A 115,343-nucleotide genomic window follows, 5' to 3' on the forward strand; every position below is an offset into this window, starting at 1 on the left:
TGCTGAAAAGACGAATCCAGAAATTATTAACGGTAGCCGTAAAAAGCGTATAGCGAAGGGTTCTGGGACATCAATTCAAGAAGTAAATCGTCTATTAAAGCAATTTGAAGAAATGAAAAAAATGATGAAGCAAATGACAGGCATGGCAAGTGGCAAAGGAAAGAAAAAGATGAAACTACCAGGCTTCGATTCATTGTTTAAATAATATTTTATAGGTGTTAAGAAAAAACACTTTACAAACAACCTAAACATTGATAATATACTATCTTGTGTGAAACTTATTCGGAGGTGCTATTAAAATGGCAGTTAAAATTCGCTTAAAACGTATGGGAGCTAAAAAATCTCCTTTCTATCGTATCGTAGTTGCAGACGCTCGTTCACCACGTGACGGTCGTTCAATCGAAACAGTTGGTACTTACAACCCACTAACTCAACCAGCTACTGTAAACATCGATGAAGAGAAAGCTCTTAAATGGTTAGCTGACGGTGCAAAACCATCAGATACAGTGCGTAACTTGTTCTCAGAACAAGGTATCATGGAAAAATTCCATAACCAAAAATTCAGTAAATAATCGGGGGCGACGTCTTTGAAGCAGCTGATTGAAGCAATCGTTTTACCGTTAGTCGATTATCCAGAAGAAGTTCGTATTGAGACGGATGAAAATGCAAATCGAATTGTTTATAAACTTTTTGTTCATCCAGAGGATCGAGGGAAAGTCATAGGCAAGCAAGGGCGAGTAGCGAAAGCGATTCGTACAATTGTTTATTCAGCGGCGGGTAGTCACCATCAAAAAAAGACCTACGTCGATATATTGGATTGATAGAAAAGATTTTCACGCTCTTTTACATGCAACAAGCACAGGAGAGTCCTGATAGGTATGTTTACATGCGCTTAGGGGTTCGAAGTGGCTTTGAGGTAAAGCGTAAAATCTGGACTTAAAAGGAAGGAGCTTGCCGGTTCCTTCCTTTTTTTATCTTCATCCAGTGGGGTAGGCGAAATTGATTCATTATCGTAATTACATTGAGAGATAATTGAACATAATGACATTGAGGATGACTGGTCAACGTCTAAGCTATAACACCGTCCACCAAAAGTTAAACTGCTTTGTAGGTGAAAGGTGAGAGAAAGGTTACTTTTTGATCTGGTTAGCAAGTAGCTTGACGGGGATGAGCATGTTTTAGCATTTTTATACGAGGTGAGATTTGAATGGAATGGTTTAATGTAGGTCGTATTGTCAATACACACGGTATTCGTGGTGAGGTGCGTGTGTTATCAACAACAGATTTTGAAGAAGAGCGCTTCGTGGTAGGATCAAAGCTTGCGGCGTTTAAAAAAGACGATAAAAAGCCAACATGGGTAATAATTGAATCAATGCGTCGTCATAAAAACTTTATTTTATTAACATTTGAAGGAATGAATAACATCAACCTTGTTGAGCCTTTTAAAGAAGGAATGCTCAAAATTACGAAAGATCAATTGACAGATGATTTATTAAAGGAAAATGAATTTTTCTTCCATGAAATAATTGGCTGTACAATTGTATCTGAAGAAGGCGAAACAATCGGAGCAGTGACCGACATTCTTCAAACAGGTGCTAATGATGTATGGGTAGTTAAGGGCACTAAAAAAGAGCATTACATCCCATATATCGAGGATATCGTCAAGGAAATTGATGTTGATGAGAAGAAAATAGTGATACATGTAATGGAAGGTCTACTATGATGAATATTCATGTGTTGAGTTTATTTCCGGATATGTTTACAGGCGTCTTTGGAGCATCCATATTAAAGAAGGCGCAGGAAAAAGGTGCTGTAAAGCTGGAAGTAACTGATCTCCGTGGATTTTCGGGTAATAAGCATAATCAAGTAGACGATTATCCATATGGTGGTGGTGCGGGGATGGTGTTAAAACCAGAGCCGATGTTTAGTGCTGTCGAGGCCATTACTGAAGGGAAAAATCCTCGTATCATTTTGATGTGTCCACAAGGTGAGCGCTTTACTCAAAAAAAAGCCGAAGAGCTAGCGCAGGAAAAAGACCTAGTATTTTTATGTGGCCATTACGAAGGCTATGATGAACGCATTCGTCAGCATCTTGTCACAGATGAGATTTCAATTGGAGATTTCGTATTAACTGGTGGAGAGCTGGGGGCTATGACGGTTATAGACAGCGTTGTACGACTTCTGCCGGGGGTTTTAGGCCAAGAGGATTCTCACATACAAGATTCGTTCTCAACAGGTCTTCTAGAGCACCCACATTATACACGACCTGCTGAATTTCGCGGAATGAAAGTACCTGATATTTTACTATCTGGCAATCACGCAAAGATTGAACAATGGCGTGAGGAAGAATCTCTGAAAAGAACATTCGAGCGTCGTCCGGATTTACTCGAGAATTATCCATTAACAGATAAGCAAAAATTGTATTTAGAAAAACTTAAAAACAACAATAAAGATGCTTGATTGCTATCTATATTTATGATAACATCTAATCTGTACTTCTATGTGAAGTACTGAATTACGGTGTTCCGCTGTGGCATAGATTGCGTGCAAGAGCATCTGTCTAAGGAGAGAAAACAATGTCAAACATTATTACAGAAATTACAAAAGCTCAGCTTCGCACTGATCTACCATCTTTCCGTCCTGGTGATACTGTTAAGGTACACGTGAAAGTAGTAGAGGGTACTCGTGAACGTATCCAAGTATACGAAGGTGTAGTAATTAAACGTCGTGGTGGCGGTATTAGCGAAACTTTCACAGTTCGTAAAATTTCTTATGGTGTAGGTGTTGAACGTACATTCCCTGTACACACACCAAAAATCGCTAACTTAGAAGTTGTACGTCGTGGTAAAGTACGTCGTGCTAAACTTTACTACCTACGTAACCTACGTGGTAAAGCTGCTCGTATTAAAGAAATTCGATAATTATGACTTAAAAGTGAGGGGCTTGTACAACAAGCCCCTTTTCTTTTTGCTTGTCATCTTAAATAGCTATCAACTAAAATGAGGATAGACAAGGGGGGCAAATCTCGATGGAAAAACAGGTAAAGGAAAAGAATGAACTATGGGAATGGACAAAGGCACTTCTAATTGCATTTGCGATTGCAGCGATTATTCGTTATTTTTTATTTACACCCATTGCAGTAGATGGCCAATCCATGATGCCAACCCTTGAAAATGGCGACCGTATGATTGTGAATAAAATTGGTTATAAAATAGGTGAACCAAAACGCTTTGATATTGTTGTATTCCATGCTCCTGAGAAGAAAAACTATATTAAACGTGTTATTGGGCTACCAGGAGAGACTTTGGAATATAAAAATGATCAATTATACATTAACGGTGAACCGATAGACGAGCCCTATTTAGATGACTACAAATCAAAAATTACAGAAGGTACTTTAACAGAGGATTTTACATTAAAAGATATTGATGTAAACATGGATGTAATTCCAGAAGGCTGTGTTTTCGTAATGGGAGATAATCGTCGTTACAGTAAGGACAGTCGTATTATTGGAGTCGTCGATCAGAAAGAGATTATTGGTAATACAAGTCTGATTTTCTGGCCGTTTAGTGATATTAAAATTGTAAAGTAATTCTTGAAAGGGAGGGCTAAACACTCCCTTTTTCTTTTAGTTTAGGAGGTATAGATATGACTATACAATGGTTTCCAGGGCATATGGCAAAGGCCCGCAGAGAAGTAACAGAAAAATTAAAGCTCGTTGATATTATATTTGAATTAATAGATGCACGTTTACCGCTATCTTCCCGAAATCCGATGATAGATGAAGTGATTAATCAAAAACCACGTCTCCTTATCTTAAATAAATCAGATATGGCAGATGAACAAGAAACACGTAAGTGGGTTGAGTACTTTGCACAACGGGGCCATAAGGCAGTAGCGATTAATTCTCTTGAAGGCAAAGGATTACAGCAGGTTACAAAGGCTGCTCAAGAAATATTAAAAGAAAAATTTGACCGTATGAAAGCACGAGGGATGAAACCAAGAGCCATTCGTGCAATGATTGTTGGAATTCCAAACGTAGGGAAATCGACGCTAATTAATCGACTAGCAAAGAAAAATATAGCAAAAACAGGAAATACTCCAGGGGTGACTAAGGCTCAGCAATGGATAAAGGTTGGTAAAGAGCTTGAATTACTCGATACGCCAGGTATTTTATGGCCGAAGTTTGAAGATCAAGAAGTAGGATACAAATTAGCCTTAACAGGTGCTATAAAGGATACTATAACTAATATGGAGGATTTAGCTGTATATGGTCTACGCTTTTTATCCATTCATTATCCAGCACGAATGGAAGAACGCTATGGCTTCCAGTTTATACATGAAGATTTAGTTGATACCTTCGATCATATCGGTAAACTTCGTCGTGTTTTCGGTCCTGGAGGAGAAATTGATTATGATCAAGTAGCTCAACTAATCGTTCGAGATATTCGTGGATCACAATTAGGCAAACTAACATTTGACTTTGTCGACGAACAACTTGAAAAAGAAACAGAACAGTAATAAAGAAAACTGTCATACTCACGCCATAAATCGTGAGCATGACAGTTTTTCTTTTAGGAATACTTCTTCTTGCCGATAAATGACATAGAACGAGAAAAAGAAGCAATAAATATTTTTGAATCAATTCGGAGCTTTTCAATATAACATAGGATTGATTTCCGTTCCGACTGGGCGCTTTCCATGATCGTTCAGCCTTCACTCCAACCAATATATGTGCAACGAATACCATTAAATGTAATTTTGGATTTTAGTGTGATTCAAAATCTGTTCTTTATAAAAAAGTATTGTTAGTATAAAAGCATATGGAGCAAAGTGTGAGCGACGAGGAGGTTCAGACCACACAAGCGCGAAAAACTTCCTCCTGAAATGAATGTACATTCAAGTACATATTTTGGTGATGAGCCATTTATATAAAAAGGGATATATATTGGGAGAGATGCCAAAACGTTAAGGCGAATCCTCAGCTCTCTAACAAAAAACTGATAAACTACTTGAAAGAAGCATCGTGGAAACGTATTAGAACGAAAGATTAGCTATTAACTGTTAAGAACCAAAAGGGAGAAAATATATGAAAACGATTAAAGAAATTACAACAGCATTGAAGGAAGCGGAGGAATGGCAGGACTGGATGACAGGTGTAGCAACTGATGAACGTGCAGGTGTGCAAAAGGCTTGGCAAAGTTGGAAAAAGCGTCAAGAAAAAAAACAACAGCTACTACAAGAGCATCAAGCGAAAGTCGATTTCGATCTAAGCTACGGAGGAGAAGATACCTTAATTGCAGGGGTAGATGAAGCAGGGCGTGGACCGTTAGCAGGACCAGTAGTAACAGCTGCTGTTATTTTACCTGCAAACTGTGAGGCTCTAATCGGATTAAATGATTCAAAACAATTATCAAAGGATAAACGTAATGCCTATGCCGCTTTAATAAAAGAGCATGCATTAAGTTATTTTATCCATTTCCAACCAGCACAACAAATTGATGAATTAAATATTTACGAAGCGACAAAGCAATCGATGAAGACAAGTGTAGAATCGTTATCTATTAAACCTAATTATGTACTAGTTGATGCTATGACACTGCCAATCTCTATTCCGCAGGATTCAATAATTAAAGGGGATGCTAAAAGCTTAGCTATTGCAGCTGCTTCAATATTGGCGAAAACTGCCCGAGACGATTATATGGATCAATTGGACAAAGAGTTCCCTATGTATGGTTTTGCTCAACATGCAGGGTATGGTACAAAGCAGCATTTAAAAGCACTTGAAGATTTCGGTCCAACTATTCATCATCGCAAGTCGTTTGAGCCAATAAAATCAATGCTTTAAGGCATTTTGAAAACATAATAGCATACAAAAAATAAAAGGCACATCACCTAGGAAGGATAATTGCTATAACGTATATTATGTGGATAAGTTGATTGGAGCGGAGACTGGGCGATTCCTTGGGATCACAGCGGCTCATCGGACGCCCCCAGGAAGCTCTGCTCTGTAGCGAAAGCAAAGCGACAGCTACAAATGTTTTATCTGTGCGAAAGCGAAGCGTCAGCAACAAATGTTTTCTGTAGCGAAAGCAAAGCGACAGCAAATGTTTTATCTGTGCGAAAGCGAAGCGACAGCAACAACAAAGCACGCAGTCGGAGCGGAAATCAACCCTACGCTATGGTGATGAGCCAAATAAAAATAGAAGCCAATTACGCCAAGGAGTAATTGATGAAAGGGGTACGAATATGACAGCCACATCTTTTAATCCGATTCAAATGCAACAAACTGCTTTAACCTCAAATAATCAGCCACTTACTTTAAAACAAGGACAAGTATTTCAAGGAACAATCAAACAATTATATCCAGATCAGATGGCAGAAATACAAGTTGGTCATCAGAAGTTTATTGCTAAACTTGAAGTTCCGCTAAAAGCAGGTGATGCCCATTTCTTTCAAGTAACTGGTACAAGCCCACAAACAGAAGTAAAAGTTGTTACGGGTCCTATGGCGCAAACGGCTTCCCAAAGCCAACAAATCAATCAGTTACTGGAATCAATGAATTTGCCAAAAACAGCTGAAATGCAGCAACTTCTAGCTCATTTTATGAAAGAGCAGCTACCGATTTCAAAAGAGCAGCTAATGCAAGCAGAAATGTGGTTAAAGGCATTACCAGAGGGTGTTACTAAAATGGATGCCCTGCAAGCCATTCAAAAAATGGTAGAGCTTAAAATGCCAATGACAAATGATGTTTTTCAAGCTCTTATTAGTGGACAAAAAACTACAGGCATGACTTCCGTAATGGAGAACTTTACACAACTTTTAGCTAAGGATATAGCTTTACCCGAAAACCTTAAGCAAAATCTAATGCAACAGGTACAGGTAATTGCAAAGCCCTTTGAAGTAGAAACTGGTGGTTTAGTACTCGCTAAGTCCATACAAATATTAACTAATAATGCGGCTTCTATGAGTGAAAAGATTCAAGCCATGAATATCTTAAAGGAGGCAGGCATACTACCTCAGCAGGCAACCTTGCAAAACTGGTCAAGTCTCAGCTCTTTAAAGTCTATTCAACCAAATCAGCTTCAACAGGCTGGACAAGTTATTCAAATGATTCTAACGGCACAACCTGACAATACAAAGCAGCTTGTCGACCAGCTTAAATTATGGACAGCGAATCAAAGTTTGTTAACGAATGAACAAAAGCAGCAAATAAATCAATTTATCGATAGATTTAATAAGCTACCAGCAACTAAACAAACTCTAGAGATTTTTGCAAAACAGATGCAAGAACAACTTATAAAAGCATTTGTAGCAAATTCCTCGGAGCGATTATTTACACAAGACGCCAATGCTCTTTCAGTAAAGGACCATTTATTATCTCTTTTAAAGCATGAAGCCACTACTCCACTACAAAACGAAGTATTCATGCGAAATCTCATGAAAAATAGTGTTGAATCCCCGCAATCAATGATTCAGCAGATTGTTACGCAAGCGGATGCTCATGTACAAAATTCTATGAACAGTAAAGCAATGGAACATGCACTTAAAACGGTATTAAAAAATCTGGGGGTTAGCTATGAAGCGGCATTAAGTAATAAGTCCGCAGATTTACAGCAGATTGCACATCAATTAAAACCTCAGTTGCATACATTATTGCAGGAAACACATGTTACTCCGCAGTTGAAAGAAGCTGCAGAAATGTTAATGGCACGTATGAACGGCATGCAGCTAGCATCAGGAGAGAATGGCCATCAGCATCAGCTTATTATGCAAGTACCATTGGAATTCTTCGGCAGGAAAATGGATGCAACATTACAGTGGAATGGACGCATGAAGGAAGATGGTAAAATTGATGCCAATTATGCGCGAATATTATTTTATTTACAAATGGAATCTATGAAAGAGACGGTTATTGATATGCAAGTTCAAAATCGTGTAGTTTCTGTGACAGTATTTAATGAAAATAATGATATTATTCCGCTTGCAGAACCACTAAAAGCAGTCTTAAAAAAAGGTTTAGCTGAAAAAGAGTATCAACTTTCAGGAGTTTTTATTAAACAATTTGAAAAAGCCCAACCTGAAAGAACCCCTGTAGTAGAACAGCAGGAGGAACATAGTGGGGTGGATTTACGCATATGAGTGAAGAAAAATTTACTCGAAAAGAGGCTATCGCTCTCACGTATAAGTTAGGACGATTTGATAGTCCAACGGTAGTAGCAAAAGGAAAAGGGAAAATAGCAGAAAATATATTAGCACGCGCGAATGAGCATGATGTCCCGATTTATGAGGATCCTAACCTTGTTCAATTACTTGGACAATTAGATTTAAATGAGTCCATTCCAGAAGAATTGTACGAAGCCGTCGCTGAGGTTTTTGCATTTATTTATCGATTAGATCAACAACATGCGCAAATATATAGAAAAGATAGATAATTCTGATTTTCGCAAAACCCTGTTTTAGTACACGAAGTAGAATAAAACGTCATATTAAAAGATAAAAAATGAATAAAAGACAAAGTGTGGACTTTATCAGAATCTTTAGTTAGAATAGATTATGTTAGTAAAACAATTTTATGCAAATGTTTGATGGGAGGATGTATTATGAATATCCATGAATATCAAGGGAAAGAGATTCTAAGAAAATATGGTGTAGCTGTACCGAACGGAAAAGTTGCTTTTTCCCCTGATGAAGCTGTGAAAGTAGCGAAGGAACTTGGCTCTAATGTGACAGTAGTCAAGGCGCAAATTCATGCAGGTGGACGCGGTAAAGCGGGTGGGGTAAAAATTGCCAAAAACCTTGACGAAGTGCGTACATACGCAAAAGAATTATTAGGTAAAATTTTAGTGACTCATCAAACAGGTCCTGAAGGAAAAGAAGTAAAACGCTTATATATTGAAGAGGGTTCTGATATTCAAAAAGAATACTATTTAAGTTTAGTATTAGACCGCGCAACATCCCGTGTAACAATGATGGGGTCTGAAGAGGGCGGTATGGATATTGAAGAAGTAGCTGAATCACATCCTGAAAAAATCTTCAAAGAAGTTGTGGATCCTGTTGTTGGGTTAACAGGTTTCCAGGCACGTCGCATGGCGTTCAATATGAATATTCCAGCTAACCTAGTAGGGAAAGCTGTTAAATTAATGTTAGGCTTGTATCAAGCATTTATCGACAAAGATGCTTCTATTGTAGAAATTAATCCACTTGTTGTAACTGGACAAGGAGAGGTTATGGCATTAGATGCTAAATTTAATTTCGATGCAAATGCGTTGTATCGTCATAAAGATATTGTCGAATTACGTGATTTTGATGAAGAAGATCCAAAGGAAATCGAAGCGTCAAAATATGACCTAAGCTATATTTCACTAGATGGTAACATTGGCTGTATGGTTAATGGAGCTGGTCTTGCTATGGCTACAATGGACACAATTAGTTATTATGGCGGAAGCCCTGCTAACTTCTTAGATGTAGGTGGCGGTGCAACGGCTGAAAAAGTAACAGAAGCTTTCAAAATTATCCTTTCTGATCCACATGTAAAAGGCATTTTTGTTAACATTTTTGGCGGAATTATGAAATGTAACATTATTGCTGAGGGTGTTGTAACAGCTGCCAAAGAAATTGGCTTAGCTGTGCCGTTAGTTGTACGTTTAGAAGGTACAAATGTAGAACTTGGAAAAGAGATTTTAAATGCATCTGGTTTAAACATCGTTGCAGCGGATTCAATGGCTGACGGTGCACAAAAAATTGTGGGACTAGTAGGCTAAGGAAGGCAGGGAGAACAATGGCTGTATTTATTAATAAAGATACGAAGGTAATTGTACAAGGGATTACAGGCGAAACAGCGCTTTTCCATACGAAGCAAATGCTTGAGTATGGTACTAAAATTGTAGCTGGAGTAACACCAGGTAAAGGCGGTCTTGAAATCGAAGGAGTGCCAGTGTTCAATACTGTTATGGAAGCTGTAGCTGCAACAGGTGCGACAACTTCAGTTATTTATGTACCAGCTCCATTCGCGGCAGACGCTATTTTAGAGGCTGTTGATGCTGAATTAGAATTAACAATCTGTATTACTGAGCATATTCCTGTTCTTGATATGGTTAAGGTTAAACGTTATATGGAAGGTAAAAACACACGTCTAGTAGGTCCAAACTGTCCAGGTGTTATTACTGCAGATGAATGTAAGATTGGTATTATGCCTGGTTATATCCATACGAAAGGGCATGTAGGAGTTGTTTCTCGCTCTGGTACGTTAACATATGAAGCCGTACACCAATTAACACAAGCTGGTATTGGTCAGACTACAGCTGTAGGTATCGGTGGAGACCCAGTCAATGGTACAAACTTTATCGATGTTTTGGAAGCGTTCAACAACGATCCAGAAACATATGCGGTTGTTATGATTGGAGAAATTGGGGGTACAGCTGAAGAAGAAGCGGCTGAGTGGATTAAAGCGAATATGACGAAACCTGTCGTTGGCTTTATCGGTGGACAAACAGCGCCTCCAGGTAAACGTATGGGTCACGCTGGTGCTATCATTTCTGGTGGTAAAGGAACGGCCGCAGAGAAAATTAAGGCAATGAATGCTGCTGGTATTGAAGTAGCGGAAACGCCATCTGTCATTGGCGATACGCTTATTAAAGTAATAAAAGAAAAAGGGCTATACGAAAAGTGTAAAACCCATTAAAATGGAAGATGTAGCACATTGTGGCTACATCTTTTCTTTTTCCTTATTTAGACACTGCTTAACATGGTTCTAATGAAATTTGTTCAAGAGATGCAATTTCTAACTTCCTACTGACCTATTTTAAAAGGACCCTTCCTAAAAAAGCTGTGTCATATTGTTTATTGTTGTGAAAATTAAAAATGCGGTCATTTAATTTCTTCTATTAAAAGGAGGTTTTTAAATGATTTTTTCAGTCGATACACAGAGATTACTAGCTTTACATTATATTTACCCTTTACCACTTCAAAAACTTCAGCAATTATTGTCCCCGGTGGATATATTAAGTTATTTTGAAGAAGCGCCCCCCTACGAGATTGCAAAAGCCCTGCAAATATCATCGCGCAGTGCATTGGAAATATCCCGGAAATTCCGACAAGTTATGACATTGTCGTTTGAAGAAGCCTACGAACGGGCCGATATTTCCCCTATACCTTTTCACCATCCTTTTTACCCGGCGCAATTATTTGAAATATCCAGTCCACCTACTGTATTGTATGTGAAAGGTCGGTATTCTCTATTAACGAACGAAAAACAAGTAGCCATTATAGGCTCTAGAAAGGCTACAGCTTATACAAAGATTGCGATGGACCTAATCGTTCCACCTCTTGTTGAACACGGATATACAATTGTTAGCGGGCTTGCAAGAGGGGCAGATACGATAGCTCATGAGACTACCATAAAAGTTGATGGTTCCACGATTGCAGTGCTTGGTCACGGGTTTAATTATATATACCCTAAAGAAAATCAGTCTCTCGCTGAGCATATGGCGGAGCATCAGTTACTTGTCACAGAGTATCCTCCATATATGAAGCCTGAGAAATGGCATTTTCCAATGCGTAACCGAATAATTAGTGGGTTGTCCAGAGCTTTAGTTGTAACCGAAGCAGCATTAAGAAGTGGAACGCTTATTACAACAGAGTATGCATTAGAGCAAGGAAAAGATGTATTTGTTGTACCTGGTCCAATTAATGCGGAGCAATCAAAAGGTACAAATAAACTACTATTAGAGGGAGCCATTCCAGTGTGCAATGGTCACGAAATCGTTGAAACACTTGCTCTCTTTTCTAACAAAAATTGAAAAAAAGTTGCATTATCTTAAAATCTGTTATACATTTTGCAACAGGTAACTTAAAAAATTAGCAATAGACCTCGCTAAGGGGGAGACATAGATGGCGGATTATTTAGTGATTGTAGAATCACCAGCGAAAGCAAAAACAATTGAACGATATTTAGGAAAAAAATATAAAGTAAAGGCGTCTATCGGGCATGTTCGTGATTTACCACGTAGCCAAATGGGCGTTAGTCCTGAAAATAATTATGAACCTAAATATATTACGATTCGTGGTAAGGGGCCTGTTTTACAGGACTTAAAGTCTGCGGCTAAAAAAGTGAAGAAAGTCTTTCTAGCGGCCGATCCAGACCGCGAGGGAGAAGCGATTGCTTGGCACCTTGCGACTGCGTTAAATATTGATATTCATTCAGATTGTCGTGTCGTTTTTAATGAAATTACAAAAGATGCGATTTTAGAATCATTTAAAAATCCACGTCCTATTAATATGGATTTAGTAGATGCACAGCAAACACGTCGTATATTGGATAGACTTGTTGGTTATAACATTAGTCCAATTCTTTGGAAAAAGGTTAAAAAGGGATTATCAGCAGGACGAGTACAATCTGTAGCACTACGCATGATTATTGATCGTGAAAATGAAATTAAAAACTTCCAACCGGAAGAATATTGGACAATTGAAGGTTCTTTTGAAAAAGGTAAGAAAACGTTCGATGCGCTTTATTATGGTGATGGCAAAGAAAAAATTAAATTAACAAATGAAGAACAAGTAAAATCTATATTAAAAAATGTTAAAGGTACAAGCTTTGAGGTTGTCAATGTATCCAAGAAAGAACGTAAACGAAATGCAGCACCTGCTTTTACAACATCTTCATTACAGCAAGAGGCCGCACGTAAGTTGAATTTCCGTGCAAAGAAAACGATGATGCTTGCGCAACAATTATATGAAGGTATTGATGTTGGTAAAAAAGAGGGGACAGTCGGTTTAATCACGTATATGCGTACCGATTCTACGCGTATTTCGGATACAGCAAAAACAGAGGCAATTGCCTACATTGAATCCAAATACGGCAAAGAATTCATCTCCACAGAGACGAAGCAGGCTAAAAAAGCATCAAATGCACAAGATGCCCATGAGGCCATTCGTCCAACTAGTACGATGCGAACTCCAGAGGAATTAAAAGCAGTGCTTAGTCGCGACCAATTGCGCTTATATCGTTTAATTTGGGAGCGCTTTATCGCGAGTCAGATGGCGCCGGCTGTACTTGATACAGTTGCTGTTGATCTACAAAATGGTGATGTTTTATTCCGTGCAAACGGCTCACAAGTTAAATTTGCGGGCTTTATGAAGTTATATATTGAGGGTACAGATGATCAAACAGAAGAAACAACCAAGCTTCTACCTGAAATGGAAGTTGGCGATCAAGTAAAATCTCTTGAAATTGAACCAAAGCAACATTTTACTCAGCCACCACCACGTTATTCAGAGGCGCGTCTTGTGAAAACAATGGAAGAGTTAGGTATAGGGCGCCCGTCCACATATGCACCGACCCTCGATACAATTCAGCGCCGTGGCTATGTCGTATTAGATGCAAAGCGATTTATGCCGACAGAGCTAGGAGAAATCGTGCATCAACTCGTACTTGAGTTTTTCCCTGATATCATAAATATCGAATTTACAGCACAAATGGAGCAGGATTTGGATCATATTGAAGAAGGCGATCGTCAGTGGAAAGAAGTTGTACATGAGTTTTATAAGGATTTTGAGGTCCATGTAAAATATGCAGATGAGGCTATGGAAAAGGTTGTTATAAAAGATGAACCGGCTGGCGAGGATTGTGAGCTTTGTGGATCACCTATGGTCTATAAGCTTGGACGATATGGGAAATTTATGGCTTGTTCAAACTTCCCAGATTGCCGTAATACAAAAGCTATTATGAAACCTATTGGCGTGAAATGTCCTTCCTGTGAAACAGGCGAAATTGTAGAAAGAAAGAGTAAAACAAAGCGTTTATTCTATGGTTGCAATCAGTACCCTGAGTGTGAATTTGTTTCTTGGGACAAGCCAATTAGTAGACCATGTCCGAAATGTAGTTCATTATTAGTAGAGAAAAAAATAAAAAAAGGTGTGCAAATTCAGTGTACGAAATGTGACTATGAAGAGACACCTACACAATGATAGAAAGATGGTAAGAACATGACTGAACAAGTAGTAAATGTAATAGGGGCAGGTCTTGCAGGTAGTGAGGCTGCTTGGCAAATTGCTAAACGTGGTGTGAAAGTTAAACTTTATGAAATGCGTCCAGTGAAGCAAACTCCGGCTCACCATACTGATAAATTTGCAGAGCTTGTTTGTTCGAACTCACTACGCGCAAATGGATTAACAAATGCCGTAGGTGTGATTAAAGAAGAAATGCGTATTTTTGATTCTGTTATTATGAAAGCAGCAGATGCATGTTCAGTTCCAGCAGGCGGTGCCTTAGCAGTAGATCGCCATGAATTTGCAGGCTATGTGACAGACGCAGTGAAAAATCACCCTCTTGTTGAAGTAATTCATGAAGAAGTCACTGAAATTCCAGAAGGCATTACTGTGATTGCCACAGGACCACTAACATCGAAAGCGTTAGCTGAAAAAATTCAGGGCTTAACAGGATTAGACTATCTATATTTCTATGATGCAGCAGCACCAATTATTGAAAAAGATAGCATTGATATGGAAAAGGTTTATTTAAAATCTCGTTACGATAAAGGGGAAGCGGCTTATTTAAACTGTCCTATGACAAAGGAAGAATTTGATCGTTTCCGTCAAGCTTTAATCGAAGCGGAGGTTGTGCCTTTAAAAGAATTTGAAAAGGAAATTTACTTTGAGGGCTGTATGCCTATCGAAGTAATGGCTGCTCGTGGGGAGAAAACAATGTTATTTGGACCGATGAAGCCGGTTGGTCTAGAAGATCCAAAAACAGGGAAACGACCATATGCTGTAGTTCAATTACGTCAAGATGATGCAGCAGGAACTCTTTACAATATCGTTGGCTTCCAAACACATTTAAAATGGGGACCACAAAAAGAAGTATTGCAATTAATTCCGGGATTAGAGAATGTTGAAATCGTTCGTTATGGAGTAATGCATAGAAATACGTTCATTAATTCGCCGAAGGTTCTAGAGAAAACTTATCAGCTTCGTGAGCAAAAAAATATTTTCTTTGCTGGCCAAATGACAGGTGTCGAAGGATATGTTGAATCTGCTGGTAGTGGATTAATTGCTGGTATTAATGCAGCTCGATTCGTATTAGGACAAGAACCAATTATCTTCCCATTTGAAACGGCGTTAGGAAGTATGGCGCGTTATATAACAGAAGCACAATCGAAAAACTTCCAGCCAATGAACGTCAACTTCGGAATTTTCCCAGAACTACCGCCAGGTCGTCGTTCAAAACCAGAGCGTGCAGAGATGCATGCTACCCGCGCAATAAGCGCAATTCATAATTTTGTGAATTCACAAACAATTTGATTGCAAAAAGCCTCTAAAAGTTGATATACTCTTAGAGGCTTTTTCTTTTTTGTATAAAAAATGCTAATTTACACGTATTTTATTATTTTGTATGAAGATTTTCTCAAAATATAAACATTTCCACTTGCTATATGATGAAGATAGGTATAGTGTCAGTATGTATGTTTATCTTCATTAACGATACCCAAAGTGACAAACTAAAGGGGATAAACAAAATAGTACATTCTTTTAATGGCAAGTGTAAGTAATTTGGGCTCATTACCCAACGTTGAGGATGACATTTGTTAGAACATATGCCATGTATATAAATTGATTGGAGTGCTGACTGAGGGACTCCTTGGGAATCAGCGTCATAGATTAGACCTTGGAGAGAGCAAGTAGAAGAACTGAGGCTAAATGCATCACGTTATGATCACGCCTTCGTGACCAACATCCTTTTGGCCCAAGCGGCTCATCGGACGCCCTACAGGAAAGAGCCCAGTCAGAACGGAAATCAACCCCACGTTATGGTGATAAGCCGTAATTTGAGAAGGTTATCAATAATTCGTTGGTGGTGAATCTTTAAATGTTAGTTTCGTCTCAAGACGCACTTGAACAGTTCATGCTTTACATCCAGGTTGAAAAAAACTTCTCTGTTCATACGGTGCGAGAATATGAATCGGATTTACTAGATTTTTTAGCATTTTTGCAATCGGAAGGCGTAAATGATTTAGCTAGTGTTGAGTATATACATGCACGTCTTTATGTAACGAAGTTGTACGATGAAAAGAGAGCAAGATCATCTGTATCAAGGAAAATCTCCTCAATACGCTCCTTCTTTCGCTTTCTAAATAGACAGTACGGATTAGATGATGGGGCGTTTCGATTACTTTATCATCCCAAAAAAGAATCACGCTTACCTAGTTTTTTCTACGAAGAGGAATTGAAGCAGCTATTTGATGCGAATGTTGGCGATGATTTGAAATCATTAAGAAATACGGCTATATTAGAGCTGTTATACGCGACAGGTATTCGTGTAAGTGAGCTCACCTCAATTCAAGTAGAAGATGTTGATTTCCATTATTCAATTATTAGGGTAATGGGGAAAGGGCGAAAAGAACGAATTATTCCATTCGGGCAATTTGCGAGCTCAGCTATGCAGGAATACATAGAACAAGCTCGTCCACGATTGATGAAAAAAACAAGTCATCAGCAATTGTTTGTCAACATGCGCGGTGGGGAACTTACTCCTCGAGGTGTACGTCATATTTTAACTGAAATGATTGACAAGGCCTCGCTCCATACGAAAATATATCCACATATGCTTCGCCATACTTTTGCCACACATTTATTGAATCATGGCGCAGATTTACGTACGGTGCAGGAGTTATTAGGCCACGCTCATTTAACTTCAACACAAGTTTATACACATGTGACAAAAGAGCATCTTCGTCAAACATATATGAATGCTCATCCAAGGGCATAATAGAGCTAAGGAGGAAGGCAAATGGGACAAATTCATGCGACAACGATATTTGCAGTTCATCATAATGGAGGTTGCGCTATGGCAGGTGATGGTCAAGTAACCCTAGGGAATGCGGTTGTAATGAAAGGCACAGCGAGGAAGGTCAGACGTCTGTTTAATGGGCAGGTACTTGCTGGATTTGCAGGATCGGTTGCCGATGCTTTTACACTTTTTGAAATGTTTGAAGGAAAGTTAAATGAATACAATGGCAACTTACAACGTGCAGCAGTAGAGGTTGCCAAGCAATGGCGCGGTGATAAAATGCTACGTCAATTAGAGGCCATGCTACTTGTAATGGATAAAAGTACGCTCCTTCTTGTTTCGGGTACGGGAGAAGTAATTGAACCGGATGATGGAGTTTTGGCAATTGGTTCGGGGGGTAATTATGCATTATCAGCAGGCCGTGCTCTGAAAAAATATGCGGGTGATACAATGTCTGCTCGCGAAATTGCAGAAGCAGCATTAGAAACCGCTGCTGAGATTTGTGTGTTTACGAATCATAATATTATCGTGGAGGCGCTTAACTAATGACACAAAATAATTTAACGCCAAGACAAATTACTGAGCATTTGGATCGTTATATCGTTGGACAAAATGAAGCGAAGCGAGCGGTAGCTATTGCATTACGTAATCGATATCGTCGCTCACTATTAAGTGATGAGATGAAGGCTGAAGTAATTCCGAAAAATATTTTGATGATTGGACCTACAGGTGTCGGAAAAACTGAAATTGCCAGAAGAATTGCAAAGCTAACGAATGCACCATTTGTGAAAGTAGAAGCAACGAAGTTTACAGAAGTAGGGTACGTTGGACGTGACGTAGAGTCAATGGTACGTGATGTAGTAGAAGCTTCTCATCGTCTTGTAAAAGAAGAGATGATGGAGTCTGTGAAGGACCAAGCGGAAGAATTAGCAAACGAAGCTATAGTTAAGCTATTGGTTCCTTCCTTACGAAAAAAACAGTCCATGCAAAATCCGTTTGAAATGTTATTTGGTGGGAAAGAACAGCAAGGCAATGACGATTCCTCAGAAGAAACTGAAGTACGCTCCAAACGTGCGCAAATCGCTATCGATTTACGTAACGGTAAATTAGAAAATGAATGGGTTACAGTTGAAGTAACGGAACAAAATCCTTCTATTTTTGATGCGTTGCAAGGAACGGGCATGGATATGTCTGCAAACAGTGGTATGCAAGATATGCTATCTAGTTTAATGCCTAAAAAGCAAAAGAAACGCCGTGTTCAAGTGAAAGATGCACGCCGTATTTTAACAATCGAGGAAGCAAGTAAGCTCATAGATGCAGATGAAGTTGCACAAGAAGCTATTTCAAGAGCCGAACAGTCAGGTATTATTTTTATTGATGAAATTGATAAAATCGCTAGTAAGGAAGGTAACTCTTCTGCAAATGTATCACGTGAGGGTGTACAACGTGATATTCTGCCAATCGTTGAAGGATCTACTGTAACGACGAAGTATGGCGCTGTAAAAACAGACTTTATGCTTTTTGTTGCTGCTGGAGCATTTCATATGTCAAAGCCGTCAGATTTAATTCCAGAATTGCAAGGTCGATTCCCGATTCGAGTAGAGCTTGAAAAATTAACGAAACAAGATTTTGTACGTATTTTACAAGAGCCAGACCAATCACTTATTCTGCAATACAAGGCATTATTAGAAACAGAGGGTGTGGAAATAAGCTTTACGGAAGACGCGATTGAAAGAATTGCAGAAATTGCAACCGAGGTCAATCAGGAGACTGATAATATTGGAGCTCGACGTTTACACACAATTTTAGAACGCTTGCTGGAAGAATTATCGTTTGAAGCTGCTGAAATTGCGCCTGCAAATATTCCAATTACAGCTGCGTATGTAGATCAAAAACTTGCAGGTATAGTAAAAAACAAAGATTTGTCACAGTTTATATTGTAAGATAAGGCTGAATAGTTTCATTCAGTTGTGAAAACCTTTAGAATATTAAGTAAATACTCTTCGGATTATTTATAGGAGGAACATATAATGAATTTATTAGAAAAAACACGTAAAATTAACTCGATGCTCCAAGCATCTGCTGGTAAGCCAGTAAACTTTAAAGAAATGGCAGATACATTAGGAGATATTATTGACAGTAATGTTTATATTGTAAGCCGTAAAGGGAAGCTTTTAGGCATTTCAATTCACCAACAAATTGAAAACGAACGTATGAAAAAGATGTTCGAAGAGCGTCAATTCCCAGAAGAATATACACATAGCTTGTTTACAATTTCTGAAACATCTTCAAACCTAGATATTCATGACGAACATACTGCTTTCCCAGTTGAAAACAAAGAGTTATTCCAAAATGCATTAACAACGATTGTGCCGATTGTTGGTGGTGGTGAGCGTCTTGGTACATTAATTCTTGCTCGTTTATCTTCACAATTCGAGGATGATGATTTAATTTTAGCTGAGTATGGTGCAACAGTAGTTGGTATGGAAATTTTACGTGAGAAATCTGAGGAAATTGAAGAGGAAGCACGTAGCAAAGCTGTTGTACAAATGGCAATTAACTCTCTTTCATACAGTGAGTTAGAGGCTATTGAACATATCTTTGAAGAGCTTGACGGACATGAAGGCTTACTTGTTGCTTCTAAAATTGCAGACAGAGTTGGTATTACACGTTCAGTAATCGTAAACGCATTACGTAAACTAGAATCTGCAGGTGTTATCGAATCTCGCTCTCTAGGTATGAAAGGTACTTACATTAAAGTGCTAAACGATAAATTCTTAAATGCATTAGCTGAGATTAAAATGAAATAATAATAAAACGTTCTTTTGGAACGGTGTAAGGCATCTGGAATAAATTTGTTCCAGATGCCTTTTTTGTGTTAAACAAAATGGAAAAAGGAAATCCTTATAAATATTGTGCCCTGCCAGGCTTCTTGCTTTCCTGTGGGTGAGCGTTGAGCCCCTTCCTCCTACATTAGTATTGTACTTTCGAACAGAGATAAATATTATTGCTGAAATTTCGATTTTATCACTATAAATATGAGTGATATTCTTGAAGGATACGTATTAAACAAGTGGGTTGATTGTTGTGTAGACTGAACTTCTGCTTGGGGATTACAGTGCCATAAGGGAGATCCTTGAGTGAGTCAGTCGGTGAAGGCACGAAGTCTAAAATCATCTCGTCCTGTGGTAACGCCTTCGTGACCAACATCATTTTGGTCCGAGCGGTTCATCTGACGCCCTTGGGAGTACGATTAGTCGGAATGGGAATTACTCTTCGTTTTGTCGAAGGGGATACTTTATTAAATATGATTTCTAAATTTCATTAGTAACATGAAGCATCTTGAATAATTTTTTTTCAAATGCCTTTTTGAACTTTTTCGTAATTCGACGAAGATTCGACGGAATTCACGGCTGATTTACATTGCTTCAATTAAGTCAAACTATGATATAGTACTAAATAGGGGGGAGGATTCATCTATGTTTTAATTCTTTTCCTTATTTTTGATAGGTAAGTTTTCAACCCTTGTGGAGGCTATCATTATTGCTTTCTCCCTAAATTGGATTTTTAGAATATGCGCTACTATTAGCATAAATGTAAAAATCGCATGCTCCAATTGGTACTTGTTAAGACTGTCTTGTAATATCCATCAGGAAAATCATGGGATATTTCTAACTCACATTGAAATAGTAAAAAGGGACTCTAATTTAGACAGTGTGTCTACCGATTATGTTGAAAAAAAGGGAAAAAACCAATATAAAATCGTAAACACTGTCGAAATAGTGTAAATTGACTAGAAAGAAGATGAATTGCCGCGAACCCAGTCGGCGCAAGGGATGCGGAAGTATTGTCCTGGTTAATTATGAATAAAAATAGGGCCTATATACTATTAAAAAGTGACAAAAGACAATAGACACTACGTATCATCTTAATTACAATTGTATTATTGGATAAAATAAGAAGTACATAAAATGAGGTGAAGGTTTTGGATTTGTTTGGAGGAACTATTAGTAGCCTGGAAAAAGGACTTTCCTATGCAACTTTGAATCATAAAACAATCGCTAATAACATTGCGAATGTCGATACGCCGAACTATAAGGCGAAAAGTGTAAGTTTTAAAGATATGTTGGAGAATGAAAAACAAATGTCAATTTCGGCATATCGTACTGATAATAGACATTATGATTTCGCGATTCGACAATCAACGCCTGGTGTGTATAATATTGATGGCTTACGTTATCGAAATAATGGTAATGCCGTAGATATGGATGCTGAACAGACGAAATTAGCAAAAAATCAAATTTATTATAGTGCACTAGTTGAACGTATGAACGGTAAGTTAAATACATTAAATACTGTTATTAAAGGAGGTAGATAATAGATGTCTATTTTTCATGGAATGAATACCACTGCCTCAGCTTTAACAGCACAGCGTTTACGATTGGATGTCATTTCTTCAAATATGGCAAACATGGATTCAACGCGTTCTAGACAAGTGAATGGGGAGTGGGAACCATACCGCCGGAAGTCTGTAACGTTATCAGCGCAAGAAGGACAGTTTTCAAAGTTCTTTAATGTCGCACTTGGTAAAAACGCAAAAAGTGGCGTTGGCAACGGCGTAAAAGTTACACAAATAAAAGAAGATAGAGAAACACCTTTCAAACTTGTGTATGATCCAACTCATCCAGATGCAAACGCAGATGGCTATGTAAATATGCCAAATGTAGATCCATTGAAAGAAATGGTAGATTTAATGTCAGCAACTCGTTCTTACGAGGCAAACATAACGGTATTGAATGCAAATAAATCCATGCTGACAAAGGCTTTAGAGCTTGGAAAATAATAAGTAGAAAGGAAGATACATAATGCCAATTTCGTCCGTTTCACAAATGACACCTATGCAGGTTGTAAATGAAACAAAAAAACTTAACACGACACCTTATGAAGCACAACAAAGCTTTGCGAACTCGTTAAAAGAGGCAATATCGAAAGTTAATGATCAACAAATTACTTCTGATAATCTTACTCAAAAGTTAATTAATGGTGGAGATGTAGAGTTGCACGAAGTGATGATTGCATCACAAAAAGCGAGCATTACATTAAATGCAACAATTGAAGTTCGCAATAAGGTGATTGAAGCTTACCAAGAAATAATGCGAATGAGTGTCTAACTTTATTTGAACAAGTGATACATTCACTATTGAAGTAAAGAATATATCCTATAATTTCAACTTTTTGAATGAATGATTAAAGGTTCATTACCGAAAATTGGGATAACATTTGTTAAAACGTATGCCATGTATATAAAGTTGATTGGAGTGAAGGCTGGGCGACTCCTTGGGAATCAGCGTCACAGATGAGATCCTGGCTCAAGCGGCTCATCGGAGGCCCGGGGAAAGCGCCCAGTCGGAACGAAAATCAACTTGTTATGGTGGTGTATGGTGATAATGATTGAATGTTATGGGATATCACTGTTTTCGCGAATTATTAGATGGATAGGTTATTCACTATAACCGGAGGATTCATAATGAATGAACGATTGACGAAAATAAAAAACGACACCAGCCAATTTTGGACAAGTCGTAGTAAAAAACAAAAAATTGTAATGATTGGTTCAGTATTAGGGGTTATAGCACTTGCTACTGTTATTACACTTTTTGCTACAAAAACTACATATGTACCACTTTATAAGGATTTATCGACGAGAGAAATCGGTCAAGTGAAGGAAGCGTTGGACTCCCAAGGTGTAAAGTACGAAATTGCACCAGGAGGGACATCAATTTTAGTACCTGATGATCAAGTAGATTCATTGTTAGTGCAATTGGCATCGGAAGGATATCCGCAAACAGGATCGATTGATTACTCTTTTGCAAATAGCTCTGGGTTTGGTATGACAGATAATGAATTTAATCTATTGAAAAAAGCAGCAACTGAAACAGAAGTTGCAAAGCTTATTAAAAATCTAGATGGTGTAAAAGATGCAAAGGTAATGATCAACGTTCCGGAAGAGGGAGTTTTCTTAAAGGATGTTAAAGAAGAAGCGACAGCATCTATTGTTTTGAATACTGACCCCGGCTATAAATTTACAGAACAACAAATTGCGACTATGTACAATTTAGTAGCAAAAAGTGTTCCAAATTTAAATACGGATAATATTGTTATTTCTAACCAGTTTTCTGAGTACTTTGATCTGCATGCTGCAACAACTGATGGAACTTCAACGACGACAGCAGAAGGTCAGTTACAAGCGAAGAAATTGATTGAGCGTGACCTACAACGACAAGTTCAAAGTATGCTAGGTACACTTATGGGACAAGACAAAGTAGTAGTTTCTGTGACAACAGACATCGATTTCAAAAAAGAAAATCGTGAAGAAAAACTAGTTACTCCGGTTGACGTAGAGAATATGGCAGGAATAGCTATAAGTGCTCAACGTATTTCAGAGCAATACTCTGGTACAGGAGCTGCAGCTACTGGTACACCTGAAGCTGAAACGACGACAGATAACTTCACAACGTATAACGAAGGCGCAAATGGTAATGGGAATTACGAAAAATCTGAAGAGACAATTAATAATGAAGTAAACCGTATAAACAAAGAAATTCAAGAGGCACCATATAAAATTCAAGATATGGGTATCCAAGTAATTGTTGAACCACCGACAGCCACTGACGCGGGAACTTTACCAAATGGGGTCCAAGAGGATATCCAGAAAATTTTAAGTACTATTGTTCGTACGACGATTTCTAAAGATGTAGCAGCTGAACTCACTCAACAGCAAATCGATGAAAAAGTAGCCGTATCAGTGCATCCTTTAAATGGTAAAGCGACAGAGACAGCTAGCGAAAAATCTGTTATTCCATGGTGGGTTTGGGTAATCGGCGGCATATTACTAGCTGTAATATTATTGCTTGCATTCTTCATTATCCGTTCACGTAAACGTGCGAAGGAAGAAGAAGAACTTAGTATCCTAGATGAACAAGAAGAACTAATGATTGAAGATATTAATGAAGAAATTGAAACGGAAGCTACAATGCGTCGTAAGCAGCTTGAAAAAATGGCAAAAGATAAGCCAGACGATTTTGCGAAGTTACTGCGTAGTTGGATTGCGGAAGACTAACTAGGAGGTTCGACTGTGTCCAAGAAAGATAAAGAATTAACCGGAAAACAAAAGGCCGCGCTCTTGTTAATTTCATTGGGGCCTGAGGTTTCAGCTTCTGTTTATAAACATTTAACAGAAGAGGAAATTGAACGTTTAACATTAGAAATTTCAAGCGTTAAAAAAGTAGAAGCAAATGTTAAAGAGGAAATTATTGAAGAATTCCACAATATTGCACTTGCACAAGATTATATTACACAAGGTGGTATTGGTTACGCGAAGACAGTATTGGAGAAAGCACTTGGTGTAGAGCAGGCGCAAACAATTATTAATCGTCTAACATCTTCTTTACAAGTGCGTCCCTTTGACTTTGCACGTAGAGCTGATCCAGCACAAATTTTTAACTTTATTCAAAATGAACATCCACAAACAATTGCCCTTATTCTATCTTATTTAGAGGCAGGGCAAGCGGGTGTTATTTTATCTTCATTGCCACAGGAAGTGCAGGCTGATATTGCTAAACGTATAGCCGTAATGGAATCAACTTCACCAGAAGTTATTAGTGAAATTGAATCTGTTTTAGAGCGTAAATTATCATCAACTGTGACACAGGATTACACGGAAACGGGTGGCGTTGATGCAGTTGTTGAAGTGTTAAACGGTGTAGACCGACAAACAGAAAAAACGATTCTCGATGCACTCGAAATTCAAGATCCAGAGCTTGCAGAAGAAATCAAAAAACGTATGTTTGTATTTGAGGATATTGTTACACTCGACAACCGCTCGATTCAACGTGTTATTCGTGATTGTGAAAATGAAGACTTACTACTTTCAATGAAAGTTTCAAGTGAAGAAGTAAAAGATATTATTTTCCGTAATATGTCACAACGTATGGCTGATACATTTAAGGAAGAAATGGAAATTATGGGGCCTGTACGTTTACGTGACGTAGAGGAAGCGCAATCTCGAATTGTTGCGGTTATTCGTCGCTTAGAGGATGCTGGTGAGATTATTATTGCACGTGGTGGAGGAGATGACGTCATTGTCTAGAATCATCCGTTCTGTATACACACAGTCCAATGGCGATCATGTCAAAAAGATTCAAATTCGTGACATGTTTGAGATGCATGAGGTGGAAAATGGAGAAGTTTCACCTCAAAAACAAATTACTATAGAAGAAGTGCTAGAAGAGCGTGATCGTTTACTTGCAGAGGCTAGAGCTACTTTGCAGGCTGAACGTAAGGCTTTTGAACAAGAGCAGCAGATGTTCTTTCAGGAAATTGAGCATTTAAAGCAAGGTTGGGAAGAAGAACGACCTAATCGAGTGCAAGAGGCCTATGATGAAGGATTTGGTCAAGGCTATGAGGATGGGACAAACAAAGCTAATGAAGCGATGGCACAATCCCTCCAAACAGCCAATGAAATAATCATTCATGCGAGGGAGAATGCCCGTAAATATATCGAAGATCAGGAATCAATTATTTTAGAACTAGGCTTAACCGCAGCAGAACGAATTATTGATGCATCTTTAGAGCGAGACAATGAATTATTTGTTTCAATCGTTCGTAGAGGGCTTAAAGAAGCGAGAGAAATGAAAGAAATAAAAATTTACGTTTCACCTACCTACTATGCATTAATTACATCTAATCGAGATGAACTAGTTGAAATGTTCCCAACTGACGTACCATTTATGATTTTTGTAAATGAGGATTTAGAAAATGAAACAGAATGCTATATTGAAACAAATTATGGCCGTATTGTTGTAAGTATTGATGAGCAATTAAATGAACTAAGATTGAAGCTACATGAAATATTAGAAAGTAAGGAATGATCTAGATGAAAACGGCTCAATTAATCGAACAAATTCCTCAAATACCAACCTTTAAAAAATTTGGTAGAGTAACTAGAGTTGTCGGCTTGATGATTGAGTCGCAAGGTCCAGACAGTTCCATTGGTGATGTCTGTAAAATTCATGTGGAAACTTCCAAAAACGGTCATCAAATCATCTTAGCAGAGGTTGTAGGCTTCAAAGATGAAATTGTCGTCTTAATGCCTTTTACCTCTCTTCGAGAAATATCAATTGGCTGCCTAGTCGAAGGTACAGGGGCACCACTCGAGGTAAAAGTAGGCCCAGAGCTAATCGGCAAGGTACTTGATTCTATGGGAAATCCAATAGATGGAACTGTATTACCGAAAGGATTAATGTCCGTTCCTACAGAGCAGGACCCACCAAATCCACTAACACGTCCACCTATTGATGAAAGACTTGAAGTAGGTGTTAAAGCAATTGATGGCATGCTAACAGTTGGTAATGGACAACGTGTAGGTATTTTCGCTGGTTCTGGGGTCGGGAAAAGTACATTACTCGGTATGATTGCGCGAAATACGCAAGCGGATTTAAACGTAATTGCGCTCGTCGGAGAGCGTGGTCGTGAGGTCCGTGAGTTTATAGAGCGTGATTTAGGACCTGAGGGTTTAAGTCGATCAATAGTTGTTGCTGCCACTTCAGATCAGCCTGCACTCATGCGCATTAAGGGAGCTTTTACCGCAACAGCAATTGCTGAATATTTTAGAAATCGCGGTTTAAATGTCATGTTGATGATGGACTCTGTGACTCGTGTTGCGATGGCGCAGCGTGAAATTGGTCTTGCGACAGGTGAACCACCAGCTCAAAAAGGATACACACCATCTGTATTTGCGATTTTACCTAAACTATTAGAGCGCACAGGTACTAATGAAAAAGGCTCAATAACTGCCTTTTATACAGTGTTAGTCGATGGTGATGATATGAATGAGCCAATTGCAGATACTGTGCGAGGGATTTTAGATGGTCATATAGTTCTTGATCGAAACCTTGCCAATAAAGGTCAATATCCAGCTATTAATGTATTAAAAAGCGTCAGCCGTTTGATGAATCATGTGGCAGAACCAGAACATAAAAAGGCTGCAGAACGATTAAGGGAGCTCTATTATACATATGACAAGTCGGAGGATCTAATTAATATCGGTGCTTATAAGAAAGGTACATCAAAAGAAATTGATGAAGCAATTTACTATGAACCTCTCATTACCGCATATTTAAAGCAGGGCTATTTAGATAAAGTGACCCTTGAGGAAAGTATGAATGAGTTAATTTCATTATCGAACGGTGGTGGAAACTAGGATGGTCAGCTATATATATCGTTTTGAAAAAGTGTTAACCATTCGAGAACAGGAAAAAAATGAAACTGAAATTGCCTATAAAGAATCTGTACGTTCTTTTGAAGAAGTAGCAACTAAGCTATTTGATTTGTTAAAAAAGAAAGAAGATTTAATAGAGTTTCAGCAAGAGCGTTTAGCTGTAGGTTCATCAATAGAGGAGGTTCATCACTATGCACGATTTATTGATAGCCTCGAAAAAACAATTGATGATGTACAGCAGAAAGTTGTTCAAGCTCGTGCAAAAATGAATTGGCACGAAGAAAAATTAATAGAAAAAAACTTGGAAGTACGTAAATTTGAAAAAATGCGAGAAAAAGATTTTAAAGTATTTCAGCAGGAACAGGATCGTATCGAAGGCATTTTTTTAGATGAAATTTCATCGCTTACGTATAACAAGAGAGAAATCAGGTGATTTCATGGCAAAAACAGACAATCGACTTAAAACAGATTTAGCAGAACAACCGCCTAAACGTAAATCAGGTGGCTTTCGAAAGTTTTTTACGTGGTTTGTAATACCTATCATGTTTGTGGCGGCAGTTCTACTTGTTGTTGCAACCCTAATGAATACGAATGTCTTTGATTTAGGGAAGAAGGCAGTTCAAAGCTTACCATTCGTTCCTTCAGAAGAACAACAAGCAAAAGATGCTGTAGTTAATAATGATTCGAAGGTTGTAAATTTACAGGCTGAAGTACAAGAAAAAGATGCGGAAATCGCTCAGCTGCAAAAGAAAATGGATACGGCAACAACTGATAAAGAAAAGTTGACGACAGAAAATGAACAGCTGAAATTTGAAATTGAAAAATTAAATAGAGAGCAAAGTGACGTAAAGCGTGACTTTAATGATATTTTAAAAACATTTGATAAGATGTCTCCTAAAGCAGCAGCGCCAGTGCTTATTAAAATGAGCGATACTGAAGCACTACGTATTTTAACAAACTTAAAGCCAGATAAGTTAGCAGCGATTCTAGAAAAAATGAATCCACAAGATGCAGCGAAATATACAGAAATGATGGCTAAACAATAAGAAAATCTGAAAGGAGGTGAAATGATGGATGTGGCAATGATGCAAATGATGTCTAAGGCTATACCAACTAAAACAGCGGCTACAAAACCTGCAACGCCAGGCGATTCCAATGTTAAAGTAAATGGACCGTCGAGCAAAGAAAATTTAGCAACGTTTGGTTCAGTTTTTGGACAGGTTATTTCTTCTTCAAATCAAATACAGCAGCCAACACAGTCAACAGATACAAAAGACACCTCTGATTTGACAGCAGTTTTAAATGCTGAATCTATAGAAGACGTACTAGACTTACTAGGTATTCCACACGACGATGGCTTGTTAATGCTTCAAATTGGTGATGAAGGCAAAGCTGTTGCTACAGATGAAATGTTAAATCTTGATAACCTTAAGGATGCATTAGGGATTGATACCGAGCAACTTCAAAAATTAGTACAACAGTTGCTAGGAGAGGATAAAGAAGCCAAAGATGTATGGGAGCTTTTAGCAATAGTAGATGCTCAGGCACCAATGCTTCAAGCACAAGTCGTAGCAGCTATACAAGGTGAAGGGCAAGTGACACCGAAAGAAGTAGCGCCATTGCTTCAAGTGTTAAAGTTAGCACAATTAGTTGGGCAAAAAACGGACTTAACAGCACCACAGGAAAATTTGCTAACTAACATAAAGAGTCTTTTAACAACGATACAAACACAAGTAGAGACGACTCAATCTGAACAACAGGTAACAACTAAAACAACAGTTACGCTTCCGTTGCCAGGTTTTCAGAAGGTAGTTCAACAAGTTCAAGTTACAAAGCAGACAGACACAAGTGCTAATGAAATGGTGACTTCAAATACAGTCCAAACAAAGGCAGACACGTTCCAAATTACATTGCCAGTAGCAAAACCAGGACAGTCTGAGGCATTTTTGAAAGAGATGCAAGGAATCATCAATAGAGCCCAAATCTCTAATGCACAAGGTATTACACGCTTAACATTGAAATTGTATCCGGAAAATCTAGGAACAATACGTATCGAGCTTGTGCAAAATGATGGTGTCATCACAGCACGTTTACTTGCTTCAACAGCTCAAGGACGTGAATTACTTGATAGCCAGGCACATCAATTAAAGCAAGCTTTTGTACAGCAAAATATTCAAGTAGATCGTCTCGATATTGCCCAATCATTGCAAGACGCAGATCGCCAACAACGTGATCAAAGCTTCTTCAATAATTTCTTTAAGCAACAACAGGAAGATGAGCAAGAGCAAAAAAACGACGATGACGATGAAGGTAAATCGTTTAGTGACTATTTAATAAGTGAGGAGGTGTAAATAAACATGGCAGATGCAACGACAAATACAACAACAAATGCTACAAATAAAACAATAACAGATGATTTGCGTTATTCAAATTATAAGAAGCCGACAAAGCAAACAGGTAATAGTGAACTTGGCAAGGATGCCTTTCTTCAATTATTAATTACGCAATTACAACACCAAGATCCAACAAATCCAATGGATGACAGAGAGTTTATTTCTCAAATGGCTCAGTTCTCTTCTCTTGAACAAATGCAAAATATGTCAAAGGCAATGGAATCATTACTAGCTTCCCAGCAACAAACACAGATGATGAGTTATTCATCTTTTATTGGTAAGGAAGTAAAATGGCATGAGATAACAGATAAGAAGGATGAAAAAGGTGATTTTGTAGTCAAGGAAGGAACAGGTATTATTGAATCATTAAAATTTGTTGATGGTAATGTAGAGTTCTTATTAACGGATGGTAAGAAAATACAACCTGGCAATATCTCGGAAATTTTGGGTAGATCAGGAACAAATTCAAATGGCAATACAGTCTCGGAATCACCACTTGTACAAGCTAGCAAGCTAATTGGTAAAAATGTTACGTATATGGCCGGCGAGCAAGAACTACAAGGACGTATCGTTTCTGTAACGAATAAAGATGGCGTAAATCATTATGTTTTAGACAATGACAAAAAATTAACAGATAAAGAATTTACCGTAATAAGCGAATAAAGGTGGAGAAAAATGATGGATAAGTTTTTAATTCATCGTGTACCATTGCATCCATCTATTCGCCAGAAACAACCTACGCCTTTACAATCACAGCAATCGTTTAAGGCTCATCTACAGGAAGCTACCAATCAACAAGAACTAAAAGTGAGCAAGCATGCGCATGAACGTATTATCGAGCGTAATATAGCGATCTCTGAACAAGAATGGCAAGTTGTATCGGACAAGGTATTTGAAGCGCACTCAAAAGGTGTCAAACAACCATTAGTCTTGATGGATCAAGCAGCTTTAATTGTCAGTGCTAAAAACGCTACTGTCATTACAGCAATGGATCGCACGGAAGCAAAGCAGCAAATATTTACAAATATTGATGGCACAATTGTGCTATAAGGGCTGGACCTTTGAAAGGAAGCCTATGTGTAGCTGACTGATTGAGGCTCACAATTTAGAAAAGAAGGGAGAACGACAACAAATGTTACGTTCTATGTACTCAGGTATTTCAGGTCTTAAAAACTTCCAGACAAAGCTAGATGTTATTGGTAATAATATTGCAAATGTTAATACACATGGCTTTAAAAAGGGACGTGTAGTTTTTAAAGATATTATGTCCCAAACATCAGCAGGTGCTTCTGGGCCAACAGCTACTAGTGGAGGAACGAATCCAATTCAAGTTGGCCTTGGTTCAACACTTGCTGCAATAGACACAGTTCATGGATCTGGTTCACGCCAAACAACAAATAGGGGACTTGACCTTGCAATTGATGGTGAAGGATTCTTTATGGTAGCAGATGGAACACCACCAGGTACTGATGGTGTTATTACAGAAACTGGCGATGATGCATTCAGCAATATTTTATATACGCGTGCAGGAAACTTTTACATGGATCAAAATGGGTATCTTGTAAACGCTGAAGGAAAGTATTTAGTTGGTGTAAGAGCAGGTGATTATTCTGTAGATGCAAATAATGATAATGGTGTTAAGTTAGCCGATAAGCCAGATGTTTCAGGTGCAGATGGTAAGAATTTAATGGAAGATGGTAAATTGAAACCAAACGCTGGTGATGTAGGAACAATTCGTATTCCTACAACTGCTCGATCATTTAATATTGGTCCTGACGGTACAATTAGTTATACGGATTTTAACGGAGATTTAAAATTCGCTGGTCAAATTATTATGTCTAAGTTCCCAAATGCTGGTGGTTTAGAAAAAGTGGGTAGTAATTATTTCCAACCTACACCAAACTCAGGCGAACCATACGCACAAGTAGCTAAAGTAGCAGGAATGGGAACAATTACGCCAGGTGCACTAGAAATGTCTAACGTTGACCTATCTGAAGAATTTACAGAGATGATTGTTGCGCAACGTGGTTTCCAAGCAAATACACGTATTATCACAACTTCTGATGAAATTCTTCAAGAGCTTGTTAATTTAAAACGCTAGATTTGAATAAGTAGATTTTAGTATGAGATATATACTTAATATGTAGATAAAGAAATACCGGTTAAGATTACAAAGTGCTCAAAACTAAAAACATAATTTCATATGAGGGAGGGTCGGGCCGGCTCTCGTGCTAGACCCGGCCCTATTTCAATGATTGAACTAACACGTCTAAATGGCAAAGCATTTACATTAAATGCTTTATACATAGAAACGGTCGAATCTTTTCCAGATACGACTATAACATTAACGTCTGGAACCAAAATCATTGTTTTACAGAGTGAAGATGAGGTGCGACAAAAGGTAACAGCCTTTTATAAAAATATACAAATACTATCAAACCCGCATCTACGAGGTGAAGAAGATGAAGAATAACAAAATGTTAACGATGATTATCATCGTACTAGTAGCAATCATACTTATAGGGGTTATTTGCTTTGTATTGTTTACTCAATTTAATAAGCCAGCAGGTTCTCTTGAGCCAACCATTGATGAAATTGTAGCATCTTCAGTAGAAGTTCCAGAAATTACGACAAATCTAGCTGATAACAAAATTGTACGCATGTCGTTAAAAATTCAAACAACAAATAAAGATGCTGCTGCTGAGTTAACGAAGCGTGATTTCCAAGTGAAAAACATTGTTATCCAAGAGCTTTCTGAGATGGAGCAAAAAGATTTAGAAGGTAAGCAAGGTAAACAAATTTTCCAAAAATCATTAAAAACACGATTAAATGAATTGATGCAAGAGGGAGAAGTTCAGGAAATTTATTTTACCTCCTTCATCACCCAATAATAAAGAAACTGCTTGAAATGGAGGTGGGCAAATGGCAGGAGATGTGTTATCTCAATCAGAGATAGATGCGCTGCTTTCCGCAATATCAACTGGGGAAATGTCAGCTGATGACATAAAAAAAGAGGACGAGGGACGCAAGGTTAAAGTGTATGACTTTAAACGAGCGCTGCGTTTCTCAAAAGATCAAATCCGAAGTTTGACCCGAATACATGAAAATTTTGCACGATTACTGACAACCTTCTTTTCTGCACAGCTGAGAAGCTATGTGCAGATTACTGTTGCATCAGTGGACCAAATACCATTTGAAGAGTTTGTACGTTCGATTCCGAATATGACACTCATTAATGTGTTTGAAGTGCCGCCATTAGATGGTAATATATTGATGGAAATAAACCCGAACATTGCCTACTCGATGTTAGATCGTTTAATGGGCGGTAGTGGGGCGAGTCATAGTAATGTGGATAACTTAACAGAAATTGAAACAAAAATTATGACAAACCTTTTTGAACGTTCATTCGACAATTTACGCGAGGCATGGGAAAATGTTGCGGAAATTGATCCAATTTTAGTAGAGCTTGAGGTCAACCCTCAATTTTTACAAATGATTTCACCAAATGAAACGGTTGTCGTTATTTCTTTAAATACGATCATCGGTGAGACAAGCGGTATGATCAATATTTGTATTCCGCATGTTGTATTGGAGCCAATTGTTCCAAATCTTTCTGTTCGTTACTGGATGCAGACAAATACAAAAGAGATGTCTCCAGAGCAAACAAAAATGCTTGAAACACGTGTGAAACAAGCACAATTACCTCTTTCCGTTGAACTAGGTATTACAGACATTACTATTGAGGATTTCCTCACAATGCAAATTGGGGATGTCATTCAATTAGAACAAAAAATTGAAGATCCACTACTATTAAAAGTAGGAACTTTACCGAAATTTACAGTTCAACCAGGAAAGAAAGGCAAAAAATTAGCAATCCAGATTATCGACCCTTTGAAAGGAGGAGACGAAGATGAGTGATGAAATGCTCTCCCAAGAAGAAATTGAAGCGTTATTAAGGGGCGAAACGTTGGAAGATAAAAACAGCGGCACTGAAGCTTCTACAAATGAGGATATGAATGATATACGAGTAGAGGATTACCTAGATTCCTTTGCCCAAGATGCATTAGGTGAGGTAGGTAATATTTCTTTTGGTAGCTCTGCTACAGCCCTTTCAGCGTTATTAGGCCAAAAAGTAGATATTACTACCCCAAGTATTTCAATGATTAACCGTAATAAATTAGAAGAGGAATTTCCTCATCCTTATGTTGCCGTGCAGGTTGAATATACAATTGGGTTAACAGGTATGAATTTACTTGTTATTAAACAATCCGATGCAGCGATTATTGCTGATTTAATGTTAGGTGGAGATGGCTTAAATCCGAAACCAGACTTAGGTGAAATTCAGCTAAGTGCTGTTCAAGAAGCTATGAATCAAATGATGGGTTCTGCGGCTACTTCAATGTCGACAGTATTTAACAAAAAAGTGGATATTTCTCCGCCGACTATTGATTTAATGAATATTTCTCAAAATGAAGGGCGAGAAAATATTCCTGAAGATGATTTACTTGTAAAAGTATCCTTCAGATTGAGAATTGGTAATTTAATTGATTCCAACCTAATGCAATTATTACCGCTGAAATTTAGTCAAAACATTGTAAAATCTCTATTAGGAGAAACAGAATCAATCGAGGAACCTGTGGCTGCAACAATAGCACCTGAAGCGCCAGTAGCACCGCCGCCTGTACAAGCACAAGCACCGGTAACACCACCGTCTGCTCAACCAGTATATAATCAGCAGGCTGTACCTGTGCAGCAACCAATGTATCAGGAGCAACAACAGATTCCTCAAGCAACAAGACCAATTCAACCGGTCAATGTACAACAAGCACAGTTTGCTAGTTTTGATCCAAATGTTATCTCGCAATCTGAAGCTAGAAATTTAAATATGCTACTTGATATTCCATTGCAAGTTACTGTAGAGTTAGGACGTACAAAGCGTTCTGTTAAAGAGATATTAGAACTATCAAGTGGTTCGATTATTGAACTAGATAAATTAGCTGGTGAACCAGTTGATATTTTAGTTAATAGCCGTTTAATCGCTAAAGGTGAAGTCGTTGTTATCGATGAAAACTTCGGTGTCCGCATTACAGATGTTTTAAGTCAAGCAGAGCGTTTAAATAATTTAAGATAGTTTCAATTGGAGGAGTTAACCATGTCTAAAAGAATTTTGATTGTAGATGATGCTGCATTCATGCGCATGATGATCAAGGATATTTTATCGAAAAATGGGTTTGAAGTTGTAGGGGAGGCAGCTGATGGTTTACAGGCTGTTGAAAAGTACAACGAATTAAAACCAGATCTAGTAACAATGGATATTACAATGCCAGAAATGGACGGTATTGCTGCTCTTAAAGCAATTAAGGGTTCAGATCCAAATGCAACTGTAATTATGTGTTCAGCAATGGGACAACAAGCAATGGTAATCGATGCAATTCAAGCTGGTGCGAAAGACTTTATTGTTAAACCTTTCCAAGCTGATCGTGTAATTGAAGCGATTCAAAAAGCTCTAGGATGATCGAATGAAAATGTTAAAATCATTTCGTCTAACGATGATTTTCGCATTTCTTGTATCCTTCCTGTTTTTGTACCCTACAGCGACTTCTGTGTATGCAGCCACTGATACGAATAGTGTAAACGACTGCATTAAAAAAGGAGATTGTAATGAAGATAATACTCCAGCTGCTAAGCAAGATTCAAATCTGCAAGCAGCTGGAGACATATCTGCATGGGAATACATAAAAATGGTTTTGGCGCTTATTTTTGTTGTAGTTTTATTTTATGGATTAATGAAGTTTTTAAATAAAAGGAATTTAAACTTTCAACGTAATCAATTAGTACAAAATTTAGGCGGTTTATCGTTAGGTGCTCAAAAGTCAGTACAACTATTACAAGTAGGTAAAACACTATATTTAGTTGGTGTCGGTGAGGATGTCCAGCTGTTACGTGAAATTACTGATCCTGATGAAGTTGCAACACTTTTAGCACTTTATAATGAACGACAAGATCTTGCAGCAACATCACCGTATATTGCAGAAGTATTTTCTAAGTTTAAGAGAAAAAATAATAAGAGTTCACTAACACAGCAAAAACAAAACTCTTTTGGTGAGCTATTTGAAAAAAAGATTTCCGAAATTAAACAGGAGCGCAGTGAGGAACTGGAGAAATGGAAGCAAAAGGAGAATGATGATAAATGAATGATGTAATCAGTGTTTTTTCCAACAGCGATCCGACAAATGTCTCTAGCGCTGTAAAGCTTCTTCTGTTGTTAACAGTTCTATCACTGGCACCAAGTATTTTAATTTTGATGACATCGTTCACACGAATTGTTATAGTACTTTCGTTTGTTCGTACTGCGTTGGCGACACAGCAAATGCCACCAAACCAGGTTATTGTAGGTCTTTCTTTGTTTTTAACTTTCTTTATCATGGCCCCAACATTTCAAGAGGTCAATAAAGAGGCATTGCAGCCATTATTTTCTGAGAAAATCGGAATTGAAGAAGCGTATGATCGTGCCAGTGTGCCGTTTAAAGAGTTTATGAGTAAGCAAACAAGGCAAAAGGATCTTGATTTATTTTTAAAGTATAATAAGGCAGATAAACCAGCATCTGTAGAAGAAATTCCCCTTACAATGCTCGTACCTGCTTTCGCATTGAGTGAAATTAAAACAGCGTTTCAAATTGGCTTTATGATTTTTATTCCTTTCCTAGTAATCGACATGATTGTCGCAAGTACTCTAATGTCGATGGGGATGATGATGTTACCACCGGTTATGATTTCATTACCGTTTAAGATTTTATTATTTGTACTCGTTGATGGTTGGTATCTTGTGATGAAATCATTACTACAAAGTTTTTAGGGGATGATACAGTATGACAGGTGAATTGGTTATTTCAATTGCAGAGCGTGCCATTATGATTATCCTTCTAACAAGCGGTCCGCTATTATTAGTTGCTTTAATCACTGGTTTAGCGGTAAGTATTTTTCAGGCAACAACATCGATTCAAGAGCAAACTTTAGCATTCGTTCCAAAAATTATCGCTGTATTAGCTGCTATCGTATTTTTTGGTCCATGGATGTTATCACAAGTGACTAGCTATGCGAGAGACATTTTTGAGAATTTAACGCGTTATATAGGGTGAGTAGATGAATGAATTAATCCCGCATTTTACGGTTTTCTTATTAGTACTTGTGCGCGTATCGGCATTTTTTGTCACTGTGCCTTTTTTCTCGTATAGAACGATACCACCACAAGTCAAAATAACTCTCGCATTAGTTTTAGCTTGGATGATGTATTACACAATTGACGTCGAGCCATTTGCATTTAATGGTGATTACATACTTTTAGTGATGAAAGAAGCGCTCATTGGACTGTTACTCGGTCTAGTAGCCTATATCATCATGTCGGCAGTTCAAATTGCCGGAAGCTTTATAGATTTTCAAATGGGTTTTGCCATTGCCAATATTATTGACCCGCAGACAGGTGCACAAAGTCCATTGATAGGACAATTTTTTAATATGCTAGCAATACTTTTTCTACTAGCTATAAATGGACATCATATGATTCTTGATGGAATTTATTATAGTTATCAATTCTTACCGATGGATCAAGGATTTCCTAATTTCGCAAATGACAATTATATAGAGTTTATTATCAAAACATTTACGGCAGTTTTTGCTATTGCCTTTCAAATGGCTGCTCCTGTCGTAGCAACTTTATTTTTAGTCGACTTGGCGCTAGGAATCACAGCGAAAACGGTACCACAATTAAATATTTTTGTTGTTGGTTTTCCTATTAAAATCGGTGTTAGTTTTCTAGTGTTATTCACAATGATGGCTGTAATGGTTCAAGTTATTCAAAAGCTTATTACAATTATGATTTATGCTATGCGTGATTTAATGGCTATTTTAGGTGGTGGGTAAAATGTTGCTACTGCTGGAATTAGATTTACAGTATTTTGCGGGAGAAAAAACGGAAAGAGCGACGCCTAAAAAACGACAAGATGCTCGAAAAAAAGGGCAGGTTGTCAAAAGTCAGGATATTTCCAGTGCGATTGTCATGCTCATGGTATTTATCTTTTTATTCTTCTTTGCTGGTTCACTGCGGGACGATGTTTTAGCTTTTTTTAGGCAAACTTTTATTAATAACATACGTATAGAAACACTAACAATCGATAGTGTGATGCACCTATTTACAGAAACATTAGTGCAAATGGCTTTTATCGTTGGTCCAATTATGGGAATTGCCTTTGTTGGAGCATTGGCAGGTAACTTCATACAATTTGGCTTTCTATTTACAATGGAGCCGATGAAGTTTGATTTGAAAAAGATGGACCCAATAAAAGGGTTAAAAAAAATATTTTCTGTTAAAGCCATTATAGAGCTTTTAAAGTCAGTGTTAAAGATTGGATTCATCGGTGGCGTTACGACTATTATAGTTTGGACAAATTTGCCAGAGGTTTTGGCGTTATCCTTTAAAAGCCCATGGGTGACTCTTATTACAGTAGGTAAGCTTGTTGGTATGATGGGAATTGCGGCTTCCCTCGTTTTACTTTGTGTATCCTTTTTAGACTGGATGTATCAAAAACATGATTACGAAAAAAATCTTAAAATGTCTAAGCAAGATATTAAAGATGAATATAAAAATAGTGAGGGAGATCCGCTGATAAAATCGAAAATCAAACAACGCCAACGCGAAATGGCGATGCGTCGAATGATGTCAGAGATTCCAAGCGCAGATGTTGTCATAACAAACCCAACTCACTATGCGATTGCCCTCAAGTATGATGAGGAAAATATGGATGCCCCACGCATCGTTGCTAAGGGGACAGACTTTATCGCTCAAAAAATTAAGCTGATTGCGAAAGAACATGATGTGATTATGGTTGAAAATAGACCATTAGCACGAGCAATGTACGATCAAGTAGAAATCGGCGATCAAGTACCAGAAGAGTTTTTCAAAGCAATAGCAGAAGTGCTTGCTTATGTTTATCGAATTAAGCGGAAAATTTAAAGCTTTTAGTAGGAGGGACACAAATGAAAGTTCGCGATATAGGGGTTTTAGGTGCGGTTATTTTAATCGTTGCGATGCTCGTCATTCCTCTTCCTCCGTGGATGTTAAGTTTCTTAATCGTCATTAATATTACATTAGGATTAATAGTACTTTTAACAGCAATGAGTATGAAGGAAGCGTTAGATTTTTCTATTTTTCCCTCAGTTATATTATTGTTAACTCTGTTCCGACTCGGACTGGGCGTTTCAACAACACGTGCCATTTTAGCAAATGGTGATGCTGGTGCTGTAGTTGAAACGTTTGGTGATTTTGTAGTCGGCGGAAATGTACTAGTTGGTTTAGTTATATTCTTAATTCTTGTGTTAATTCAGTTTATCGTTATTACAAAAGGAGCGGAGCGTGTAGCAGAAGTAGCAGCACGTTTCACACTGGATGCGATGCCGGGTAAACAAATGAGTATTGATGCTGACTTAAATGCAGGAGTTATTTCTGAGCGGGAAGCACGTGAGCGACGAGATAAAGTATCGGGCGAAGCGGACTTCTATGGAGCGATGGATGGTGCCACAAAATTCGTAAAAGGGGATGCCATTGCCTCAATGGTCATGGTTATTATCAACTTATTATTTGGTATCATCATCGGAGTTGCGCAGATGGGTCTTTCATTTGCAGATGCAGCAAATCATTTTTCTAAGTTAACAGTTGGGGATGGTATTGTCTCACAAATTCCTGCGCTACTTATCTCTACAGCGACAGGGATTGTCGTAACACGTGCATCTTCTAAGGGAAGTCTTGGCGAAGATATTACAGGGCAGCTTTTTGCCCAAGCGAAACTGCTTTATGTAGCAGGTGGAACAATTGTTTTACTAGGATTATTTACGCCAATACCTAATTGGATTACACTTCCAATTGGTATTGCACTAATTACTGGTGCTTATATGATGGATCGTAAGAAACCAGAGGATGAAGACGAATTACTTGAAATTGAGGAAGAAGTGGCAACAGATGGCATGAAGAGCCCTGAAAATGTTGTGAATTTATTAAATGTGGACCCAATTGAGTTTGAATTTGGCTATGGTTTAATACCGTTAGTAGATGCTGCTCAAGGCGGCGATTTATTAGATCGAGTCATTATGATACGTCGTCAGTTAGCATTAGAATTAGGGATTGTCATTCCTGTTGTCCGTATTCGAGATAATATTCAGTTACAACCAAATGAATATCGAATTAAAATAAAGGGTAACGAAATGGCACGAGGTGAACTTCTACTTGATCATTATTTAGCAATGAGTCCAGGTGATGATGATTCTATCGAAGGTATTGACACAGTTGAACCATCATTTGGCCTACCTGCAAAGTGGATTACTGAGCAAGTTAAAGAGGATGCCGAAATGTTCGGTTACACAGTTGTTGACCCACCGAGCGTCGTGTCAACTCACTTAACGGAAATGATTCGTGCAAATGCTTATGAATTACTTGGTCGTCAAGAGACGAAGCAGTTAATCGATCATTTACGCGAAACGCATCCAATTTTAGTAGAAGAATTGACACCTACACCGTTATCAACAGGAGAAATTCAAAAAGTACTGGGTAAACTTTTACGAGAAAATGTTTCAGTTAGAAACCTACCAATTATTTTTGAGACGCTAGCAGACTATGCAAAATTAACGAGCGATACCGATATATTAACTGAGTATGTCCGTCAAGCATTGGCGCGCCAGATTACGTCTCAATATGTAGGGGATAACTCATCGTTGAAGGTTATAACTGTTTCGGGTAGAGTTGAGAAAATGATTGCTGATAGTATTCAACAAACTGATCACGGAAATTACTTAGCGATGGACCCACAAGATTCTCAAACGATCTTAGAGACCATTGCTGCAGAAGTAGAACGCGTTTCCTTTATGGAACAATCTGCTATTATCTTATGCTCTCCAGCAGTTCGTATGTATTTACGCCAACTAACGGAGCGTTATTTCCCGCAAATTCCAGTTCTATCATACAATGAACTTGACGCTACGGTTGAAATTCAAAGTGTTGGGGTGGTGAGTGTTGAATGAAAATGAAAAAATATTATGCATCCTCCATACCAGAAGCGATGAAGCTTGTTCGTGCTGAATTAGGTGAGGACGCTGTCATTTTGAATTCAAAAGTAGTAATTACAAAAAAATTTTTTGGAATCATTAAAAAGAAAAGTTTTGAGGTTGTTGCAGGGATTGATTCAATGGAGCCAAGTAATGTGGCTCCAGCACCCGCAGCTTCACAAATTACAACACCTAAAAAAGAAAATGCAAGGTTACAAGAGATTACGAGTGCTGTGCAAGCTAAAATACACCAAGTGCAGCCACAGAATGATGCGCCCTTACACGAGGAAACTGGCATTTCTGAAGATTTGATGAAGGAAATTGCAGATTTAAAATCTTTAATGCATTCCATGCATAAGAAGACTATCCGAGATCAATATCCTGATGAACTCTTACCCTTCATTGAATACTTAAGACAGCAGGAGCTAAGTGAGGAGCTCATCACAACGGTTGGTGATGAGCTTTTTACGCATTTCAGAGAAGCGTCAGAAATCAATTTTTCTCAATGTAAGATGATTACGAAAAATTTATTGCGCAAAGAACTAGAGGATCTCCCAGTTGGGGGAATATCCTATGAAAAAAAATACATTAATGTTTTAGGGCCAACGGGTGTCGGAAAAACTACGACAATTGCTAAAATGGCAGCTAGAGCAGTTTTAGAAAAAAAGAAAAAAATAGGATTTATTACGACGGATACTTACCGAATTGCCGCAATTGAGCAATTAAAAACGTATGCAGGACTATTGCAGGCTCCTGTCGAAATTGCCTATAATGCAACAGATTTTGAACAAGCAATCCAAAGATTGGCCCATTTAGATTTAGTGTTTATAGATACAGCAGGCCGTAATTATAAAGAGGTAAAATATGTAGACGATTTACAGCGCCTCATAAAATTTGATGATCAAGCAGAGTCCTTTTTAGTACTTGCTATGACAACGAAAGAAAAGGATATGGCAAACATTGTGGAGCAATTTAAGCAATTACCAATTGAAAAATTCATTTTTACAAAGATTGATGAAACAAATTCTATTGGCACAATGATCAATTTAATGATTAAATATAATAAAGGACTTGCTTACTATACAGATGGTCAAGAAGTACCAGAGGATATTGAGGAAGCTGATCTAGAAGTAGTACTAAATTTATTTTTCCAAGGTGAAGAAAAATGAGAGACCAAGCTGAAGCATTACGCTTGAAAATGTTGAAACAGCAGGGCGAATTAGGTAGGGCTATAGCGGTTGTAAGTGGCAAAGGCGGGGTCGGTAAAAGTAACTTCTCAATGAATTTTGCAACTACATTAGCCAATAAAGGGAAAAAAGTTGTAATTGTTGATATGGATATTGGTATGGGCAATATCAATATTTTAATTGGAAAAAATGTTTCTTATAGTTTAAAAGATTACTTGGAAGGAAATAAGTTACTGGATGAAGTAATATTTGAAGGTCCTTACGATTTAAAGTATATTGCTGGGGGATCCGGTATGTCGGGTGTCTTAGAATGGTCAGAGGTTATGTTTGAACGACTCATTCAAGCATTTGAGCAGCTTCAAAAAAGCTTTGATTACATCTTATTTGATATGGGAGCAGGAGCTACTAACTGGTCATTAGATTTATTAACCTCTATTGATGAAATCATTGTTTTATCAACAGCAGAGCCAACTTCTATAACAGATGCATATTCAATGATGAAATACATTCATATGCGAGATGCGGACAAGCAATTTTATATACTTTGTAACCGAGCTTATAGTAAAGAAGAAGGTATGGAAACCAATGAACGACTAAAACTTACGATGAAACGTTTTTTGGACAAAGAGGTTACGATATTAGGCTCATTACCTGAAGATTCTGTTGTGCGTAAGGCTGTGCGTGAGCAAGTACCATTTTCACTTGCTTATCCAGACGCACTTATTTCAAAGACACTTCAACTTATAGTGGCGCGTTTTATGGAACACCGTGCGGAGGAAGTTCATGCACATGATCAGTCAGCGGGTAAATTCTTAACTAAATTAAGAAGTATTTTTTCGAAAGGACGTGATTAATTGGACTTTTTACATAAAAGCAAGCTATTAGTTGTTGATGATTCTGCTTTTATGAGAAAGCTAATTAGTGACTTTTTTGTTGGCAACTCGAAGGTTGAAGTAGTTGGAACAGCACGAAATGGGAAAGATGCGATAAAAAAGATTCAAACATTGCAGCCAACAGTTGTGACAATGGATATTGAGATGCCTGAAATGAATGGGCTTGATGCTTTAAAAGAAATCATGACTATATGTCCAGTACCTGTTGTTATGCTCTCTAGTACAACTCAACGAGGAGCAGAAAATGCTTTATCAGCAATTGAACTTGGGGCAGTAGATTTTGTCGCGAAGCCGAGCGGAACAATTTCTCTTGATTTACATAAAATCCAAACCGAACTTGTCCACAAGGTTGAACAAGCATCATTGGTATCTATTTCAAAATTAAAGAAACCTTCTGGTAGTAGAAGACAACAAGAACATACATTAATAGCGAGTACCATTAGAAGAGAATCATTTAGTGAAGGCAGGGTGACTCCTCCTGTCAATGCTTTCCCTACAAGGGCAGAATTATCAAAGCCACATGTGGAATGGAATAAAGTAGGCCGGAAAATTGTACTGATTGGGACTTCCACTGGCGGACCTAGAGCATTACAAGAAGTAATAACAAAAATCCCAAAATCAATTCAAGCACCAATTTTAATTGTCCAGCATATGCCAGCAGGATTTACAAAATCTCTAGCTACTCGTTTGGACCAATTGAGTGAGATTACCGTAAAGGAAGCTGAGCAAGGAGATATTCTCCAAAATGGAGTGGCGTATATTGCACCTGGTGGGTATCATTTAAAACTTAGAAAAGTAGGTACCTCCTTTGGCATAGTTCTTGATAATAATGAACCACCTAGATCTGGACATCGCCCTTCAGTAGATGTGATGTTTGAAGATGTGAGCCAATTTAAAGATTTTGATAAAGTGGCAGTAATTATGACAGGTATGGGCCATGATGGCACAAACGGACTAAAAGCACTAAAAAGTACTGGTAATGTGATTGCAATCGCTGAGTCAGCTGAAACTTGCATAGTGTATGGTATGCCGAAAGCAGCAGTGGAAACCCAGCTTGTCGATGAAGTAGCAGATGTAGATGATATTGCACAAACAATAATGAAATATTTGCCTTAAAGGGGTGTCCTCTTATGGAAGTCAATCAATATTTAGAGATGTTTATCGAAGAAAGTAAAGACCATTTACAAGCGTGTAGTGAACATTTATTAGAACTAGAAAAAAATCCAGACGATTTGGCGATTGTTGGAGAAATTTTCCGCTCTGCGCATACATTAAAAGGTATGTCTGCGACAATGGGCTTTGAAGATTTAGCAGATTTAACTCATAAAATGGAAAATGTGTTGGATGCGATCCGAAATGAGAAAATCCATGTATCTCCTGAAATTTTAGATGTTGTCTTCGAGTCTGTAGACCATCTAGAAGAAATGGTGATGGACATTGCGAATGGCGGAGATGGAAAACGTGATGTATCTTCAACTGTTGCTCAATTAAAGCGTATTGAATTAGGTGAGTATGCGATTCCTGAAGTAGTAGCAACTACTGAGACACCAGTTACTGCTGTAGCAAGTATGTTAGAGTATGACGGCTTTGAACAAACAGTTATTTCACAATCTGCTGAACAAGGTTTCAATGCATTCGAAATTTCAGTGAAATTACGTGAGGACTGTCTTTTAAAAGCAGCACGAGTATTTATGGTGTTTGAGATTTTAGAGAAATATGGAGATGTTATTAAATCAAACCCATCTGTAGAAAAGCTTGAAGACGAACAGTTCGATCAACAATTTTACGTAGCTTTCGTAACAAAAGAATCTGCTGAAGATATGAAGAATAAGATTATGAAAGTTTCAGAAGTTGAAAAAGTAATTGTCGCAACTATTGGGAAACCAGCTACTGCTGTAGCGAGTGTTTTAGAGTATGACAGTTTTGAACAAACAGTTATTGCACAATCTGCTGAACAAGGTTTCAATGCATTTGAAATTTCAGTGAAACTACGTGAGGACTGTCTGTTAAAAGCTGCGCGTGTATTCATGGTGTTTGAAATATTAGAAAAAGATGGGGATGTTATTAAATCAAATCCATCTGTAGAAAAGCTTGAAGACGAACAGTTTGACCAACAATTTTACGTAGCCCTCGTAACAAAAGAATCTGCTGAAGATATGCAGAAAAAGATTATGAAAGTTTCAGAAGTCGAAGAAGTGATTGTCACAACTATTGAACAAAAGCAACATAGTGAAAAAGAACCAGCAATTCAAGAAGTAGCAGCTACAGCAACGGTAGAAGTTGAGGCTCAACCTGCTACTGCACCTGAAAAAAATACTGCAGCATCTACACCTGCAAAAGCAGCAGCGCCTGCTAAGACTGATAAGAGCCATGCGCCTGTTGGTAATAAAACAATTCGTGTTAATATCGAGCGACTTGATATTTTGATGAACTTATTTGAAGAGCTTGTTATAGATCGAGGACGATTACAATCTATTTCAACTGAAGTTAACCATGGAGAGTTAAATGAAACTGTGGAGCGCATGAGCCGCGTCATGGGTGATTTACAAACAATTATTTTAACGATGCGTATGGTTCCTGTAGAAACAGTATTCAATCGCTTCCCGAAAATGATTCGTCAGTTATCTCGTGATTTAAACAAGAAAATTAACCTTGAAATTATTGGTGCTGAAACAGAACTAGATCGTACAGTAATTGATGAAATTGGGGATCCACTTGTTCATTTAATTCGTAATTCTGTTGACCACGGTATTGAAAATCCTACAGCTCGCCTTGCAAAAGGTAAGCCGGAAGAAGGAACAGTTGTACTTCGTGCTTATCATAGTGGTAACTATGTCTTTATTGAAATTGAAGATGATGGAGCAGGTATTAACCGTGAAAAAGTACTAGCGAAAGCTATTTCTAAAGGTATTGTTACACAGGAACAATCATATTCAATGTCAGATAAGCAAATCAATGAACTTATTTTAGCTTCTGGGTTCTCGACGGCAGATGTTATTTCTGACGTATCAGGCCGAGGCGTTGGATTAGACGTTGTTAAAACAACAATAGAATCATTGGGTGGAAATATTTCAATTGAATCTACACAAGATGTTGGCTCAGTATTCTCGATTCAATTACCACTGACATTATCGATTATTTCTGTAATGCTAGTAGAAATCGAAAAAGAGATTTATGCAATTCCACTTTCATCAATTATTGAAACTTCAATTATCCGTTCATCAGAAATAATGAATGCGCATAATCAAAAAGTAATCGACTTCCGTGGCAAAGTAGTTCCACTAGTATTCTTAGAAGAAATCTTTGAGGTACCTCGTAAAGAACCACAGGATGACGAATTCCATTCAGTGGTCATCGTTCGAAAAGGTGAGAAGCTTGCTGGTTTAGTTGTGGATTCATTCATTGGCCAACAAGAAATTGTGCTGAAGTCATTAGGAAACTACTTAACGAATATCTTTGCAATTTCAGGTGCAACAATTTTAGGTAACGGGAAAGTAGCCTTAATTGTGGATTGTAACGCACTTATTAAATAAGGTGAATGAATAAGAGAGGTGTAAACAATGACAAACGCAGTGGAACAAGAAAGTATTAAAGTAATTGTTTTTCAATTAGCAGATAAAGAATATGCAATTCCAGTGTCACATGTACAAGGGATTGAAAAACTAATGCATATTACACGTGTACCGAAAACGGCGAAATATGTAAAAGGTGTTATAAACCTTCGCGGTGTCGTAACACCAATTGTGGATTTACGTGAACGTTTTGAATTACCTGTCTCTGAGCATGAAGAAACAACACGTATTATCATTATTTCATTAGAGGATATGGAAGTAGGCTTCGTTGTAGACTCTGCAAATGATGTGTTAGATATCCCAGCTAACGCAATTGAACCACAGCCAGAAGTAGTAGGCTCACTGGAAGAAGAGTTTATTTCAGGTGTGGCTAAAATAGATAAACGATTATTAATTTTATTGCATTTAGAGAAAGTACTAAATCCACTAAAGTAGGGATCGATAATGACATTTAATCAAAAGATTACATCACTACATTTAGATGTATTGAAAGAAATCGGTAATATAGGTGCTGCGCATGCTGCGACAGCACTTTCCAATTTACTTGGTAAAAAAATTGATATGCGAGTACCAAAAGTTGAAATGGTGTCCTTTAATGACATGATGGAGCTTGCTGGAGGATCTGAAAATGTCGTCGTTGGCATCTATCTACGCATTGAAGGTGATGCTGAAGGTAGTATGTTCTTTATCCTGCCAATTGAACAAGCAAATCGTTTTATTCGTCGTCTCATATTTGATGAATCATTCGACTTTAGAAAACGACCTGTTTCAGAGTTAGGTTTATCAGCTATGCAGGAAATGGGTAATATTTTATCTGGTTCTTATTTATCGGCATTATCGGATTTTACAAATTTAAAAATTTATCCAACTGTGCCTGGACTAAGTGTCGACATGTTTGGTGCCATTATTAGTATTGGTTTGATTGAATTATCACACGTTAGCGATAATGTTATCGTCATAAACACATCCATTTTTGAAGACGGTGTAGAGGATCAGGAAACAGTAAGAGGCCATTTCTTCTTATTACCAGATCCAGACTCATTTGATGCTATTTTTAAAGCATTAGGAGTTTCGTAGATGATGCTAAACAGTGGTAATGGGCAAGTTATAAAAGTTGGAATTGCACAAATGGATGTAGTAAAGTTACCAAATACGATAAGAACATCAGGTCTTGGATCTTGTGTAGGTGTTATTTTATATGATGAATCAAAAAAAATTGCCGGTTTAATACATGTGATGTTGCCAGATTCGAGTTTAGGTAGACAAGAGTCAATAAATGTGGCTAAATTTGCTGATACAGGTGTTGCGGCAATGATTGACTTATTAAAGTTAGAAGGCGTTCAAAAATTCAAGCTAAAGGCAAAAATTGCGGGTGGTGCGCAGATGTTTCAATTTACTTCAGATAAAGACTCCATGCGCATCGGCCCACGTAATGTAGAAGCTGTAAAGCATGAGCTGAAGCGTCATGGAATTCGTTTAGTTGCCGAAGACACGGGCGGTAATAGTGGTAGAACAATTGAATTTGATCCTGCGACGACTACATTACATATTCGAACGGTTAACCAAGGAGTGAGCGAAATATAATGTTTGGTTCTATTTTTTATAACCTATGGGGAGCGTTAATTGCCTTTTCTCTATATTTTTTTAGTACATTTCTAAAACCTTATACACCACTACGAATTATCATAGGGTCATTTGTGGCGGGAATAATTGTGTTTTTCGTCATGTATATTGTTAGATTTTTAATTGCCTACGTTTTATTCACGCCTGAGGGTGATGAAGAAGTAGGTGAAGGTGATCATGAAGAAAACGAATCCGACAATCGCGAGGAAGACAATCAAGAAACACCGACGGTCAACTCTACCGTTGAATTTCAAGATGAAAACTCAGAAGAAATTGCTCAAGTTGTACGCACAATGATGAGTCGTGAGGATGATCTTCAAGTCAATAATGCTTAAAAATGGGAGTCGCGAGTAGCGGCTCTTTTTTTATAGATATCTTAATTCTTGCATATTTTTAATTTTATGGTGTCTTAGTGAACTTGGACTAAATCCAAACTAAAAAATGCCCGACACATAAATTTAAAGAATCTGTGATAGAGTAGGAGAAACAAATGAAATTATAGTCGATTCTTGTTATAATATAGGAAAGAATTACATTGGTTTTATGTTAGAGGATCATAGCTAGTGGCGCTTTGTTACCCTCAACGAGTGAACTTAAAAAACAAAAAGGGAATATAAGACAGTGGCAAACAGGCGCGTAAATGCGTTTTTCTTAAGAGAGGTGGATTACATGACACAACCAATTCTGAACGATGAACAAAAGCTGTGGAACCGCTGGATAAATGAACGTGATCCAGATGCTGGTGATTTACTAATAAAAAAATATATCTCCCTAGTATCTTATCATGTACAACGCATTGGTGCGAGTTTACCAAAGAGTGTATCGCGAGATGATTTAACGAGCTTAGGTATGGTCGGTCTTTTTGACGCGTTGAATAAATTTGATATTAAGAGAGACTTGAAATTTGATACATATGCTTCTTTTAGAGTAAGAGGGGCAATTATTGATGGTTTACGTAAGGAAGATTGGTTGCCACGTTCTGCACGTGAGAAAGCGAAAAAATTAGATGCACAGATTGAACAGTTAGAACAAAAATATATGCGTCATGTAACACCTGAGGAACTTGCGGAACATATGGCTTTACCTGTGGAGGAAGTTTACCAAACTGTACAGGAGCACTTCTTTTCAAATGTACTTTCCATTAATGAGCAGCAAGATCAAGATGAAACTGAAGGAAAGTCATTTGTTATTCGCGATGATACGACTAAGACACCTGAGCAAGCTGTCGTTAAGTCAGAACTACTAGGGGATTTAGCGGAAAATATCCAAAAGCTCAATGATAAGGAGCAGCTGGTGCTTAGTTTATTTTATACTGAGGAATTAACATTAACAGAAATTGGAGAAATGCTTGAATTATCAACATCACGCATTTCACAAATCCACTCTAAGGCGCTGTTAAAGCTACGGAAATTATTATCCAATGAAATGATTAATGCATAATAATCCTTTATACACATCATTGAAGGAGGGAGTCACATGAGTTTAAAAGGTGTCGAATTACAAATAGCTATTCCAAAAACATTTGAAGCAGGAAAAATGGCTGATCAGGCACATCAACAAACTTTGGCTCAGCAAGCACATGCAAATGAAGCGTTAAAAAAAGAAACAGAACGCAAGCAAAAAGTTGTGAATACTTCAGAGGGTATGGATGAGATTAGTGAAGATGAAGAAGCAGGTGGCGAGTATATAAAAGGTACTCGAAAAAAGAAAAACAAGGATAACGAGAAGCAAGAAAAGCAGGCGCAGCATCCGTTTAAAGGGAATTTCGTGGATTTTAGTGGATAGGAGATTACTATGACAACCATACTAATTGCGGTTCTATTTTTTTTACAGCTACTTTCATTTTATTTCCTTATCATTTTAAATACGAAGCTAGCAAAATTTAAGGACTTAGAAAAAAAACAGGAGCGTTTAATGCGTGAAATGGATGACACCATCAGTGTCTATTTAGCTGATATGAAAGATGAAAATGATCGCTTAATTCAAGAGCTGCAAAGAGCTTCAAAGTCTGAAACTCAAATGAATGCTGTGAAACAGGGAGAGCAGATCATAAGACAAAAGGAACAGGAACAACTGCCTTCTCTGACGAAGGAAGAAAGTCCTGTAGACGGTTCTATTAATTTAGATAATGAAACGCGTATTTATGTGCCCAAAAATATCGTAGCTAATGCTTATTCACGTCAGCAGCAAACTAGGGCAAAAACTGAAACTAAGATGGTACATTCAGCCCAGCAACCAACTGATGCAACTAAAAAGGAAGAAGCGAAGCCATTAACAATAGAGCAACAAGTTGTTGAATTAGCGAAACAAGGTAAAACACCGGAAGAAATTGCAAAGCAGCTTCAAAAAGGAAAAACAGAAATCGAGCTTTTATTGAAATTTCATCACTAAAACTGTTGCGAATGGGATAAAGCTATGATATAGTTGCAAATGGTGTTATTAATACACACGCATTTTGATGTAGTAAGTGGTGCTCTAAGCTTAGGGTAGCTTGTTGCAAGTGATAAATGCGGAGGATAAAAACCAAACATACTAGGAGGAAATACACATGTCAGTAATTTCTATGAAACAATTACTTGAAGCTGGTGTACATTTCGGTCACCAAACTCGTCGTTGGAACCCAAAAATGAAGAAATATATCTTCGTTGAGCGTAACGGGATCTACATCATCGACTTACAAAAAACTGTTAAAAAATTAGAGGAAGCTTATGACTTCATGCGTCAAGTTGGTCAAGACGGTGGTAAAGTTCTTTTCGTTGGTACGAAAAAACAAGCACAAGAAGCGATCAAAGATGAAGCTGAACGTTCAGGCAACTACTACATCAACCAACGTTGGTTAGGTGGTACTCTTACAAACTTCGGTACTATTCAAAAACGTGTTGCACGTATGAAAGCAATCGAAAAAATGGAAGAAGATGGAACTTTCGAAGTTCTACCTAAAAAAGAAGTAATCCAACTTAAAAAAGAACACGAACGTCTAATCAAATTCTTAGGCGGTATCCGTGATATGCACGCACTTCCAGACGTAATGTTCGTGGTTGACCCACGTAAAGAGCGTATTGCTGTTGCAGAAGCTATTAAATTAAACATCCCTCTAGTAGGTATTGTTGATACAAACTGTGATCCAGATGAAATCGACTACGTAATCCCTGCTAATGATGATGCTATTCGCGCTGTTAAACTTTTAACTGCTAAAATGGCTGACGCTTTAATCGAGTCAAAACAAGGTGAAGAGGAAGCTCCAGCTGTAGAAGCTGCTGCTGAGTAATTCACGTTTACAAAAAGGTGATAAGTGGCTCAAAACCCTTATCACCTTTTTTAGAACCTATCACTAAAATTTGCACAACCAATTTGAGGAGGAAACACTAAATGGCAAACATTACTGCACAATTAGTAAAAGAATTACGCGAAAAAACTGGCGCTGGAATGATGGATTGTAAAAAAGCGTTAGTACAAACTGATGGCGATTTAGATGCTGCAATCGATTTCCTACGTGAAAAAGGTCTTTCTTCAGCTGCTAAAAAAGCTGACCGTATCGCTGCAGAAGGTACAACTTACATTTTAGAAAATGGTAACGAAGCAATCATCCTTGAAGTAAATGCTGAAACTGACTTCGTTTCTAAAAACGATAAATTCCAAGTATTAGTTGCTTCATTAGCTGAACAATTACTTGCTGCTAAACCTGCATCAATTGAAGCTGCATTAGAGATTGCAAATGCTGAAGGTGTAAAAGTTGTTGACCAAATTTCAACAGCAATTGCAACAATCGGTGAAAAAATCACTCTTCGTCGTTTCGAAGTGAAAACAAAAACTGATGCAGATGCATTCGGTTCTTACTTACACATGGGTGGCCGTATCGGTGTATTAGTAACTTTAGAAGGTTCTTCAGATGCATCTGCTGCAAAAGATGTTGCTATGCACATCGCAGCTATTAACCCAACTTATGTTTCTCGTGATGAAGTTTCTGCAGAAGAGGTTGAACGTGAGCGTAAAGTATTAACTGAACAAGCTCTTAACGAAGGTAAACCAGAAAACATCGTAGCAAAAATGGTTGAAGGTCGTCTTGGTAAATACTTCGAAGATGTTTGCTTACTTGACCAAACATTCGTTAAAAACTCTGATCAAAAAGTACGTGACTTCGTTGTTTCAACTGGCGGTTCAGTAAATGGCTTCGTACGTTACGCTGTAGGTGAAGGTATCGAAAAACGTGAAGATAACTTTGCTGAAGAAGTAATGAGCCAAGTTAAAGGTAACTAATTTAGCTTGTATTTGATCCTAATCAAATAATATCTAGATTTTCTAGACAAAAAATGGGGAACACAACATAGCGTGTTCCCTATTTTTCCGAAAAGAGCGAAAAAAAGATATAATTGGTTCATCACCAAAAGTTGTTGATGACATTTGTTAAAATGCATGCTATGTATATAAGTTGATTGGAGTAAAGGCTGAACGTCCCTAGGAAAGCGGCCCAGCCGGAACGGAAAATCAACCACAGGTTATGGTGATGAGCCATATAATTTCCTATTCTGCCTTATTCGTAACTAGCAATTATTGTTATTTATACTATAATGGAAAAGGAAAAGAGATGTTTTAAATAAAGTCTGACGGAGGTTTACAATGAGTGTGCCACAATATAAACGAGTAGTTATCAAATTAAGTGGTGAAGCGTTAGCTGGAGAAGCGGGCTTCGGTTTATCACCAAAAATAATCAAGGCTGTTGCAGAAGAAGTAAAAGAAGTAGTAGATCTTGATGTAGAAGTTGCTGTTGTTGTAGGTGGCGGTAATATATGGCGTGGAAAAATCGGTAGCGAAATGGGGATGGATCGTGCAGCGGCCGACTATATGGGTATGCTAGCAACGGTTATGAACTCTTTAGCGTTACAAGATGCACTGGAGAAATTAGGGATTGAAACGCGTGTGCAATCTTCTATTGTTATGACACAAGTAGCAGAGCCATATATCCGCCGTAAAGCAGTTCGTCATCTAGAGAAAAAACGTGTAGTAATTTTTGCGGCAGGTACAGGTAACCCATTCTTCTCTACTGATACTACAGCTGCGTTACGAGCAGCTGAAATCGACGCAGATGCGATTTTAATGGCAAAAAATAATGTAGATGGTGTTTATTCTGCAGATCCGAAAGTAGATGCAACTGCCGTTAAATATGATACACTCACATACTTAGACGTTATTCAACAAGGCTTACAAGTAATGGATTCAACAGCTTCTACTTTATGTATGGATAACGATATTCCACTAATTGTCTTCTCAATTATGGAACCAGGTAATATTAAACGTGCCGTACAAGGCGAGAAAATTGGAACAGTTGTTAGGAGGAATGTATAATGGCTAAACAAGTTTTAGAACAAGCTAAAGAAAAAATGAACAAAACAATTGCCGCTTTTTCACGTGAACTAGCTTCAATCCGTGCAGGTCGTGCAAATGCTTCTCTATTAGATCGCATTACGGTTGATTATTATGGTGCACCAACACCGATTAATCAGCTTGGAGGTGTTTCGGTACCAGAAGCGCGTTTATTAGTTATTACACCTTACGATAAAACAATTTTAGGTGAAATCGAAAAAGCAATTATGAAATCAGATATTGGTATTACTCCAACAAATGATGGATCTGTCATTCGTTTAATGATTCCTGCTTTAACAGAAGAACGTCGTAAAGATCTTGTGAAGCAAGTGAAAAAAGAAGCAGAGGATGCAAAAATCGCTGTGCGTAATGTTCGTCGCGATGCCAATGATGATCTGAAAAAACTTGAAAAAGCTGGCGAAATCACAGAGGATGATCTACGTGGCTACGGTGAAGATATTCAAAAATTAACGGATGAATTCATTGTAAAAGTAGATCAGGTAACGAAAGATAAAGAAAAAGAAATTCTAGAAGTGTAAGCAATTCATTTTGCATACCTATGATGGAACTTTTTGATGAGATGAAGGCGTCCTATAAATAACAGGACGTCTTTTCTCTTTACTATTAAATTATTATGTAAAAGCATACACTAAACTTTAATTGTTTTAGAGAAAATATCTTTCATCTATTTTTGCTTTCTTTTAAGATTAAGAGGAACTGTTCTTTAAGTGAAGCGTAATATATTATAGAAGATTGAACGAAATAAGGGAATCACCCCTTTTAACCTAAAGTTTAATGGGCGTGATAAAAGCTTTAAAAGCCCTTCTTTATAAAAGAGTGCATTACCGAAGGTTGGGATGTCTTAAGAAAAGTTAATTTTCATTCCGACAAGTTATGGTGATAAGCCTAAAATGTGTATAGTTCTAAAACAAGCTAGTTCATACATAGTCAATTTAGAGGGAAAAAAAAGACAAAAAGCGCTTTTGTTTGTTATGATAGGTTAGTATACGTCCGATTAGTTGTAGTGGGGGAGTTAGCATGTTTAAAAAGCTATTAGGTAAACAAATAAATATGGATTCACTATCATTGGAGGAACGTGTTGCCCTTGCTAAAAACGAGCCGATTCCTGCCCATGTAGCGATTATTATGGACGGAAATGGACGTTGGGCAAAGAAACGTGCCATGCCACGTGTTGCTGGGCACCATGAAGGTATGAAGACGGTACGAAAGGTAACTAGATTTGCGTCAGATTTAGGGATTAAAGTTTTAACGGTGTACGCGTTCTCTACAGAAAATTGGAAGCGACCAAAACCAGAGGTCGATTTCCTAATGCGTTTACCTGTAGAATTTTTAGGTTCCTTTTTACCTGAAATGATGGAACGCAATGTACGTGTTGAAATGATTGGAGATCCATCTTTATTACCAGCACATACGCAAAAAGCGTTGTATGAGGCAATGGAGGAGACGAAACATAATACAGGATTAATTTTAAATTTTGCTCTGAATTATGGAAGTCGTTCGGAAATGGTTAGTGCCATGAAAACAATGCTTCAAAAGGTGCAGGACGGTCAATTAACGATGCAAGACATATCAGAAGAATGCTTGACATCTCATTTAATGACAGCTCATCTGCCAGAGCCAGATTTATTAATTCGTACAAGCGGAGAAGTGCGATTAAGCAACTTTATGTTATGGCAGCTCGCCTATACAGAATTTTGGTTTACAGATACATTGTGGCCAGATTTTAGTAAGGAAAACTTACTGGAAGCGGTGGAAAACTACCAGAAACGTAATCGCCGTTACGGTGGGTTGAAGGGAGAAGAAACAACTTGAAACAACGAATTATCACAGCAATAATTGCAGCAGCGCTATTTATTCCATTTGTTATTTATGGAAAAGTGCCATTTACAATACTTGTGCTTGCAATGGCTGTTGTCGGCTTTTATGAAATACTAAAAATGAAAGGTATTTCACTTTTTTCAATACCTGGATTTTTAGGGTTACTAACATTAATATTACTTGTAATACCAACGAACTGGTCGAATAAGGTAGTAGATGCAATTGGCTATTCCTCCGATTTAATGGTTGTGTATGGTCTAATGATGCTATTGCTCATATACGTAGTACTTGTAAAAAATAAAATTACATTCGATGAAGTTGCTTTTATTTTATTAGGTGCGTTTTATGTAGGGTTAGGCTTCCATTACTTAATCGAAACACGAAGTTATGGTTTAGAGTTTGTTGTATATTGTTTACTTGTAGTTTGGACAACTGACTCAGGTGCCTATTTTGTTGGAAGAAAACTAGGGAAAAATAAGTTATGGCCAGAAATTTCACCGAAGAAGACCGTGGAAGGTTTTATTGGGGGAATTGTCATTGCAGTAATCTTTGCTGTAGGGATGCAGGCGATTTATCCATTTGCGAATGGTTATGTCTCACTTATTTTCATCACAATCTTTGCGTCAATTATCGGTCAAATGGGCGATTTAGTGGAATCGGCTATCAAGCGTCATTTTGACGTAAAGGATTCAGGCAATATTTTACCTGGGCATGGCGGTATTTTAGATCGCTTTGATAGTCTATTATTCGTCGTGCCTTTACTGCATTTTTTACATCTTTTTGGTAACTAGGAACAATAGCGTTCAGTCGGAACCGAAATCAACTCTATGTTATGGTGATGTGTCATAACAATAGCATTTTCCTCTAAACAGAGTGATAATAATTGTGCTATATCATTTGCTGAGATAGAAAAAGGGGACAATTTGTCGTGAAAAAAATTAGTTTACTTGGTGCAACTGGTTCAATCGGTTGGCAAACCTATGATATTTTGAAAGAACAACGCGATGCCTTTCATTTAGTGGCATTTTCTTCAGGAAAAAATATCGAAAAAACTCGTGAAATGATTGAAACTTTAAAGCCAGAGCTTGTATCTGTTCAATTAGAAGAAGATGCAATTATGCTCGCTAAGGAATATCCACAAGTACACTTTACGTTTGGCGCGAAAGGGCTTGTAGAGGTCGCTACACATCCTGATTCGACAGTGCTTGTAAATGCGGTTCTTGGAAGTGTTGGACTAGAATCGACATTAGCTGCAATTCGCATGGGCAAAACAATTGCCATTGCCAATAAAGAAACACTTGTAACCGCTGGACATTTAGTGATGGCAGAGGCCAAGAAATACAATGCAACCATTTTGCCGGTTGATAGTGAGCATTCTGCGATTTTCCAATCGATGAATGGTGAGAATCCGAAAAATATTGAACGTCTAATTATTACAGCTTCTGGTGGTAGCTTCCGTGACAAAACACGCGAGGAATTGAAGCATGTAACGGTTGCAGATGCACTAAATCACCCGAACTGGTCAATGGGTGCGAAAATTACGATAGATTCAGCTACAATGATGAATAAAGGACTAGAAGTCATTGAAGCACATGTCTTATTTAATATGCCTTATGAAAAAATTGATGTACTTTTGCATAGAGAAAGTATTATTCACTCCCTAGTTGAGTATCATGATACTAGTGTCATTGCACAGCTAGGTACGCCGGACATGCGTGTACCTATCCAATATGCATTAAGCTACCCTGATCGTATGCCGCTGCATAATGGACAACGACTTAATTTAGCACAAATTGGTCAGTTACATTTTAAAGAAATGGATTTTGAACGTTATCCGGCATTGCGACTAGCATATGAGGCTGGGCGCACAGGCGGTACAATTTTAACAGCAATGAATGCAGCGAATGAAGCGGCAGTTGCGGCATTTTTACAAGGGAAAATAACATTCCTTGAAATTGACGAAACGATTGAGCGTGTAATGCAAGCACATAACAACATAGTAGTGCCAGATTTGCAAACAATTTTGCATGTGGACAGTGAAACAAGAAAAACAGTGTTAGACATGGTAAAATAAAAAGAGAAGATATCGTTAACTATTCGCTTTAAAAGGTGGGGTATTATGCAAACAGCTATTGCATTTATTTTAATATTTGGCCTACTCGTATTCTTCCATGAATTCGGTCACTTCTTGTTTGCGAAACGCGCGGGAATCATGGTTCGAGAATTCGCCATTGGTATGGGACCAAAAATTTATTGGAGAACACATGGTGAAACAATCTACACGGTACGTTTATTGCCGATTGGTGGATACGTTCGTATGGCTGGTGAGGACATGGATGGCACCGAATTACAGCCGGGCTACCGCGTAGGGCTTATTGTAGATGAAGATAATGTGGTGAAGAAAATTATTTTCAATCAAAATAATAAGCAATTACCAGATTTATTATTTTTAGAAGTTGAGCGTGCCGATTTAGAAAAAGAATTGTTTGTAGAAGGCTATGATGAAGAAGAAAAATTAGTTCGTTATAGTGTTGCAAGAGATTGTATTCTCGTAGAAAACGGTAAAGAAACGTTAATTGCACCGTATGATCGTCAATTTAACGCTAAAACAGTCGGTCAACGAGCTATGACAATCTTTGCAGGCCCATTATTTAACTTTATATTAGCTTTTGTTATTTATTTGCTAATTGGATTAATTCATGGTGTGCCTACGTATGAACCAATCATTACAGAAGTAGTAGAAAATGATCCAGCTGCACAAGCAGGGATGCTTGCAGGAGATAGAGTAACTGCCATCGACGGACAAGTAGTTGAAAAATGGCAAGATTTAGCTGCTTTTGTACAAGATCACCCAGGTGAAAATATCACTGTAACAGTTGATCGAAATGGTCAGCAAGTTAACCTAAATATGAAGGTTAAAGAAATAGTACAAAATGATGAAAAACATGGTCAAATTGGGGTTAAGTATGAGAGTCCGCGTGAATTTAATCCATTAAAGGCTGTTGTTTATGGCGCTCAAGAAACCTATAATATGACTGCTCGAATATTTGAATTGCTCGGAATGTTAATTACTGGTAAGTTTACTATAGATGCTCTATCAGGTCCAGTAGGAATTTATAAAGCGACAGAGCAGGTAGCTCAATATGGATTCATAAATTTAATGAATTGGGCTGCGATGTTAAGTATTAACCTTGGAATTATGAACTTACTACCGCTTCCAGCACTTGACGGTGGTCGTCTATTATTCTTTGGCTTCGAAGCAGTAAGAGGTAAACCAATTGATCGTCAAAAAGAGGGTCTTGTGCATTTTGTAGGTATCGTACTATTGATGATCTTAATGGTCGTAGTTACATGGAACGATATACAAAGATTTTTCTTTTAACCAAATGAGTTAAGTTAAGTTAAGTTAAGTTAAGTTAAGTTAAGTTTTTCAAGAAAACATATTTAGAAGAAGCCCTGGCAATTATGCCAAGGTGAAAATTGATTGAAAAAACATAGCTTTGAGCGCAATTCTTTTGAAACATTGCGTTCAAAGCTAAATTTGTTTATGCTAATTAGAGTATAAAACTTATCTATTAAAAAAGGTGGAACACTGAATGAAGCAAAGTAAAACATTTATCCCAACGCTACGTGAAATACCTGCTGATGCAGAGGTAAAATCACATAAACAATTACTACGTGCAGGGTTTATTCGTCAAAATACAAGTGGGGTATACTCGTATTTACCGCTTGCAAAACGTGTGTTAACAAAAATAGAAAATATTATTCGTGAAGAGATGGAAGCAATCAATTCAATTGAGCTTTTAATGCCTTCATTACAATCTGCGGAACTTTGGCAGGAATCAGGACGCTGGGAAAAATATGGTCCAGAATTAATGCGTTTGAAGGACCGTCATAATCGAGATTTTGCATTAGGGCCAACACATGAAGAAGTCATTACAACTTTAGTACGCGATGAAATTAAATCATATAAAAAATTACCGATAACACTTTATCAAATTCAAACTAAATTCCGTGATGAAAAACGTCCACGCTTTGGTTTACTTCGAGGCAGAGAGTTTATTATGAAAGATGCATACTCTTTCCATGCGTCACGTGAAAGCTTAGATGAAACATATGATGATATGTATCGTGCTTATTCAAATATTTTCTCTCGTCTTGGTTTAAATTATCGTGCAGTTATTGCAGATGCAGGCTCAATCGGTGGGAAAGGTACACATGAATTTATGGTTCTTTCTGAAATTGGAGAAGATACAATTGCGTACTCTGACACGTCTGAATATGCTGCGAACATTGAAATGGCAGAAGTTCTTGTAGACTATCAGCCATCAGATGAAGCATTAATTGGCTATGAAAAAGTGGCAACACCAGATCAAAAAACAATCGAAGAAGTATCAGCTTTCTTAAATGTTGAGCCTTCAAATGTTATTAAATCTTTAGTGTTTGACGTTGACGGTGAATTAGTTGTTGTTCTTGCTCGTGGAGATCATGAAATTAATGATATCAAACTGAAGAATGCGCTTGATGCTGGTTCTGTTGAACTTGCTAGTGAAGCGGCGATTCGTGACTTATTAGGCTGTGGAGTTGGTTCAATCGGACCTGTTAAATTACCAGTAGACATAAAAGTAGTAGCTGACAATGCTATTAAGTCGATTCGTAACGGTGTAGCTGGTGCGAATGAGGATGGGTTCCACTTAGTAAACGTTAACCCAGAGCGTGATTTTGCAGTGAATGAATACTTAGATATTCGTTTTATTCAAGAGGGTGATCCATCTCCAGATGGACAAGGTATTATCAAATTTGCAGAAGGTATCGAAGTTGGTCATATTTTCAAATTAGGAACAACTTACTCTGCAAAAATGAATGGTACATTCTTAGACGAGCAAGGTAAGGCACAGCCATTTATCATGGGATGCTATGGTATTGGTGTATCACGTATTTTAGCTGCTGTTGCAGAGCATTTCCAAGATGAAAATGGTTTTGTTTGGCCAACACAATTAGCTCCTTATGATATCCATGTTGTACCTGTTAATACAAAGGATGAAACACAGGTTGCATTAGCTGATGAGTTATATGGCTTATTGAAATCATACCGTTATGATGTGTTATTTGATGATCGTGCTGAGCGCGCTGGGGTTAAATTCGCGGATGCTGATTTAATTGGCTTACCTGTCCGTGTAACAGTAGGTAAAAAAGCAACTGAAGGTATTGTTGAAGTGAAATTCCGTCAAACAGGTGAAACGTTCGAATGGAAAAAAGAAGAGGTCATTGATCGCTTAAATGAATTTTTCCGTCAAAATTAATTTCCTTTAGAAATGCTTGTCCCAAAAAGGATGAAAATGGCATTAAATAGATAAAAGATTCGCGCCACTTCTCGGGGACAGCGAGCCAAGCATGAATTCATAGATGTTTAGGATTTGTGAGGCTTGACGGTCGCCCGCGGAAAGGGAGCGAATTTTTTCTTTGATTCGTAAACGTTGGTGAGGAAATAAAACAAGGGGCTTTAAGACTGCCTCTTTTTGAAAGTAGGTGTCAATAGATTGGAACAGCAACAAGAAGCAAGAACGAGATTTCAAATGCTCTTGCAACAACTAGAGTTAACAGATGATGTGTATATGTCCTTCTTTGAGGAAGGCGAATTATCACGACTAACTGTGCACAAAAAGAACAGGCTATGGAATTTTTCTATTAAATTACGAGATGTACTTCCTTTTCCACTATACCAACTTTTTCGTACTCGTTTGACTGAAAAATTTTCATCTATCGCTCAAATCCACACAACTTTTGATACGGTAGAGAAAAATGTTACGGAAGAACTTGTCCAACAATATTGGCTAACAGTAGTAGAACAAATAGATGAGATGGCGCCACCTTTAAAACATTGTCTAGCATCGCAAATGCCTATGTGGAATGGGCAAAAAATCACTTTATCTTGCATGCAAGAAATGGAATTTATGATGCTGAAAACAAAGTATGCAGAAAAGCTTTCCGAAAGCTATAGCCAATTTGGCTTCCCACAGATTGTGATAGATTTTGTGCTTCAAGATCAAACGGAAGAAATGATTGCGGCACAGGAAGCTTTCATGGAACAGAGACGTTTAGAGGAAGCAGCTTTAGCTCAGCAAGCGATACAAGATTATCAAAAACGTGAGCAAGAGAAGAAAGAAAATCCAGCTATTGCGAACCTTGGCGACCGACCATTCCAACTTGGTATGTTAATTAAAGATGATGAAACAATGGAAATTAAACGCATTGTTGAGGAAGAACGTCGTGTTATCATAGAAGGTTTTGTTTTTGATACGGAAATTAGGGAGCTGAAAAGTGGTCGCTCTTTATTACAAATTAAAATTACCGACTATACGGATTCTATAGTAGTAAAAATGTTCTCACGTGATAATGATGATGCGGAACTTATGAAGCATTTGAAAAAAGGCATGTGGGTAAAAGTCCGAGGCTCTGTACAAACTGACACATTCATTCGTGATTTAATCGTTATGGCAAATGATATCAATGAAATAAAAAAAGCAACACGTCAGGACCACGCACCAGAAGGCGAAAAACGGGTGGAGCTACATCTTCATACACCAATGAGTCAAATGGATGCTGTGACACCAGTTGGTAGACTCGTTGAGCAGGCTGCAAAGTGGGGTCATCCAGCCGTGGCTATTACCGACCATGCTGTTGTACAATCCTTCCCAGAGGCCTATGCAGCGGGGAAAAAGCATGGAATAAAAGTTATTTATGGCTTGGAAGCTAATTTAGTTGATGATGGTGTACCGATTGCTTATGCACCTGAGCACCGATTTTTAGCTGATACTACCTATGTCGTGTTTGACGTAGAGACGACAGGTCTCTCTACTGCTTACGATACTATCATTGAGCTTGCCGCGGTTAAAATTCAAGATGGAAATGTTATAGATAAATACGAAAGCTTTGCCAATCCACATCATCCCCTTTCAGCAACGACCATTGAACTGACAGGTATTACAGATGATATGGTACGTAACGCACCAGAAGTGGAGCAAGTCATTAAGGAGTTCCATGCATTTATCGGAGATGGCATAGTAGTAGCCCATAATGCATCGTTTGATATGGGCTTTTTATACACAGGCTATAAAAAGTTCGGGCTAGAGGGAACGATTCATCCAGTTATTGATACGCTGGAGCTTGCGAGAATGCTTTATCCAACGATGAAAAACCATCGTTTAAATACACTTTGTAAAAAATTCAATATTGAATTAACCCAGCATCACCGGGCTATATATGATACAGAGGCAACGGGTTATTTACTTTTACAGCTGTTAAAAGATGCAGATGAATTAGAAATTAAATACCACGACGACTTTAATAAGCATGTTGGTGGCGGAGATGCTTATAAAAAGGGACGACCAATGCACTGCACAATATTAGCGGTAGATAATGCTGGACTAAAAAATTTATTTAAATTAGTCACCCACTCCCATACAAAAACTTTCTATCGTGTACCTCGCGTAACACGAGCGGTTCTAGAGCAATATAGAGAAGGTTTATTAGTCGGATCAGGTTGTAATAATGGTGAATTATTTGAGACGATGATGAATAAATCCCCAGAGGAAGCGGAGCAAGTTGCGAGATTTTATGATTATATTGAAGTTCAACCAAAGGCAGTGTATGCACCGTTAATTGAGCGCAATGTCATACGTGATGAATGGACACTTGAAGATATTATTCGCAAGTTAGTAAAGCTAGGGAAGAAGATGGATAAACCAGTTGTAGCAACCGGCAATGTCCATTACTTAGATCCGACAGATGGGATGTTCAGACAAATTCTAATTGGCTCTCAAGGTGGCGCAAACATTTTAAATAGATCGAAGCTACCTGAAGTTCATTTTAGAACGACTGATGAAATGCTTAAAGAATTTGATTTTTTAGGACCGGATCTTGCGAAGGAAGTAGTTGTCACTAACTCTCAAAAAGTTGCAGATATGATTGGTGATGTTAAGCCAATTAAAGATGATTTATATACACCAAAAATTGAAGGCTCAGATGATGAGGTCACAAATTTAACCTATGAAATGGGACACAGTATATACGGAGAAGAGCTACCAGAAATCGTGAAGGCCCGAATTGAAAAGGAATTAAAGTCAATTTTAGGCCATGGTTTCGGAGTAATTTATTTAATTTCTGCAAAGCTTGTGAAAAAATCATTAGCTGATGGCTATTTAGTAGGTTCCCGTGGATCTGTTGGATCTTCATTAGTGGCGACCTTTATGGAGATTACTGAAGTAAATCCACTTCCACCACATTATATTTGTCCAAATTGTAAGCATTCCGAGTTTTTTGATGATGGTTCAGTAAGCTCAGGCTATGACTTACCAAATAAAGATTGTACAGAATGTGGAACACCATATAAAAAGGATGGTCAGGATATCCCATTCGAAACGTTCCTGGGCTTTAAAGGAGATAAGGTACCTGATATCGATTTGAACTTTTCTGGGGAATATCAACCACAAGCTCATAACTACACGAAGGTACTATTCGGTGAAGATTATGTATATCGTGCCGGGACAATCGGTACAGTCGCAGAAAAAACAGCGTATGGCTATGTAAAGGGCTATGCAAATGATAACAACCTACATTTCCGCGGTGCTGAGGTAGATCGATTAGTGCAAGGCTGTACAGGTGTAAAACGTACAACAGGACAGCACCCTGGGGGGATTATCGTAGTACCAGACTATATGGATATTTTCGACTTCTCACCAGTGCAATTTCCTGCGGATGCACAGGATGCAGAATGGCGTACAACGCACTTTGATTTCCATTCCATTCACGATAATATTTTAAAGCTTGATATTCTTGGGCACGATGATCCGACTGTGATTCGGATGTTACAGGATTTATCAGGAATAGATCCAAAAACTATTCCAACAGATGATCCAGTCGTTATGAAAATCTTTAGTTCCCCTGAATCTTTAGGCGTAACAGAAAAACAAATTGGCTGTAAGACTGGAACACTTGGCATTCCTGAGTTCGGTACCCGCTTTGTACGCCAAATGCTTGAAGATACAAAGCCATCAACATTCTCAGAGCTCGTACAAATTTCAGGACTTTCACACGGAACAGACGTATGGCTTGGTAACGCGCAAGAGTTAATTCAAAATGGTACATGTGTACTGAAAGAAGTAATTGGCTGTCGTGACGATATTATGGTGTATTTAATTTATCAAGGGCTAGAACCGTCACTGGCGTTTAAAATTATGGAGTCCGTGCGTAAAGGGAAAGGTTTATCTGAAGAATTCGAAGCGGATATGCTAGCGAATAATGTACCAGGCTGGTATATCGAATCATGTAAGAAGATTAAATATATGTTCCCGAAAGCCCATGCTGCAGCTTACGTGCTAATGGCAGTTCGTATTGCATGGTTTAAGGTGCATTTCCCGATTCTTTATTATGCAGCGTATTTCACAGTCCGTGCAGATGATTTTGATTTAATTGCCATGGTACAGGGTCCGCAAATGATTCGTGCAAAAATTGATGAAATCAATATGAAGGGCTTGGATGCTTCAACAAAAGAAAAAAACCTATTAACTGTAATGGAACTAGCACTTGAAATGTGTGAGCGCGGTATGAGCTTCCAGAAGGTGGACTTATATCGTTCACAGGCTAGTGAATTTATCATTGATGGGAACTCTTTAATTCCACCATTTGATGCGATTCCTGGACTTGGTACGAACGTTGCTAAACAAATTGTTGCAGCGCGTGAGGACGGAGAATTTTTATCGAAAGAAGATTTACAGCAACGAGGTCGAGTATCCAAGACATTAATAGAATACATGGATCAATTGGGTTGTTTAGAAGGAATGCCTGATGCTAATCAGTTATCGCTTTTCTAAAATATGAAGGTAAGTCTAAAGGCGTCTTAATCAATAACGAATAACTTATCTGTCTTATGTTCAAATTAAGGCTAATCCAGTTGAGGATGTCATTTGCTAAAATGGATACCATGTATATAAGTAAATTAAAGTGAAAGCTGGGCGCCCACGGGAAAGTGCCCGGCCGGAACGGAAATCAACTTCACGTTACGGTGATGAGCCTAATTTAGCACAACTTTCAATTTCTAGACACAATTATGGCCATACCAAATAGACGTCTAGAATAAGGAAATTTGCATTGTGCTGTAAACTATGCTATCCTTATGGTAATAATTTGTTGATATTTTTCCAGCAAAAGAGTGGGACCTTCCCGCTCTTTTCTGTTGTTATACCGTAGCAAAACAAATTTTTGACTAACAGCAGGTAAGACCGTTAAATTTCACCAAAGCTACTGGTGGAATTTCTGTTTTATTACGCAAGAATTAGATAGATACAGGAGGAAACAATGAGCAAAGTACCATCTTTAATTGAAGAGCTCGCTAAACCGATTGTTGAAGAGTTGAATCTTGAGCTTGTAGATGTCGAGTTCGTAAAAGAAGGACGTAACTGGTTTTTACGTGTTTATGTGGATACACCTGAAGGTGGAATTGACATTGAACAATGTGCTCAAGTTAGTGAACGACTAAGTTTGCTATTGGATGAAAATGATCCAATTACACAAAACTATTATTTAGAAGTTTCTTCACCTGGAGCAGAACGTCCATTAAAAAAAGATACTGATTTTGAAAAAGCGATTGGCAAATTTATTTATGTTAAAACCTATGAGCCCATCAAGGACATGAAGGAATTCCAAGGCTACTTAACCTCATATGATGAACATACATTAGTGATGGAAGTACGCATTAAAACGCGTAAAATTACAGTAACAATTGAACAAGAAAAAATCGCATTGGCACGACTTGCCATCGATTTTTAAGCATAATGCATATTTAGGAGTGAAAACAAAAATGAGTAGTGATTTGTTAGATGCGCTAAATGCGCTAGAAGAACAAAAAGGAATTTCAAGAGATGTGTTAATTGAAGCAATAGAAGCGGCATTAGTTACAGCTTACAAACGCAACTTCAATCAAGCACAAAATGTTCGTGTTGACTTAAATTTAGATAAGGGCTCTATTCGTGTTTTTTCACGCAAAGATGTTGTTGAAGAAGTAGAGGATGATCGTTTACAAATCTCTTTAGAAGATGCCAAGGCTATCAACCCTGCATATCAACTGGATGATGTGGTTGAGCAGGAAGTGACGCCTCGAAACTTTGGTCGTATTGCTGCACAGACAGCGAAACAAGTTGTTACACAACGTGTACGTGAAGCAGAACGCGGTATAATTTACGAGCAATATGTGGACCGTGAAGATGATATCGTAACGGGTGTAGTTGAGCGTCTAGATGCTCGTAATATTTATGTAGGTCTAGGAAAAGTAGAGGCTGCATTACCACAAAACGAACAAATTCAAGGTGAAACGTATCGTCCACATGATCGCATCAAGGTCTATATTACAAAGGTTGAACGAACAACACGCGGACCACAAGTTATTGTTTCACGTACACATCCGGGTTTATTACGCCGCTTATTTGAAATGGAAGTACCTGAAATCTATGAAGGTATTGTAGAAATTAAGTCAATTGCTCGTGAAGCAGGAGATCGTTCTAAAATCTCTGTTCATGCACATAACGAAGAGGTAGATCCAGTAGGTTCATGTGTAGGGGCAAAAGGTGCTCGTGTGCAAACAATTGTAAATGAATTAAACGGCGAAAAAATCGATATCGTTGAATGGTCAGAAGATCCAGTTGTATTTGTAGCAAATGCTCTTAGCCCATCAAAAGTTTTAGATGTTCAAGTAAATGAAGAAGAAAAATCAACTACGGTTGTTGTCCCAGACTATCAATTATCACTGGCAATTGGTAAACGTGGACAAAATGCACGTTTAGCTGCCAAGCTAACTGGCTGGAAAATTGATATTAAGAGTGAAACAGATGCTCGTGAGTTAGGTATTTATCCATCTGCTACAAGCACTTTCATACCTGCTGAGGATGAAGAAAGTGATTTTGATGATGTGGCAGTTGACTTATATCAAGACGACGAAGAATAAGTAAGAAAGCCCGTGTGACTAGTTAGCTGCCATTATTCAGTGGGCGTTGGGCTGCGCCAACTGAATAATGGCAGAGGCCTACAATGGAAAATTCTGTGGGTTTAATGTAAATCCGAGTTTATGGCCAATGTAGCGCATGGCTAGTCCACCTCTTACGACAAGCTTCAGAGAGGAAAGGTGATTCTTATGGCTATTAATAAAAAGGTACCTCTTCGAAAATGTGTAGCTACTGGAGAAATGCTACCAAAGAAAGAAATGATTCGTGTAGTTCGTTCGAAAGAGGGCGAGGTAAGTGTTGATATCTCCGGGAAAAAGCCCGGACGTGGTGCCTATGTCTCTAAATCGGAGAAGGCGATTGAAATCGCCCGTAAGAAAAATGTTTTAGGGCACCAACTTGATGTGAAAATCCCTGAAGAAATCTACGAGGAACTTATTTTGTTGATTCGTAGGGAGTCTATTATATGATCAATCAAGCAGTGCATAATTTGCTTGGAATAGCGGCAAGAGCCCGTAAAGTGATTTCAGGAGAAGAGTTAGTAGTAAAGGAAGTCCGCAATGGTAATGCTAAGCTAGTACTGCTTGCAAACGATGCTTCTAAAAACTCTAGCAAAAAAATTCAAGATAAATGCACGTATTACAACGTTGAGTATCATGTAATTGGTGATCGTTATGATCTAGGACATGCTACAGGTAAGGAGGCCCGAGTGGCTTTAGCTATTACCGATAAAGGTTTTGCAAGCAAATTGTCTAGTCTACTCAACGAAAAATAATCGGGGGTGAGCAGATGACCAAAATCAGAGTTCATGAATATGCGAAACAAGTGAATAAAACGAGTAAAGAGGTTATTGAAGCACTAAATAAATTAAATATGAGTGTAACAAACCATATGTCTATGTTAGAAAAAGACATTGTGGCAAAGTTAAACCAAACATTTAAAGCAGTGAAGAAACCTACTCAAAACGTATCGCAAAAACCACAATCTAATGGCCAACAAAAACCACAGCAATCGGTGAAACAGCAAGAAGGGCAAAAGCAACAATCTGCTACTTCTAAGCCTAAAACAAATAATCAGCAACAAACGCATCAAAACTCAAATTCGTCTAACGAAAAATCTAAGAATACAAAAGGTAGTCAAAATCGAAATATGACAAATAACAATAATAATAATAATAATAATAATAATAATAATAATCGTAGAGGTGGCGGCGGTTACAACCAACGTCCAAAACCAGGAATTCATGGCGGGAAACGTCGCCATCCAAAAACACATCAACCAAGTCTACCAGTGAAACAAAAGGAATTACCAGAAAAAATTACTTTTGTTGAATCACTTTCTGTAGCGGAATTAGCAAAAAAATTACACCGTGAGCCATCAGAAATTATTAAAAAATTATTTATGCTTGGTGTAATGGCAACAATTAACCAAGAATTAGATAAGGATGCAATTGAACTAATTTGCGCAGACTATGGTGTAGAAGTTGAAGAAGAAATTCGTGTAGATATTACGGATTTAGAAACACACTTCGAACAAACAGAAGAAGTTAACGAGGCGGACTTATCAGAACGTCCACCTGTAGTGACAATTATGGGGCACGTTGACCATGGTAAAACTACATTATTAGATTCTATTCGCAATACAAAAGTTACGGCTGGAGAGGCTGGAGGTATTACTCAGCATATCGGTGCTTATCAAGTAACTGAAGGCGACAAAAAAATTACGTTCCTAGATACTCCAGGACACGCTGCGTTTACAACTATGCGTGCGCGTGGTGCGAAAGTAACGGATTTAACGATTTTAGTAGTAGCTGCTGATGATGGTGTTATGCCACAAACAGTAGAAGCGATTAACCACGCGAAAGCAGCAGAAGTACCAATTATCGTTGCAGTCAATAAAATGGATAAACCTTCAGCTAATCCAGACCGTGTGATGCAAGAATTAACAGAGCATGGCCTAGTTCCTGAAGCTTGGGGCGGCGAAACTATTTTCGTACCAATTTCTGCGTTAAAAGGTGAAGGCATTGACACATTATTAGAAATGATTCTACTTGTTGCTGAAGTTGGAGAATTGAAAGCAAACCCTGACCGTTTAGCACTAGGTACAGTAATTGAAGCACAGCTAGATAAAGGTCGAGGCTCTGTAGCAACTCTTTTAGTACAAGATGGAACATTAAAAGTTGGGGACCCAATTGTTGTTGGTCATACTTACGGACGTGTACGTGCTATGGTGAACGATAAAGGGCGTCGCGTGAAAGAAGCTGGACCATCAACGCCAGTAGAAATCACAGGTTTAAATGAAGTACCACAAGCTGGTGACCGTTTCGTTGTCTTTGAAGATGAAAAAACAGCACGCCAAGTTGGAGAAACTCGTGCAATGTCAGCGATTCAAGCACAACGTTCAGAAAAACAACGCGTAACTCTTGATAACTTATTCGAACAAATGAGTCAAGGCGAAATGAAAGAGCTAAACTTAATTGTTAAAGCTGACGTTCAAGGTACTGTAGAAGCTATGGCTGCATCATTAATGAAAATTGATGTTGAAGGCGTAAACGTGAAAATTATTCACACTGGCGCTGGGGCGATTACAGAATCAGATATTTCTCTTGCTGCGGCTTCAAATGCAATTGTTATTGGTTTCAATGTTCGTCCAGATGTCAATGCAAAACGTGCAGCAGAAGAAGAGGGCGTAGATATTCGTCTACACCGCATTATCTATAAAGTAATCGAGGAAATTGAACAAGCAATGAAAGGTATGCTTGATCCAGAATTCGTCGAGAAAATTATTGGTCAAGCAGAAGTTCGACAAACAATTAAAGTATCAAAAGTTGGTACTATTGCTGGTTCATACGTAACAGAAGGTAAAGTAACTCGTGATTCTGGCGTACGTATAATCCGCGAAAACGTAGTAATTTTTGAAGGTGAATTAGATACACTAAAACGTTTCAAAGATGAAGTAAAAGAAGTTGCAAAAGGTTACGAATGTGGTATTACAATTACAAACTTCAACGATATTAAAGAAGGCGACATTATTGAAGCCTATATTATGGAAGAAGTTAAACGTGCATAATGATTGTTTATGCAGAGGTTGAATTCATGATTCAAACTGCCCATTCGTTGAAGGAAAAACGTGCTGTCTTACAGCGTATGCTTACCCGCACGAAGCAAAAATTTAATGTATCCATTGCGGAAATTGACCATCAAAATGTATGGCAACGCACAAAATTAGCGCTTGTTGCTGTTTCTTCTTCAAAAGAAGCAGCCGAGCGTGAAATTAATCACGCGCTCCACTACTTACAGTCAAATCCGGCTTGGGAACAGCTAAATGTGTGGAGAGACTATCTATAAGTAACATTAGATCGTTGTGTTTGTTTTTAGTCATATCTTGCATATAGATATATGTGAAGTAGGACACAACGATCTGTACATCGAAATTGAGGTGACAAACTATGTCTCTACGCTCAAACCGTGTCGCTGAGCAAATGAAAAAAGAGCTTGGTGATATTATTGGACGTAAAATAAAAGATCCGCGTGTTGGTTTCGTTACTGTTACTGGTGTTGAGGTAACAGGTGATTTACAGCAAGCGACAATTTATATTACAACTCTAGGCAATGAACGTGAAAAAGAGGAAACACTAAAAGCTTTATTAAAGGCTTCTGGTTTCATTCGCTCAGAAATCGGTTCACGAATCCGTTTACGTCGTACACCAGAACTAATCTTTGAATTCGATTCATCGATTGAATATGGGAACCGTATTGATTCATTGCTACGTGGTTTACACGAAGAATAAGCTTAACTTAAAAAAGTCTGCCATATGCATGTTCATGCAGGCAGACTTTTTACATTCATAGGAAATGCAACAGAAGATTATGTAAATCTATCAAAATGTCTTTTATAACGTAAGTGCAACGGTCATGCAAGCCTAAGCACAAAGCCGATTCCGGACGCAATTATGCCGAGGCAAAATTGATTATGATGCTAAAAATGAATTGATTTTAGGAGGAAATTTATGAACGGTATTTTACCGCTTTGGAAGGAACGTGGCATGACAAGTCATGATTGCGTCTTTAAATTACGAAAAATTTTACGTACCAAAAAAGTTGGGCATACAGGGACACTTGATCCAGGTGTTGAGGGGGTTCTTCCCATTTGTATTGGTCAAGCAACACGCATCGCAGAATATTTAACTGATGCAGGAAAAACCTATGAAGCTGTTATTTCGATTGGCCGTACAACGACAACTGAGGACGCAGAAGGAGAAACGGTTGAGCAAGATAGTACAAATAAAAAGTTCACACGTACTCAATTGCAAGAAGTTTTAGCCTCGCTAACAGGTGTTATTCAGCAAACGCCACCGATGTTTTCAGCTGTCAAAGTAAATGGTAAACGTCTCTATGAATATGCTCGAAAAGGCGAATTTGTCGAAAGACCTACACGTCAGGTTACTATTTATGCATTAGAGCTACTAGATGATATAGAAATATATGAAGGACAAGAAATTACATTCCCTGTACGTATAGCATGTAGTAAAGGGACGTATATTCGAACACTAGCTGTGCAAATCGGAGCGGCACTTGGCTATCCTGCGCATATGAAAGAGCTCGTACGCACAGCTTCAGGTACATTTACACAAGAAAATTGCTTTACGTTGGCACAAGTTGCTGAGCTGATGGAAGCTGAACAAATTGATACATGTATTTTACCAGTTGAGTATGCACTAACAGATTATCCATATATTGAGATAAATTCTGCTAATGAAAAAGAAATTTTCAATGGACAAGTGCTTCCCGCGGATGCATTATTAAAGATACATGATAAAATTGTTTTTGGAATCAGTGGGAAAGCAATTGCGGTCTATCATGCCCATCCTACAAAGGAAGGGTTTATGAAGCCACATAAGATGTTTCCGACGATAGAGTAGGAGGATTTTTTGTATGGAGGTCATTCATTTAAAATACCCACACCAACTACAGCAACGAGAAAGCATGCAGCCGTATTCATTAGCACTTGGCTTTTTTGATGGTGTACATAGAGGGCATCAGGCGGTTATTAAGGCAGCGAAGGAAGAAGGAGACAAGCGTCAAATTCCAACGGCTGTTATGACATTCGATCCACATCCTTCTTTAGTGCTTGGCGGACGTAACGAAAAAGTATTTTATATAACGTTATTACAGCAAAAATTGCAGCTTTTTGAAGAACAGGGTGTTGATACAGCATTTGTTGTACATTTCACATCTGATTTTGCAAAGCTTTCACCGGATGCATTTATTGATACATTTATTCGTGAGTTGAACATTCAGCATGTTACAGCTGGCTTTGATTATTCTTTTGGTGCATTTGGTAAAGGTACAATGGAAGATATGCGTGCATTGAGTAATGGAGATTACGGTGTAACGGTTGTTGAAAAGAAAACCGACGATATTGAAAAAATTAGCTCTACACGTATCCGTAAGCTTTTGCAAGAGGGAGATATGGAAGAAGCAAGACTCCTTCTAGGACGACCATTTGAAATTACGGGTATCGTTGTACATGGTGATAAACGAGGACGTACAATAGGTTTCCCAACTGCAAATGTCCAAGCGTTAGAGGGTACTTATATCCCCGCGAGCGGTGTGTATGCGGTTCGATTACTTGTTCAAAATAACTGGTATGATGGTGTATGTAATGTAGGCTATAAACCAACATTTAAAGATCCAAATGACAAGCAATTATCCATCGAAGTCCATATACTAAACTTCGAAAAAAATATCTACGGTGAAGAAGTGCATGTCGCTTGGTATAAACGTATAAGAAGTGAACGAAAATTCGATGGTATTGAAGCATTGAAAGCACAAATCGAAAAGGATAAACAAGAAGCAATTGAATATTTTAAGGTTATTACCAAAAGTTAAAGCGTATACCATGAATATAAGTTGATTGAAGTGGAGGATGGGCGACTCCTTGTGGATCAGCGTCACAGATGAGACCCTGGGCCAGCACATAGGGGAAGAGCATCACGTCCTGTGATAACGCCTTCGTGACCAACATCCTGTTGGCCCAAGCGGCTCATCGGACGCCCCCAGGAAGCTTTGCTCTGTGCGAAAGCGTAGTGCTAACGTAGCGGCAGCAACAAAATGTTTTATCTGTGCGAAAGCGAAGCGGCAGCGATAAAAGCGCCCAGCCGGAACGGAAATCAACCACACATGTTACGGTGTGAGCCATATTTTATCGAGTTTGCAAATTAAAACTACTTTACCATATAAGTAGGCTAACGTTAACGCTTGCTTGACCTTTTGATTTATGGTAACATTCATAAGTGCATAATATGCTTAACCTTAGCTCGGTATATCGATGACTCCAACGTTTACTGTGCTAATGGGGATTAACAATTATTTAGGAGGTCCATACAAATGGCTATTTCAAAACAACGTAAAAACGAAATTATTGCTGAGTTCCGTACTCACGAAAGTGACACTGGTTCTCCAGAAGTACAAGTTGCAGTATTAACAGAGGATATTAACGCTCTAAACGCTCACTTACGTACACACAAAAAAGATTTCCACTCTGAGCGTGGTCTTCTTAAAATGGTAGGTCGTCGTCGTCACTTATTAAAATATCTTCGTGAAACTGACGTACAACGTTACCGTGAACTAATCACTCGTTTAGGCTTACGTCGCTAATTGGCATCGAAAAGCGGGATTAATCCCGCTTTTTCTTTATGTTTAATAAACTTTAAGAAGACAGTAAACTTTACTATTGAGAAAAAAAGCATATATGACATGAATTTTAAGCAAAAGAATACTGTTCCAATCAAATACAGAAATAAATCCTAAATAAATTGGCAATAACTGAATTTAAATGTATTATTATTTCATGAAATATTTAGCATAGAACAAGCATTTTTGGTACACTTACTATTAGTACATACAGACGAAGTAAGTGTTTTTATAATAGAGAGGGGTTCATTGAATGAACGAAAAGAAAGTCTATTCCTATGAATGGGCTGGCCGTCAACTTGTAATTGAAGTTGGACAGTTAGCAAAACAAGCAAATGGAGCCGTATTAGTACGCTATGGTGATACTTCTGTGCTCTCAACAGCAACAATGTCAAAATCACCGAAACCACTTGATTTCTTCCCATTAACAGTAAACTATGAAGAACGTTTATATGCAGCAGGTAAAATTCCTGGTGGCTTTATTAAACGTGAAGGACGTCCATCTGAAAAAGCAATACTAGCAAGCCGTTTAATTGACCGTCCAATTCGTCCGATGTTCCCAGACGGTTTCCGTAACGAAGTACAAGTTATTTCAATGGTTATGTCTAACGATCCAGATTGCACGTCAGAAATGGCTGCAATGGTTGGTTCATCATTAGCGTTAGCTATCTCGGATATTCCATTCGACGGACCGATTGCAGGTGTACAAGTTGGCTATATTGACGGTAAATTTATCGTGAACCCAACAGTAGAACAATCTAATCAATCAACAATCCATTTATCTGTAGCAGGTAACAAGGATGCTATCAACATGGTTGAAGCAGGTGCACTAGAAGTACCGGAAGAAGTAATGCTAGAAGCTATTATGTTCGGTCATGAAGAAATCAAAAAAATTATTGCTTTCCAAGAGCAAATTGTTGCAGAAGTAGGGAAAGAAAAATTACCGATAACATTATTTGAAATTGATGAAGCGATTCAAACAGATATAAAAGCAGCTTGTGAGACTGACATGCATGATGCCATTCAAACAGCAGAAAAACATGCACGTGATGAGGCTATTCAAGAGGTAAAAGCCCGTGTTATTGCTTCTTATGAAGAGCAAGAAGCGGATGAAGTAACAATGAAGCAAGTTTATACAATTCTAGATAAAATGGTTAAAGACGAAGTACGTCGTCAAATTACAGAAGATAAAGTTCGTCCAGATGGTCGTAAATTAGACGAAATCCGTCCACTTTCTTCTGAAACAGGCCTATTACAACGTACTCACGGTTCAGGATTATTTACGCGTGGACAAACACAAGCCCTTTCTATTTGTACATTAGGTGCACTTGGTGATGTACAAATTATCGACGGTTTAGGTGTAGAAGAATCAAAACGCTTTATGCATCACTATAACTTCCCTCAATTCTCTGTAGGGGAAACAGGCCCAATTCGTGGACCAGGTCGTCGTGAAATCGGTCATGGTGCACTAGGAGAGCGTGCTCTTGATGCGGTAATTCCAGATGAATCAGTATTCCCATATACAATCCGTTGTGTATCAGAAGTACTTGAGTCAAACGGTTCTACATCACAAGCTTCTATCTGTGCTTCAACGTTAGCGATGATGGATGCTGGTGTTCCATTAAAAGCACCTGTAGCAGGTATTGCAATGGGTCTTATTAAAAAAGGCGAACATTACTCTATTTTAACTGATATTCAAGGTATGGAAGACCACCTTGGAGATATGGACTTTAAAGTTGCAGGTACAGCTAAAGGTGTAACAGCACTTCAAATGGACATTAAAATTGATGGTTTATCACGCAATATTTTAGAAGAAGCATTAACACAAGCTAAAATTGGACGTATGCACATTTTAGAATCAATGCTTGCTACTCTTGCAGAACCACGTGAAAAATTATCTGCATTTGCACCGAAAATTGTAATCGTGAAAATTAATCCTGATAAAATTCGCGATGTCATCGGACCTGGTGGTAAACAAATTAATAAAATTATTGAAGAAACTGGCGTAAAAATTGATACTGAGCAAGATGGTACAATTTACATCTCTTCTGCAGATGAAGAAATGAACGCTCGTGCAAAACAAATTATCGAAGACATCGTTCGTGAAGCAAAAGTTGGCGAGTATTACTTATCAACAGTTAAACGTATTGAAAAATTCGGTGCATTCTGTGAAATATTCCCAGGAAAAGATGGCTTACTTCACATCTCTGAAATTCAAGAGGAACGTACAAAACAAGTTGAAGATGTCTTAAAACTTGGCGATCAATTACTTGTAAAAGTTATTGAAATCGACAAGCAAGGTCGTGTGAATTTATCTCGTAAAGTTGTTATCCAAGAGGAAAAAGAACGCGCTGAGCAAGATAAATAATAAATTGTAGAAAAGGCTGCGTATAATGCGCAGCCTTTTTTAAATAAAGTATAAGGAATTTGGTTCTATAATATTTGTGGGAAGCTTCACATGGTGCCTTACCCTTTGATGTAGAACCAGAGTTATAATTGGGGGAGATTTTATGGTACAAGTACATACATGTCAGAATGGTGTGCGTATTGTGTCTGAGCAAATCGATCATGTAAGATCCGTTGCGCTAGGCATTTTTGTTAATGCAGGATCTCGTTATGAGCTACCTGAGGAAAATGGCATTACGCATTTTATAGAACATATGCTTTTTAAAGGGACAAAAACTCGAACAGCTCGCCAAATTGCTGAAGAATTTGACCGAATTGGTGGAGAGTTAAATGCCTTTACATCCAAGGAAAATACTTGTTATTATGCAAAGGTTTTAGACCATCATGCTGAGCTTGCAGTCACAATATTAGCAGATATGTTCTTTAATTCTACGTTTGCAAAAGAAGAATTAGAGAAGGAAAGACAAGTTGTACTAGAGGAAATATTAATGAGTGAAGACGCACCTGATGACGATGTTCATGAAAAGCTATGGGGAGTCATGTATCCAAACGATGCACTCGGTCGCCCAATACTAGGAACTGCGGCTACATTAAAAACATTTACAGCAGATATGATACGTAACTATATGGCTAAACATTATGGTCCAGAATCAGTTGTTATTTCAATAGCGGGAAATATTTCTGCAAAGCTTATGCAAACAATTGAAGATTTATTTGGCCAATATCAGCCATCTCCACTTGCAGTTGAGCCTGTGCTTTCGAATCCTCATTTTTATCCAGGAGAGATTTCAAAAACTCGTGATACGGAGCAAGCGCATTTAGCCATTTCTTATCCAGCAATTGGTGTAAAGGATCCAGATATGTATAGCTTTATTGCACTTAATAATATTATTGGTGGTAATATGAGCTCTCGTTTGTTCCAAGAAGTACGCGAAGAACGTGGTTTAGCATATTCAATATTTTCTTACCAATCTTGTTATGCTGATGTTGGAGCATTTACGATTTATGGTAGTACAAGTCGTCAGCAATTATCACAGCTTCAACATACAATTGATGCGACATTACTTGATATCGTAGCAGGTGGAGTGACTGAGGAAGAACTTATAAATGCGAAGGAACAGCTAAAGGGTAGTTTTGTACTCGGTCTAGAGGGTACGGGTGCTCGTATGAATCGCAACGGTACAAGTGAGTTAGTGCATCGCAAACATCGTTCAGTTGATGAAGTATTAGCGTCAATCGATGCAGTATCAATGGAATCGATCGACCGCTTAATAGCAAAAATCATGAAAGCTGAGCCAGCCATTTCAATTATTGGCCCAGAAGCTTAAAAAAAGGTTGCCATAAATAGGGAGGGCACTGAAAAAGTCCATATCTTCTCACATTGCGAGGTATTCAACGATTAAATCGTTGAATACCTCGCTTTTTTCATTTGGCACTGTGACTCTACTGTTGTTTTCCGAAGCATTACGCTCGCTTCGTGCGGGGTCTCGTCTGTCTCGCTTTCCCGCAGGAGTCGAGCGATGCTTCTCCAAACAACGCAATGTATCATACTATTATTTTAGTCACGCTTTCCTTTATAATAAAAGAATTATTTAATTGATTAGGACACCTTAATCTCATTGACATAATACTTTCCCTATTCAAATTACCTCTCTTGCTATATACAAAGAACGGACCATTTTTGCACCATTATTCTTTGTAAAAGTAAATCCTGCATTGTCTCCGCCCCTTCTAGAATTCTTTGCGTTGATATATTGCGATTGAAATGAGAGAGGACAGCCATAAGATTAAAAGTCCGGCAAAAGGAGCTAAAAACATATACTGTTTTAAGTTGGATAATGTTAATGTCATATCTGGAAAGTAATCTTTTAATAGACTAAATAAGAAACCAGGTATGAAGCAAAGAGCAATAAGAAACATTCTTCCCTTTATAGAACCAAATTTAATGTAGATCGGTAATAAGAGTGCTAGCATACAAAAGGCTAATGTCACAAGAAGATTAAATGTTAGAAAAAACTCTGCTGATGCCCAGTTATTCGTAAAACGATGAATGATAAATACAATCGGTAGTGCAATGATAAGCCCAAAAAGCATAAGAAGGATACTAAGTATATATTTACTAAGTATGATGTCCCCTTTTGAAATGGGTAAAGTATTTGCATATTTATCCCAGTTGCTTTGTTCATCATACGTAAGAGCAGTTATAGCTTGAAAGGTCACGATAAATATAATAATTGTAAAGAGTATTAAACCTTGTTGCATAAAAATTGATATAAATAGGAAGAAAATCAACATGATGGCCTGTGCTTTTATTTGACGTTGAATCGACATTAAATCTTTCAAGATGAGACCTGCCATAATCAAACACTACCTTTCACATAAAATAGCATAATATCCTCTATAGAAGGCTTCTCAAGGGAAAATACCTCATTTACTTCATTTTTTAGAACTAAGGCTTCTATACCAAAGGCTCCATTACGTTTTCTTATAATGGCATGTTCTGGTATTGCACTTACTTCCTCTTTATTGCCTTTAAATATTCCGTACTCATAGAGCAGCACGTCTTTACCTTCACTAAATAGAATTTCGCCGTTATGAATAAATGTAATATAGTCGGCTATCTTTTCTAAATCACTTGTTATATGAGAAGAAAACAGAATGCTATGTGTTTCATCCTGCATAAACGTTAAAAATAAATCAAGAATTTCATCACGTATAATCGGATCTAGTCCACTCGTTGGTTCGTCTAAAATTAACAGCTTTGGATGATGCGACATGGCTAATGCAATGGACAGCTTCATCCTCATTCCTCGGGATAACTCTTTAACCTTCTTCCTCTTTGGAATTTTAAATTGCGTTAATCGCTCAAAATAATAGCCTGAATCCCATGTTTTAAAAACTTTTTTCATAATTTTGTCGAGTTGCGTCGCATTAAGTGTTTCGGGCACGTGTAAATCGTCAAAAACCACACCGATGTCGTTTTTTATCGATAAATCATGTTCGACAACATCCTTACCAAATAGCAAAATTTCGCCATATTCTTTTTTGAGTAAGTTAAGTACGCATTTAATTGTAGTAGACTTCCCAGCACCGTTTTCTCCTACAAAACCCATGACAGTTCCTTGAGGTACTGAAAAACTTACATCATTAAGAGAAAACCCTTCAAAGCTCTTCTGTAAATCATGAACTTCAATAGCATTCATTTAGTTGTCCTCCTCCAAAATTAATGAAAGTAACTCCTGTAATTCCTCTTTTGTCATTCCCGCAGTTTTGGCCGTTTTCACTGCTTTTTGCAAATGTTCTTCAACTTGACGCAATAATTCCTCGCGTAGAAAATCTTGATTTCGTTCTGTAACAAAGCTTCCTTTCCCAGCTACCGTTTCGATAAATCCATCCCTCTCTAAATCAGCATAAGCACGTTTCGTTGTCATAACGCTAATTTTTAAATCCTTTGCAAGTGCACGAATAGATGGAAGTGCGTCGCCCGCCTGTAATTTATTGGCTAGTATCGCTTCCTTAAGCTGTACGGTTATTTGCTCATAAATGGGTTTATCACTAGCGTTGCTTAAATGGATATGCATAAATTCCTCACCTCGCACAACTGTATATATACACTATATACGGTTGATTTGGTAAATGCAATATTTTCATACTTTGGGTAAGGGTCACGAATTGCAAAAACTCGGCATATATTGGGGTAACGGTTCAAGGAGGGAGATGAGGCATGCTACTATCAGAGATGGTGGATAAAGAGTTAATTCAAGTTGAGGGTGGCGTACACTTTGGTATATTGGCACATACGGAATGTCTATTAGATGTGCAAACAGGAAAAATTCATGGTTTTGAGATTGTTAAAGATAAATTGCCATTCCAAAAAAAGAAAGTGAAAGTTAGTGAAATGATACCTTGGCATGAAATTATACTAATTGGTGAAGATCGGATTTTATTTAACAAAACAACTACGGTACAGTCAGAATTTTTACAGTGAGGTGAGCTTTTGGAAAATGAAAAATGGCTTGTTATCGGTGAGGATCTAAGGTTAAAGGAATTAGCTACAATGCTAAGAAGCCCATCGAGAACGGTATTTTATAAAAGAACATCCGTTTGGAATGAAGAGTTAAATAAGCTTGTATTGGAATTCCAACCAAATAGAATTATTCTTCCTATTCTTCCACTAAAAATTGAAGTGGAACAGCTTTATGGGATATCTCAAGTTAAGTTTTATACAGGGCGTTTGACTATGCATTGGAAGCAATTGCTTGAGAGAAATGAAACGAATTGCTATTTACAACAAGAATCTTTCATTTGGCAAAACGCAAGATTAACAGCGGAGGGATTTATCGCCACGTTTTACGGACTCGAGCAAAAATGTATTTACGGACAAAACTTTACTATCGCAGGTTTTGGACGCACAGCCAAAATGCTCGCATCTTTACTCGTCAAGATGGGCGCTAATGTCCATATAGTAGCGCGTTCGGTTGTACAAGTGAGTGAAGCAAAGGCATATGGTTATAAAGCAACGAATTTAGATGATCGCCAATGGTCAATTAATGATGGGATATTTATTAATACGATTCCAGCTAAGTGGATTACAGAATCATTCCAAGAGCATGTCCCAGCAGTCCTTTATGATTTGGCTTCAGAACCTGGCTGTTTAGATATAGACGCTGAACAATTACAAACATATGTGCTATTACCATCATTGCCTGGGAAATACTTTGCACATGATGCAGCTACAATATTGTGCAAGGCAATAGAGGAGGAAGAAAATTGCTAACGGGGAAACGAATTGGTTTAGGTATTACAGCCTCCCACTGTACGTATGAGGATGTAGTACCTAAAATTCAAAACTTTATAGATGCAGGAGCAACAGTTATTCCAATAATTACGCATTCCGTTTTACATGCGGCTACGCGTTTTGGTACGGGGGAGGAGTGGATTGCAAAAATAGAGGAATTAACTGGAGAAAAGGTTATTTCTTCTATTAAAGAGGCAGAACCATTCGGACCATCCAATCCACTGGATGCGATGGTAATAGCACCGATGACAGGTAATAGTATAAGTAAATTTGCTAATGCAGCAACCGATAGTCCGGTATTAATGGCTGCAAAGGCAACATTACGTAACGGTTCACCTGTTGTCTTAGGCATATCAACAAATGATGCTCTTGGCTTAAATGGTATGAATATTATGAGGTTGCTTAATGCTAAAAACATTTATTTTATTCCATTTGGGCAGGACTCACCACATTCAAAGCCAAATTCCTTGATTGCTGATTTCGATCAAATGGTCGCGACTGTTCATGAAGCAATTACTGAGAAAAAGCAATTACAACCGCTGTTAGTACAATATTTCAAATAATTCACGAATTACACACAATTTTCAGTATTTTTATGATACAATAGCACACATTATAGAACTTGTATTCAAGGAGAGATGACAGATGACAAAGCAGTTAACAGTTGCGGTTGTTGGAGCAACAGGGGCAGTTGGCACAAAAATGATGGAGCAACTAATTAAGCGGAATTTTCCAATCGGAGATATTAAGTTTTTAGCTTCTGCACGTTCAGCAGGAAAACCAATCGAATTTAATGGTAAAACATATACAATTGAAGAAGCGACACCTGAAGCTTTTGAAGGCGTCAATGTCGCTTTATTCTCAGCGGGTGGTTCGGTATCAGCGGTGCTGGCGCCAGAAGCGGCAAAACGCGGTGCAGTAGTTATCGATAATACGAGCCATTTCCGCATGGATCCAGACGTACCGCTAGTTGTTCCTGAAGTAAATCGTGGCGATCTTGCTAAGCATAAAGGGATCATTGCGAATCCAAACTGCTCTACGATTCAAATGATGGCTGCACTTGAACCTATTCGTAACGCATTTGGCTTAACTAAAATTATTGTATCAACATACCAAGCCGTTTCAGGTGCAGGTATTTCTGCTATTCAGGAATTAAAGGCACAAAGTGCAAACTGGGATGCAGGTAAGGATGTAGAAGCAAATATATTACCTTCTGGTAGCGACAAACGTCATTACCCAATCGCACGTAATGTCATTCCACAAATTGATAAATTTACAGACAATGGCTTTACATACGAAGAAATGAAAATGATTAATGAAACGAAAAAAATCATGAATGCACCAGAGCTAAACGTAGCAGCAACTTGTGTTCGCGTGCCAGTCGTTTCAGGACACTCTGAATCTGTTTATATTGAAGTAGAAAAAGAAGCAACGGTACAGGGGATTTTTGAAGTATTACGCAGTGCACCAGGTGTAGTATTACAAGATGATATCGCAACACAAACTTACCCAATGCCTATCTATGCAGAAGGGGAAGATGCTACTTATGTAGGACGTATCCGTCAAGACTTAGACAATAAAAAAGGATTCCACCTATGGATCGTTTCTGACAATCTTTTAAAAGGCGCTGCATTAAATTCTATTCAAATTGCAGAAGCAATGCTGGAGGATAACTTACTATAAGAGGGGTGTAAGGATGAATTTAGGTCAAATTGGAACGGCGATGATTACGCCGTTCAAAGAAGATGGCACGATTAATTATCCAGAACTAGAACGTATTATTAATCATTTGATTGATAATGGTACAGATTGTATTGTCGCATGTGGCACAACCTCTGAAAACCCAACTATGTCCACAGAAGAAAAAATTGAAGTTGTACGCTTTACAGTAGAAAAAGTAGCAGGTCGTGTACCCGTTATTGCAGGTACTGGGGATAACGAAACTGCTTACTCTATTGCAATGACGCACAAGGCTGAAGAAAATGGTGCGGATGGTATCATGCTTGTAGCACCGTATTATAATAAGCCAAATCAACGCGGTATTTTTGCGCACTTTGAAACAATTGCTAAAGAAACAAGTTTACCTGTCATGCTTTATAATGTGCCAGGACGTACAGGTGTCAATGTTGCCTATGAAACTTCCGTTGCTTTAAGTAAAATTCCTAATATTGCATGGATTAAAGAAGCGAGCGGCAATTTAGATCAAATGGGCGATGTTATTGAGAATGTTGATTCAGATGATGACTTCTTAGTATATAGTGGGGATGATGGTTTAACACTTCCACTACTAGCAATCGGCGGAGCAGGTGTTATTTCAGTGGCTGCCCATGTTGTTGGTAATGATATGCAATTAATGATTAAAGCGTTTGAAGAAGGAAATCACGAGCTAGCGGCCAAAATTCACCGAGCATTATTACCACTTGTACGTGCGCTGTTCGCTCAGCCAAACCCATCGCCTGTAAAATACGCGATGACCAAATTAGGCTTTGATACACTTAATGTTCGTCTGCCAATGATGGAAATGACAGATGAAGAAAAAGCAAACTTTGACCGAATTTGGGATACTTATCAAGAAAAAGCGAGAAGCTTTAGAAAAATAAGTACCTTTAGTTAAATCCTCAGACCGTAAACAAACGTGAGAAATTTTAGTTTGTTTACGGTCTTTTTTCTTTTGTAAGAAATATAAAAGAATAAGACCATAGCCCTGGAAGAAGGCCCCCTCGGATAAGACAGTATCCGCTCGGGTAGGAGGAAAAACTGCTCAGGTAAGGCGGATATCCGCTCGAGTAAGAGGGGAAATGCTCAAGTATGATCGAAATCCGCTCCGGCGCTAGAACAACCTTACAGAGAATGGATTACAAACGGCGATATATCCAATCCCAAAAAGCTACGACGCTTAATAAAAGACAAAAATTAGACCTTTAACAATGCCACATGCTTAACCTTCTTTCCATCTATTAGTAATGAAATTAGAAATAAATTTCTGTTTCCATCATGAAAGATGTATTTTTAATTTGTGCAAAAGCTTTGCAAACCGTATAATAAATCTTAAGTGGTTGCTGTTCGGGATATTTTTTAGGAGGAAACAAATTGACAAAAAAGAAAAATGAATTAATTCGCATCATCCCACTTGGTGGCGTGGGCGAAATTGGAAAAGCAATGTACGTAGTAGAAATTGACGATGAGTTATTTGTGGTGGATAGCGGATTAATGTTCCCTGAAGATGAAATGTTGGGCATTGATATTGTAATTCCAGATATTGCGTATTTAGAAGAAAATAAAGATCGTGTAAAAGGGATTTTCTTAACACATGGTCATGAAGATGCAATTGGCTCGATAGCCTATGTATTACAAAAAGTGAAAGCACCAGTGTACGGATCAAAATTAACAATTGCACTTGCAAAGGAACATTTAAAGGAATTGCCTGCACCACATCAGGTGAAATTCTTTGAGGTTACGAACCGTAGTCGTATGAATTTCAACTCAACGTATGTGACATTCTTCCATACAACACATAGTATTCCCGATTCGTTAGGGGTAGTGTTCCATACATCTGAAGGAGCAATTGTTCATACGGGTGAGTTTAAATTCGATCAATCAGCGACAGGAAAATTTAAACCTGATTTAGCAAAGATGGCTCAGCTAGGGGAAGAAGGCGTATTTATGCTGTTATCTGAGTCGTGTGAAGCTGAGCGACCAGGTTATACGACATCTGAGATTGTGATTGAAGAGCAATTATCAAAAACATTCCATTCAGCACCAGGTCGTATTTTAGTTGCTGTATATGCATCGAATTTTATTCGTATTCAACAAGTATTTTCACAAGCTCAAAAGTCGTTCCGTAAAGTAGTCATTGTAGGAAAACCTTTAGAAAAAGCTGTGGATTTAGGTGTACAGCTAGGTTACTTAACAGTAGATGAAGATTCAATCATCCCTATTTCAGAAATGCAAAAGTATCAAGATGATGAGATTATTATTATTGCTACAGGTAATAAAGGGGAGCCACTTGATGCGTTAGAAAAAATCGTCCGCAAACATCACCGAGACATTAAAATTAAGAAAAACGACACAGTATTAATTACTTTTACACCGTCTCCTGGTATGGAAGTGCAGATGGCTAATACGATGAACTCTATCGCAAAAGCAGGAGCTGAGATTCTAACATCTAGCAAAAATGTACATGTGTCGGGTCACGGTAGCCAAGAGGACTTAAAGTTAATGCTAAACTTAATGCAACCAAAGTACTTTATCCCAGTGCAAGGTGAGTACCGCATGCTTATTGCTCACTCTAAGCTTGCTCAACAGCTAGGTATGCAAAAATCACAAATTTTTATCGCCGATAAAGGGGATATTGTAGAATATAAAAATGGTAAAATGCGAATGAGTGGCCGTGTACAAGCTGGTAATGTATTAATAGACGGTATTGGTGTTGGCGATGTAGGTAACATAGTACTTCGCGATCGTAAGCTATTATCGCAAGATGGTATTTTCATTGTTGTCGTAACATTAAACCGTGCTCAAAAGAAAATTGCATCTGGTCCAGAAATTTTATCGCGTGGTTTCGTATATGTACGCGAATCAGAAGAATTAATGGTGGAAGCTTCTGATATTGCAAAAAATGTTATAGAAAAATACGTTGGTAAAGATACATTTGAATGGACAAATATTAAACAAGAAATTCGAGATACACTGAATACTTATTTATTCCAAAAAACGAAGCGCCGCCCAATGATTATCCCAATCATTATGGAATATTAAAAACGAAAGATCATCGTTGAATGAAAAAGGATTTTCTAACCGAATGTAAACGGTGGAAAATCCTTTTTTTAGCTCAATCTAGAAAGTTAGAGATGACGCTTATTGTGATATACGCCGTGTGTAGGCTCATCACCAAAAGTTGTGGATGTCATTTGGTAAAACATATGCCATGTATAATAAGTTGATTGGAGTGGAGGCTGGGCAACTCCTTGGATCACAGCGGCTCATCGGACGCCCCCAGGAAGCTCTGCTCTGCGCGAAAGCGAAGCGTCAGCGGCAAATGTTTTATCTGCGCGAAAGCGAAGCGGCAGCGATAAAAGCGCACAGCCGGAACGGAAATCAACCACATGTTATGGTGAAGATTCTTTTTTTGAAATAATCAAGTTCTACATGTTATTATTCGCTACATATAAAGAAGGACTACAAAAGAAGGTGAAATAGATGGCGACTAGTAAAAAAAGAAAAGTCACGAAAGCAAAAACGACTACAGAAAAAAAAGAAATGCATCCGCTTATGTATGAAATATTAGGGCTTATCTTAATTGCGTTAGCGGTTATTATGATTTTTGAATATGGCATGATAGGACGTATTCTAGAAACAATAGCAATGTTTCTTTTAGGAAATTTACATTTTGCTGTGCCATTTATGCTTATATTTGTTGCGTTGTTACTGATGATTGGTCGGAAAAAAGTAAGTATTTATGATCGTCTAATATTAGGTATGTTCTTAATTGTTATGAGTTTAACAATTTTTAGTCATGGCATTCTTTTTGAGCAATTATCAAAATCTGGTGGTTTATTATCAGACTCTGTTTTGCGAGAATCTTGGAGAATTTTAATTAGTACTGATGGTATCATCCATAGAAGTAATGCACTTGGCGGCGGTATGATAGGTGCACTGTTATTTAGTGCTCTTCATGTATTATTTGAGGCAACGGGTGCAAAGGTTGTTGCATGGGTTATTTTCTTTATCGGACTAATTTTAGTAACAGGAAAGGCGCTTGTTCCATATTTAGCGGAAAAAATGCCCGACCTTTTTGGCAAATGGCAAAAGAAACATCGTGATAAGAAAAAAAATATGCCAAAGAAACTTAAAAATCGTCGTTCAAAAGTAGAAAGCAAAGATGAAATAGCAGCTGTCGATCAGGAGCCTGAGGTACAAGAGGAAGAAGAGGTTTCTCATGAACCAATTATCTCTGCCTTTACTCAAAATGTGTCTCATGAACGAGAAGCATTTGCAGCTGTTGAAAATGAAGATATTGAACATGGTGAGATTGTTGATGATGTCCATATTGAAGGCACAGATGCTGTAGAAAATGCAGATTATCAACTTCCTTCTTTTAATTTATTACAATTACCTCCACAGCATGACCAAAGTGGCGAATATTCTGTAATACAGGCAAATGCGAAAAAGCTAGAGCAAACTTTGCAAAGCTTTGGTGTAAAGGCAAAAGTAACGCAGGTTCATTTAGGCCCAGCTGTAACGAAATATGAAATACTACCAGATATAGGTGTGAAAGTAAGTAAAATTGTAAACTTACAGGATGATCTTGCCTTAGCACTTGCTGCGAAGGATATTCGTATGGAAGCACCTATTCCCGGAAAGTCAGCGATTGGCATTGAAGTACCGAATAGTGAAGTAGCTATTGTTACACTACGGGAAGTGTTAGAGGCTAAAGACGGTGCAAAACCAGAAGCATTATTGCAAGTCGCATTTGGTCGTGATATTACTGGACAGGCAGTACTTGCTGAGCTCAATAAAATGCCGCATTTACTTGTTGCAGGTTCAACAGGTAGTGGGAAAAGTGTGTGTATAAATGGTATTGTCGTATCTATCCTAATGCGTACAAAACCACATGAGGTAAAGCTGATGATGATCGACCCGAAAATGGTGGAATTGAATGTTTATAACGGGATTCCTCATCTGCTAGCACCAGTTGTTACGGATGCACGTAAAGCGTCTCAAGCGCTGAAGAAAGTTGTGGCAGAAATGGAACGCCGCTATGATCTATTTTCTCATACAGGTACTCGTAATATCGAAGGCTACAATGGTCATGTACAAAAAGTCAATGAACAAACGGATGAAAAACATCCGAAATTACCTTATATTGTGGTAATTGTAGACGAGTTAGCAGACTTAATGATGGTAGCCTCAAGTGATGTAGAGGATTCTATTACACGTTTAGCACAAATGGCACGTGCAGCAGGGATTCATTTAATAATCGCAACTCAACGACCAAGTGTAGATGTGTTGACAGGTGTTATTAAAGCAAATATTCCTTCGCGCATTGCCTTTGCGGTGTCGTCAGCAATCGATTCTAGAACGATATTAGATATGGGTGGAGCAGAACGTTTACTCGGTCGAGGAGATATGCTGTTTTTACCTGCCGGTGCATCTAAACCAAAACGTGTGCAGGGTGCTTTTTTATCAGATCAAGAAGTTGAGTCAGTTGTAAACTTTGTTATAGAACAGCAAAAGGCGCAGTATCAGGAGGAAATGATTCCGACTGAAGAAGACACAATTTTAGAAGAAACGGATGAATTGTTTGATGAGGCTGTGCAGTTAGTTGTAAGTATGCAAACGGCCTCTGTTTCGATGTTGCAGCGCCGCTTCCGTATCGGCTATTCGAGAGCTGCTCGTATAGTCGATCAAATGGAACAACGCGGTATTGTCGGGCCTTCAGAGGGTAGTAAACCTCGACAAGTGCTCATTCATCAATACGATAATTAGAGCCGAAATAACGACAAGAAGTTGAATAATGTTGTATACATCGGGTAGGCCCAAATTCATTTCAAAATTCGGATGCAATTACGCTAAGGTGTAATTGATTTCAGTCTATAAAAATGTTATATTTATGAACGATTAGTAGGAATGTTGTACATCAGATGTCTGATCTCTGATTTTGGTGGTGATATATGTGACTATTAAAGCAGATCATCGTCATCTCTATCTTCAAGTAATTGATCGTTTAAAGTCTGACATTGAAACAGGCGTTTTTAAAGAAAATGAAAAACTGCCTTCAGAGTTTGAATTATCGAAATCACTAGGAGTCAGTCGAGCAACACTTAGAGAAGCGCTACGACTGTTGGAAGAGGAAAATGTTATTGTGCGTCGACATGGGGTTGGTACATTTGTAAACCCTAAGCCGTTGTTTACATCAGGTATCGAGCATTTATCGAGCATTTCTTCTATGATCGAGGCAGCAGGTATGGAACCCGGTTCCCGCTTTTTAAAGGCGACGGAAAACATACCTTCTGAGGAAGATTTAAAACGCTTCCAATGTGATGGCGAAGATAAAATACTCACAATTGAACGTGTCAGAACAGCGGATGGCGAGCCAGTAGTTTACTGCATAGACAGATTACCAGCAAGCTTCCTGCCAACTGACTTTGTAGAAAAAAAAGAAGTTTCACTTTTCTCTGCACTTGAACAATCCGGTAAAATTCATGTTGCCTATGCTGTTACATATATTGATCCAATAGGGTATCATGAGCAAGCTTCACCGATTTTAAATTGCGGGCGTGAAACAGCTCTTTTAGTATTAAAGCAGTTGCATTACGATGATCATGATCAAGTAGTGCTGTATTCAAAAAATTATTTCCGAGCTGATAAATTCAGCTTCCATGTAGTTCGTAAACGGGTGTAGAACATTTCTAAATTTTTTCCTGCTAATTACAATACCTTTGGGGGGTTAACAAAATGAAAAAACGTAAATTTGGTTTAGTATTATCATCAGTATTAGCTGCAAGTGCAATTCTAGGTGCATGTGGTGCGAAAGAAGAAAAACCTGCAAAAGAAAAAGAAAATGAAAATGCATCATCAGGCGAAAGTAACAAAGGAGAAGCGTTCTCAGTAGCAATGGTTACTGACGTAGGTGGCGTTGATGATAAATCATTCAACCAATCTGCTTGGGAAGGTGTTCAAGCTTACGGTAAAGAACATAACCTAAAACAAGGTGAAGGTGGCATCGACTACTTACAATCAAAAACAGACGCAGACTATGAAACAAACTTAAACAACTTAATACGTCGTAACTTTGATTTAGTTTATGGAATCGGTTTCATGATGGCTGACGCAGTTGAAGCTGTTGCTGCAGACAACCCGGAAAAACATTTTGCATTAATCGATGCTGAAGTAAAAGCAGACAACGTAGTTAGTGTTCTTTTCAAAGAGCAAGAAGGCGCTTTCTTAGCTGGTGTAGCTGCTGCGAAAATGTCTAAATCAGGTAAAATCGGTTTCGTAGGTGGCGTAGATATTCCAGTTATTAACCGCTTCCAAGCTGGATTCGTTGAAGGTGCAAAAGCTGTAAATCCAAAAATCGAAATCCAATCAAAATACACTGGTGCATTCGATAAAGCTGACCTTGGTAAAATTACTGCAAACAGCATGTACTCTTCAGGTGTAGATGTAATCTTCCACGCTGCTGGTGCAACTGGTAACGGTGTATTCTCTGAGGCAAAAGAACGTAAGAAAAAAGACCCTAATGCAAATGTATGGGTAATTGGTGTAGACGCTGACCAATACGAAGAAGGTAAAGTAGACGATAAAACAAATGTAACTTTAACTTCTATGTTAAAAGGTGTTAACACAGCAGTTGTTGATATTTCAAATAAAGCGAAAAACGGTGAATTCCCAGGAGGCAAAACACTTACTTATGGTTTAGCTGAAGACGGAGTGAAACTTGCAGATTCTCGCGGTGCAATTCCAGCAGAGGTACAAACTGTAATTGACGAATATAAAGAAAAAATTGCTAAAGGTGAAATTAAAGTTCCAGAAAAAGTGAAAAAATAATTCATCTTTTGATCATCATAAGGGACTGTAAAAAGGCCCTTATGATGATTTTTCAATCTATCGTTATATTTTGACTATTTGCAATACTCTATTTGATTAAATTTAGTTACCATAGAGGTAGTAATTTTTCTATGAGTTTATCGTAAGAATAGTAATGATGGTAACAAGTTAATAGAAGAAAGGTTTCTAACGATGACCTTTCCTGTATTAATTTATCTTCATTCAGAAGAATATCTACCTCTATTAGTGGGACAAAATATGCGTGAATTTTTTGTTAATAGGGTGTATAATGCCGCTGAACGAAGATGGAACCTCTGGCTGAAGTCAGTGCTGTCGATGTGAAAAAACGTTGAACTAACAGTGACTATGGCTAGTATTATTAAGTTTGTCTCAAACAAATCTAAATAACTGTTTCAAAAATTGGACGTATTGTTTATCTGTAGCTACAGCTACAAAATGTTTTCTGTGGCGATAGCAAGGCGACAGCCACAATTACGCTAAGGCGAAATTGATAAAAGTGCCTATTAAGGGAGTGACGAAATTGGAACACGTGATTGAGATGCTAGGAATCCGAAAAGAATTCGGTAATTTCGTGGCGAATAATAACATCACCCTCCAACTGAAAAAAGGCGAAATCCATGCATTATTAGGTGAAAATGGTGCAGGTAAATCGACTTTAATGAACGTCCTTTTTGGTTTGTATCAACCAGAGGGTGGCGAAATTCGAGTTCGTGGGAAGGCTGTTAAAATTACAAACCCAAATGTGGCCAACGATTTAGGGATTGGCATGGTCCATCAACACTTTATGTTAGTGGAAAATTTCACAGTGACCGAGAACATTATTTTAGGTTCTGAACCTACAAAAATGGGGATTGTAAACATTAAAGATGCGGCAAAGAAAGTGCAAGCACTTTCTGAAAAATATGGTTTAGATGTTGATCCATATGCCAAAATCGAAGATATTACTGTAGGGATGCAACAGCGAGTTGAAATTTTAAAAACACTATACCGTGGTGCAGAAATTTTAATCTTTGACGAACCTACGGCATCTTTAACACCACAGGAGATTACTGAGTTAATTCAAATTATGCGCCGTTTAATTGCAGAGGGCAAATCTATTATTTTAATTACTCATAAACTAAAAGAAATTATGGAAGTCTCTGATCGTGTGACGATTATTCGAAAAGGTGAAGGGATTGGAACAGTAATAACTGCTGAAACAAATCCGAACCAATTAGCTGAAATGATGGTTGGTCGCCAAGTCGAATTTAAAACAGAAAAAACAGAAGCAAAACCAACTGATGAAGTACTTATAATCGAAAACTTAATTGTTACAGACTACCGTAATATCGATAAAGTAAAAGGCCTGAACTTAAAAGTACGAAAAGGTGAAATTGTTGGTATCGCAGGTATCGATGGCAACGGACAATCTGAGTTAATCGAAGCCATAACTGGTCTACGTAAAATAAAGAGTGGTTCTGTTAAATTAAATGGCAAAGATATTACAAATATGAAACCTCGAAAAATAACTGAGGAAGGCGTTGGGCATATCCCACAAGACCGCCATAAGCACGGTTTAGTATTAGATTTCCCAATTGGCCATAATATCGCATTACAAACATATTATCAGTCTCCAATCGCTAAGGGCTTTGTCATGGACTATAAGAAAGTGTCTGAAAAAGCACGCCAAATCATTGAGGAATATGATGTGCGTACTGGTAATGGTGAAATGACTCCAGCACGTGCCCTTTCAGGTGGTAACCAGCAAAAAGCTATTATCGGTCGTGAAATTGATCGTAATCCAGATTTATTGATTGCTGCTTTACCGACACGTGGCCTTGACGTAGGTGCTATTGAATTTATTCACTCTCGCCTTATCGAGCAACGTGATAAAGGAAAAGCAGTACTGTTAATTTCTTTTGAATTAGATGAAGTCATGAATGTTTCTGACCGTATCGCTGTTATTTATGATGGTCAAATTGTTGATGAGTTACATCCAAAAGAAACAACAGAACAAGAGCTTGGTCTATTAATGGCAGGACAAAGTAGTAAAAATAACATGAATGATGCTAAGGAGGGGAACGACTAATGTCTAATCGTGTCATTAATATACTCGTTCCTATCATCTCTATCATTATCGGTTTAATTGTTGGTGCTATCGTAATGGTAGTCAGCGGCTATGACCCAGTACAAGGTTATAGTGCCCTTTGGACAGGTATTTTCGGAGATTCATATTCAATTGGGAACACAATCCGTCAAATAACACCGTACATATTGGCGGGTCTTGCGGTAGCATTTGCCTTCCGCACAGGTTTATTCAACATCGGTGTTGAAGGTCAGCTAATTTTAGGTTGGTTAGCAGCTGCATGGGTAGGCTATGCATTTGAACTACCTAAAATTATTCACTTACCATTAGCATTACTTGCGGCAGCAGCTGCAGGTGCATTTTGGGCCTTTATTGCAGGTTTCTTAAAAGCGAAATTTAAAGTTCACGAAGTTATTGCGACAATTATGTTAAACTACACTGCACTTTATATTGCGAATGCAGTGATTAAAAAATTGTCTGACGGTAGCTTTAAAACAGAACGTGTTCATGAATCAGCTTCTTTACGTTCTCCGTTTTTAAGAGAGCTTACAGACAATTCAAGTCTTCACTATGGGATCATTGTTGCACTATTAATGGTAGTAGTTATGTGGTTCATTTTAGAAAAAACAACACGTGGATATGAGCTAAAAGCGGTAGGCTTTAACAAACATGCTGCAGAATATGCTGGTATGAGCGTTAATAAAAACATTATTTTAGCTATGACGATTTCAGGTATGTTCGCTGGTCTTGGTGGTGCGATGGAGGCACTAGGTACTTTCGGAAACGCCTCTATTAAACCAGGCTTTACTGGTATAGGTTTCGATGGTATCGCCGTTGCCTTACTTGGTGCCAACACACCACTAGGGGTAGTATTTGGGGCTTCATTATTCGGCTCACTTAAATACGGAGCGCTAAATATGCCAAATGCTGCGGGTATTCCAGAGGAAATCGTATCTATTATTATTGCCTTAATTATTTTCTTTGTAGCATCAGGCTATATCATACGAGTAGCATTACAAAAATTGAGCAAGAAAAAGGAGGGGCAATAACATGAGCTTTTTAGAAATGTTATATTTCATCATCCCTTCTGCAATTCTTTATGCAACACCCTTAATTTTTACGGCAATCGGTGGTGTATTCTCTGAACGTTCTGGTGTTGTCAACATCGGACTAGAAGGTTTAATGATTGTTGGTGCATTTGTTGGTATTTTTGTTAATCTAGAATTTGCTTCGACATTCGGTGCAGCAACGGTTTGGGTGGCAATGCTGGCAGCTGTCATTATAGGGGGAATCTTCGCACTTCTCCATGCAGTTGCTTCGATTTCCTTCCGTGCAGATCAAACGGTATCGGGTGTTGCTATCAACTTATTAGGTTTAGCGGTAACTGTATTCTTAGTAAAAATGATTTATGGTAAAGGTCAAACAGATATGATTGACCAAGCCCGTGCAATAAATCGTTTCGCTATCCCTTATTTAGAGGACATCCCGTTTTTTGGTCCATTATTATTCCAAAATGTCTACAGTACATCGATATTAGCTTTTGCAGTAGCTATTGGGGCATGGTTTATCATTTATAAAACACCGTTTGGATTACGCTTACGCGCTGTTGGTGAACATCCAATGGCTGCAGATACGATGGGCGTAAATGTTAATAGAATGCGCTATATTGCTGTTGTTATCTCTGGGGCATTAGGTGGTCTTGGTGGGGCAGTATACGCACAATCAATTACACTTAATTTCTCACATGCAACAATTGCCGGTCAAGGCTTTATGGCCATTGCAGCAATGATTTTCGGGAAATGGCATCCAATCGGTGCATTAGGTGCAGCATTATTCTTTGGAGTAGCGCAAACGTTAAGTATTGCAGGAAGCGGAATTCCTTACATTCAAGATGTTCCTGCTGTGTACCTACAAATTTTACCGTATGTCTTAACGATTTTTGCATTAGCAGGATTTATCGGTAAAGCAAATGCGCCAAAAGCTAGTGGTCAACCTTATATTAAGGGTAAACGCTAAAAAATAGATAATTATTTACACTAAAGACTGGGCGAAAATGCTCAGTCTTTTTCCTTGTACATATCTTGAGTGTTTGGGAAAATAATGGTTGGAGGTTGATCTTTATTTGCTAGTATAAACAGGTTCATCAATCAACCAAATGCAATTTCACACATATCATATACATACTTTGGATTCTTTTTGCAATTATAGACAATAGACATGTATAGTATGTGTAGTACTTTGTTATATTAAGAAAGATAAGGAGGGTTCTATATATGTTTAAAACAATACCTTTTGCAAAAGGTGTAAATTTGCATATCCGACAAACAACCCAATTTAAAACCGTAAATTTTTCAATTAAATGGAGAAGAGCATTAACGGCCACAAATGCGTCTGAACGTACAGTGTTAACAAATGTGTTGCAACACAGTAATGCTAAATATAAGACAACAGCTGCATTCCGAAGTTTCTTGGATGATTTGTATGGCACAGTGTTATATTTTGACACAGCTAAACGTGGTAATGAACATACAGTACTGATGAATGTAGAAACCGTTAATGATCATTTTTTGGCAAATACAAGTGTTTTAAACGAGGTACTTGATTTATTGCATACAGCAATATTTGAACCAAATTTAGAAAACGATGTATTTAAGGAATCTATTGTAGAACGTGAAAAGAAAACGGTCATTCAGCGTATTGAGTCCATTTTTGACGATAAATCACGTTTTGCGCAGCAACGCATTCAACAAATTTTACGTCCAAATGAACCAGCCTCTATTTCTGCTAACGGAACTGTCGAGGACATTCAAAAAATTACCCCTACGTCATTGTTTGAAGCATATCAATCCATGCTTGCTGACGATAAAATAGACATTTATGTCGCGGGTGATATCAATGAAGACGAAATCGTAGCGAAACTGAAAAAAGCGCTACCATTTAATGATCGTACACCTGAAGAAGTCCCTGCTGTGCTTCCGCAACAGCATCCACAAAATGATTATGTGCGTGAACAACAAGAAATGAAGCAAGGGAAGATGCATATTGGCTTTAGTACACCAGTACGATTTGGTGACCCTGATTTCGCCAAAATGCAAATCTTTAATGGTGTATTCGGTGGCTATCCTCATGCCAAATTATTTATGAATGTTCGTGAAAAGGAAAGTTTAGCCTACTATGCGTCAAGTTCATATGCATCACATTATGGCTTAGTCTTTGTTGTGTCTGGGATTGAACCAAAGAATGAAGAAAAAGCACTAACACTTATTAAGGAACAACTTGCTGTTATGCAAGCAGGCGATATTACAGATTTGGAAATAGAGCAAACAAAGGCAATGCTGACGAATCAGCTAAAAGAATCATTGGATTCTGCACGAGGACAAATAGAAATTTTTGACCAATATAAAGATTTACCTGAGGAGTTCTCTGTTGAAACTTGGGCAAACAAATGGAAAGCTGTAACAAAGGAAGATATTGTTGAAATGGCAAAGCAAGTACAGCTTGAAGCGGTCTATTTCTTATCTGGGAAGGAGCAAGCCGCACAATGAAAACAATTGAATTCAAACAATTAGATGAAACATTGTATTATGAAAAATTAGAGAATGGCTTAGATGTCTATATTTTACCGAAAAAAGGCTTTTCCAAAACATTTGTGACGTTTACCACAAAATACGGTTCTGTTGATCGTACATTTGTGCCAATTGGTGGAACTGAAAGCATTACAGTACCGGATGGCATTGCCCACTTCTTAGAGCATAAAATGTTTGAAAAAGAAGATGGAGATGTCTTCCAAAAGTTTAGTGAATTCGGCGCTTCAGCCAATGCCTTTACATCATTTACACGTACAGCGTATTTATTTTCTTCGACGAACAATATTTATAACAGCACAGAAACATTATTAAATTTTGTTCAAGAGCCTTACTTTACTGAAGCAACAGTCAATAAGGAGAAGGGCATAATTGGTCAGGAAATTACAATGTACGATGATCAGCCAGATTGGCGCCTATATTTTGGTGCAATCGAAAATATGTATCATAATCACCCAGTAAAAATTGATATCGCTGGTACAATAGAGTCGATTGATGGCATTACAGCGGACCATTTATACACGTGCTACAATACATTTTATCATCCGTCCAATATGTTATTGTTTGTCATAGGCGCAGTAGATCCTAATGAAATGATGACGTTTATTCGTGACAATCAAGGCAAAAAAGAATTCCCTGAACCAACACCAATTCAACGCTTCTTTGATAAAGAACCGACTGAGGTCGCTATTAAAGAACGCGAGTTGCATATGGATGTACAAAAGCCAAAGGTTTATATCGGCTTAAAAGCAAAAGAAACAAATCTTTCCGGTCGTGACATGTTAAAACATGAGCTGTCTGTTCAAATCGCACTTGAGCTTATTTTTGGACGTACATCTAATTTTTATGAGCGTGTCTATGAAGATGGTTTAATTGATGAAACGTATGCATTTGATTTCACGTTAGAAAATGGTTTTGGTTTTGCTATGATTGGCTCAGATTCTACAGAGCCGGCTGCATTAGAGAAAGCTATTAAGGAAGAATTAGCAAAATTTGATGGAGATGCACAATTTGAAAGTGTCGATTTAGAACGAGTAAAACGTAAAAAAATTGGTTTCTTCCTACGTGCTCTGAACTCTATTGAATTTATCGCCAACCAATTTACACGTTATTCGTTTAACGATATGAATTTGTTCGATGTCGTGCCTGTACTAGAAGAACTAACGATCGAAGATTTGAAAAAAGCATTTTCTTCAGTTCAAGGTGAGTCTCAACAAACTGTCTTTAAAATTTTACCTACAGAAAAGGGTGTACAGTGAAAAAGTTTGCCCTTGTATTAGGTGCATCTGGTGAGATTGGTCGTGCTATTTGTCAGAGTCTGGCAAAAGACGGCTGGTCCCTCTACATACACTTTTCAAACAATGAGAAAGCAGCACAGGTTTTATACTGCTCCCTTTCAGAAAGCTTCCCTGAACAGGAATTTATGCTTGTACAGGCAGATTTTTCGAACATATCTGGGGCGCAATTGTTAGCTTCACAAATATTTGATGTGCAAGCGATTGTTTTTGCAAATGGTCAGGCGCATTATTCTCTTCTTGAAGATACTACGGTGGAGGATATGGATGCATTATGGCGTGTCCATGTGCAAAATCCAATGCATCTGACGGCATTGCTGTCATCAAAGCTTCGCGCTCATGATGTCAGCTATGTGCTTTTTATCGGTTCGATTTGGGGAGAGGCTGGATCGGCAGGTGAAGCACTTTACGCGGCTGTGAAGGGCGCCCAGCATGCTTTTGTGAAGTCATATGCGAAAGAAGTGGCACTTTCACGAATTCGTGTTAATGCCATTGCCCCTGGCTTTATTAATACATCGATGAACAGTCATTTAAGCGAAGAGGAGCTTGAATATATTTTAGAGGACATTCCCCTAGGTATAATTGGACAAACAACAGATGTTGCTGAAATGGTGCGCTTTTACCTTTCTGGCAATGCAGATTATGTAACGGGACAAATAATTAGATTAAACGGTGGCTGGTACATATAATGTTCTTTTTTGCACATACTACATGTGTAAAGGAGGAGGAACATATGACCATTTTAGAAAACTGGCAAAAATGGACATCGTTTTTAGGTCAAAATGTTATGCAAGCCGAATCAAGCGGCATGCCAAAGAAAATGATTCAATCAGCTGCTGTACAAATTGGGGAATATTTGGCGACAAATGTCGATCCTAAAAATGAACAAGAGCGAGTGCTGTCGGATTTATGGAGCGTTGCCTCTGAAGATGAAAAACATGCATTGGCGAATTGTGTCGTTAAACTTGTACAAACTAAGCATGTACAGTAAAAAAAGAGGAGAGCTATCTCCTCTTTTTTTTATATAAAAAAACAATTTTCGCATAGAAAAGGGAACGTATGTAAGCCTATTTTAAACGTTCAAAAAAAAATTAGTAAGTTTTTAAAAATAACACCATAATTCCATGTATTCTAACTTTCCATTACATAAAAAATCAGCTATGATGGAACTTATAAAGGATTTTTTACGTTAACTAATAGGAAGGGAACGAATGTGTTTTGAGCGATTGGTACTTTGAATATGAAATTCAGGTGAATCGCCCTGGATTATTAGGAGATATTGCTTCACTTTTAGGGATGCTTCGTGTCAATATTATTTCAATAAATGGTGTCGATGAGGATCGACGTGGTATGTTAGTGCATGCAGACAATGATGAGACAATTGAGCGTTTTCGTACAATTGTTTCGACAATGGAACATATTAACGTGACCAAATTTCGACAACCTAAACTCCGTGATCGTTTAGCCATTAGGCACGGTCATTATATTCCTCGAGATGCAGATGAAAAAAATACCTTCCGCTTTGTACGAGATGAACTTGGTATTTTAGTTGACTTTATGGCTGAGCTATTTAAAAAAGAAGGACATAAGCTCATTGGAATACGTGGAATGCCTCGTGTTGGCAAAACCGAGTCAATTGTAGCGGCAAGTGTATGTGCCAATAAAAAGTGGATTTTTTTATCATCTACAATGATTAAGCAGACTGTTCGCAATAAACTCGCTGGTGATGAATTCAGTGACAATAATATTTTTATATTAGATGGCATTGTGACACGTCGTTCAACTGATGAGCGGCATTTACAACTAGTGCGTGAAATGATGAGTATGCCTTCCATTAAGGTCGTCGAGCATCCAGACATGTTTGTTCAGCATTCAGAATATAAGATTGAGGATTTTGATTATATCATTGAATTACGTCATCACCCAGATGAAGAAATTTCGTATGAAATAATGGAAAAAACCCAGTTGATGTCCGAATCCAATTCATTTGGAGGATTTAATTTTTAATTTGATATTAAAGTAGGTGTTATGAGTGGCGGAATTAGGAACTCGACTGAAAGAGGCGAGACTGTCTAAAGGCTACAGCTTAGACGATTTACAAGAAATAACGAAAATTCAAAAGCGTTATTTAGTAGGTATTGAAGAGGGCAATTATTCGATTATGCCTGGTTCGTTTTATGTACGAGCTTTTATTAAGCAATATGCAGACGCTGTTGATTTGAACGCAGAGGAAATTTTAGAAACGTATAAAAGCGAGCTGCCAGGTACTACAAACAATCAAGTAAGTCAATCGATAACGAATAGCCCAAGTAGAAGAAAAGTTTCAAAGGGCCCTTCTACTAAAATGATGGAGGCAATGCCAAAAATAATCGTTGGTTTATTTATCATTGTCATTATTGTAGCAATTTGGGTGCTTATGCAGTCTAGAAATAGTGCAGGACCAAATGATAGAGACGATTCAACTCCATCAGAAATAGAATATGATACAAAAGCAAAACCAATAGATACAGAAAAAGATAAAGAAAAAGAAAATAAAAAAGCTCAAACAAATGACAAACAAGACTCAACAGATTCAACACAGGAAACACCGGACGAAAAGCAAACTGAAGAGGTTAAGCAATCGATATCAGCTGGGACTGTTGAAGCGGATAAGGCTACAACTTCGTACACGTTAACAGGTGCAAAAACATTCAAAATACGTATTGAAGTATCTGGTCCTACATTTATCGGTATTCGAAACCAACAGCAACAAGAAATACTAACAGATACTCGTGTATATAATGCAGGAGAAGTAGTAGAATTCGACGCAACTTCTCAAAATTATGCTCGTATCCGCTTAGGTAATTCAACACAAGCTAAAGTATACATTAATGACGAGCCTTTAACGTATGCACAGCAAATTGTAACGCAAAACATCGTCATCAATTTCAATAAAGAATAGTAGTCATCTAGCGATGGCTACTTTCTTTCATCATGAAAGGTGTTAGAAAAATGAACATTCCAAATAAAATTACCATCTCTCGAATCTTACTTATTCCGTTCTTTGTCATTGTTATGATGTTTGATTTTGGCTGGGGAACAATGTCACTATTCGGTGCGGAGATGCCTGTTCATCATTTTGTAGGTGCACTCATTTTTATTATTGCTTCAACGACTGATTGGGTGGATGGTTTTTATGCACGTAAATATAATCTTGTGACAACATTTGGGAAATTCTTAGACCCACTTGCTGACAAATTACTAGTTTCAGCAGCTTTTATTTTAATGGTAGAGCTTGATATGGCGCCTGCATGGATAATAATTATTATTATCAGTCGTGAGTTTGCAGTAACTGGCCTTCGTCTGATATTGGCAGGTGAAGGAGAAGTTGTAGCAGCGAACCAGCTTGGTAAAATTAAAACTTGGGCCCAAATTATGGCCATCGGAGCAGCACTTTTACACAATACAATCTTTACACTTATTGGTATTCCATTTGATAAAATTATGTTATATATCGCGTTGTTCTTTACACTGTGGTCTGGATGGGATTATTTCTATCTAAATCGACGTGTCTTACTTGAGTCTAAATAAGAGAGGTCTTGAGGATCATGAATGCTGAAATTCTTGCAGTTGGCTCAGAGTTATTGCTTGGTCAAATTTCGAACACAAATGCAAGATTCATTTCTAGTCAGTTGTCTGAGTTAGGGATAAATGTGTATTATCACACTGTTGTAGGAGATAATGCACAACGTTTAGAAGAGGCTATTTCCATTGCAGAGACTCGTGCTGATTTAATCATTTTCTCTGGTGGGCTTGGTCCTACAAAGGATGATTTAACAAAGGAAACGATTGCTCGTCATCTTGATGTTTCTCTCGAATTTGATAATATCGCACTAGCTAATATTGAGCAGTTCTTTGCAAAACGAGGACGTCCAATGACGGACAATAATCGTAAGCAGGCTCTAATATTAGCTGGTAGTGGGGTGCTTGCAAACCATCACGGTATGGCACCAGGCATGATACTAACAAAAGATGGGCGTACGTATATTTTGCTTCCTGGACCACCCAAAGAGCTTGAGCCAATGTTCCAGTTTGAAGCAAAGCCAAAGCTTGGTGCGATGTTAAATGCTGGAGGGGTTATTACATCGCATGTTATGCGTTTTTATGGAATTGGAGAGGCAGAGCTTGAGGTACGCGTCCAAAATATTTTAGATTCGCAAACAAATCCAACTGTTGCTCCACTTGCTGCTGATGGCGAGGTTACATTGCGTGTAACTGCCAAGGCAGAAACGGAGCAAGAAGCACAGCAGCTTATTACCGCAAAGGTAGCAGAAATTCAAGCGCTTGTTGGGGACTATCAATACGGTATAGATGATGATTCTCTTGCCTCTAAAACAGTAGAGATGTTACTAGATAATAAGTTAACGATTTCTGCAGCAGAAAGTTTAACAGCGGGATTATTTCAGTCAGAGCTTGCAGAGATACCAGGTGTAGGGGATGCCCTTGTTGGTGGCGTTGTGACGTATACAGAAGAGGCTAAGATTAATCAGCTCGGTATTTCAAAAGAATTATTAAATACACATGGGATTGTAAGCAGTGAATGTGCAGCGGCTATGGCTAGTGCTGTACGTAAAAAGTTTGATACAGATATAGGTATCGGATTAACAGGTGCAGCAGGTCCTACAGCCCATGATCATCAACCAGTAGGGACGGTTTGGATTGGTATTGCAATTGGCGATGAAGAACCGATAACGTATTTACTTCATTTATCGGGTATGCGTAATACAAATCGACTGCGCGCTACGAAATTTACTTGTCATTATTTAATGCAGCTTTTGGAAGAAAGAGGCTTTAAAAAACGCTAATCAATTATGCCTCGACATAATATAGGTTCATCCCCAAAAGTTGCGGATTACTTTTGTTAAAACGTCTACTATGTAAATAAGTTGATCTTCGTTACGGCTGGGCGACTCCTTGGGGATTAGCGGCTCATCGGACGCCCCCAGGAAGCTCTGCTCTGCGCGAAAGCGCCCAGTTGGAACGGAAATCAACCATACGTTTTGGTGGTGATCCATAATATAGTTGAAAATAGGAATTTGGGTAATGGAAAGTTACCCAAATTTTTATTTTGAAGAAAAACGAATAAATGTTCGCTTTTTTCTTGCGTCTTCTCTCAAAAACAAGTATAGTAGAGATAGAGAAAAACAGTGAACAGTTTTCGAAGGAGGAAAATGAATGAGTGATCGTAAAGCTGCCTTAGAACAGGCGTTAAAACAAATTGAAAAGAATTTTGGCAAAGGTTCCATCATGAAACTTGGCGAAAAGACCGATTTAGAAATCGCTACATCTTCAAGTGGTTCGTTAGCACTTGATGCTGCATTAGGTGTTGGCGGTTATCCACGTGGACGTATTATTGAAGTATACGGCCCTGAATCGTCAGGTAAAACAACGGTTGCTCTTCATGCCATTGCAGAGGTGCAGGCAAATGGTGGACAAGCAGCGTTTATCGATGCTGAGCATGCGTTAGATCCAATTTACGCACAAAAATTAGGCGTCGATATTGATGAGCTTCTATTATCTCAACCAGATACAGGAGAGCAGGCGCTTGAAATCGCAGAAGCATTAGTACGTAGTGGTGCTATTGATATCATCGTTATTGACTCAGTAGCAGCATTGGTTCCGAAAGCGGAAATCGAAGGAGATATGGGTGATTCGCATGTTGGCTTACAAGCGCGTTTAATGTCTCAAGCCTTACGTAAGCTTTCAGGTGCTATCAATAAATCAAAAACGATTGCTATTTTCATAAACCAAATACGTGAAAAAATCGGTGTTATGTTCGGAAACCCAGAAACAACACCTGGTGGACGTGCACTTAAATTCTATAGCTCTGTTCGCTTAGAAGTACGTCGTGCAGAAGCTATTAAACAAGGCAATGACATTATGGGTAACCGTACAAAAATTAAGATTGTGAAAAACAAAGTAGCACCACCATTCCGTACAGCAGAAGTTGATATTATGTACGGTGAAGGAATTTCAAAAGAGGGCGAAACAGTCGATTTAGGTGTTGAACTAGACATCGTTCAAAAGAGCGGTTCTTGGTATGCTTATGGTGATGAGCGCCTAGGTCAAGGTCGTGAAAATGCTAAACAGTATTTAAAAGAAAATCCAGCAGTACTTGACGACATCGCAAATAAAATCCGTGCTTCTTACGGTATTGCATCATCATCTTACACAATTGCTGCGCATGATGACGAGGAAGAAATGGATGAGGAATTAAAGCTTCTTCTTGAAGATGAATAATATAAATGCATTGTTCCCACTCTTATAGTGAGAGCAATGCATTTTTTTATTTACACATACTTGGGAATATGGTTTTATAATAATTGTTAGGATATCCATACATTTGGCTCATCAGCAAAAGTTGTGGAAGACATTTGTTAAAACAAAAAACATCCTGCCGCTGCCGCTTTGCTTTCGCGCAAAAAACATCTTGCCGCTGTCGCTTCGCTTTCGCGCAAAAAACATCTTGCCGCTGCCGCTGTGTTAGCACTACGCTTTCGCACAGAAAACAATTGTTGCTGTCGCTGCGCTTTCGCACAGAAAACAATTGCTGCCCTGACGGCACCTGGAAAGTGCCCTGTCGTAATAGAAATCAACCATATGTTATGGTGGGCTAGTCAGGAACCGCAGTGTTTGTATCAACAAATCGAGGAGGCTTGGCAGTGAGCCGGAGGACAGGAAGAGGTACTGACGGATAGAATTATTAAAGTGACGGAAGCTTCATATTTTTCTATACCGTAACATTTGATGTAGAATCAGGTATATAAAGTTTTCATCAAAAATAATTAGTTGTAAAAATACTTCCTAAGTACTGCTTCTATGTATTAATGTAATAAAATAAGGGTTAGTGTAAAAGTATTAGGGAAATAATTCTTTTAATGGATATGGCTGACTTTTTTTCTTTGGAGGGGCGAACATGTGCCCGACTATCCTTGACAGAGTTTGAGCCTAGCTATACAATTAAATATGTATAATTTCTGAATTATGACTTTAAATAGGCAGTACATTTTATCTTCGTTTAGATGAAGAGAAAGCCTCTGGCGGATGTCACGGATTTTGAAAGGAATGAATATAAGGATGTTGGCCTGAAATCTTCGTATCCTGCGAAAACGGCTAGCTGACCTGCATCTGTAAAAGTGTCACGTTCTATGGCATTACCGAAATGACCAACATCGTGTCGGCCCTCGTGCAGGCCTGAAACAATTCAAAATCCGGAACACAATTATGCCAAGGCGAAATAGATGTATGCGCCGACTGAAACTGTAATACCCAAATAGCAAGAGGAGGTGTTCATATGGATGGAATTACTATCATCTCCGCTTTGCTTGGACTCATCGTTGGTGCCGCTGTTAGCTTAATCTACATGAAAAAAGTGAATGACTCAAAAATCACTGGTGCTAAACATGTCGCTGAAACAATCGTTGAAGAAGGAAAACGAGAAGCGGAGGCATTGAAGAAAGAAGCACTACTTGAAGCCAAAGATGAAACTCACAAATTTCGTACTGAAGCAGAAAATGACATTCGTGAACGTCGTTCAGAACTTCAGAAACAAGAGAACCGTTTATTGCAAAGAGAAGAGAATCTTGATCGCAAAGATGATACTCTAAATAAGAGAGAAGCAAGCTTAGAGCGTAAAGAACAAGCTCTAACCGAAAGACAACAGCATATTGAACAGATGGAAAGCAAAGTGGACGAGCTCGTTGCCGCGCAAAAAGCAGAATTAGAACGAATTTCTGCTTTAACTAGAGATGAAGCAAAAGCTATTATCTTAGGAGAAGTAGAAAAAGAGTTAACAACTGATATTGCTGTGATGACGAAGGAAGCTGAGACACGTGCGAAGGAAGAATCAGATAAAAAAGCACGTGAAATTTTATCACTAGCACTGCAGCGTTTTGCAGCAGATCACGTTGCAGAAACAACAGTATCTGTCGTGAACTTGCCAAATGATGAAATGAAAGGTCGTATTATCGGTCGTGAAGGTCGTAATATCCGAACTTTGGAAACGTTAACAGGTATAGATTTAATTATTGATGATACTCCAGAGGCGGTTATTTTATCAGGCTTTGATCCAATTCGCCGTGAAACGGCGCGACTTGCACTTGAAAAACTTGTACAGGATGGCCGTATTCACCCTGCTCGAATTGAGGAAATGGTGGAAAAAGCTCGTCGTGAAGTGGATGAACAAATCCGTGAAACAGGTGAGCAAACAACATTTGAAATAGGCATTCATAACTTACATCCAGATTTAATGAAGATTTTAGGCCGCATGAAATATCGTACAAGCTATGGACAAAATGTCCTAAAACATTCAATTGAGGTTGCATATTTAGCAGGCTTGCTCGCTGCTGAACTTGGTGAAGATGTAGCATTAGCTCGACGTGCGGGCTTATTACATGATATTGGTAAGGCAATCGACCATGAAGTTGAAGGTAGCCACGTCGAAATCGGTGTGGAATTAGCAACAAAATACAAAGAACATCCGGTCGTTATAAACAGCATTGCTTCTCACCATGGTGATACAGAAGCAACATCTGTTATTGCCGTATTAGTAGCTGCAGCTGATGCGTTATCAGCAGCTCGTCCGGGTGCTCGAAGTGAGACACTTGAAAACTATATCCGTAGACTTGAAAAATTAGAGGAAATTTCCGAAAGCTATGATGGTGTAGAAAAATCCTTTGCGATTCAGGCTGGTCGTGAAATCCGTATAATTGTACAACCTGAAAAAATTGATGACTTGGCTTCACATCGCTTAGCACGAGACATTCGTAAGCGAATTGAAGAAGAACTTGATTATCCAGGTCACATTAAAGTAACGGTTATTCGTGAAACACGTGCCGTAGAGTATGCGAAATAACAGATAATAATAGGGGCTCTGTGAGACTTAGGTCTTGCAGAGCTTTTTTGTCGTCCAAAAATAAATTGAAGGAATCATTGAAAAATTCACTGATCGTAGCATTTTTTTTAAATCATTTCATAAAAATAGATATGGGAAAGCTTTATTATTCAATAAGTTTTATGACAATTGCGATTCAAATAAATATTGATGAGTAATTGAATATAAAAAATAGAAAGCTGTGATACGTTTGATTGATATACACACACATATATTATTCGATATAGATGATGGACCAAAAACAGAAGAAGAATCATTACTGATGTTGAAACAAGCCGTAAAGGAGGGAATAACGGAGATAATATCAACTTCTCATGCCCTCAATCCTCATTTTGATGCTGATTATTCAACAGTACAAACAAAATTAAAGCATTTACGTGAATTAATTGAACAAAATGAAATACCGCTTACGTTACATAGCGGACATGAGATTCGAATAAACGACCAAATGGTGAATTTATTAAATCATAAACAACTACATGTTTTGGCAAATTCAAATTATGTACTTATAGAGTTACCTTCAAATATAGTTCCAACCTACACGAAGGATATGATTATCGCACTAAAGGCATCTGGTTATACACCAATCATTGCGCACCCTGAACGAAATCTTGCAATTGCAAAAAATCCTAGTAAACTTGAGTCACTTATCCGCGAAGGAGCTTTTACTCAAATCACAGCTGGAAGTCTTGCAGGACATTTTGGAAAGGCAATTCAAAAATTATCATTGAATCTTATACGAGCTAACTATGTTCACACATATGGCTCGGATGCACATAATTTAACGACAAGACCATATCATTTTCAAGAGGGACTTTATTATTTGGAAAGGAAAAAGCAATTAGATGCAATTGATATTTTACTAGAAAATAATTATAGGATTATTAACAATCAACCAATTATTATGTTAGAACTAGCGGAGATTAAGAGAGATAAATGGTGGGAAAAAATTATTACTAAATACTGAACTAATAGAAAACGGAATGTAGTACTTGGTTGCATCCAATTTTTAGAAAAAGATGATGGTATTGCCGAAAGGTGCTATATATAATCGATATGCAGTAGCATTTCGTCAAGTTGAACGTATAAAGATGATGCAAGAATTTGAAGGCACATTTTTAAATTATATTGTCCATTTAATGCGCATAAAGGAACCGATATTGTGAGTGAAGTTTATTTGAAACAGGTATTTATTTGCCCACTGATTGGAAAATAGCAGTAGCAAAACTAAAACGCGTGATTAGAATTATTTTAGAGATTATGTAGATCCACTTATAAATATCAGAATTTTTAAATTGTTTATTCATATCGATTTTGACATTAGAAATATTACGTGTTTGAAATATCAACCAAAATTATTTTATATGATTTTTATTTCTTTCTATGCTAGTAAGGTTCTGCATGTTTTTATGATGATATATGTATGTATAGAAGAGAGTAAAGAAGGTGTGATGTGAGTGTAATGGAAAAAATAATCGTTCTGGAACGCTTTAAAGCTTGGCAAGCGGCAAATGTCCCCGATTATTTACGCAAGGATCTACAAAGTATTGAGGAAGATAGTAAAGAAATAGAGGAACGCTTTTATCAGTATATACAATTTGGTACTGGTGGGGTGCGTGGGTTACTAGGTGCTGGAACAAATCGTATGAATGTGTATACAATTCGTCGTGTGGCGTACGGTCTTGCTCGTTATGTTACGTCGTTTGGTGAGGAAGCGAAGCGGCGGGGGGTGGCAATTGCCTATGATACACGTCATTTTTCATATGAGTTTGCTCTTGAAACAGCATGTGTACTAGGTGCGCTAGGTGTACGAAGTTTTGTTTTTAGTGAATCTCGTCCAACGCCGGAACTGTCGTTTGCAGTACGCCATTTAGGGACAGTGGCAGGGGTTGTCATTACAGCGAGTCATAATCCAAAGACTTATAATGGCTTTAAAGTATACGGTGAAGACGGAGCGCAGCTTACATCGGCAGGTGCAAATGCGATTGTGTCTTATATGCATGAAATTGAAGATTTGTTTGCTGTTGAGTTGATAAATTTTGAACAGCTACAATTGGATGGAATAAGTACGTTTATGTTAGATGAAATCGATGAAGCTTATAGTGCGTGCTTGTCTTATTTGCAGGAGCGAAGTGATGTGGAAGTAGCGAAAGATTTGAGTATTGTGTACACGCCTTTACATGGTGCGGGCTTAGTACCGGTAATGCAAGGACTGTCGGCTTTGGGCTTTAGTGAGGTAACTGTAGTAACTGAGCAGGCAGCGCAGGACGGAGCGTTTCCGACAGTGAGTTATCCTAATCCTGAGGACGTGGAGGCATTTAAACTAGCGATGATGCTAGGGCAAGAGAAAGAAGCTGAAATACTATTAGCTACAGATCCAGATGCAGATCGACTAGGTGTGGCTGTCCGTGATGGGGATGACTATAAATTATTAACAGGGAATCAGCTTGGTGCATTGTTGTTACAGTATATTTTGCAGGCGAAATCTGAAAAAGGTACGCTTACGCCAAATAGCGTGATGTTGAAAACAATTGTCACATCGGAGCTGGGCGCGGCTGTGGCGAAGGCATTTGGTGTAGCAACAGTAAATACGTTAACTGGCTTTAAATATATCGCTGAAAAAATTGAGCAATTTGAACAAACAGGAGACCATTCATTTGTTTTTGGATATGAGGAGAGTTACGGTTATTTAATCCAAAAATTTGTACGGGATAAGGATGCGGTGCAAGTGGCACTTGTCACAGCAGAAATGGCGGGTTATTATGCCAAGCAAGGCAAGACATTGTTGCATGCGCTGGACGATTTATACGAGCAGTTCGGTTATTACAAGGAAGCGCTTGAGTCACATGTGTTTGAGGGGCAAGCTGGGCGAAAGCAGATGAAGGGAATTTTAGAAAACTTCCGAGCAAATGTACCGCTTACGCTTGCCGGTGTTGAAGTTGTACGTGTGGAAGATTATTTAAGTGGGGAAGCAAAACTTGCGGACGGCTCAATTGAAGTATTAAAGTTACCAAAAGAAAATGTGCTGAAGTATATGTTAGCAGACGGTTCCTGGGTAGCTATTCGTCCTTCTGGCACAGAACCTAAATGCAAATTTTACTTTGGAGTAGTAGGGAAAAATCATGATGTAGCAGCCGATAAACTACTACAGCTTCAACAGGCATTTAATCAATAAATAGAGGTATTTTTATAGATATTATTTGATGAAAGTGGTTCTTCCGAAAAATGGAAGTATTGATTTTTTGAAAATAATCATAAATATGTTGCAAGTCATTTTTATTATTAGTTGGTTGAAGTAAATTCACTAATGAAAAAATGATAGGCTCATAATTATGAGGAAAGGTTTTAGAATAAACTGAGGAGTACAATAATATAATCAAAAGTGAAGAGAAGGAAAAAATCTCTGAATCCGATTCTATTAATGATAGCTTTTTGAAAATGAATGGCACAGTAGCGACATATTTTTTTGAACATATACTAACAGGGTATTCGGATAAGGGGTGAAGATCATTGGAGACAACACTTACTTTACAAGACTTATTGACAACAATTCGAAAACGTTGGTTCCTTGTTTTAAGCTGTACAGTTATTGCAAGTGCTGCAGCTGCAATCATTAGCTACTATTTATTAACACCAATCTATCAAGCAGAAACGCAAATATTAGTAAATCAAAAAAGATCTAATATCGAACAATATCAATGGGCACAAAATAACGAAACAGATTTACGATTAATAAATACGTATAATGTCATCATTAAAAGCCCTGTAATATTATCGAAAGTCATAGAAAAACTTGAGTTAGATAAAACATCAGATAGTTTAGCGGAACAAATTACAGTATCTAGTGCAAATAACTCACAAGTTGTAAATATTATAGTTAAGGACAAACAAGCATCTAAGGCCGTGAAAATTTCGAATACGTTGGCAGATGTCTTTAAAAAGGAAATCCCTATATTAATGAATGTTGATAATATAGAAATTTTATCAGTGGCTAATCTAATAGATAATCCTAAACCAGTAAAACCAAATAAGCTACTAAATATTATCAGTGCAACTGTTGGTGGTTTAATGGTGGGAATCATTTTTGCTTTTTTACTAGAGTTTTTGGATACAAGGTTTAAATCCGAGCATGAAATAGAAGAAATATTAAATTTACCAATTATTGGTTTGGTTGGAGTAATCGCTCTGGAAAAAGAAACGAATAAATCTATGAAATCACGTAGAGTGAGGAGGAACTAACCATATTTGGTTTGAAAAAAAGTAAAAAAATAAAAACTATAATGGCACGTAAACTAGTGACAGATTCAAAATCAATCATATCTGAACAATTCCGAACGATACGTACAAATATTCGATTTTCTTTGCCAGATCAAGAAAAAAAATCACTACTCGTTACTTCATCTATACCGGGGGAAGGTAAATCCACAAATGCTGCAAATCTCGGTGTTGTTTTTGCTCAAGAAGGTAAAAGAGTTATCATCATAGATGCCGATATGCGTAAACCAACTTTACACCATACATTTAGTACTTTAAATACCAATGGATTGTCAGATGTGTTAACAAGGCAGGAGATTTACTTTAATGTTATTCAAAAAACATCAGTGGAAGAGTTAAGTATTATCCCAAGCGGACCACTTCCACCAAATCCGGTTGACCTACTATCATCGAAGACAATGGAAATACTTATGCATGATTTAAAGAAGGATTATGACATCATTATTTTAGATGCACCTCCATTATTATCAGTATCAGATGCGCAAATTTTGTCTAATAAATGTGATGGTACTATATTAGTTGTGAATATGGATTTAGTACAAAAAGTAGATGTTTTAAAAGCGAAGGCTGCACTTGTTTCTTCAAAAGCGCAAATTTTGGGCGTTGTTCTAAATAATATTAAAACACCTAAGAACCATTATTATTATTGATCATATCGTTCATAGAAAGAAGGCGTTGATGCGAAATAGAGGACTTTTATGCATTAACAACTTATTCAATCATACGAAATGAGGTCATACTGTGAGTAAGCAATTTTTGCATACGAACATTCTAAATTATGACTTAGCTACTATTGATTGGTCATATTATACAAAAAGTGTAGAAGAAATCCACCGATATTTAGAACTGGCAGAGGATGTTCCGACTGGTTGGCTTCATGCGCCGCTTGAAGCTTATGATGAATTATTTGTTCATATTGAAAAGACAGCGCATGAAATTCGTAGTTTTGCAGATGTACTTATTGTCATTGGAGTGGGTGGCTCTTTTCTAGGTGCCCGTGCTGTGCAAGATGCCCTGACACCTTATTTTGGTGCACATCATGATGGAATTGAAGTGATCTATGTAGGGCAAAATATGAGTGGAGCTTATATTAAGCAATTACTGGAGAATATTGAGAATAAGAGTGTATACGTGAATGTTGTGTCAAAATCTGGAGGAACTATGGAACCAGCACTGGCGTTTCGAGTTTTACGTCAGTATATGGAATTACATTATGGGGAAAAAGCAGCTGAACGTATTATCGTCACGACAGACGCCAAAAGAGGACTATTAAAGAAAATAGCTGATGCTTCGGGCTATCGACAATTTGTTATACCTTCAAACATAGGTGGTCGTTTTTCGGTATTAACTGCTGCTGGTCTTTTGCCTATGGCAGTTGCAGGGGTTGATATTTATAACTTAATGTCTGGAGCGAAGGTAGCGGCATTAGAGTTTAAAGAATCAAGACTTGAGTATAATGAGGCGTACCGATATGCGGTGTTACGTCATGCATTATATGAACAAGGATACAAAATTGAATTGCTTGCTTCATTTGAACCGGCCTTAAATAAGTTTCATGAATGGTGGAAGCAACTGTTTGGTGAGAGTGAAGGTAAAGACAGAAAAGGTCTTTATCCCTCTACAGTAAATTTTTCAACAGATTTGCATGCTATTGGCCAATTTATACAGGAGGGTAGCCCAATTTTGTTTGAAACATTACTTCACTTTCATGAAATTGATGATGATTTGGCAGTACCCTATGATGCACGCAATGAGGATGGACTAAACTATTTAACGAATCGAACATTTAATGAAATAAACGCTATTTCTAAAGAAGGCACAGCACGTGCTCATTCGGAAGGTAATGTCCCGGTTATACAGCTGGAATTACCAAAGCTAGATGCTTATCATATTGGCTTTCTAATTTATTTTTTTATGAAGGCATGTACAATGAGCGCATATTTACTAGGTGTCAACCCATTTGATCAGCCCGGTGTAGAAACATATAAGCGTAAAATGATGGAACTTTTGCAAGAACATAAAGCGTCAAAATATAGTGAGTATTAGATTTATATTAAAATATACAAAACTTCTTATTGTGAAGATGCCCTAAAAGTATTTTATGACTTTTAGGGTATTTTTGTAAAAATATATTCTTTTTATAAAATATTGGCTTTTCGCCAAAACGTGTGGTTGATTTCCGTTCCGATTGGGCGCTTTCCTGGGGGCGTCCGATGAGCCGCTTCACTCGCGATGCTCGCTCCAGGGTCTCATCTGTGACGCTAATCCCCAAGGAGTCGCCCAGTCTTCACTTCAATCAACTAATATACAGGGCATATTTTTTTAAAAATGTCATCCACAACTTTTGGTGATGAACCAAAATATTCTAAAAAGTTAATAAGTTCACTATTAATATCTGATAGTGTTCGTTTACAGATTTACACATTAGTATATAGGTGAATGTGATTGGATATTATACCCTTTTTAATTAGAGTATAAATTTGTTATTTTTTCTATATTTCCGGTAGAAAGGAATATAGATATTGTTCGAGCATATATATGCAATTATAACAATGTGCTTTATCGAATAAAATGAAATGACCAATGTTATAAAGTAAGTAGCATTAAGATTAATTCTAATATATATAACAAATATTTGATTCATCATCAAAAGTCGGGACTTTCAATTTAATAAATAAAGTACTTGTTAAATAGAGTGAAGGTTGGGCGAGTGAAGCTGACTGAATTCGATTTTCGCTACAGATCAAAGCTTCTTGGGGGCAGAGTCCGACGGCGAGACCCTGGACTGAGCTTGCAAGGGAAGCAGCTCCTCGGAAAGTGTTCAACTGGAACAAAAATTAAACCCAAGTTACGGTGATGAATCTATATAGGTTAATAATTTGTAATAAAGTACAACGAGGGGAAATTGTGTTGAATGTATTTATCTGGACATTGCAATAACTACTTAACTTATTTAGACATATGGATCAGTGAGCCATGTGAGCTAAAAGTAGGGGTGGTTTAATGATGGAGAAAAAGAAAAATGTATTATTTTTGTGCCAGTATTTTTATCCTGAATATATTTCGTCGGCTACACTTCCTTTTAACACTGCAGTGGCTCTTAGTAAGGCTGGTTTTACTGTCAGTGCATTGTCTGGGTATCCGAAAGAGTACAACTTAGCAAATAATGTCCCGCTGCAAGAAACCTATGAAAATATTAAGATAAGTAGACTAAAATATATCCAACTTAAACGTAGTAATTTCATCGGACGATTAATTAATTATTTTTCTTTTACATTTTCTGTAGCCTTACGTTTTAGACAATTGAGAAAGTATGAGGCAATAATCGTTTACTCAAATCCACCAATATTACCGTTAATAGCAGCTCTGGCTAATAAGTTTTTTAACACAAAAGTAGTGTTTGTAAGCTACGATGTATACCCAGAAATAGCTTACTTTACAAACACTATTTCCGAAGATAGTGTAATTAGCAAAATGATGAAAAAAGTAAATAAATGTATTTTTAAACATGTTAATACAGTTGTTGCTTTATCGAATGAAATGAAAGACTATCTATTAAAACATAGAATAGCATTAAAAAAACACCAAATTGAAGTAATCCCTAATTGGTGCGAGGATAAAGCATTCTCTAATGCCACTAAAGCATCTGAAAATAAACTATTAGAATCCATAAAAACAGATGAAAATCTAGTCGTATCTTATTTTGGCAATATGGGAATATGTCAAGATTTGGATCCGATATTGGAGGCAATCCGTCAATTAAAAAATGATAAGAACGTTCAATTTCTTTTTGCAGGACATGGAAATAAAATGGATAAATTAAAAGAGATTATAGAAACAGAGAATTTGAATCACGCACGTGTTTTTGATTTTTTACATGGACATGATTTTCAAAAGGCTCTTAGTATCAGCGATTGTTTCATTGTAAGTTTATCAGATGGATTGACTGGCCTAGCCGTACCAAGTAAAACCTATAGCTATATGATGGCTAGTAAACCAGTAATCGCAATTATAGGAGCAAATTCTGATATAGCTAGAGATTTAATAGATCATAATGCAGGATACGCTATGCAAGCAAAGGATAGCTCCAGACTAGTAATTATTATTAAAGAACTCCTTGATGATAGAGTGAAGCGTGAAAATATGGGAGAGAATTGTAGGAAGTTATTTCTTGAGAAATACACGATGGAAAAATGTACTCGAAAATATGTGAATCTTATGCATAAAATACTGGGGGAACAATAATATGTTTAAAGACAAAATATTATTAATAACTGGCGGTACGGGTTCATTTGGAAATGCAGTTATGAAGAGATTTTTAAATACCGATATAAAAGAAATTCGCATTTTTTCAAGAGATGAGAAAAAACAAGATGATATGAGAAAAGTTTACAAAAATGAAAAATTGAAATTTTATATAGGCGATGTAAGGGATGTATCGAGTTTGAAAAATGCTATGCACGGTGTAGATTACATTTTCCACGCTGCTGCGCTAAAACAAGTTCCATCCTGTGAGTTCTTTCCATTAGAAGCAGTGAAAACTAATGTAATTGGAACAGATAATGTTCTGACTGTGGCAATTGAAAGTGGTGTAAAAAAGGTAATTTGTTTATCTACGGATAAAGCCGCTTATCCGATTAATGCAATGGGCATTTCAAAAGCAATGATGGAAAAGGTAATTATTGCAAAAGCAAAAACAGTTG

General features: G+C 37.9%; 110 protein-coding genes (2 of these 110 cut by a window edge). 107 read left to right on the forward strand and 3 right to left on the reverse strand.

The window, feature by feature from the left end; all coding sequences use genetic code 11:
* The 77 genes from ffh to ACQKMV_RS03180 all read left to right on the forward strand — a co-directional run.
* Nucleotides 1–205 carry the final stretch of a signal recognition particle protein gene (ffh, locus tag ACQKMV_RS02800; protein WP_427502273.1) on the forward strand. It extends 1,154 nt beyond the left edge of the window, so only the last 205 of its 1,359 coding nucleotides appear in the window; the start codon falls outside the window, past its left edge; its stop codon occupies nt 203–205.
* 94 nt (nt 206–299) lie between these two features.
* On the forward strand, nt 300–572 hold the full coding sequence (gene rpsP / locus ACQKMV_RS02805) for a 30S ribosomal protein S16 (protein ID WP_024362057.1): 273 nt from the start codon (nt 300–302) through the stop codon (nt 570–572).
* Nucleotides 573–587: 15 nt separating this feature from the next.
* On the forward strand, nt 588–821 hold the full coding sequence (locus ACQKMV_RS02810; RefSeq protein WP_004269410.1) for a KH domain-containing protein: 234 nt from the start codon (nt 588–590) through the stop codon (nt 819–821).
* Nucleotides 822–1,207: 386 nt separating this feature from the next.
* On the forward strand, nt 1,208–1,723 hold the full coding sequence (gene rimM, locus ACQKMV_RS02815) for a ribosome maturation factor RimM (protein WP_427502274.1): 516 nt from the start codon (nt 1,208–1,210) through the stop codon (nt 1,721–1,723).
* Nucleotides 1,723–2,460, forward strand: a complete 738-nt coding sequence (trmD, locus tag ACQKMV_RS02820) for a tRNA (guanosine(37)-N1)-methyltransferase TrmD (protein WP_427502496.1) — start codon at nt 1,723–1,725, stop codon at nt 2,458–2,460. Before rimM ends, trmD begins: the two co-directional genes overlap by 1 nt.
* 116 nt (nt 2,461–2,576) lie before the next feature.
* Nucleotides 2,577–2,921 carry a 50S ribosomal protein L19 gene (rplS, locus tag ACQKMV_RS02825; protein WP_402777889.1) on the forward strand — a complete coding sequence of 115 codons (345 nt, stop codon included), beginning with the start codon at nt 2,577–2,579 and terminating at the stop codon, nt 2,919–2,921.
* A 107-nt stretch (nt 2,922–3,028) separates the two neighbouring features.
* Nucleotides 3,029–3,592 carry a signal peptidase I gene (gene lepB / locus ACQKMV_RS02830; RefSeq protein WP_427502275.1) on the forward strand — a complete coding sequence of 188 codons (564 nt, stop codon included), beginning with the start codon at nt 3,029–3,031 and terminating at the stop codon, nt 3,590–3,592.
* A gap of 56 nt (nt 3,593–3,648) precedes the next feature.
* Nucleotides 3,649–4,521, forward strand: a complete 873-nt coding sequence (gene ylqF / locus ACQKMV_RS02835; protein ID WP_427502276.1) for a ribosome biogenesis GTPase YlqF — start codon at nt 3,649–3,651, stop codon at nt 4,519–4,521.
* A 568-nt stretch (nt 4,522–5,089) separates the two neighbouring features.
* On the forward strand, nt 5,090–5,848 hold the full coding sequence (locus ACQKMV_RS02840; RefSeq protein WP_427502277.1) for a ribonuclease HII: 759 nt from the start codon (nt 5,090–5,092) through the stop codon (nt 5,846–5,848).
* 401 nt (nt 5,849–6,249) lie between these two features.
* Nucleotides 6,250–8,142, forward strand: a complete 1,893-nt coding sequence (locus ACQKMV_RS02845; RefSeq protein WP_427502278.1) for a hypothetical protein — start codon at nt 6,250–6,252, stop codon at nt 8,140–8,142.
* Nucleotides 8,139–8,435 (forward strand): EscU/YscU/HrcU family type III secretion system export apparatus switch protein, encoded by a 297-nt coding sequence (locus ACQKMV_RS02850; RefSeq protein ID WP_427502279.1) that lies wholly within the window; start codon nt 8,139–8,141, stop codon nt 8,433–8,435. The genes ACQKMV_RS02845 and ACQKMV_RS02850 overlap by 4 nt, the downstream gene beginning before the upstream one ends.
* A 168-nt stretch (nt 8,436–8,603) precedes the next feature.
* The gene (gene sucC / locus ACQKMV_RS02855) at nt 8,604–9,764 is read left to right on the forward strand and encodes an ADP-forming succinate--CoA ligase subunit beta (RefSeq protein WP_427502280.1); all 1,161 of its coding nucleotides are present in this window, start codon (nt 8,604–8,606) and stop codon (nt 9,762–9,764) included.
* Nucleotides 9,765–9,781: 17 nt separating this feature from the next.
* A complete protein-coding gene (sucD, locus tag ACQKMV_RS02860) occupies nt 9,782–10,684 on the forward strand; it encodes a succinate--CoA ligase subunit alpha (protein ID WP_427423777.1) in 903 nt (300 codons plus the stop codon).
* Nucleotides 10,685–10,904: 220 nt separating this feature from the next.
* Nucleotides 10,905–11,801, forward strand: a complete 897-nt coding sequence (dprA, locus tag ACQKMV_RS02865; protein WP_427502281.1) for a DNA-processing protein DprA — start codon at nt 10,905–10,907, stop codon at nt 11,799–11,801.
* A gap of 91 nt (nt 11,802–11,892) precedes the next feature.
* Entirely contained in the window at nt 11,893–13,971 is a 2,079-nt protein-coding gene (gene topA / locus ACQKMV_RS02870) for a type I DNA topoisomerase (RefSeq protein WP_427502282.1), read from the forward strand.
* Between the two features lie 18 nt (nt 13,972–13,989).
* Complete coding sequence (gene trmFO / locus ACQKMV_RS02875; protein WP_427502283.1) at nt 13,990–15,303, forward strand: FADH(2)-oxidizing methylenetetrahydrofolate--tRNA-(uracil(54)-C(5))-methyltransferase TrmFO; 1,314 nt, start codon at nt 13,990–13,992, stop codon at nt 15,301–15,303.
* Between the two features lie 565 nt (nt 15,304–15,868).
* Complete coding sequence (xerC, locus tag ACQKMV_RS02880; RefSeq protein ID WP_427502284.1) at nt 15,869–16,768, forward strand: tyrosine recombinase XerC; 900 nt, start codon at nt 15,869–15,871, stop codon at nt 16,766–16,768.
* 21 nt (nt 16,769–16,789) lie between these two features.
* Nucleotides 16,790–17,335, forward strand: coding sequence for an ATP-dependent protease subunit HslV (hslV, locus tag ACQKMV_RS02885; RefSeq protein ID WP_049668432.1), 546 nt, complete (start codon nt 16,790–16,792; stop codon nt 17,333–17,335).
* The gene (gene hslU, locus ACQKMV_RS02890; protein ID WP_427423782.1) at nt 17,335–18,732 is read left to right on the forward strand and encodes an ATP-dependent protease ATPase subunit HslU; all 1,398 of its coding nucleotides are present in this window, start codon (nt 17,335–17,337) and stop codon (nt 18,730–18,732) included. Before hslV ends, hslU begins: the two co-directional genes overlap by 1 nt.
* Nucleotides 18,733–18,819: 87 nt before the next feature.
* Nucleotides 18,820–19,599: a GTP-sensing pleiotropic transcriptional regulator CodY gene (gene codY / locus ACQKMV_RS02895; protein WP_370042872.1), complete on the forward strand. Its 780-nt coding sequence runs from the start codon at nt 18,820–18,822 to the stop codon at nt 19,597–19,599.
* 1,175 nt (nt 19,600–20,774) lie between these two features.
* The gene (flgB, locus tag ACQKMV_RS02900) at nt 20,775–21,167 is read left to right on the forward strand and encodes a flagellar basal body rod protein FlgB (RefSeq protein WP_427502285.1); all 393 of its coding nucleotides are present in this window, start codon (nt 20,775–20,777) and stop codon (nt 21,165–21,167) included.
* A gap of 3 nt (nt 21,168–21,170) precedes the next feature.
* The gene (flgC, locus tag ACQKMV_RS02905) at nt 21,171–21,632 is read left to right on the forward strand and encodes a flagellar basal body rod protein FlgC (RefSeq protein ID WP_427423784.1); all 462 of its coding nucleotides are present in this window, start codon (nt 21,171–21,173) and stop codon (nt 21,630–21,632) included.
* A 22-nt stretch (nt 21,633–21,654) separates the two neighbouring features.
* Nucleotides 21,655–21,960 (forward strand): flagellar hook-basal body complex protein FliE, encoded by a 306-nt coding sequence (gene fliE / locus ACQKMV_RS02910; protein ID WP_427423785.1) that lies wholly within the window; start codon nt 21,655–21,657, stop codon nt 21,958–21,960.
* A gap of 356 nt (nt 21,961–22,316) precedes the next feature.
* Nucleotides 22,317–23,909, forward strand: a complete 1,593-nt coding sequence (fliF, locus tag ACQKMV_RS02915) for a flagellar basal-body MS-ring/collar protein FliF (protein WP_427502286.1) — start codon at nt 22,317–22,319, stop codon at nt 23,907–23,909.
* Nucleotides 23,910–23,924: 15 nt separating this feature from the next.
* Nucleotides 23,925–24,938, forward strand: coding sequence for a flagellar motor switch protein FliG (fliG, locus tag ACQKMV_RS02920; RefSeq protein ID WP_427423787.1), 1,014 nt, complete (start codon nt 23,925–23,927; stop codon nt 24,936–24,938).
* Nucleotides 24,931–25,719, forward strand: a complete 789-nt coding sequence (gene fliH / locus ACQKMV_RS02925) for a flagellar assembly protein FliH (RefSeq protein ID WP_427502287.1) — start codon at nt 24,931–24,933, stop codon at nt 25,717–25,719. Before fliG ends, fliH begins: the two co-directional genes overlap by 8 nt.
* A gap of 5 nt (nt 25,720–25,724) precedes the next feature.
* Complete coding sequence (gene fliI / locus ACQKMV_RS02930) at nt 25,725–27,050, forward strand: flagellar protein export ATPase FliI (protein WP_427502288.1); 1,326 nt, start codon at nt 25,725–25,727, stop codon at nt 27,048–27,050.
* A 1-nt stretch (nt 27,051) separates the two neighbouring features.
* On the forward strand, nt 27,052–27,501 hold the full coding sequence (gene fliJ / locus ACQKMV_RS02935; RefSeq protein ID WP_427502289.1) for a flagellar export protein FliJ: 450 nt from the start codon (nt 27,052–27,054) through the stop codon (nt 27,499–27,501).
* A 4-nt stretch (nt 27,502–27,505) separates the two neighbouring features.
* Nucleotides 27,506–28,114, forward strand: a complete 609-nt coding sequence (locus tag ACQKMV_RS02940) for a MotE family protein (protein WP_427502497.1) — start codon at nt 27,506–27,508, stop codon at nt 28,112–28,114.
* Between the two features lie 24 nt (nt 28,115–28,138).
* Nucleotides 28,139–29,419 (forward strand): flagellar hook-length control protein FliK, encoded by a 1,281-nt coding sequence (locus ACQKMV_RS02945; RefSeq protein ID WP_427502290.1) that lies wholly within the window; start codon nt 28,139–28,141, stop codon nt 29,417–29,419.
* A gap of 6 nt (nt 29,420–29,425) precedes the next feature.
* Complete coding sequence (flgD, locus tag ACQKMV_RS02950; RefSeq protein WP_427502291.1) at nt 29,426–30,124, forward strand: flagellar hook assembly protein FlgD; 699 nt, start codon at nt 29,426–29,428, stop codon at nt 30,122–30,124.
* A 15-nt stretch (nt 30,125–30,139) separates the two neighbouring features.
* Nucleotides 30,140–30,511 carry a TIGR02530 family flagellar biosynthesis protein gene (locus ACQKMV_RS02955; RefSeq protein WP_427502292.1) on the forward strand — a complete coding sequence of 124 codons (372 nt, stop codon included), beginning with the start codon at nt 30,140–30,142 and terminating at the stop codon, nt 30,509–30,511.
* An 82-nt stretch (nt 30,512–30,593) separates the two neighbouring features.
* A complete protein-coding gene (flgG, locus tag ACQKMV_RS02960; protein ID WP_427502293.1) occupies nt 30,594–31,562 on the forward strand; it encodes a flagellar basal body rod protein FlgG in 969 nt (322 codons plus the stop codon).
* A 150-nt stretch (nt 31,563–31,712) separates the two neighbouring features.
* Entirely contained in the window at nt 31,713–31,934 is a 222-nt protein-coding gene (locus tag ACQKMV_RS02965; RefSeq protein WP_427502294.1) for a flagellar FlbD family protein, read from the forward strand.
* On the forward strand, nt 31,924–32,352 hold the full coding sequence (gene fliL / locus ACQKMV_RS02970; RefSeq protein WP_427423797.1) for a flagellar basal body-associated protein FliL: 429 nt from the start codon (nt 31,924–31,926) through the stop codon (nt 32,350–32,352). Before ACQKMV_RS02965 ends, fliL begins: the two co-directional genes overlap by 11 nt.
* 31 nt (nt 32,353–32,383) lie before the next feature.
* Nucleotides 32,384–33,379: a flagellar motor switch protein FliM gene (gene fliM, locus ACQKMV_RS02975; RefSeq protein ID WP_427502295.1), complete on the forward strand. Its 996-nt coding sequence runs from the start codon at nt 32,384–32,386 to the stop codon at nt 33,377–33,379.
* Nucleotides 33,372–34,592, forward strand: coding sequence for a flagellar motor switch phosphatase FliY (gene fliY, locus ACQKMV_RS02980; RefSeq protein ID WP_427502296.1), 1,221 nt, complete (start codon nt 33,372–33,374; stop codon nt 34,590–34,592). Before fliM ends, fliY begins: the two co-directional genes overlap by 8 nt.
* Before the next feature lie 21 nt (nt 34,593–34,613).
* A complete protein-coding gene (locus ACQKMV_RS02985) occupies nt 34,614–34,976 on the forward strand; it encodes a response regulator (protein WP_049668450.1) in 363 nt (120 codons plus the stop codon).
* Nucleotides 34,977–34,980: 4 nt separating this feature from the next.
* A complete protein-coding gene (locus ACQKMV_RS02990; RefSeq protein WP_427502297.1) occupies nt 34,981–35,655 on the forward strand; it encodes a flagellar biosynthetic protein FliO in 675 nt (224 codons plus the stop codon).
* On the forward strand, nt 35,652–36,317 hold the full coding sequence (gene fliP / locus ACQKMV_RS02995) for a flagellar type III secretion system pore protein FliP (protein WP_427502298.1): 666 nt from the start codon (nt 35,652–35,654) through the stop codon (nt 36,315–36,317). The genes ACQKMV_RS02990 and fliP overlap by 4 nt, the downstream gene beginning before the upstream one ends.
* A 13-nt stretch (nt 36,318–36,330) precedes the next feature.
* On the forward strand, nt 36,331–36,600 hold the full coding sequence (gene fliQ / locus ACQKMV_RS03000; RefSeq protein WP_337991288.1) for a flagellar biosynthesis protein FliQ: 270 nt from the start codon (nt 36,331–36,333) through the stop codon (nt 36,598–36,600).
* Nucleotides 36,601–36,604: 4 nt separating this feature from the next.
* Nucleotides 36,605–37,381, forward strand: coding sequence for a flagellar biosynthetic protein FliR (fliR, locus tag ACQKMV_RS03005; protein ID WP_427502299.1), 777 nt, complete (start codon nt 36,605–36,607; stop codon nt 37,379–37,381).
* A 1-nt stretch (nt 37,382) separates the two neighbouring features.
* Entirely contained in the window at nt 37,383–38,471 is a 1,089-nt protein-coding gene (flhB, locus tag ACQKMV_RS03010; protein ID WP_427502300.1) for a flagellar biosynthesis protein FlhB, read from the forward strand.
* Between the two features lie 23 nt (nt 38,472–38,494).
* Entirely contained in the window at nt 38,495–40,528 is a 2,034-nt protein-coding gene (gene flhA, locus ACQKMV_RS03015; protein WP_427502301.1) for a flagellar biosynthesis protein FlhA, read from the forward strand.
* Entirely contained in the window at nt 40,525–41,721 is a 1,197-nt protein-coding gene (flhF, locus tag ACQKMV_RS03020; protein ID WP_427502302.1) for a flagellar biosynthesis protein FlhF, read from the forward strand. The genes flhA and flhF overlap by 4 nt, the downstream gene beginning before the upstream one ends.
* Nucleotides 41,718–42,593 (forward strand): MinD/ParA family protein, encoded by an 876-nt coding sequence (locus ACQKMV_RS03025; protein ID WP_427423806.1) that lies wholly within the window; start codon nt 41,718–41,720, stop codon nt 42,591–42,593. The genes flhF and ACQKMV_RS03025 overlap by 4 nt, the downstream gene beginning before the upstream one ends.
* Complete coding sequence (locus tag ACQKMV_RS03030; RefSeq protein ID WP_427502303.1) at nt 42,594–43,748, forward strand: protein-glutamate methylesterase/protein-glutamine glutaminase; 1,155 nt, start codon at nt 42,594–42,596, stop codon at nt 43,746–43,748.
* A gap of 14 nt (nt 43,749–43,762) precedes the next feature.
* Complete coding sequence (locus tag ACQKMV_RS03035; RefSeq protein WP_427502304.1) at nt 43,763–46,165, forward strand: chemotaxis protein CheW; 2,403 nt, start codon at nt 43,763–43,765, stop codon at nt 46,163–46,165.
* A gap of 27 nt (nt 46,166–46,192) precedes the next feature.
* Nucleotides 46,193–46,639, forward strand: coding sequence for a chemotaxis protein CheW (locus tag ACQKMV_RS03040; protein WP_427502305.1), 447 nt, complete (start codon nt 46,193–46,195; stop codon nt 46,637–46,639).
* 9 nt (nt 46,640–46,648) lie between these two features.
* Nucleotides 46,649–47,281 (forward strand): chemotaxis protein CheC, encoded by a 633-nt coding sequence (locus ACQKMV_RS03045; protein WP_427423810.1) that lies wholly within the window; start codon nt 46,649–46,651, stop codon nt 47,279–47,281.
* On the forward strand, nt 47,282–47,788 hold the full coding sequence (locus tag ACQKMV_RS03050) for a chemotaxis protein CheD (RefSeq protein WP_427423811.1): 507 nt from the start codon (nt 47,282–47,284) through the stop codon (nt 47,786–47,788). It abuts the gene before it with no gap.
* A complete protein-coding gene (locus ACQKMV_RS03055; protein WP_427502306.1) occupies nt 47,788–48,162 on the forward strand; it encodes a hypothetical protein in 375 nt (124 codons plus the stop codon). Before ACQKMV_RS03050 ends, ACQKMV_RS03055 begins: the two co-directional genes overlap by 1 nt.
* 334 nt (nt 48,163–48,496) lie before the next feature.
* On the forward strand, nt 48,497–49,267 hold the full coding sequence (locus ACQKMV_RS03060; RefSeq protein ID WP_427423813.1) for a FliA/WhiG family RNA polymerase sigma factor: 771 nt from the start codon (nt 48,497–48,499) through the stop codon (nt 49,265–49,267).
* Between the two features lie 36 nt (nt 49,268–49,303).
* Nucleotides 49,304–49,612: an RNA polymerase subunit sigma gene (locus tag ACQKMV_RS03065; RefSeq protein WP_427423814.1), complete on the forward strand. Its 309-nt coding sequence runs from the start codon at nt 49,304–49,306 to the stop codon at nt 49,610–49,612.
* Nucleotides 49,613–49,621: 9 nt separating this feature from the next.
* The gene (locus ACQKMV_RS03070; RefSeq protein WP_427502307.1) at nt 49,622–50,218 is read left to right on the forward strand and encodes a hypothetical protein; all 597 of its coding nucleotides are present in this window, start codon (nt 49,622–49,624) and stop codon (nt 50,216–50,218) included.
* 157 nt (nt 50,219–50,375) lie between these two features.
* Nucleotides 50,376–51,095: a 30S ribosomal protein S2 gene (rpsB, locus tag ACQKMV_RS03075; RefSeq protein WP_049668466.1), complete on the forward strand. Its 720-nt coding sequence runs from the start codon at nt 50,376–50,378 to the stop codon at nt 51,093–51,095.
* A gap of 101 nt (nt 51,096–51,196) precedes the next feature.
* Complete coding sequence (tsf, locus tag ACQKMV_RS03080; protein ID WP_427502308.1) at nt 51,197–52,084, forward strand: translation elongation factor Ts; 888 nt, start codon at nt 51,197–51,199, stop codon at nt 52,082–52,084.
* Nucleotides 52,085–52,444: 360 nt separating this feature from the next.
* Nucleotides 52,445–53,170: a UMP kinase gene (gene pyrH, locus ACQKMV_RS03085; RefSeq protein ID WP_427423817.1), complete on the forward strand. Its 726-nt coding sequence runs from the start codon at nt 52,445–52,447 to the stop codon at nt 53,168–53,170.
* Nucleotides 53,170–53,727: a ribosome recycling factor gene (gene frr, locus ACQKMV_RS03090; protein WP_100543915.1), complete on the forward strand. Its 558-nt coding sequence runs from the start codon at nt 53,170–53,172 to the stop codon at nt 53,725–53,727. The genes pyrH and frr overlap by 1 nt, the downstream gene beginning before the upstream one ends.
* A 499-nt stretch (nt 53,728–54,226) precedes the next feature.
* Nucleotides 54,227–55,021 carry an isoprenyl transferase gene (locus tag ACQKMV_RS03095; protein ID WP_427502309.1) on the forward strand — a complete coding sequence of 265 codons (795 nt, stop codon included), beginning with the start codon at nt 54,227–54,229 and terminating at the stop codon, nt 55,019–55,021.
* Complete coding sequence (locus ACQKMV_RS03100) at nt 55,018–55,818, forward strand: phosphatidate cytidylyltransferase (protein ID WP_427423819.1); 801 nt, start codon at nt 55,018–55,020, stop codon at nt 55,816–55,818. The genes ACQKMV_RS03095 and ACQKMV_RS03100 overlap by 4 nt, the downstream gene beginning before the upstream one ends.
* Before the next feature lie 137 nt (nt 55,819–55,955).
* Entirely contained in the window at nt 55,956–57,101 is a 1,146-nt protein-coding gene (gene dxr, locus ACQKMV_RS03105) for a 1-deoxy-D-xylulose-5-phosphate reductoisomerase (RefSeq protein ID WP_427502310.1), read from the forward strand.
* A 45-nt stretch (nt 57,102–57,146) separates the two neighbouring features.
* Entirely contained in the window at nt 57,147–58,409 is a 1,263-nt protein-coding gene (gene rseP / locus ACQKMV_RS03110; protein ID WP_427502311.1) for an RIP metalloprotease RseP, read from the forward strand.
* A gap of 214 nt (nt 58,410–58,623) precedes the next feature.
* Nucleotides 58,624–60,330 (forward strand): proline--tRNA ligase, encoded by a 1,707-nt coding sequence (locus ACQKMV_RS03115; protein ID WP_427502312.1) that lies wholly within the window; start codon nt 58,624–58,626, stop codon nt 60,328–60,330.
* 237 nt (nt 60,331–60,567) lie between these two features.
* Complete coding sequence (locus tag ACQKMV_RS03120; protein ID WP_427502313.1) at nt 60,568–64,899, forward strand: PolC-type DNA polymerase III; 4,332 nt, start codon at nt 60,568–60,570, stop codon at nt 64,897–64,899.
* A gap of 484 nt (nt 64,900–65,383) precedes the next feature.
* Nucleotides 65,384–65,854, forward strand: a complete 471-nt coding sequence (gene rimP / locus ACQKMV_RS03125) for a ribosome maturation factor RimP (protein WP_079560495.1) — start codon at nt 65,384–65,386, stop codon at nt 65,852–65,854.
* Nucleotides 65,855–65,885: 31 nt separating this feature from the next.
* Complete coding sequence (gene nusA / locus ACQKMV_RS03130) at nt 65,886–67,025, forward strand: transcription termination factor NusA (RefSeq protein WP_427423824.1); 1,140 nt, start codon at nt 65,886–65,888, stop codon at nt 67,023–67,025.
* A gap of 186 nt (nt 67,026–67,211) precedes the next feature.
* The gene (gene rnpM, locus ACQKMV_RS03135; RefSeq protein ID WP_427423825.1) at nt 67,212–67,490 is read left to right on the forward strand and encodes an RNase P modulator RnpM; all 279 of its coding nucleotides are present in this window, start codon (nt 67,212–67,214) and stop codon (nt 67,488–67,490) included.
* Entirely contained in the window at nt 67,487–67,795 is a 309-nt protein-coding gene (locus ACQKMV_RS03140; protein WP_053483263.1) for a YlxQ family RNA-binding protein, read from the forward strand. The genes rnpM and ACQKMV_RS03140 overlap by 4 nt, the downstream gene beginning before the upstream one ends.
* Nucleotides 67,796–67,809: 14 nt before the next feature.
* Entirely contained in the window at nt 67,810–70,089 is a 2,280-nt protein-coding gene (infB, locus tag ACQKMV_RS03145) for a translation initiation factor IF-2 (RefSeq protein WP_427502314.1), read from the forward strand.
* Nucleotides 70,089–70,367, forward strand: a complete 279-nt coding sequence (locus tag ACQKMV_RS03150) for a DUF503 domain-containing protein (protein ID WP_053483261.1) — start codon at nt 70,089–70,091, stop codon at nt 70,365–70,367. The genes infB and ACQKMV_RS03150 overlap by 1 nt, the downstream gene beginning before the upstream one ends.
* Before the next feature lie 101 nt (nt 70,368–70,468).
* The gene (rbfA, locus tag ACQKMV_RS03155; RefSeq protein WP_100543905.1) at nt 70,469–70,810 is read left to right on the forward strand and encodes a 30S ribosome-binding factor RbfA; all 342 of its coding nucleotides are present in this window, start codon (nt 70,469–70,471) and stop codon (nt 70,808–70,810) included.
* A gap of 219 nt (nt 70,811–71,029) precedes the next feature.
* Nucleotides 71,030–71,941 (forward strand): tRNA pseudouridine(55) synthase TruB, encoded by a 912-nt coding sequence (gene truB, locus ACQKMV_RS03160; protein ID WP_427502315.1) that lies wholly within the window; start codon nt 71,030–71,032, stop codon nt 71,939–71,941.
* A gap of 13 nt (nt 71,942–71,954) precedes the next feature.
* A complete protein-coding gene (ribF, locus tag ACQKMV_RS03165) occupies nt 71,955–72,911 on the forward strand; it encodes a riboflavin biosynthesis protein RibF (protein ID WP_427502316.1) in 957 nt (318 codons plus the stop codon).
* Between the two features lie 498 nt (nt 72,912–73,409).
* Nucleotides 73,410–73,679, forward strand: a complete 270-nt coding sequence (rpsO, locus tag ACQKMV_RS03170) for a 30S ribosomal protein S15 (RefSeq protein WP_427502317.1) — start codon at nt 73,410–73,412, stop codon at nt 73,677–73,679.
* A 289-nt stretch (nt 73,680–73,968) separates the two neighbouring features.
* Nucleotides 73,969–76,083 (forward strand): polyribonucleotide nucleotidyltransferase, encoded by a 2,115-nt coding sequence (gene pnp / locus ACQKMV_RS03175; RefSeq protein ID WP_427502318.1) that lies wholly within the window; start codon nt 73,969–73,971, stop codon nt 76,081–76,083.
* A 142-nt stretch (nt 76,084–76,225) separates the two neighbouring features.
* Nucleotides 76,226–77,449, forward strand: a complete 1,224-nt coding sequence (locus ACQKMV_RS03180) for a M16 family metallopeptidase (RefSeq protein ID WP_427502319.1) — start codon at nt 76,226–76,228, stop codon at nt 77,447–77,449.
* Between the two features lie 403 nt (nt 77,450–77,852).
* On the opposite strand, the gene ACQKMV_RS03185 is transcribed toward ACQKMV_RS03180, so the two are convergent.
* Genes ACQKMV_RS03185 through ACQKMV_RS03195 form a run of 3 tightly spaced genes read right to left on the reverse strand, consistent with a single transcriptional unit; the run spans nt 77,853 to nt 79,702 of the window.
* Nucleotides 77,853–78,479 carry an ABC-2 transporter permease gene (locus ACQKMV_RS03185; protein WP_427502320.1) on the reverse strand — a complete coding sequence of 209 codons (627 nt, stop codon included), beginning with the start codon at nt 78,477–78,479 and terminating at the stop codon, nt 77,853–77,855.
* A 2-nt stretch (nt 78,480–78,481) separates the two neighbouring features.
* A complete protein-coding gene (locus ACQKMV_RS03190; RefSeq protein WP_427502321.1) occupies nt 78,482–79,324 on the reverse strand; it encodes an ABC transporter ATP-binding protein in 843 nt (280 codons plus the stop codon).
* Complete coding sequence (locus ACQKMV_RS03195) at nt 79,325–79,702, reverse strand: GntR family transcriptional regulator (protein ID WP_427502322.1); 378 nt, start codon at nt 79,700–79,702, stop codon at nt 79,325–79,327.
* A 143-nt stretch (nt 79,703–79,845) separates the two neighbouring features.
* Between ACQKMV_RS03195 and ACQKMV_RS03200 the strand changes: the two genes are divergently transcribed.
* From ACQKMV_RS03200 to ACQKMV_RS03345, 30 genes are all read left to right on the forward strand, one after another.
* Nucleotides 79,846–80,109 carry a sporulation protein, YlmC/YmxH family gene (locus ACQKMV_RS03200; protein WP_053594254.1) on the forward strand — a complete coding sequence of 88 codons (264 nt, stop codon included), beginning with the start codon at nt 79,846–79,848 and terminating at the stop codon, nt 80,107–80,109.
* Between the two features lie 9 nt (nt 80,110–80,118).
* Nucleotides 80,119–80,898 carry an NAD(P)-dependent oxidoreductase gene (locus ACQKMV_RS03205; RefSeq protein ID WP_427423834.1) on the forward strand — a complete coding sequence of 260 codons (780 nt, stop codon included), beginning with the start codon at nt 80,119–80,121 and terminating at the stop codon, nt 80,896–80,898.
* On the forward strand, nt 80,892–81,482 hold the full coding sequence (locus ACQKMV_RS03210; protein ID WP_427423835.1) for a dipicolinate synthase subunit B: 591 nt from the start codon (nt 80,892–80,894) through the stop codon (nt 81,480–81,482). The genes ACQKMV_RS03205 and ACQKMV_RS03210 overlap by 7 nt, the downstream gene beginning before the upstream one ends.
* An 82-nt stretch (nt 81,483–81,564) precedes the next feature.
* The gene (locus ACQKMV_RS03215) at nt 81,565–82,602 is read left to right on the forward strand and encodes an aspartate-semialdehyde dehydrogenase (protein ID WP_427502323.1); all 1,038 of its coding nucleotides are present in this window, start codon (nt 81,565–81,567) and stop codon (nt 82,600–82,602) included.
* A 13-nt stretch (nt 82,603–82,615) separates the two neighbouring features.
* Nucleotides 82,616–83,533, forward strand: coding sequence for a 4-hydroxy-tetrahydrodipicolinate synthase (dapA, locus tag ACQKMV_RS03220; RefSeq protein ID WP_427502324.1), 918 nt, complete (start codon nt 82,616–82,618; stop codon nt 83,531–83,533).
* 476 nt (nt 83,534–84,009) lie between these two features.
* On the forward strand, nt 84,010–85,677 hold the full coding sequence (locus ACQKMV_RS03225; RefSeq protein WP_427502325.1) for a ribonuclease J: 1,668 nt from the start codon (nt 84,010–84,012) through the stop codon (nt 85,675–85,677).
* A 145-nt stretch (nt 85,678–85,822) separates the two neighbouring features.
* Nucleotides 85,823–86,056 (forward strand): hypothetical protein, encoded by a 234-nt coding sequence (locus tag ACQKMV_RS03230; RefSeq protein ID WP_427502326.1) that lies wholly within the window; start codon nt 85,823–85,825, stop codon nt 86,054–86,056.
* Nucleotides 86,057–86,118: 62 nt separating this feature from the next.
* On the forward strand, nt 86,119–88,407 hold the full coding sequence (locus ACQKMV_RS03235) for a DNA translocase FtsK (protein ID WP_427502327.1): 2,289 nt from the start codon (nt 86,119–86,121) through the stop codon (nt 88,405–88,407).
* 187 nt (nt 88,408–88,594) lie between these two features.
* Nucleotides 88,595–89,323, forward strand: coding sequence for a GntR family transcriptional regulator (locus ACQKMV_RS03240; protein WP_427502328.1), 729 nt, complete (start codon nt 88,595–88,597; stop codon nt 89,321–89,323).
* Nucleotides 89,324–89,376: 53 nt separating this feature from the next.
* On the forward strand, nt 89,377–90,468 hold the full coding sequence (locus tag ACQKMV_RS03245) for a BMP family lipoprotein (protein ID WP_427502329.1): 1,092 nt from the start codon (nt 89,377–89,379) through the stop codon (nt 90,466–90,468).
* Nucleotides 90,469–91,009: 541 nt separating this feature from the next.
* A complete protein-coding gene (locus ACQKMV_RS03250; RefSeq protein ID WP_427502330.1) occupies nt 91,010–92,557 on the forward strand; it encodes an ABC transporter ATP-binding protein in 1,548 nt (515 codons plus the stop codon).
* Nucleotides 92,557–93,603 carry an ABC transporter permease gene (locus ACQKMV_RS03255; protein WP_427502331.1) on the forward strand — a complete coding sequence of 349 codons (1,047 nt, stop codon included), beginning with the start codon at nt 92,557–92,559 and terminating at the stop codon, nt 93,601–93,603. The genes ACQKMV_RS03250 and ACQKMV_RS03255 overlap by 1 nt, the downstream gene beginning before the upstream one ends.
* A gap of 1 nt (nt 93,604) precedes the next feature.
* Complete coding sequence (locus ACQKMV_RS03260) at nt 93,605–94,570, forward strand: ABC transporter permease (RefSeq protein WP_427502332.1); 966 nt, start codon at nt 93,605–93,607, stop codon at nt 94,568–94,570.
* Nucleotides 94,571–94,827: 257 nt separating this feature from the next.
* On the forward strand, nt 94,828–96,099 hold the full coding sequence (yfmF, locus tag ACQKMV_RS03265; RefSeq protein ID WP_427502333.1) for an EF-P 5-aminopentanol modification-associated protein YfmF: 1,272 nt from the start codon (nt 94,828–94,830) through the stop codon (nt 96,097–96,099).
* Nucleotides 96,096–97,397, forward strand: a complete 1,302-nt coding sequence (gene yfmH, locus ACQKMV_RS03270; RefSeq protein WP_427502334.1) for an EF-P 5-aminopentanol modification-associated protein YfmH — start codon at nt 96,096–96,098, stop codon at nt 97,395–97,397. Before yfmF ends, yfmH begins: the two co-directional genes overlap by 4 nt.
* Nucleotides 97,394–98,122, forward strand: a complete 729-nt coding sequence (gene ymfI / locus ACQKMV_RS03275) for an elongation factor P 5-aminopentanone reductase (protein WP_427502335.1) — start codon at nt 97,394–97,396, stop codon at nt 98,120–98,122. The genes yfmH and ymfI overlap by 4 nt, the downstream gene beginning before the upstream one ends.
* 44 nt (nt 98,123–98,166) lie before the next feature.
* Nucleotides 98,167–98,424: a DUF3243 domain-containing protein gene (locus ACQKMV_RS03280; protein ID WP_427423848.1), complete on the forward strand. Its 258-nt coding sequence runs from the start codon at nt 98,167–98,169 to the stop codon at nt 98,422–98,424.
* Nucleotides 98,425–98,651: 227 nt separating this feature from the next.
* Nucleotides 98,652–99,440, forward strand: a complete 789-nt coding sequence (locus ACQKMV_RS03285; RefSeq protein WP_427502336.1) for a DUF3388 domain-containing protein — start codon at nt 98,652–98,654, stop codon at nt 99,438–99,440.
* Nucleotides 99,441–99,465: 25 nt separating this feature from the next.
* A complete protein-coding gene (locus ACQKMV_RS03290; protein WP_427502337.1) occupies nt 99,466–100,374 on the forward strand; it encodes a helix-turn-helix domain-containing protein in 909 nt (302 codons plus the stop codon).
* Nucleotides 100,375–100,424: 50 nt separating this feature from the next.
* Nucleotides 100,425–101,003, forward strand: a complete 579-nt coding sequence (gene pgsA / locus ACQKMV_RS03295) for a CDP-diacylglycerol--glycerol-3-phosphate 3-phosphatidyltransferase (RefSeq protein ID WP_427502338.1) — start codon at nt 100,425–100,427, stop codon at nt 101,001–101,003.
* Nucleotides 101,004–101,020: 17 nt separating this feature from the next.
* Nucleotides 101,021–102,277 carry a competence/damage-inducible protein A gene (locus tag ACQKMV_RS03300; protein ID WP_427502339.1) on the forward strand — a complete coding sequence of 419 codons (1,257 nt, stop codon included), beginning with the start codon at nt 101,021–101,023 and terminating at the stop codon, nt 102,275–102,277.
* A 370-nt stretch (nt 102,278–102,647) separates the two neighbouring features.
* Nucleotides 102,648–103,712, forward strand: a complete 1,065-nt coding sequence (gene recA, locus ACQKMV_RS03305; RefSeq protein WP_402771567.1) for a recombinase RecA — start codon at nt 102,648–102,650, stop codon at nt 103,710–103,712.
* 1,054 nt (nt 103,713–104,766) lie between these two features.
* Nucleotides 104,767–106,326, forward strand: coding sequence for a ribonuclease Y (gene rny / locus ACQKMV_RS03310; protein WP_427502340.1), 1,560 nt, complete (start codon nt 104,767–104,769; stop codon nt 106,324–106,326).
* A gap of 229 nt (nt 106,327–106,555) precedes the next feature.
* The gene (locus ACQKMV_RS03315; RefSeq protein ID WP_427502341.1) at nt 106,556–107,332 is read left to right on the forward strand and encodes a tyrosine-protein phosphatase; all 777 of its coding nucleotides are present in this window, start codon (nt 106,556–106,558) and stop codon (nt 107,330–107,332) included.
* A gap of 495 nt (nt 107,333–107,827) precedes the next feature.
* Entirely contained in the window at nt 107,828–109,540 is a 1,713-nt protein-coding gene (locus tag ACQKMV_RS03320; protein WP_427502498.1) for a phospho-sugar mutase, read from the forward strand.
* 335 nt (nt 109,541–109,875) lie between these two features.
* Nucleotides 109,876–110,604 (forward strand): YveK family protein, encoded by a 729-nt coding sequence (locus ACQKMV_RS03325; protein WP_427502342.1) that lies wholly within the window; start codon nt 109,876–109,878, stop codon nt 110,602–110,604.
* A gap of 41 nt (nt 110,605–110,645) precedes the next feature.
* Nucleotides 110,646–111,290, forward strand: coding sequence for a CpsD/CapB family tyrosine-protein kinase (locus ACQKMV_RS03330; protein WP_427502499.1), 645 nt, complete (start codon nt 110,646–110,648; stop codon nt 111,288–111,290).
* Between the two features lie 91 nt (nt 111,291–111,381).
* Nucleotides 111,382–112,686 (forward strand): glucose-6-phosphate isomerase, encoded by a 1,305-nt coding sequence (locus ACQKMV_RS03335; protein WP_427502343.1) that lies wholly within the window; start codon nt 111,382–111,384, stop codon nt 112,684–112,686.
* Nucleotides 112,687–113,646: 960 nt separating this feature from the next.
* Nucleotides 113,647–114,885, forward strand: coding sequence for a glycosyltransferase family 4 protein (locus ACQKMV_RS03340; RefSeq protein ID WP_427502344.1), 1,239 nt, complete (start codon nt 113,647–113,649; stop codon nt 114,883–114,885).
* Between the two features lies 1 nt (nt 114,886).
* A protein-coding gene (locus ACQKMV_RS03345; protein WP_427502345.1) for a polysaccharide biosynthesis protein crosses the window boundary here: on the forward strand, nt 114,887–115,343 show its 5' portion. 623 nt of this gene lie beyond the right edge of the window; 457 of the gene's 1,080 nt are visible here — the first part of the coding sequence; the start codon lies at nt 114,887–114,889; its stop codon lies beyond the right edge, outside the window.

It is taken from the genome of Lysinibacillus sp. NPDC094403 (assembly GCF_050278745.1).
Taxonomy (GTDB): Bacteria; Bacillota; Bacilli; order Bacillales_A; family Planococcaceae; genus Lysinibacillus.

Coding starts and splice junctions, on each gene's coding strand:
- rpsP (WP_024362057.1), top strand. CDS start 300: ATGGCAGTTAAAATTCGCTTAAAACGTATGGGAGCTAAAAAATCTCCT.
- rimM (WP_427502274.1), top strand. CDS start 1,208: ATGGAATGGTTTAATGTAGGTCGTATTGTCAATACACACGGTATTCGT.
- trmD (WP_427502496.1), top strand. CDS start 1,723: ATGAATATTCATGTGTTGAGTTTATTTCCGGATATGTTTACAGGCGTC.
- rplS (WP_402777889.1), top strand. CDS start 2,577: ATGTCAAACATTATTACAGAAATTACAAAAGCTCAGCTTCGCACTGAT.
- lepB (WP_427502275.1), top strand. CDS start 3,029: ATGGAAAAACAGGTAAAGGAAAAGAATGAACTATGGGAATGGACAAAG.
- ylqF (WP_427502276.1), top strand. CDS start 3,649: ATGACTATACAATGGTTTCCAGGGCATATGGCAAAGGCCCGCAGAGAA.
- ACQKMV_RS02840 (WP_427502277.1), top strand. CDS start 5,090: ATGAAAACGATTAAAGAAATTACAACAGCATTGAAGGAAGCGGAGGAA.
- ACQKMV_RS02845 (WP_427502278.1), top strand. CDS start 6,250: ATGACAGCCACATCTTTTAATCCGATTCAAATGCAACAAACTGCTTTA.
- ACQKMV_RS02850 (WP_427502279.1), top strand. CDS start 8,139: ATGAGTGAAGAAAAATTTACTCGAAAAGAGGCTATCGCTCTCACGTAT.
- sucC (WP_427502280.1), top strand. CDS start 8,604: ATGAATATCCATGAATATCAAGGGAAAGAGATTCTAAGAAAATATGGT.
- sucD (WP_427423777.1), top strand. CDS start 9,782: ATGGCTGTATTTATTAATAAAGATACGAAGGTAATTGTACAAGGGATT.
- dprA (WP_427502281.1), top strand. CDS start 10,905: ATGATTTTTTCAGTCGATACACAGAGATTACTAGCTTTACATTATATT.
- topA (WP_427502282.1), top strand. CDS start 11,893: ATGGCGGATTATTTAGTGATTGTAGAATCACCAGCGAAAGCAAAAACA.
- trmFO (WP_427502283.1), top strand. CDS start 13,990: ATGACTGAACAAGTAGTAAATGTAATAGGGGCAGGTCTTGCAGGTAGT.
- xerC (WP_427502284.1), top strand. CDS start 15,869: ATGTTAGTTTCGTCTCAAGACGCACTTGAACAGTTCATGCTTTACATC.
- hslV (WP_049668432.1), top strand. CDS start 16,790: ATGGGACAAATTCATGCGACAACGATATTTGCAGTTCATCATAATGGA.
- hslU (WP_427423782.1), top strand. CDS start 17,335: ATGACACAAAATAATTTAACGCCAAGACAAATTACTGAGCATTTGGAT.
- codY (WP_370042872.1), top strand. CDS start 18,820: ATGAATTTATTAGAAAAAACACGTAAAATTAACTCGATGCTCCAAGCA.
- flgC (WP_427423784.1), top strand. CDS start 21,171: ATGTCTATTTTTCATGGAATGAATACCACTGCCTCAGCTTTAACAGCA.
- fliE (WP_427423785.1), top strand. CDS start 21,655: ATGCCAATTTCGTCCGTTTCACAAATGACACCTATGCAGGTTGTAAAT.
- fliF (WP_427502286.1), top strand. CDS start 22,317: ATGAATGAACGATTGACGAAAATAAAAAACGACACCAGCCAATTTTGG.
- fliI (WP_427502288.1), top strand. CDS start 25,725: ATGAAAACGGCTCAATTAATCGAACAAATTCCTCAAATACCAACCTTT.
- fliJ (WP_427502289.1), top strand. CDS start 27,052: ATGGTCAGCTATATATATCGTTTTGAAAAAGTGTTAACCATTCGAGAA.
- ACQKMV_RS02940 (WP_427502497.1), top strand. CDS start 27,506: ATGGCAAAAACAGACAATCGACTTAAAACAGATTTAGCAGAACAACCG.
- ACQKMV_RS02945 (WP_427502290.1), top strand. CDS start 28,139: ATGGATGTGGCAATGATGCAAATGATGTCTAAGGCTATACCAACTAAA.
- flgD (WP_427502291.1), top strand. CDS start 29,426: ATGGCAGATGCAACGACAAATACAACAACAAATGCTACAAATAAAACA.
- ACQKMV_RS02955 (WP_427502292.1), top strand. CDS start 30,140: ATGGATAAGTTTTTAATTCATCGTGTACCATTGCATCCATCTATTCGC.
- flgG (WP_427502293.1), top strand. CDS start 30,594: ATGTTACGTTCTATGTACTCAGGTATTTCAGGTCTTAAAAACTTCCAG.
- ACQKMV_RS02965 (WP_427502294.1), top strand. CDS start 31,713: ATGATTGAACTAACACGTCTAAATGGCAAAGCATTTACATTAAATGCT.
- fliL (WP_427423797.1), top strand. CDS start 31,924: ATGAAGAATAACAAAATGTTAACGATGATTATCATCGTACTAGTAGCA.
- fliM (WP_427502295.1), top strand. CDS start 32,384: ATGGCAGGAGATGTGTTATCTCAATCAGAGATAGATGCGCTGCTTTCC.
- fliY (WP_427502296.1), top strand. CDS start 33,372: ATGAGTGATGAAATGCTCTCCCAAGAAGAAATTGAAGCGTTATTAAGG.
- ACQKMV_RS02985 (WP_049668450.1), top strand. CDS start 34,614: ATGTCTAAAAGAATTTTGATTGTAGATGATGCTGCATTCATGCGCATG.
- ACQKMV_RS02990 (WP_427502297.1), top strand. CDS start 34,981: ATGAAAATGTTAAAATCATTTCGTCTAACGATGATTTTCGCATTTCTT.
- fliP (WP_427502298.1), top strand. CDS start 35,652: ATGAATGATGTAATCAGTGTTTTTTCCAACAGCGATCCGACAAATGTC.
- fliQ (WP_337991288.1), top strand. CDS start 36,331: ATGACAGGTGAATTGGTTATTTCAATTGCAGAGCGTGCCATTATGATT.
- fliR (WP_427502299.1), top strand. CDS start 36,605: ATGAATGAATTAATCCCGCATTTTACGGTTTTCTTATTAGTACTTGTG.
- flhB (WP_427502300.1), top strand. CDS start 37,383: ATGTTGCTACTGCTGGAATTAGATTTACAGTATTTTGCGGGAGAAAAA.
- flhA (WP_427502301.1), top strand. CDS start 38,495: ATGAAAGTTCGCGATATAGGGGTTTTAGGTGCGGTTATTTTAATCGTT.
- flhF (WP_427502302.1), top strand. CDS start 40,525: ATGAAAATGAAAAAATATTATGCATCCTCCATACCAGAAGCGATGAAG.
- ACQKMV_RS03025 (WP_427423806.1), top strand. CDS start 41,718: ATGAGAGACCAAGCTGAAGCATTACGCTTGAAAATGTTGAAACAGCAG.
- ACQKMV_RS03035 (WP_427502304.1), top strand. CDS start 43,763: ATGGAAGTCAATCAATATTTAGAGATGTTTATCGAAGAAAGTAAAGAC.
- ACQKMV_RS03040 (WP_427502305.1), top strand. CDS start 46,193: ATGACAAACGCAGTGGAACAAGAAAGTATTAAAGTAATTGTTTTTCAA.
- ACQKMV_RS03045 (WP_427423810.1), top strand. CDS start 46,649: ATGACATTTAATCAAAAGATTACATCACTACATTTAGATGTATTGAAA.
- ACQKMV_RS03050 (WP_427423811.1), top strand. CDS start 47,282: ATGATGCTAAACAGTGGTAATGGGCAAGTTATAAAAGTTGGAATTGCA.
- ACQKMV_RS03055 (WP_427502306.1), top strand. CDS start 47,788: ATGTTTGGTTCTATTTTTTATAACCTATGGGGAGCGTTAATTGCCTTT.
- ACQKMV_RS03060 (WP_427423813.1), top strand. CDS start 48,497: ATGACACAACCAATTCTGAACGATGAACAAAAGCTGTGGAACCGCTGG.
- ACQKMV_RS03065 (WP_427423814.1), top strand. CDS start 49,304: ATGAGTTTAAAAGGTGTCGAATTACAAATAGCTATTCCAAAAACATTT.
- ACQKMV_RS03070 (WP_427502307.1), top strand. CDS start 49,622: ATGACAACCATACTAATTGCGGTTCTATTTTTTTTACAGCTACTTTCA.
- rpsB (WP_049668466.1), top strand. CDS start 50,376: ATGTCAGTAATTTCTATGAAACAATTACTTGAAGCTGGTGTACATTTC.
- tsf (WP_427502308.1), top strand. CDS start 51,197: ATGGCAAACATTACTGCACAATTAGTAAAAGAATTACGCGAAAAAACT.
- pyrH (WP_427423817.1), top strand. CDS start 52,445: ATGAGTGTGCCACAATATAAACGAGTAGTTATCAAATTAAGTGGTGAA.
- frr (WP_100543915.1), top strand. CDS start 53,170: ATGGCTAAACAAGTTTTAGAACAAGCTAAAGAAAAAATGAACAAAACA.
- ACQKMV_RS03095 (WP_427502309.1), top strand. CDS start 54,227: ATGTTTAAAAAGCTATTAGGTAAACAAATAAATATGGATTCACTATCA.
- rseP (WP_427502311.1), top strand. CDS start 57,147: ATGCAAACAGCTATTGCATTTATTTTAATATTTGGCCTACTCGTATTC.
- ACQKMV_RS03115 (WP_427502312.1), top strand. CDS start 58,624: ATGAAGCAAAGTAAAACATTTATCCCAACGCTACGTGAAATACCTGCT.
- rimP (WP_079560495.1), top strand. CDS start 65,384: ATGAGCAAAGTACCATCTTTAATTGAAGAGCTCGCTAAACCGATTGTT.
- nusA (WP_427423824.1), top strand. CDS start 65,886: ATGAGTAGTGATTTGTTAGATGCGCTAAATGCGCTAGAAGAACAAAAA.
- rnpM (WP_427423825.1), top strand. CDS start 67,212: ATGGCTATTAATAAAAAGGTACCTCTTCGAAAATGTGTAGCTACTGGA.
- ACQKMV_RS03140 (WP_053483263.1), top strand. CDS start 67,487: ATGATCAATCAAGCAGTGCATAATTTGCTTGGAATAGCGGCAAGAGCC.
- infB (WP_427502314.1), top strand. CDS start 67,810: ATGACCAAAATCAGAGTTCATGAATATGCGAAACAAGTGAATAAAACG.
- ACQKMV_RS03150 (WP_053483261.1), top strand. CDS start 70,089: ATGATTGTTTATGCAGAGGTTGAATTCATGATTCAAACTGCCCATTCG.
- rbfA (WP_100543905.1), top strand. CDS start 70,469: ATGTCTCTACGCTCAAACCGTGTCGCTGAGCAAATGAAAAAAGAGCTT.
- truB (WP_427502315.1), top strand. CDS start 71,030: ATGAACGGTATTTTACCGCTTTGGAAGGAACGTGGCATGACAAGTCAT.
- ribF (WP_427502316.1), top strand. CDS start 71,955: ATGGAGGTCATTCATTTAAAATACCCACACCAACTACAGCAACGAGAA.
- rpsO (WP_427502317.1), top strand. CDS start 73,410: ATGGCTATTTCAAAACAACGTAAAAACGAAATTATTGCTGAGTTCCGT.
- pnp (WP_427502318.1), top strand. CDS start 73,969: ATGAACGAAAAGAAAGTCTATTCCTATGAATGGGCTGGCCGTCAACTT.
- ACQKMV_RS03180 (WP_427502319.1), top strand. CDS start 76,226: ATGGTACAAGTACATACATGTCAGAATGGTGTGCGTATTGTGTCTGAG.
- ACQKMV_RS03185 (WP_427502320.1), bottom strand. CDS start 78,479: ATGGCAGGTCTCATCTTGAAAGATTTAATGTCGATTCAACGTCAAATA.
- ACQKMV_RS03190 (WP_427502321.1), bottom strand. CDS start 79,324: ATGAATGCTATTGAAGTTCATGATTTACAGAAGAGCTTTGAAGGGTTT.
- ACQKMV_RS03195 (WP_427502322.1), bottom strand. CDS start 79,702: ATGCATATCCATTTAAGCAACGCTAGTGATAAACCCATTTATGAGCAA.
- ACQKMV_RS03200 (WP_053594254.1), top strand. CDS start 79,846: ATGCTACTATCAGAGATGGTGGATAAAGAGTTAATTCAAGTTGAGGGT.
- ACQKMV_RS03215 (WP_427502323.1), top strand. CDS start 81,565: ATGACAAAGCAGTTAACAGTTGCGGTTGTTGGAGCAACAGGGGCAGTT.
- dapA (WP_427502324.1), top strand. CDS start 82,616: ATGAATTTAGGTCAAATTGGAACGGCGATGATTACGCCGTTCAAAGAA.
- ACQKMV_RS03230 (WP_427502326.1), top strand. CDS start 85,823: ATGTCATTTGGTAAAACATATGCCATGTATAATAAGTTGATTGGAGTG.
- ACQKMV_RS03235 (WP_427502327.1), top strand. CDS start 86,119: ATGGCGACTAGTAAAAAAAGAAAAGTCACGAAAGCAAAAACGACTACA.
- ACQKMV_RS03245 (WP_427502329.1), top strand. CDS start 89,377: ATGAAAAAACGTAAATTTGGTTTAGTATTATCATCAGTATTAGCTGCA.
- ACQKMV_RS03255 (WP_427502331.1), top strand. CDS start 92,557: ATGTCTAATCGTGTCATTAATATACTCGTTCCTATCATCTCTATCATT.
- ACQKMV_RS03260 (WP_427502332.1), top strand. CDS start 93,605: ATGAGCTTTTTAGAAATGTTATATTTCATCATCCCTTCTGCAATTCTT.
- yfmF (WP_427502333.1), top strand. CDS start 94,828: ATGTTTAAAACAATACCTTTTGCAAAAGGTGTAAATTTGCATATCCGA.
- yfmH (WP_427502334.1), top strand. CDS start 96,096: ATGAAAACAATTGAATTCAAACAATTAGATGAAACATTGTATTATGAA.
- ACQKMV_RS03280 (WP_427423848.1), top strand. CDS start 98,167: ATGACCATTTTAGAAAACTGGCAAAAATGGACATCGTTTTTAGGTCAA.
- pgsA (WP_427502338.1), top strand. CDS start 100,425: ATGAACATTCCAAATAAAATTACCATCTCTCGAATCTTACTTATTCCG.
- ACQKMV_RS03300 (WP_427502339.1), top strand. CDS start 101,021: ATGAATGCTGAAATTCTTGCAGTTGGCTCAGAGTTATTGCTTGGTCAA.
- recA (WP_402771567.1), top strand. CDS start 102,648: ATGAGTGATCGTAAAGCTGCCTTAGAACAGGCGTTAAAACAAATTGAA.
- rny (WP_427502340.1), top strand. CDS start 104,767: ATGGATGGAATTACTATCATCTCCGCTTTGCTTGGACTCATCGTTGGT.
- ACQKMV_RS03320 (WP_427502498.1), top strand. CDS start 107,828: ATGGAAAAAATAATCGTTCTGGAACGCTTTAAAGCTTGGCAAGCGGCA.
- ACQKMV_RS03330 (WP_427502499.1), top strand. CDS start 110,646: ATGGCACGTAAACTAGTGACAGATTCAAAATCAATCATATCTGAACAA.
- ACQKMV_RS03340 (WP_427502344.1), top strand. CDS start 113,647: ATGGAGAAAAAGAAAAATGTATTATTTTTGTGCCAGTATTTTTATCCT.